This window comes from Pseudomonas putida (assembly GCF_002741075.1).
GTDB lineage: Bacteria > Pseudomonadota > Gammaproteobacteria > Pseudomonadales > Pseudomonadaceae > Aquipseudomonas > Aquipseudomonas putida_T.
The window spans coordinates 1,338,684-1,454,026 of sequence record NZ_CP016634.1; the positions used below are offsets into that span (position 1 = coordinate 1,338,684).

Sequence of the window (115,343 nt, forward strand, 5' to 3'; positions counted from 1 at the left end):
CACAGTCGGCCAGATGGGCACAGACCACCTCTTCATCTTCAAGGGCCACCGCTGCGAACGCCGCGCGGGGCAACTCCCAACCGGCGATCGGTTCACGTTGGCGGTCGCGCTCGTAGGCGGCGGCCAGCGCGTCGAACACCTGTTCGCAGATCCCTTGCAAAGGCCCACTGGCGGTGACGAAGGCGGCCTGGGCCGCGGCTGCCAGCCAGGCTGCCCCGCCCTGGGCACCCAGCAGGCCCGGCGCGCCCAGGTCGGTCGCGCCATCGATGACCCAGGCGTGGCGGCTTGCACAGCCTATGCGGTCGTCGTTGGGGACATCGGCCTTGCCGGCCAGGTTCAAACTCTGAATCAGATCGAAATGCATGGTCTGTGGTACGTCTCGTTCGGAAGATGCTTCGACAAGCGCGGCTCCCGTGGGTTGCGTTGCGCCTGCCTCTGTACGCCCGCGATGATCATGCAGCGGTGTCGGGCCAGTCCAGGGTATGACAAGTGCTGTTTCAATTCTCCCCGCCATGCTCCGTGAGTCCAGCCTGCACTTGGATGACCGAGCGCAACCGACGAAGCGCTGGCCCACGCCATCACCGGTCAGGGTCTAGACTCAAGGCTTTGCGACGTGATCGTGGAGGCCACAATGCCCAGCAAAAACACTATCTGTCTCTGGTTCGACGACGATGCCCTGGAGGCGGCGACCTTTTACGCCAAGACCTTTCCCGACAGTGCAGTCGGGGCGGTGCACCACGCACCGGGCGATTACCCCTCAGGCAAGGCCGGTGATGTCATCACCGTGGAGTTCACCGTGGCCGGTATTCCCTGCGTAGGCCTGAACGGCGGCAAGGCGTTCACCCACAGCGAGGCATTTTCGTTCCAGATCTGCACGGAGGATCAGGCCGAGACCGATCGGCTCTGGCAGGCCATCGTCGACAACGGCGGGCAGGAAAGCGTCTGCGGTTGGTGCAAGGACAAGTGGGGCATTTCGTGGCAGATCTCACCGCGAGTGCTGCTCGAGGCCATGGACAACCCCGACCGGGCGGCCGCCAAGCGGGCGTTTGAGGCGATGATGCAAATGGGCAAGATCGACGTCGCCCAGATCGAGGCCGCGCTCAAGGGCTGAACAGGGAGTACAGAACGAGGCATCACGTCTCGCAGGAGGGAACATGAACACCACGAAGACGTTGGGATGGGCCTTGGTGGGCCTCACGTGTGGCATGCTCAATGCCCAGGCCGCCGAGACCAAGCGGGTCGATGTGCTGCTGGTCGGCGGCGGCATCATGAGTTCGACCCTGGGCGTCTGGTTGAACGAGCTGGAGCCGGGCTGGTCGATGGAAATGGTCGAGCGCCTGGACAAGGTCGCCGAAGAAAGCTCCAACGGCTGGAACAACGCAGGCACCGGGCACTCGGCTCTGGCCGAGCTGAACTACACGCCGGAGAAGAACGGCAAGATCGACATCACCAAGGCCATCGAGATCAACGAGTCGTTCCAGATCACCCGACAGTTCCTCGCTTGGCAGGTCAAACAAGGGGTGCTCAAGAACCCTCACTCGTTCATCAACACCACCCCGCACATGAGCTTCGTGTGGGGCGACGACAACATTCGTTTTTTGAAGAAACGCTATGACGCGCTGCAGGCCAGCCCGTTGTTCAAACCCATGCAGTACTCGGAGGACCCCGAGCAGATCAAGCAGTGGGTGCCATTGATGATGGAGGGGCGTGACCCCGCGCAGAAGCTCGCGGTGACCTGGACGCCCATTGGCACCGATGTGAACTTCGGCGAGATCACCCGGCAGTACGTGGGTTATCTGCAAGGCCGGCCGAACTTCGACCTGAAGCTTTCGAGCGAAGTCCAGGACATCACCCGCAACGATGACGGCTCCTGGCACGTCGAATACAAGAACCTCAAGGACGGCACCACGGCCGCGACCGACGCCAAGTTCCTGTTCATCGGCGCGGGCGGCGCGGCATTGCCGCTGCTGCAGAAGTCGGGCATCCCCGAAGCCAGGGATTATGCGGGCTTCCCGGTGGGTGGCTCGTTCCTGGTGACCGACAACCCGGCCATCGCCCAGCGGCACATGGCCAAGGCCTACGGCATCGCGGCGACTGGCGCGCCGCCTATGTCGGTCCCGCACCTGGACACCCGTGTGCTCGATGGCAAGCGCATGATCCTCTTCGGCCCGTTCGCCACTTTCTCCACGCGTTTTCTCAAAGAGGGCTCGTTGCTGGACCTGTTCGCCAGCATGTCTTTGCACAACACCTGGCCAATGGTGCGCGTCGGGGTACGTGAATTCGACCTGGTGCAGTACCTGATCGGGCAACTGATGCAGTCCGACGATGACCGCTTCGAAGCGTTGCAGACCTACTTCCCCCATGCCAAGAAAGAGGACTGGCGCCTGTGGCAGGCCGGGCAACGGGTGCAGATCATCAAGAAGGATCCGGAGCTGGGTGGGGTGCTCAAGCTCGGCACCGAAGTGGTGATGGCCAAGGACGGTAGCATCGCCGGCCTGCTGGGCGCCTCGCCAGGGGCCTCGACCGCGCCGCCGATCATGCTCGACCTGCTGCACAAGGTGTTCAAGGACAAGGCGGCGTCTGCGCCATGGCAGGAGAAGTTCCGACAGATCATTCCGTCCTACGGGATCCATCTGAACGATCACCCGGACAAGCTTGCCCAGGAGTGGGCCTACACCAACGAGCTGTTGGAGCTGGTACCGCCGTCGAGCAACCGTGGCGAAACCGAGATCGCTGCGCCCTGAAACGTGTTTGCGCGAAGGCCAGGCAAGGCGAAACGGGGCGCTATGCGCCCCATCGCGCGGCGGGATGCCTCTATAGCACGTGATTCGCCACTTCCCAGACTTGCTGACGAAACCATCGGCGCAACGGGTCGGCATGGGTGCGCTCGTGCCAGATCTGCATCAATTCGACTTTGGGCAGCGCCACAGGCAACGGGTACACGCCAAGCGCTGGGTCCCGTGCCGCCGCGTCCTCGGCAAGCGAGCGCAGGCAGGTGAGCAGCAGGTCCGTGCCGCTGACCAGGCGGGCCGGGGCGAGAAAGCTGGACAATCCTGCGACCACGCGTCGACTGTGACCTTGGGCGCGCAGGGCTCGGTCCACCAGGCCGTCGAGATCACCCGTGAGCGTGGTGAGCACGTGCTCGCAGGCCAGAAACGCCTCCAGGTTCAGGCCGCCAGCCAGGTGCGGATTGCTGCGCGCCGCCAGCACCACGAAATCCTCGCTGAGCAGCCGCTGTTGGTGGAAGGTGTCCGGCAGGTCAGTGAAGAAACCGGCGATGGCCAGGTCGCAGGTGCCTTTCTCCAGCGCTTCGCGCGGCAACTGACCACGGGTGTTGTGGGTGACCAGCACCAGGTTCGGGGCCTGGCTGCGCAGGATCGGCAACAACCGCGGCAACAGGGTCTGCTCCAGGTAGTCGGTGCTGTACAGGTGCAGGCGGGCAGGGCGGGTGAGCACGTCGGCGCCGTCGCAGCGTTCGTAGAACAGCTCCAGTTGCTCCACCAGGTGCTGTACCTGAGGTGCAAGCTCATGGGCGCGAGGCGTTGGCGTGAGGCCGCGAGGCGCGCGGACGAACAGCGGATCGCCGAACTGGTGGCGCAGCTTGTTCAGCTTGTGGCTCAGCGCCGGCTGGCTGAGGGCCATGCGCTCGGCGGCCAGGGACGCGTTGCGTTCCTGATAGAGCATCTGGAAGACCAGCAGCAGGTTCAGGTCTTTGTTGGCGATATTCATATTTTCGATCGCTGAAATAAGCTCTTTAGAATTATCGAATCATAGCGCAGTGGGTAGCATGGCCTCACTGACCGTTATCGACCTTGGAGTCTTGTGATGCCTATCAGCATCTTCGCCACGATTTTCCCCCGTCCCGAACACCGTGATGCAGTGGAGCAGGCCCTGCGGGCCATGGTGGAGCGGTCTCGTGCCGAGCCCGGCAACCTGCGCTATGACCTGTTCCTGCGTGAGGGCGACGAGCTGGCGTTCGACCTGTTCGAACTGTATGTCGATGCGCCAGCCATCGAGGCGCACCGCAGCAGCACCCACTATCAGGCCTATCGCGCGACCATCGCCGACTGGCTGGCCGCGCCGACCCAGGTCCGCGTTGCCCATCCACTCGACATTGCCCCTATCGCCTGAACCGGAGCCTGGCCATGAGCAAGATTTCCACCCTGTCGCTGATGGTGGCCGGCGCATTGCTGGCTGGCCCGGTGAGCGCCGCTTCCAAAGGCGAAGTGCTGGTGCTGCTGTCGAGCGAGCATCAATTGCCGCTCAAGCGCGGCAAGCCATACCCAACGGGTTATTACCTCAACGAGTTCGGCGTGCCGGCCGATCAGCTGCTCAAGGCCGGCTACACGCTGGTGCTGGTGACGCCCAAGGGCAATGCGCCCCGCGTCGACGAGCGTTCGGTCGATCCCCAGTACTTCGGTGGCGACGTGGCAGAGATGCAACGCATTCAAACGGTCGTGCAGGGCCTGCCGGGCATCGATGACACCCTGTCGGTAAAAGAAGTGTTGGCCGGCGACCTGGACCGTTACGCGGGCCTGTTCATCCCCGGAGGCCACGCCCCCCTGATCGATCTGGCCAACAACCCTGACGTTGGGGCATTGCTGCGCCACTTCCATCAGGCGGGCAAACCGACCGCCGCGATCTGCCATGGCCCGATCACCTTGCTGTCGGCCCAGAAAGACCCTGTCGCCTACCGTGCCGCCCTGGCCCGTGGCGAGACGCCGGCGGCCAGTGACTGGGTGTACCAGGGCTATCGCATGACCATCTTCTCGGACCCCGAGGAACAGGTGTTCGAAGGCTCGCTCAAGGATCAACGCCTGCAGTTCTATCCGGCCAAGGCCATGGCCGCCGCAGGTGGCAGCATGAGCTATGCCAAGGCTTGGGCGCCCCATGTGGTCATCGACCGCGAGCTGATCACCGGGCAAAACCCGTTCTCCGACCAGGCGCTGGCCAAGGCATTGGTGGAGAAACTGGACAGCGCCACGCGGTAAGGTCTGCGCCGTCGGTATCGACGGTGGCGCCGTCATGCTCGTCTAGACTTAAAGCCCGGGCCTGTTTCGCGCAGGCCCGGCAATCATCCATCCGACCACCGCCTCCCGGCCCGGACGTCGCCGACGGTGGCCTTCTTGCAGAGGAGGGCAGGTCATGGACGAGGCAAGGCTTCATGAGTTCATGGGCAAGCTGGTGGGCGACATGGGCGCGGCGGCGACCCTGGCCAATGTGATCCTGGGCGATGAGCTGGGGTTGTACCGGGCCATGGCCGACAGCCAACCGGTGACCCCAGAGGTACTGGCGCAGCGAACCGGCTGCCACCCGCGGCTACTGCGCGAATGGCTCAGCGCCCAGGTAGCGGCGGGCTACATGACCCACCAGAACGGCACGTTCAGCCTCCCCGAGGAGCAGGCCATGGCCCTGGCCATCGAGGAGTCGCCTGCTTACATGGCGGGTGGCGCGGCGGTGGTGGCAGCGCTGTTCCACGACAAGGACAAGCTGGTCGCAGCCATGCGTGGCGATGGTGGCCTGCCGTGGGGGGATCACCATCCGTGCATGTTCAGCGGTACCGAGCGTTTCTTCAGGCCCGGCTACCGTACTTTCCTGGTGGCCGATTGGCTGCCGGCGTTGGAGGGGGTGACGGCCAAGCTGCAGGCCGGTGCCAAGGTGGCCGACGTGGGGTGTGGCCATGGCGCTTCGACCATCGTCATGGCCCAGGCCTTTCCTGCTTCGCGCTTCATCGGCTACGACTACCACGGGCCATCGATCACCACCGCCAATGCGCGTGCCGAGGAGGCTGGCGTGGCCGGGCAGGTCAGCTTTGCCCAGGCCACGGCCAAGGACTATCCGGGGCATGACCATGATCTGGTGTGCTTCTTCGATTGCCTGCACGACATGGGCGACCCAGTGGGTGCGGCCAAACACGCCTATCGCGCACTCAAGGACGACGGCACCGTGATGCTGGTCGAGCCTTATGCCGAAGACTCGCTTGAGGGCAACCTGAACCCGGTGGGGCGGCTGTTCTATGCGGCGTCGACGTTCATCTGCACACCCAATTCGCTGTCTCAGGAAGTCGGGCTGGGCCTTGGCGCGCAGGCCGGTGAGGCGCGGCTGCGGGCCGTATTCGAAGAGGCAGGGTTCACGCGGTTCCGGCGGGCGACACAGACACCGTTCAACCTGATCCTGGAGGCGCGCAAGTAAAGCCGTAGCTCGTGCAGGCTTCTTCGCCGGTACTGTGCTGACTTCAGGCCTGCGCTGATCGTCTACGTGTTCACCTGTGAAAGCAGAAGGGGCGCCATCTGGCGCCCCTTCTGTGTGTTGCTTAGGCTTCAGCGTCCCAAGGACGATCGCCTTTTTCGTCTTTCACGCGGGTCGGCAGGCCCATCACGTCCAGCGCCTTGAGGAACGGCTCAGCCGGTAGTTCCTCGACGTTGACCATGCGCTTGGCATCCCACTCGCCACGGGCGACCAGCAGGGCCGCGGCCACTGGCGGCACACCCGCGGTGTAGGAAATGCCCTGGCTGTCGGTCTCGGCAAAGGCCTCTTCGTGGTCGGCCACGTTGTAGATGAACACTTCGCGTGGCTGGCCGTCCTTGGTGCCCTTGACCAGGTCACCGATGCAGGTCTTGCCGGTGTAGCCTGGGGCCAGCGAGGATGGATCAGGCAGCACGGCCTTGACCACTTTGAGGGGGACCACTTCCAGTCCTTCGGCGGTCTTGACCGGCTGCTCGGAGAGCAGACCCAGGTTCTTCAGGACGGTGAACACATTGATGTAGTGCTCGCCGAAGCTCATCCAGAAGCGGATGTTCGGCACGTCGAGGTTCTTCGACAGCGAGTGGACTTCATCATGGCCGGTCAGGTAGAGGTTCTGCGAGCCCACGACCGGCAGGTCGTCGGTGCGCTTGACCTCGAACATGGTGTTGCTGGTCCATTGGCTGTTCTGCCAGCTCCAGACTTGACCTGTGAATTCGCGGAAGTTGATTTCCGGGTCGAAGTTGGTGGCGAAGTACTTGCCATGGGAGCCGGCATTGACATCGAGGATATCGATCGAGTCAATGCGGTCGAAATACTGTTGCTGCGCAAGTTTGGCGTAGCTGTTCACCACACCCGGGTCGAAGCCGACGCCGAGAATGGCGGTGATGTTCTTTGCCTGGCACTCTTCGAGGTGTTTCCACTCGTAGTTGCCGTACCAAGGCGGCGTTTCGCAGATCTTGCCCGGCTCTTCGTGGATCGCGGTGTCCAGGTAGGCAGCGCCGGTATCGATGCAGGCACGCAGCACCGACATGTTGAGGAAGGCGGAACCCACGTTGATCACGATTTGGGATTCGGTTTCGCGGATCAGCGCCTTGGTCGCCTCGACATCGAGGGCATTGAGCGAGAAGGCCTGGATGTCGGCGGGTACCTTGAGGCTACCCTTGGCCTTGACGCTGTCGATGATGGCCTGGCATTTGGAGATGTTCCGTGACGCAATCGCAATACGACCGAGCTCGTCGTTATGCTGTGCGCACTTGTGGGCCACCACCTTGGCGACACCTCCTGCACCAATGATAAGAACGTTCTTCTTCAATTTACCTTTTGCTCCTTACTGAAAGGGCCTGCCTCAGGACAGGCTGGAAACGTAGTCTTCGAAACCGAACTCGCGAACCACCTCGACGCTGCCGTCGAGCTGCTTGACCACGATGGCTGGCATTTTCAGACCGTTGAACCAGTTTTTCTTGACCATGGTGTAACCCGCGGCGTCGACGAACGACAGGCGGTCACCGATCGCCAGCGGCTTGTCGAACTGATACTCGCCGAAGATATCGCCGGCCAGGCACGACTTGCCGCAGACCATGTAGGTGTGCTGGCCGTCGTTGGGGGCCATCTTGGCGTTCAGGCGGTAGATCAAGAGATCGAGCATGTGCGCTTCGATGGAACTGTCGACCACGGCGAGGTGTTTGCCGTTGTACAGGGTGTCGAGGACCGTGACTTCCAGCGAGGCGCTCTGGGTGATGGCCGCTTCGCCCGGTTCCAGGTAGACCTGCACGCCGTATTTCTCGGAGAAGGCCTTCAGGCGCGCGCAGAACGCGTCCAGGGCATAGTCTTCGCCGGTGAAATGGATACCGCCGCCGAGGCTGACCCATTCGACCTTGTGTAGCAGGTGGCCGAAGCGCTCCTCGATGTGCGAGAGCATCTTGTCGAACAGACCGAAGTCGCCGTTCTCGCAGTTGTTGTGGAACATGAAGCCGGAGATCTGTTCGATCACCTGCTCGATCTTCTCAGGGTCCCACTCGCCCAGGCGGCTGAACGGGCGTGCCGGGTCGGCCAGCAGGTAGTCGGAGCTGCTCACCTGCGGGTTGACGCGCAGGCCGCGCACCTTGCCCTGGGACTGCTCGGCGAAGCGTTGCAGCTGGCCGATGGAGTTGAAGATGATCTTGTCGCAGTTCTCGAGCATCTCCTCGATCTCGTCGTCGGCCCAGGCCACGCTGTAGGCGTGGGTTTCGCCGGCGAACTTCTGGCGACCGAGCTTGAGCTCGAAGAGCGACGAAGAAGTGGTGCCATCCATGTACTGCTGCATCAGGTCGAATACCGACCAGGTGGCGAAGCACTTGAGTGCCAACAGGGCCTTGGCCCCGGAGTGCTTGCGCACGTAGGCAATCTTTTCCATGTTGCCCAGCAGTTTCTGTTTGTCGATGAGGTAGTACGGCGTCTTGATCATTTAAGGCCCCCGGCCAGGCCGGCCAAAAAAAGGACACGCATTGTGCCTTCACTTGCCACTAATCGAAAGGGTGGAAGGCGCATTTCGTCCGAGTTATGCGCGCATTCGCTGTCAACCTGCCATCAGGGCCGTTCCGGCAGCGTTTCCCCGGGCGGACTCGCGTAGTTGAACACAGGATTGTGACGGTCTGTTCGCACCCTCGGACAGGTGTTGCATACAACGTTCAGATCGCCCGCCGCAGCCACCGTTTCAGGCATGGGTAAACCCGTAAGACTGTCAGTTCAGCGCCTCAGACCCAGTCGTTAGGATCGAAATCAGGAAAGGATTACAACGCCACCCGCGTCGGGCGCGAGTACTCCTGAAATACGACAAACCAGCGATTTGAAGACTGAACCGCAGGGGCACTGCGTTGCCCTTTTATTACCTCGTCAGGCGTAAAGGCCTGCCCTGTGAAACGGGTTGTGAAATCTGATGCAAAACCAATTTGAAACTCATATGGCTGTACTCAACAAAGCAGGGGTCTCATCGCTCGCCTGCATGGGGCATCTTTCGTGCGATGAGTTGCGCGCGTGTCTGGACGATGACGTATCGGCCGAACAGATAGAGGCCATCCATGCGGCGGCGTGCGATGCACACGATGAGTCGCTGATTCTCGAGAAGAAAATCCTCACACGCGCTTCGCCGCTTGTGCCGAACGCCTTGAAAGCGGGCTCGCCCCGTCGGACGTTTCGCAACAGGACTACGAGGCCTGGTTCGGTACCCGGGCCACACAATATGCGGCACCCGGAGACGTCGCCTCGATGTTTTCACCGGCCGCCTACCTGGTGGCGCTGTACCGCGAGGCGACGGTGCTTTACCCCGAGGGTAACCCCTGGCATATCGACAGCCGCCGCCCTGACCTGAAACGGCTGGTGCTGAGCCAGGCGAACCTGGATACACCGGTGGGCGCGCTGCGCCTGTCCAACGCCATTCTCACGCAGAGGGCCCGTGCGGTCCTTGCCCAGGCCAACGTTGATGATGCAGTCAGTGACGATGACGTACTGAAAGCGCTGGCGAGCCATGTGAACAGCATCGGCACGCCCTACCACCATCACCACCAGACCCTGCGTCAGGTCCAGATCCAGAAAGACCCGGACTTCGAGCAGATGCTGGCCGCCCCCTGTGTCATCGAGCGCTGGCCGAGCGCTGCGATGGCAGCGATCTACTACGACATCCCGCCCGCGTTGCAGGCATTGCTGACTGACCCGGTGACCCTGGAAAACGCCAACGAAAGATTCACCTACTACTTCCCGGGACATACACCCCAGACCCTGCTGCAACCCATTCGGCTGCGCAACTGGTTCGCCCTCACGGACGCCGAGCTGCAAGCGTTCATCGGTAACGCGGACGATCCCGCGTTTGGCGGCGCAGTGGCTGTGACAGACCTCAGCGCCGAGGACGAGCCGGTGGATGATGCCACCCGGGCCAGTTACTTCGCGCTCAACCTGAACAAGCGGGTGCGCCTCTACAAGGCCACTGGCATGGAGCCGCAGGTACTCGAAGACATCATCCAGCGTGTCGACCCGCAGCAGATCACCCACCGGACGCTGACGGTACTGCTGCGCACCAGCCTGTTGATGAAGCGGTACGGCATTTCCCATGAGCAAGCCCTGGCCCTGGACAAGGGGCCTGTATCTCAAATCGCGGCGCCTGGCCGGATGAGCCACTTCGACCGGTTGTTCAATGACCCGCCGCTGGTCGAAGGTGGGCTGACGGTCGGAAACACTGCATTCCAATTGCACCCCCAGCATGCGGCCGAACAGGCCCAGATCAAGGACACCCTCAAGCGTGCCTGTGGCACCGATGACGAAGGCTTGTACGAACTGGGCCTGATACTGGCGGCGTCGCAAGGCCAGGCGCTGACGCTCACGACAGAGGCTCGATACCTCTTCGGGCTCTACACCTTGAGCCTGTGGGCGCGACTGCATGGCCTCGCCCCGGCCGAGCTGCGACAGCTGCTGGACATGATGGGGTTGCCGAGTGCCCTGCACACTGAAGACGCTACCGTCTGGCAGGCCTTGCTCGAGCGGCTGCATGCGACGGTCCGCTGGTTGCGGGCCCGAGGCTGGTCGGTGGCAGACCTTAAGCTGATGACCCGCGATGTGACGCACATTCCGGCCAGCACTGAAATCACCAACCTGTTGAATGACATGAAGGCCGTGATCGTCAATGCGCCGCTTCCCGAGGCACCGACAGCGCAGGACTATGGCCGTGCAATCACACCCCTGCTGGCGTCGGCCTTCAGCCTCAGTGGCGAAACCGCCGCGCAGGCCTTGCTGAGGTGGTCGACGCGTGCGCAACCCGGTGGGCTGACCTGGGAGCAGGCGTGGCGCATCCTCGAACAGGATGCCCCTGACGAAGCCGGGATGCGAGCAGTCGTGGCGTTTGCCTACGGTCTGGTGCAAATGGCGTTGATCGTGCACGGCACCGGGCTGAGCGCCGATGCCCTGGCGCTGATGGTCGAGCGTCCGCAAACGCTGACGAACGCGGCTGCGGAGGACGAGGAGGGCACCACCACCCTGGCCTGCAACCTGGACACGGTAATGGCGCTGGCCGACTTCAGCGACTGGCTCAAGGCACTGCCGGACCCGGCAGGTGAGGGTGGAGCAGTGCTGGGGGCGCTGGGCGACCCCCAAGGCATCAGCCCCATGCTTTTGGCCCGGGTAGCCGGGTTGCCGGAAGCGGCAGTGTTCCAGGCGGCGACCCTGGCCGTAGGCGATACTGCGCAAGTGCCTCACCTGACCAGTTGGCCGGCGATCGTAGTGGTGCGCCAGTGGGTCACCCTGGCTGCGGCGTTCGGGGTAATGCCCAATACCCTCGAATCGATGTTCAGGCTGGATGCGACTCAAGACATCCCGGCCACCTGGGCACAGTGGGGCGCTGTGGCGGACGCCTTCAAAGCGGGCCTGACGTCGTCGCAGGCCAAAGAGGCGCAGGCGGCGGTCGAAGCGCCCTTGAGCCGAGCGCTGGCGGGCGTGTTCACCGTTGGCCAGAACCCAAATCTGGAAGTGCTCAACCAGCACCTGCTGCTTGACAGTCTCAACAGCGCGCAGGTGACGACCACGCGAATCGCCGAAGCCACGGCGGCCTTGCAGATGTTCATTCACCGCACCCTGTCCCGCCCCGAAGACAAGAACGCTTTGCGCCAGGGGGTGCTGGACCGGGAATTCTTCCGTCAGTGGACCCGTTGGAATGCGCGCTACGCGACCTGGTCCGCGGGCCAGATGCTGATGTACTACCCGGAGAACTACATAGACCCGACCACGCGTCTGGGCCAGACCAAGGCGATGGACGAGATGCTCCAGGTGCTGGGGCAGGCGCAGATCAACACCGACACGGTAGGTGATGCGTTCCAGGGCTACCTCAGCGCCTTCGAGGAAGTGGCCAACCTGGAGGTGGTCAGTGGCTATCACGACAGCCGCGATGCTGACCGAGGCAAGTCCTGGTTCATCGGCGTGAGCCGGGGCGAACCTCGCGAGTACTGGTGGCGCTCGGTGGATGAGGCCAAGCGTGGGCCTGACGGCCAACTGCCGGCCAATGCCTGGACGGGGTGGACCAAAATCGACCTGGCTGCGCAGGTGCAGGGACGGATGATCAGGCCTGTGGTCTACCGTGAGCGCTTGTACCTGATGTGGGTGGAGCGTCAGGAGCACGTCATCGCCCGCGATGCGCAGGGCAAGCCTACACAGTACGAGTGGCGTTGGTCGTACAAGCTGTCCTGGCTGCGCTATGACGGGAGCTGGAGCGCGCCGCTGGACTACCCGCTGCCCGCCGACGACATCCAGCGACTGGAGGGCGAGGGGCAAGCCAAGGCCCCCCTCTCGCTGTTCCTGTCGGCCCAGCCAGGGCGCAATACGTTGCTGGTGGGTATCTATGATCACGACACGGTCAGGGGGCGGCAGATCACCGACTTTGCGGGCCTGGAAATCTTCGAAGACTTACGTAGCAGGCCGGCCTCGATCGCTTCAATGCTGAGCCACGTCAGCCACTGGTTGGATACACCTGGCAGAACCGGCATGTGCGCGGTGTTCGACGGCGAGGCAATGCCGGTGGCGCGCGAGCAGATGCCGCCTGACCACGATTCTCCGGTGCCGGCCCTTTTCGCGAAATTCGACGCGGTGCTCAAGCATGTAACAGTCGTCGATGTGTCCGAGCAAGACGGTACGTACAGCTTGTCACTCGACACGCTGCTGACGGTGGAGGCCAACCGACCGGAGGTGGAAAACATCTGGGTGAGGGAACTCATCGCCCAGTACCGCCACCTAGGGTTTGAGGGCGAGCAGATACCTGCCTTGGCCCGCAGTGACAAGGGTGTGTTCCTGGTGCGCGAAGAGGATGGCCAGCGTTTTGGTTACCTGTGCGTCAGCGCTGCGCGGTTCGAAGATTTCTTCCCGCGGGAACACCGCTATATCCGCGAAGTGTACGATAGCTATTCTTCCTGGGCGCGGGGCACTTTCGATCATGTGACCACGCCGCAGGGGCGTGCCTACATGGGGCGCTTCCCGGTCGGGAACGGGGACTTGATCGGCCGTTACATCAACTTCCGCCAAAACAATGAAATCGTAGTGCCCAAATTTCCACTCAAGGTCGCAGACCTACTGGAGCACCCGACGGGCTTCGGTGAGGATCGGATAACGCCTAAGCGCTATGTCGAAAGCATCGGTCGGGTGCCTGCCAGGGAAATCAAACGCACCACGTTCAGTGTCGATGGCCAGGTCCAGTGGGACGATACGGCCAGCACCGATATCGATTTGAGCAGAGGCCCGCAACAGGTGGGGTTCACCAGCGTGATGCCGATCGGCCGCTTGAACGATTGGCGTGGCAAGCAAGAAGGGCTCCACCGTGTCACGTTCCAGTTCGGTACCGGCCATGTACGCCACTACAGCATCCAGGTCTACCGGGAGGCCGACACCCTGAAGACCGCCGTGATCCAGACACATGACAGCGGTGCGCAGTTCCTGGCACGCAAGGGGTGGGTGACACGTCTGAACACGCTGTTCGCGCGCCAGCTCACCGAGCGTGCCATCTCGGGTATCGACACGATTCTGAGCTACGACACCCAGCAGATCCCCGAGCCTGGTATCGGTGTAGGCGTTCGCCTGACCCTGCCTGTCTACGACAAGGACTACCACGGTACGGACAAGTCGGTGCAGATCTGGCTGTGCACCGACCAGGCACAACGCACATTGCTGTGGTCGGGTGAACTCAGCGAAACGCAAACGGTGGTCGCGCAAGTCTCCTTCGCGCCTGATGCGGTACGTGGCAATGAGCGGGCCTACCATCTGGAGACCCGCTACCAAGGCCGTCACCATACCGCCGAGAAAGGCCTCAGCGTGGTGATCCAGCATGCCACGCACGAGGTCGTCCGCAGTTCCGATGTCGGGGCGACCAAGCTCGACAAGCGCAATATCGACAGCGTGCTCGTGCTGGGCCGCAACGCGACGTCGCTGATGGACTTCCAGGGCGCCAATGCCCTGTATTTCTGGGAGCTGTTCTATTACTCGCCGATGATGGTGATGCAGCGCTTCCTCCAGGAAGAGCGCTTCGACCTCGCCGAGCAATGGCTCAAGTATGTCTTCAACCCGGCAGGCTACACCGTGCGGGGGCAGTACACATCACGGATGTGGAATGTGCGCCCCCTGGAGGAAGACACCTCGTGGAACGATCAGCCGCTCAAGTCTCTGGACCCGGACGCGATCGCCCAGAACGACCCGATGCACTATCGGCTCAACGTGTTCATGCGCCTGCTGGATATCACGCTCGGGCAGGGGGACAGCGCGTATCGCAAGCTCGAGCGCGACAGCCTCGCCGAGGCGAAGGTCTGGTACCAGCGCGCCCAGGACCTGTTGGGCGACTCGCCCTGGACCGTGCCGGACAGCGCCTGGGGTGACCCTCTGCTGGGGCAGGTGGCATCGGCAGAGACGTTGGATGCGCGAATGGATGCGCTGTCGCTGCTGGCCCAGGGTGTAAGGGGCGAACACAAGGTGCGCGCGGCGACCGACACAAGGTTCCTCCCGGAGGCCAACCGCGTGATGCTCGGTTACTGGGAAACACTGCGCATTCGCCTGCATAACCTGCGCCATGACCTGAGCCTCGATGGCCAGCCCTTGAGCCTGCCGTTCTATGCATCGCCTGCCGACCCGAAAGCATTGTTGGCGGCGGCCGTTGCCGCGCAGGGCGGTGGCGAGCGGTCGTTGCCGGAAATAAAGAACCTGCCGGCGCTGCGCTTTACTCCGTTGCTCGAAGGCGCGCGTGCGATGGCCGCCCAGCTCATCCAGTTCGGCGGGACCTTGCAGAATATTCTGGAGCGTCAGGACGCCGAGGCCTTGGCCGAACTGCTCAACACCCAAGGCGTCGAGCTTGCAGCCAGCAGCGTGGCGCTGCAGAAACAGTCGCTCAAGGAACTGGCGAGCGAACGGGTGACGCTGGAAAAGACACTCGAGGGCGTGATTATCCGGCGCGACTACTATCGCGGCCTTGCAGATGAAAACATCAATGCCCGTGAACTGCATGCCCTGAACCTGTCCACGACATCCCAGTCCATCGCGGCGGGGGCGAAGGTGGCTTTCATGGCCGGCGCGGTTCTGGATGCACTGCCCAACATCTTCGGCCTGGCCAACGGCGGGCATAAACCTGGGCGACTGTGCGAGGCGGTCGGCATCGGCTACACCCTCTACGCGGATGCCCTGCAGATCGCTTCCGACCGGGTGAGCAAGGAAGAAGAGTATCGCCGCCGCTACGTAGAATGGCGGGGCGAGGAGAAAGCCGCAGAGCGGGAGATGGGGATCATCCAGTCGCAACTGGACACCCTGTCGGCGCGTGAAGCCTCGATGAACATGCAGATCGTCCACCTGCAAACCCAGGCTGCCCATGCCCAGGCGCAAATGGCCCTGTTGCGTGGCAAGTTCACGGGCAAGGCAATGTACAGCTGGTTGCGCGCTCGCCTGGCGACCATCTTCTACACCTACTACGACCTGACTGTCTCGCGCTGCCTGATGGCGCAAAAGGCATTGCAATGGGAAAAGGGGGACAGCACCACCTACCTGCGCACGGGAACCTGGAATGGTGCCTGGGCCGGCCTGTTATGCGGCGAAGGGCTGATGCTGGCCCTGGGGCAGATGGAAGACGCCTGGGTGAAATGGCAGAAGCGCGAGATGGAGGTTACCCGTAGCGTCTCGCTGGCACAGCTGTTCGCGGGCAAGCTGGAAGGCGACGCCGCGCTGGGGGATGTCATCGAGGCGCTGGTCGAGGGCTCGATCAAAGAGGCCAAGGTCGCGCAGCTACCGCTGAGCGGGCTCACGGTAGCAGGCAGCGAGCTGGCGATTCAGGTTGGGCTGAAGGAACTCGGCCTGGCGATCGATTTCAAGGACAAAACCCGGCGGGTACGCAGCATCGCGGTCAGCCTGCCGGCCTTGTTGGGGCCTTACCAGAACGTGCGTGCACGCCTGCGCACGGACGCCAGGCACTTACCTGCCGGTTGCGAGGAGTGTGCCATTTCCCATGGGATGCAGGACAACGGCCTGTTCGGGGGCAGCGGCAGCGACCCACACCCACGTTGGGGGGCAGAGTGGTTGCCGTTCGAAGGGCTGAACATCGCGCTGCCCAGCGACCCGCAGGACACCACCACCCTGACGTTGACTTTCGCCGACGCCAAGGGCGAACAAAAGGCCCTGTTGCAAAGCTTGAGTGATGTCATCCTGCACGTGCAATACACTGTGCGCTGACAGGTCAGGAGGGCGCGCCCGCGCCCTCTGATTCAGGCCTCATCGGGCAAGGCGGCCCGCCACGTCTGGATCTGCTCCAGCGTGGCGGTCGCACCGCCACACACGATCACCAACACGTTGCGATAGGCCGCCAGTGCACCGGGCTGGTAGGTCAATGCCAGCGCCGCGCCGCAGGCCGGCTCGACCAGTACACGGTGGTCCAACAGAAAACGTTCGCATGCCTCGAGCGCCGCCCGGTCACTGACCAGGTGGCTTTCGAGCGGATGCTTTTGTGCACAGGCCAAGGCCTGTTCGGCGACCCGCTTGGCGCCCAGGGACGTGGCGATCGAGGTGATGCGCGGTAACTCCACCGTATGCCCGGCCGCCAGGGCCGCATGCAGCGAGGCCGCGCCTTCGGTTTCCACCGCCAGCACCGGCACTTCATGCCAGCCGTTGCGCTCGAGCCCTTGCACCACACCGCTGAGCAAGCCACCGCCACCCACCGACAGCACCACCGCATCGGGCTTGAAGCCGGCAGCGGCCACCTCGTCGATCATGCTCGCATGGCCGGCCCATAGCAGTGGGTCGTCGAACGGATGGATGAAGGCGTCGTCCGGCCCGACCAGCGTCTGCGCCAGTTCGTTGGCCTCCTGCCAGGAGCTGCCATGCACCACGACCTTGGCGTCCTCCAGGCGCAGCAGGGCCTTGGCGCGTTCGGTGGTGGTCTCCGGCACCACCACGGTCACCGGCACCCCGAGCATGCGTCCGGCATAGGCCACCGCCAGGCCAGCGTTGCCGCCGGAGGACGAGACGAAATGACGGGCGCCACGGGCATGATGGGTTTGGCAGGCATGGCCGACCCCTCGCAGCTTGAACGAGCCGCACGGCTGCAGGGCTTCGAGCTTGAGCCAGACCGAACGGCCGGCGAGCAGGGACAGGGAGCGGGATTCGATGAGGGGCGTCTGGATGTGCAGGGACATGATGGCTCTCCGTAGGAATGCCTCATTGTTCCGGTTGACGCAATCGTGGGGCAAGCGCGTTTTGTGAGCGCAGCGTAAAACCTGTGGGAGCGGGTTTACCCGCGAAGCAACCGACGCGGTGCCTGCGGATAAACCCTCCCCGTGGGGCTATGGATCAGCCCAGCGCTGGCGTGCGTGGCGGGATCATGCGGCGCGAGCCGGTGGCCTCGAACGCGGCGCCGAAGCTCAGCAGTGCATTGTCGCTGTAGGCGCGACCTGCGAAGGTCAGGCCGACCGGCATGCCGATGTCGGCCATTACACCCATGGGTACGGTCACGGTGGGCACACCCAGGTGACGGATGGCCAGGTTGCCGTTGGCGACCCAGATACCGTTGCTCCAGGCGATGTCCGCCGATTGCGGATTGACGTCGGCATCGGCCGGGCCTACATCGGCCACGGTCGGGAACAGCACCGCGTCCAGGCCCAGGGTGTCCATCCAGTCTTCCAGGTCTATCTTGCGGGTCTTTTCCAGGCCGCGCAGGCCGTCTGGCAGGGTCTCGATCTGATCCCAGGTCTTCAGGCCGCGCTTGGCCATGTTGACGTACTCATCCATGCCAGCTGCCAGGTCGTCCTCACGGTTGGGCAGGGTGCCGGGGTCGTGGGGGAAGATCTGTGGGCCGTCGACGTCCGCCAGGCGGTTGAGCTTCGGGTCGTCGTTGGCGCGCAGGAAGTCATCGAACGCCCAACCGGACAGCTCCCACAGTTCGTCGTGCAGGAACGCCTTGGAGACGATGCCGCGGTTGTACACGGTCGGGGCGCCCGGGCGGTCGCCTTCGCAATTGGAGACCAGCGGGAAGTCCACTTCGACCACCTCGGCACCGGCCGCTTCCAGGGCCTGGCGCGCCTGCTTCCAGAGGTCGATGACGCTGGCGCGGGTGTTGATGCGTTGGCCGGTCGGGCCGCCGATGCCAGGTTTTTCCGAGGTGCCGGCGTCGGGATCGGCATTGATGTACATCTTGGGAACGCCGAAACGCTTGCCTTTGAGGGCGCTGGCGCCGACGGCCAGGTCCAGGTAGGAGGCAGGGCGTACCGAGGATGCGGCCGGGATCGGCACCCAGGGCTGCAGGCGCCACAGGTCGCCGCGCTTGTCGGCATCATCGGCGACGACGACGTCGAGGATTTCCAGCAGGTCGGCCATGGTGCGGGCGTACGGCACCACGACATCCATGGTTGGCGTCAGCGGCCAGTTGCCGCGCACCGAGATGACGCCGCGCGAGGGGGTATAGGCGCACAGGCCGTTGTTCGAGGCAGGGCCGCGGCCGCTGGACCAGGTCTCTTCGGCCAGGCCGAAGGCCGAGTAGCTGGCGGCGGTGGCGGTACCGGCACCGTTGGAGGAGCCGGAAGCGAACGGCGCGGTCAGGTAGGCGGCGTTGTACGGGCTTTCGGCGCGGCCATAGACACCACGTTGCATGCCCCCGTTGGCCATGGGCGGCATGTTGGTCTTGCCCAGGCAGATGGCGCCGGCGGCACGTAGACGCTCGATGGTGAAGGCGTCGCGCTGGGCCACCAGGTCCTTGAAGGCCGGGCTGCCGGAAGCGGCGGTCAGGCCTTTGACCAGGTAGCTGTCCTTGGCGGTGTAAGGGATGCCATCGAGCGGGCTCAAGGTTTGGCCCTTGGCTCGGCGAGCGTCGGAGGCCTCGGCCTCTTTGAGTGCTTCAGGATTGCGTACCACCACGGCGTTCAGGGCCGTGGCGGTGTCGGCTCCGTCATAGGCGTCGATGCGGGCCAGGTAGGCCTTGACCAGCTCAACCGCCGTCGTACGGCCGGACTCGAGCGCGTCGCGCAGCTCGGCAATGGAAACCTCGGTTACCTCGATCATGCTGTCACCAGTTATGCAGGTGGAAACTCGTGGCGCGAGTGTAGCAAGAAGCCCTTGCCCGGCGCAGGCATGCAGCGTGGCAATGGTCATTTGCACGGCGGCAGTCTTGTCCGCTGAAAGTGTGCGCCAGTGCATGTGCCGACGGTGAGGGTGAGGCCTGTGGCAGCCCTGCCTCGAAGGGCGCTTTTTGTGGATTGTGGGGCTGCAGGGCAGCCCCTGACATTCACGCGAGGTCTGCCGCCGAATGCCGCTCCGGCACTTGGCTTTGCTCATCTCCCCAGGTCCGGTTAACCCGGGTGCCACGTTGCACGGCCGGCCGCTGGGCGATGGCCTCGGCCCAACGCTGCACATGGGGGTATTGCTGCACGGCAAGGAACTCCGCCGCACCATACAGGTTGCCGCGCACCAACTGGCCATACCAGGGCCACACGGCGATGTCGGCGATGCTGTACTCATCGCCGCCCAGATAGGCACTTTCGGCCAGCCGCCGGTCAAGCACATCCAGTTGACGCTTGGCTTCCATGGTGAAGCGGTTGATGGCGTACTCGAACTTTTCAGGCGCATAGACATAGAAGTGGCCAAAACCACCGCCCAGGTAAGGCGCCGAGCCCATCTGCCAGAACAGCCAGTTCAGGCATTCTGTGCGGGTGGCCGGGGTCTTGGGCAGGAGGGCACCGAACTTCTCGGCCAGGTACAGCAGGATCGAGCCTGACTCGAACACCCGCACCGGCGGTTCGACGCTGCGATCGAGCAGGGCGGGAATCTTCGAGTTGGGGTTGACCTGGACGAACCCGCTGGAAAACTGGTCGCCTTCGCCGATGCGGATCAGCCAGGCATCGTATTCCGCGCCAGTATGGCCGAGGGCCAACAGCTCTTCGAGCAGGATGGTCACCTTGACCCCGTTGGGGGTGGCCAGGGAGTACAACTGCAACGGGTGCTTGCCTACCGGCAGCGCCTGGTCATGGGTGGGGCCGGCCACAGGCCGGTTGATGTTGGCGAACTGGCCGCCGGAGGGCGCCTCGTGGGTCCAGACCTTGGGCGGGACGTAGGGTGTGCGCATGGGCGAAATCTCCTGAAGGCTCGAGGTAGGCACATCATAAGGTGGACCTGCATCTATGCCATGGGTTCGGCGTCGGGGCAAATGCATCGGGTGCGGGCGTTGGGTGCATCACACTGATGCCGTCGAGCGGTGGAGTGGGGCGCAAAGCGCCCCGAATGAGGGGTCTACTTGAGCGTTCTGCTGCACATAGACCTGTACCTGTCGCTACCTGGCGTTTCGATCACGGCGCCGTAAGTACCTCCGTCTCCGTTGCTCAAACGAAGGTATTTACCGGCTCCGGCAGCGTCGCTCAACCACAGGTCCTGAGCCGCGCCGCCCTGAACTGCGCCCCATTCGGACGCTACAGTACCGATGCCGCGCGCGTTCTCACCCTTGGTGGCTTCAGCTTTGGACACGGGCGAAAGGGACAAGGAAGCGCAGTGTTTCATGGCCGCACTCCAGTCAGTACTAGCGCTCAACTTACCAAGTTCATACCACTTCGTTATCTTGAAATCATAGGTATGTACGATATTGCCGCCTTTACTGGTTGCAGTGATCGTCACGTGGCCCGAATCGGTCGGCGGCGCGCCAGTGAATACAAAATAGTTCGGGGGTTGGAAAGTCAGCCAACTGACGCTTGAGCGCCAAATGAACAGATCGTTTGGCACGTTGTTGGCGAGGACTGGAATAAAGGTCGCCTCTTGGTATGCCGTGGTTGGGAAACCACTGCTGCGAGGGAAAAGGTAGTCACCATAGGTTCTTAACTGTCCGATTTGGCTTGTCAGCAATTCAAAAGGCTGGGTCCGTTTGCCCATTGGAACATCGTTGATTTTAGGGGTGAGGCGATAATCACCTGCCAAGAGGCCAACAAACTCCGCTGTGTATACGCCCGAGTTGTTGACTTCGCCCAGGCTCCCTATCTTGATGCTGGAGGGCGCGGGGTGTCCTGCACTGTCGGTGATCTCGAAGGTAATCTGTTTAGCGATACCGGTGATGGGGCGACCGATCGCATCTCGAACCTCAAACGCTATGCCGTTGGTCGTGAAGTCATCGGCCACCATGGTTGATCGGGTCAGAGTCAGCCTGGAGGTCGCCTCCGCGGGTGGCAATGGCGTCAACGTAAGGTTGACCTCCAGGCTATCCATCGTGTCGCTGCCGATTTGGGGGGTGAGGGTGTAGGTACCCTTCAGAAACCCTTTCGCCGTTGTGGTGTAGACCCCGGTCTTGTCGATTTCATCGAAGGGGGCGACGACGATGTCGGTGGGGGCCGGTGGATCGCCTGCGTCATTGGTGATGGCGAGTTTGAGGGTGCCCTCTAGGCCGCTGACAGGATTGTCGTTGATGTCTTTGGCGGTGAACTCCAGGGTTGAGAACTCGTTGCCATCGGCTGCGATCGTGTCTGGCGTGATCTCGAACTTCGAGCGACCTGCGACCGGCGCAAGAGCCAGCAACTCGACCTCGGCTTTCAAAGTGCCGAAGGGGGCGCCGTCGTAGTGCGGGATGAAGGTGTAGTGGCCCGGGACGGTGCCCTGGAGTGTCGCACGGTACTCACCGGTTTTAGCTTCTGAAATGTCGCCGAGCGTGAGACCGGGCGCCGGGCCGCCCGCCAGTTCGAACTTCAGCTGGTCGGCGAGACCTCCTACGGGTTTGTCCTTCGCGTCCCTGGCGGTGAAGGTCAGGGTCGAGGTGTCGGTGCCACTGGCCGGGATCTGCTGCGGCAGGGCCTGGAAGGTCGATCGGCCCAGCGCGGGCGGCAAGGCCTGCAGCTCTACTTCGGCGCTCAGGCGGCCGATGGGTTTCCCGCTGAGCTGGGGGGCGACGGTGTAACGGCCGGCCAATGTGCCCTTGAGCGTCGCGGTATAGCGGCCCTTGGCGCTGTCCACGATGGCGCTCACGGTCACGTCCGGGGGCGAAACGCTGCCCTTGTCGCCGTGAACCGCGAACCGCAGGTTCTTGGCGAGGCCTTCGACCGGCGCGCCGTCGGCGTCCAGGGCGATGAAGGTCAGCACGGTGGTGGTCGTGTCGTTGGCGGGCAGCCTGGCAGGGTTTGCGGCGAACGTGGATTTGCCATCGTCCGGCAGGCTGCTGACGGTGCTGACCCGCGCTGGCGACAGCGCAATCCCTTGCACGGACGGGGTCAAGGTGATCGATTGCGGCGTGGTGCCTGCGGTCACGCGCACTTCATAGTGGCCCGCCGAGACGCGCTCGGGCTTGGCGACCACGATGCCGCCTGCGCGGGCCTGCGCCTCGGTGACGGTGATCTGGATGTCCGCCAGGGCGATGTCCACCGGTTGCTGCTGCTCGTCGCGGATGGCCAGGGTCAGGGTTTCGTAGCTGGTGCCATCGGTCGGCAGCACGGTATTGGCGGGGGTGAAGGTGGAATGGCGTGCACTCACCGCCGGGGCGTTGACGGTGACCCGGGTTTCGCTGCGTGCGGAGCGGTTGCCTTTGCTGTCGACGGCCACGCCGTGGAGGGTGTAGACGTTGGTGGGCTGGGCGCCGGTCTGGTAATCGGGCAACACCACGCTGTAGTGGGGGCCGCCGTCATGGACGAGCTTGCCGCCGGCCTGCAGCAGCGCCGGGGCGGTCCAGTCGATGTGCGACAGCGGGTACTTGCTGTTGACCCACACGCTCAGGGACTTGGTCTCGCCGCCCTGGCCGCTGACGTGGGCGGCGGCGGCCATCTGGATGACCTGCTTCTTGCGGTATTCGAGGACGATGTGGTTGTTGCGCTCGACTAGGTCGTAACGGCTGCCGGCCAGGGTGCGCAGGGCGCCGACGCCAGCGGGGTCGACCTGCTTGGCCCACGGCTCGCCGATCTGGTAGTTGAACTCGGCGCCCACGGTCGTCTCGTTGCCGCCGTTGCCCTTGCGCTGGTCGGCGCTGAGGGTCAGCAGCGGAATGGGCGTGTAGGTGAGGCCGACGGTGACGGCGCTGGGGTCTTTCTTGCGGTTGTCCTTGCCGAACAGGCCGACTTCGTCGCCGTAGTACTGCTCGTAGGTGAGCTTACCGCCGAGCTGCGGCATCGCCGGCAACCAGGCCTCGGTGCGCAGGTCCCAGCCGTTGGCCGGGCGTTCCTGGTAGTCCTCGACGTCGGGGGAATCCTTCCAGCCGGTCAGGCGGGTGTAGCTGTTGGCGTTGACCTTGAGAAAGTCGCGCCAGTATTCGACACCCAGGCCCAGGCGGGCGTGCTGGCGAGACAGGTCGTAGTCCAGAAAGCTGTTGGCGCCGAGCATGTAGCCATCGTTGAAGCGACGCACGCCCAGGCCCAGGGTGGTCTGCTGGCGCTCGTCCTTGCGGTGGATGCTGCCCTGGGCGAACAGCAACTGCTCGGGGGTGTCGTGCAGCGGGGCGAGCAGTTCGACCTGGGAGTTCTTCAGCGAGAGCTTGTCGTCCACATCGATTTGCACGCGGGCGGTGCCGAAGCGGCTGAGCCACTGCTGGGCCTGGCTGCTGGCCTCGCCGGTGGCCAGGCCGCGGGCCATGGAGGCGGCGGCGTCGCCGTTGGGGTCGTTGCTGAGGAAGCTACCGGTGCTGCTGGCCATGGCGGCGAGCTTGCGGGCCTGCTCGTCTTCGGCCTGGGCGGTGGCGTCCTGGCCTGGCGAGTTGAGGTCCGGCAGCGCATGCGCAGGGGCCGATTGAGTGGGCGCGGCACTGGCCGAAGGGGTGGCCAATGCCAGGGTCAGGGGAAGAACGGCCTGGACGCCGATGTTGAGCCAGGCAACAGCCCGCGTCCCGAGGGGTGGTCCGCCGAACAAAGTGTGCTTTATCAATGAAGTTACCAGTCCCTGATGGCCTGAAAAGTAACTTCGCGATGGCGTTGTTTTTTCGCCCAGCCATTGCCCGCTCGCAAGCGATTAACAATTTTTTGGCACACTCAATTGATCGTGAAAGAGAGGAAACAACTAACACCAAGGCGAAGCGGTTGGAAGCAACTTCCATCTTTTCGATGGATGTCACGAGGCCGCCAAACGCAATGGATTGGAAGTGCAATAGGTGCAAGTTCTAACAGCGTCAGGAGGCTTTCAGGGGCCAGAATCTACAAAAGGGAAAAGTCTGAATCTGTAGGGGTATTCCTGTTCTTGACATGAATAAGGACGTTGGCGCGTGGCGTGGTTTAAAGAAAAAAAGGGCCGCAATGATGCGGCCCTTGGGTTTCATATTCGCGGTGAGTGAATGCAGATCAACGTCAGTTATCGGTCAAGGGGTCGTCCTGGGAGAGCAGCGCGTTGGCCAGCTCCTCATCACTGGCCTGCAGGCCAGGATTGTCCTTGCGGGCCTGCTCCAGCGCCGACTCCACATAGGCGCCGCGGATGACCCCGCCACTGGCCACGAAGGCCGACAGCTCATCGCGGGCCGGAATGATCCGCTTGTCGTCCTTGAAGGTCGAGTACAGCGAGGCGGAGATCCCCGCCGATGTGGCGACATCGCCCGCATCCACACGGGCCAGGGCAGCCCCTGCTGGGAGCAGGAGCAAGAACGAAGGAACGAGCAGTAGATGGCGCATGGCAAGACCTCCAGGTGAAGCCCAAGGGATTTACTGCATGTTGTTAAGAGCGGTGACGGTACCCAGGAGTTCCATCGACCGCCTGTCGATCACACCCCCAGAGCCATGCGCCCCTGGCCACGCAGGTAGAGGCCGTAGCCCAGACCCAGTGCCAGCCACAGGCTCCCGAAGGCCAGGGTCGCGGCGCTCATCCCGCCCATTACCGTGAGCACCACGGCAATCCCCACCACGGGCACCAGCCAATGGGCGAACCAGCGCCGGCTGCGGCCTTGGATGCCCAGCTTCACCAGCACTGAAAGGTGCAGCAGCACGAAGGCAGACAGCGCGCCGAAGTTGACGAACGACGCCAGGCTGTCGATCCGCTCGCGCATCACGATGGCGATCACCAGCGACAGCGCGGTCGACAACAGCAGCGCCACGTGAGGCGTGCCATGGCGCCTGTGCAGACGGGCGAACAGCCCCGGCAGTTGGCGATCGCGCCCCATGGCGAACAACACCCGGGACACGCCGACCTGCATTGGCAGCACATTGGTGAACCCACACATCAAGGCGATCAGCCAAGCCACCGCCACGGCGCTGAACGGGCTGATCTGCACGGCCAACAGTTGATAGATCGCGCCGGAGGCATCCGCGATGCTCAACCCCTGCATCAGGTTGCCCAGCACCCAGGTGCTGATGACGAACAGCACGGCGCAGATCAGCAGCACCGCCAGAATGGCCCGCCCGACCAGGCGTCGGTCGCCGCCCTTGACCTCCTCCGAAAGGGTCGAGATGGCGTCGAAGCCCAGGAACGACAGCACGCAGATCGAGGTGGCGGCGAATACCTTGCCCAGGTCGAGTTGGCGGGCGTCATACAGTGGCGCCAAGGTCAGCGCACCGGCGCCTTTGCCGTCGGCCAACGCATTTGCCGCGAGCACGATCAGCCCCAGCATGACCGCGAACTGCACGACCACCGAGACCAGGCTGATACGGGTGGTCACCGACACGCCGAACCAGTTCACCGCCAGCGAGACCACCACCAGGCCCACCAGGCAACTGGCGCGGTCCAGACCGGGCACCAGCGTTTGCAGGCCGACCGCCATGACCAGGAACACCAGCGCCGGAATCAGCAGGTAATCGAGCAGGATCAGCCAGCCGGCGATGAACCCCGGCAACTCACCCAGGCTGTGCCGGGCAAAGCCGTAGACCGAGCCTGAGCAGGGCACTTCGGCCGACATCGTGGCGTAGCTCTGGGCGGTGAAGTACATGCACAGGGCGCCGAGCAGGTAGGCCAAGGCGATCAGCCCGCCCGAGGCCTCCCAGACAAAACCGAAGGTGGTCAGCGGCGCCATCGGCGCAATGTAGGCCAGCCCGTAGGCGAGCAGGTCTTTCATGCCCAGGGTACGCCGCAGTGTCGCGCTGCCCTCAAGGCTTACAGGTTTTTCGGTGGCAAGGCCCATGGTGAGCTCCGGTTCTTGTCGTTGTTGGAGGAGGCGGTGGCGCCGTAGGTACGGGTCAGCCGACGAAGCGTGCGTGGCGGTGGACTTCCTGGCCTTCCAGGAGGGTGAGCAGGACCTCGGTGGCGCCGATCTCGTGGGGCGCGATGCTATATAGGTCGCGATCGAGCAGGATCAGGTCCGCGTACTTGCCCACGCTCAGGCTGCCGGTGCTGTCATCGCGCCAGGCGGCATGGGCGGCGTTGAGGGTGTAGCCACGGATCGCCTCGTCGATGCTGATCCGGTGCTGGGGTGTGTGCGCCGGGCTGTCGGGGCCGTGGATAGGGTTCTGGCGGGTGACCGCGCACTGGATGATCTGGAACGGGTCGAACGTGGTCACGCCCCAATCACTGCTGACCATGCAGGTCACGCCCTGGCGGATGAATTCGCCGATCGGGTAGGTCCATTGCGCGCGGGCCTCGCCAAGCATGGCATCGACCAGCGGGTCGGCGTCGGGGTTCGGTTGTGCCCAGAGGGTCTGATAGTTGGCCAGGATGCCCAGTTCGCGAAACCGAGGGATGTCCGCCGGATGCACCACTTGCAGGTGGGCGATCTGGTGGCGGGCGTCCCACGGGCCATTCTGGTGCCGGGCATGTTCGATACCGTCGATGGCCGCACGGGTGGCGCCATCGCCGATGCTGTGCACATGCAACTGGAAGCGCTCGCGGTCGAAGGCGGCGAAGCAGTCGTTGATCTGCGCCTGGGTGAACATCAGTTCGGCATTGCCGCCCGTGTCGCAACGCGGTTCGAGCAACACGGCGGTGCCGTTCTCCAGCACGCCATCGAGGAAGAACTTGGCCGAATGCAGCGAGACGCGCTCGCCCTGATAGGTGTTGCGCAAGTCGATCAACTCGCGCAGTTGCTCATCCAGCGGTTTGTGGGCGAACACCTTGGCGGTGGCGCGCACGCGCAGGGTGAGGTCACCGCGTTCGAGGCAGGCCTGGTAGTTCTTCATGTAGTTGCGGCTGACCATGGCATCGAGCACGCCGGTGATACCGCGGCTGTTGAACACCTTGCTGTAGTGGGCCATGGCCTGGAGGTAGTCCGTCTCGCTGTAGCCTGGGGCAATACGGCCCATGGCCCAGATGGCGTCCTCGACCAGCCAGCCTTTGGGGGTGCCGTCGGCCAGGCGCAGGTAGCTGCCGTTGTCCGGCTCCGGGCTACCGGGGCGCACGCCGGCCGCTTCGAACGCGGCGCTGTTGGCCCAGCCGTTGTGGTAGTCACTGGCGAACATCAGCGCCGGACGGCCGTCGGTAACGCTGTCGAGCCGTTCTTTGGTCAGTTGCTCGGGGGTGAAGCGTGCCGAAGAAAAGCCCACACCACGGATCCAGGGTTTGTCCGGGTTGGCTTGGGCGAAGTCGCGGATGATCGCCAGCAGGTCCTCGACGCTGGTGGCCTCGTACAGCGCGGCGTTGTGGTAGAGGTCGGCGCTGCTGAGCTGAAAGTGCACATGGGTGTCCTGCAGCCCCGGCAGCATCAGCTTGCCTTGGGCATGGATGCGGCGGGTGGCGGCACCGGCCAGGCGTTCGATGGTGGCGTTGTCACCCACGGCCAGGATGCGCCCACCGCGTATAGCAATGGCCTCGGCCCTGGGCAGGTGCGGGTCCTGGGTGCGGATGTCGGCGTGGGTGATGATCAGTTCGGCGGTCTGCATGGCAGGTCCTCAGTAGAGGTAGGTGAAATACATTTCCAGGGCGCGGAAGGTGTCGTCGCCCAACGCCTGCTTGGCTGCGCCCTGTGGCTTGACCCAGTTGTAGGCCAGCGAGGTGTGCAGGCGGGGCGTGGGGTTCCAGTCGAGAAAGACCACGTTCTCGTCGGCGAAGCGGCGATCGTCTACGGGCATGCCGTTGAAGTTCTTTTCGTCCAGGGAGAACTGGTAGTGGATGCCGCCCAGCGTCACGGTGTCGCTCAGGTGGGTCTTGAGGGTCCACTGGCTGACCCGCTCGTTGCTGTTGAACAGCAGGTAGTTGCCGACCACATCGCCGATCAGCCAGGTGCTCCAGTCGACGAAGCCTTTGCTCAACGGATCCCAGCTTTGCTGGGTACGGTCGCTCAGGTCGTCGTCGCCGGAGAAGCGTGCATGGCGGTAGCTGAGGATCGGTGTGAGCGGCAGGTGCGCGAACGCGTAGTCGGCCTGGGTGTACCAGGCGTCGGCGTGGTAGTGGACGCCTTCGCCGCTGCCGCGCTGCACGGCGTATTCACCGTGCAGGGTCAGGGCATCCAGACCCGGCAGTTGGCCGTTCAGGGCGCGCAGGTTGAACACGTGCATGCCATCGCGGGCGGTCAGGTTCTGGCCATGACCGGCCAGGGAATCGACGCCCATGGCCATGGCGCCGAGGGTGACACGGTCGGCCAGGCGGTAGTCGAGGTTGACGCCATTGAGGCGAAAATCCCCTTGGTGATCGTCGCTGCGCAGGCTGAAGACCTGGGCCTGGAGCGCGTCGTGGGTATAGCCCAGTAGTGCCGAGTCGCGAAACGCGGTGCGCGGGGCGAGCCAGTAGGCGCCGTCATCGAACATGTCGAGGTTGCCGTCGGCGACGATGAAGCCCGTGCCGACCATGAAGTTCTGCCGGCCCGCGGTCAGGCGCCAATCGCCTACGCGCAGCCCGCCGTAGGCTTCTTCCAGGGCGAAGCGGCCATCGGCGCTGCGGGTGTAGCCACCGGCATCGCCGTCGCCTTGGGTGGTGGCGCCGATCACCGACGCACCGCCAAGTACTTCCACATCTGGTGCCAAGGCATAGCCGAGGGTGATGCCCGGCTTGAGGTAGAGCTCTTGCCAGTCCACGCGGGTGCCGCCGTTGCTGGCGTCGCGCAGGTCCATGCGTCCGGCGCCGAAATTCACGCCGCGGGTCACGAGATTGGCGGCGCCAGCGCCGACGGTGAACTCGCCCTGCAAGCCATCGAGGTCGAAACGTTGGCCGGCCCAACCATGCTGGCTGGAGGCGAGTCCACAGAGAAACAGCGCCCAGGCGGGCGAGAGGGTGCGATGCATTGAGGGTGTCCTTTGTTCTTGTTGTTGTCCGGGGCAGTGCTTGGGCTTTGCGGCCCTGAAGTTCAAAGTGCCGGGGCCACGATGGCTTTGCGGGTGCTGCCTGGTGTGGCAGTCTTTCCCGTCGCCTGTGGCTTGCGGCACAGGTTAAAGGCCTTCGCGGTGGCGAGTTAGTTGTCGCCTGGCATAACACTTGGGAATTTCTGGACTAGATCATGGATAAGTTCCTCAGCCTGCAACTGTTCGTCGCCAGTGCCGAGCACGGCAGTTTCAGTCGGGCCGCCGAGCAGCGGGACATGACCCCTTCGGCGGTGGCCAAGTCGATCCGCCGCCTGGAGGCAGAGGTCGGGGCGCGGTTGTTCGAGCGCACCACGCGAAGCATGGCGTTGACCGAGGCGGGCCTTTTGTACCTGGAAAACGCCCGCGACATCCTCGAACGCATGCGCGAAACCGAAGAGGAAATCGCCCAGTTGCAGCACACCCTCAAGGGCACCCTGCGGGTCACCGGGCCGCTGTCGTTTGGCCGGCCATTTCTCAACGCCGCCTGCGCTCGCTTTTTGCAAGCGCATCCGCAGATGTCCTTGCAGGTGGACCTGAGCGACCAGTACATCGACCTGCTCGATGGCCACTACGACATGGCCTTGCGCCTGGGCCAGAGCGACCTGCCGGGCTTGATCGCCCAGCCCATCGGCGAGAGCCGCGTGGTGCTGTGTGCAAGCCCTGGGTACCTGCACCGTCACGGCACGCCAACGCTCCCGGCGCAGTTGGCGACGCATGAGTGTCTGGTCTATCGGCATCCGGCACTGGGCGATTCCTGGGTGCTGGAGAAAGATGGCGAGCGCCATGCCATCAAGCGCAAGGGGCGGCTGGGCAGCGACAACCTGGAACTGCTGATCGAGGCCTGCCTGGCCGGGCAAGGGGTGATTGCCTGCCCGTACTGGAGCGTGCTGCCGTACTTGCAGGCGGGGCGGCTGCAGGCGTTTCTCGGCGACTATGCGTTCGATCGCAAAGCCCTGGGGGCGCAGTTGCAGGCGGTGTACCCAAGTACCCGACGGGCGACGCGCAAGATCGCAGCGTTCATCGAACACCTGCGCACGTACTTGAGCGAGGAGGGGATGAGCGCGGTCGCTGGACAAGGGGGAGGGGGGTAACTTTCCGATAGGTCAACTGGTAGGCGCCCTACAGATCTGCGAGTTCAGGCCGCTGGACAGCAGGAATAGCATCCATGGAAACGCCCGGCAGTGCCGTCAAATGGCCTCGCTCGGGATGGATCGCTCGTATGCCAAGGGAGCCCTAGATGTCTGACCACAGTGATCACGAACCCAACCTGCTCGACAAAATCCTCGAAACCGAACCCGGCATCAAAAGCACGGTGGGCGCCAGGGCATTTGCCCAGGACACGCTGCTGGATCTGCAGGGCAAGCCTCCTGTCGCGTTGATGCAGCGCTTCCCAGGCCTGCATGTCAAACAGGCCCAGCGACTCAAGGACCGCCTGGACGTGGCGTCGGCGGCCATGATGCGTGTGTTTCGGGAAAACCGCCTGAGCGCCGCGACCCGCAGGGCCGCGGACGAGCTCAAGGGCCCATTGGCGCAGAGCAATGGCCCGACCTTCGAAAACCAGTTCGCGCCGTCCTGGGGTAACCACACCCATCCACAAGCCGTGGATGCCACCACTTCGCCGGCCGCCTACCTGATCGACATGCTGACCTTCGTGGAGCAGCACCTGGAGCCGAAGGGGAACGCGCTCAAAGCCGTGACGCTGAAAACGCGGCGTCCGGATCTGTACGACCTTTCGCTCGATGAAGACACCATGAACCGCACGGTGACCCAAGTCGAGGTGGTCAACCATGTGATGGAACGCGCCATCGAGCGCCAACGAAACGCGGCCGATGACACCACCGCCACCCAGGACAAACTGCTCCAGGTGCGTTATCCACTCAAGCAGTTCCCCTATGAGCGTTACTGGGAACAGATCGGCACGGTGCTGGCCCATCACGCGCTGTCGGTGAGCGATGTGTCGCGGTTGGCCGACATCGATGCGCCGTACTTCATTCAGCCCGGAGCCCATTCGCAGTGGTCGGACGTGGCCCTGCAACAGGACGCAGGCCTTGGCCCGGCCCTGCGCGCCATCCTGCTAGAGGCGCCGTACTTCGGCACCGGCGGCGAGGTTCGCTTCAACCCCCAGACCCGTCGATTAGCGGGCCTGCCGCACACGTCCGCTACCCGGCGTGCCGAACAGGTAGCGAGCAACAGCCTCAGCTTTTTCAAGGACAACTTCGGTGTTCCTGCCTACCCGACCCTGCAGAACGTGGTGAACTTCTGCCAGGCCCTGCACATGAGCCAGGATGAAATGGAGTCCTTGTTCGCCCTGGCGGCCTACGCGCCGGTTCGCTCGGACAACGTGCTCGTCGATGCATCCCGTGCCCCGGCGTCGCCCGTGCAGTTTGGCGCGCGCTTCATCAACAGCGGCAGTGACACTCCGGTGTCGGTGGTCAGCGACAGTAAAGAGCCAACGCTGCACCAGTTCCAGAACCTGACCGAGGCCCGCTGCGACCGGGTCAATCGCTTGGTGCGCCTGGCTACGGCGCTGAAGCTTTCGTATGCCGAAACGGACCAGGTCGTCTGTGCGGCCATCGAGGCCGAGCGGCGTGCCGCTGTTAGTAAGAGGACCACCAGCGAGACGCCGTTGTGGATGACCGCCAATACGATCCGGGCGCTGGGTGTGTTCCAGTTTCTGCGCGAGCGTTTCTCGTGCAGCGCCGAGGACTTTTCCGTGCTGCTGTCGGACATGTCCATTTTTGCCAGCGGCGACACCCTCAGCCATTTCGATCGGGTATTCAACGCGGATACGACCACACCCCTGGTGCTCGATGACGAGCCGTTCGGCCTGGGCAGCGAGGATGTCGAGAGCAAGCGCACGGTCGATCAGCTGTGCCAGGGGCTTGGGATCAACATGGAGACCTTCCGCTACCTGTCGCGCCTGATCATGCAGGGGCAAAACCAGCCGATGCTCAAACGCACCTTGCCGACCGTCAGTGCGTTCTACCGCGTTACCTTGCTGGCTCGCCTGCTGTCGATCACCACCATCGAATTGCTGTCGCTGCTCGAAGTACTGAGCCCCGAAGGCCAATACGCCCTGCAACTGGCCGGTACGCCGCAGAACGCGATGTACAAGAGCTACACCCAGACCGACACCCTCAGCGTCATCCATGCCCTGAGCCGCTGCGTGGCCTGGTGCCAGACCCAGCAACTGCCGATCGCCTGGCTGGTGCAACAGCTGTTGCCGATCGAGACCGCCGATGTAGTGCCTGAGGAATACCGCACGCTGCTCAGCGAGCTCAAGAGCCATCTGGTGCCGTTCCAGGACTTCGACCGTCTGCTTGCCGATGCCGGCGTGATGCCCTTGAAGACCCAGGGCTGGAAGCAAAACCTCACGCAGATCGTCGACGCCCAGGGGCTGATCAGCGATACCGGCCATTCCGAGGAAGATTTCGACCCTGTTCAGTACGAGCATTTCGCCGCACGGGAAATCGAAGTGGTGATCGAGCGTCTGATGCGCGAGCCAGAGCCTGGAACAGCCGAAGGCGAGACGCACAGCGAGCAGAGCGAGCTGCCGCAGCTCACGGTCGATGAAGCTGAACGCCTGAAGACCCTGATTCTTGGTGTCGTGCTGCGGATTCGCTCGCAGCAGTGGGGTGTGGTCCAGGAGCGCCTGTCGCACTTTCTGTCGCTCAAGGCCGACAGCGTGATCCCGGTGGTGTATTGGGCCGAGGGCAAAGCCCATACGTTGCTGCAGAGCGCGACGAACTTCGACCCGGACCAACTTCAGTCCGAAACCCTCAAAGCCCTGATGCCGTTGATGCAGCGCATGCAGCGCTGTGCCCGGATCGTCAACCAGTTCGCCCTGAGCCCGGCCATGTTCTCCAGCCTGCTGGTGCGCGCCCAGCGCTCGCGCTGGAGCCTCAAGAGCACCGAGCTGACATTGCACACTTTGTACTTCCTGGAACGCTACACGCGTTGCCTGCGCCAGGCCAAGCAGTCCGAAGAACAACTGCTGGGCTATTTCGACCTGATCGAGTCGCTGGGTGAAATGAGCGACAACGAACGCCGTCTGATCAAGGACGCCGCGGCCGAAAAGATCGCCGCTTGGCTGGGCTGGGGCATTCGCGAGGTGCTCGATGTGGCGGCCCAGGTAACCCCTGACGGCATCATTCGCAACTTGGCGCAACTGTGCGCCTTGGTCGACACCCGTCAGCTGTGCGAGAAGACCGGTTTGAGCGCCGGCTCGCTGATCAAGCTCAGCCGCCTCAGTGCCCATGACGACACCCAGGCCTATCGCAGCGCCGCGCATGAAATGCTGAGCAGCCTGCGCCAGGCATCCGAACAGCGGCGTGATGAGACAGAGCTGCGCCAGAGTCTGTCTACCCGCTGTCTGGTCAGCGAGTCGCTCTTGGTCGCCAACGACCCTAAAGAAGAAACCACCGTGAGCCTGACGCTGCTGGACATGAACAACCAGCCGGTTTCCGATATCCGGGTCAGGTGGACCACTGACTTGGGCGTCTTGCAGGACCACTTCAGCTTTACCGACGAGAACGGTGTCGCGACCGTGGTCCTGGGGGCGGGGCGACAGACCGGGATCGCCCATGTCCAAGGTACCTACCTGCTCGACAGCAAGGCTTTCGCGCCGCCAGTGGTCATCGACTGCCACGAGGAGTCGCTGAATCTCACACCTGCCATGCCACAACAAGCATCGGCGCTGGCCGGCAACAAAGGCCGCTGTACCTTCCTGACGACGCTGATTGATAAGTACAAGAACAAAGGCGTCGATCGCCTGTTGCACTGGACCACGAGCATTGGCGAGTTCATCGACTCTTCGGGCGAGACGCTGTCCGACAGCGAAGGCACCAGCATGATCGCCTTGCGCAGCATGGAGCCGGGCGTAGGCGACGTCTACGTCTGGTATGAGGGCAAGCCCGAACAGAAACAGCACCTGCGTGTCACCTTCGAATATCGGCCTTATGTGGGCGCACTGAAACTCACCTCCTGGACGGTCGTCGGTGATGACATCAAGGTCATCGCGACGATTCTGGGCCTGGATGGCAACGCGTTCCCCGGTCAGCCATTGAAATGGTCCTGCACCGGTGCCGAGGTGATCGATTCCCAACATCAGAGCGATGAGCAGGGCCAGGCATACGCGGTGTTGCGAGCCGATGCCGCAGGCAAAGTCAGCGTTACTGTCACCCTTCAGGATGAATCTTCAGGGGACTATGACGCCAGGACGCTGGATTTCGAGGTGCTGACCAATGCTCTGAAGAGCACCACCTGGGCCAGCGGGAAATGGCCCCTGGCCGATGGCATCAGCGCCGCCGAGTACGAGGTCCAGATCGTCAGCGAGGATGACAAGCCGGTCGAGCGCTATCCGGTTACCTGGAGCGTGAAGGAGGGTGGTGTGGAGACGGTCACCAAGCTTACAGGCCCTGATGGCATCGCCCGCTATCACCTCAAGAGCAACGTGGTGGGCGAGCGGAGCGTGGTCGCGAACTGGGGTGACGCTGAGTCTGAAGCGTTCGACGTGGTGAATTTCCTGCCCAGCGAGGGCATGCAGATCCTGTTCGACGACAAGCCTCTCGAGGGGCCGATCGTCATAGCCCAGTCCGCAACGGCCACGCCTGAGCCGCACACGCTGTCCGTGCAGGTGACAGAAGGCCATCCGCTGCTCAAGACCAAGATGCGCTTGCTGTATGCAGGGCGTTATTCGGCACCTTCCCTGGGGCTGGATATAGATCCGACGCCTGGCAATGACATCGAATTCAACGAATCCCGGGTGGTGAGCTGGACCATCACGAAGGTGGCAGCGGGCCTGGGCCAACAGGCCTCCCTGCAGCTTGGTGTGTCCTACGAGCAAACCATGGCGCCAATCTGGATCGATGCCATCGTCAAGCCGTCCACCGACTGACGGGCTCTGCACAGCCACATCCCTGCCCACTAGAAGCAGGGCTTCCCATTCCACTAGGCGCTATAGCAGGCAGGGCAACTGGCCCTGCCTGGCGGGCGGTGATCGGCCGCCCGACGCCTTCGAACCTACGAACCGAGGTCTCCATGAGTAACGCATTGACTCATAAGCTGGCAGAACAGTGGCGCGACGCGCTCAGTGCTTATGTCATCCACCACGTGTTGTCTGACCAATCCCAGGCCGCTTCGCTCAACATGATGACGGCTGAACACCTGGACCGGTATTTCCTGCTGGACACCCAGGTCACCTCTGCGGTGACCACCTCCTACCTGGCGCAAGCGCTGGCCACGACGCAGACGTACATCAACGCCATCATCAGCAACCTTGAGCCTGGCTATGACCAGGACTTAGACCCCGCGGTGATCAGCTTCTGGCAGCAAGCCATGTCGAATTATTCGCTATGGGCCGGCTACCAGATGCTGGAGGACTACCCGGAGAACTACATTCGCGCCGAGATGCGCCTGGACAAGACCGAGTTGTTCAAGACCCTGGAAAACGACCTGAGTCAAGGCAAGATCAACGATGCGAACGTGCAGAACGCATTACTGACTTACCTCAAGCACTACGAGCACCAGAACAGCATTCGCTCGCAGTCCGGCTACATCGACTACAGGGGCGACCACGCAGATGATGCCCCGTTCGATGGCTACACCTTCGCCAACTCGGACTACTACCTGCTGGGCAAGGACGCGGCCACGCCAACATCCTACTACTGGCGAAAAGTGGCCGTGCGTCTGGACCAGACCTCGACGGCCATTCAATCGGACGCCTGGACGCAATGGCAGACGATCGCTATGCCGGCAGGCAGCACGGTGATCCTGGCCCGTCTGGTGCTGTTCTGCGGGCGGCTGCACTTGGTCTGGCTGCACCATGGCGAGCCGGTGCCGGAGCCGCCTGTGCAAGAGAGGGAGGAAGAGCCAGAGAATGAATTCGAGCGCTATACCCTCAAGCTGGAAATCATGCACTTAGGGTTGGACAACCAATGGTCGACACCCGAAACGCTGTGGACCATGACGACCGACCCGATCGAAAAGGGCCAGCCGCTGAACACGGCCGAATATCGGCTGCTCGCGTTGGCCGTCGCTCGTGCCCACGGCAGTGACGATGAGTTGTGTGTCGCGTTACGGGGGGAAAGGAATACAGAACTGTTCTCGGTCCAACGTGACGTGCTCAAACGCAAGGCTCCCGAGCACCTGGCCTTTGGCGCTGCTTCCAGGGCTCGCCTGTTCGACCATTTCGAAGACCAGGGCGACAACCTGGCCTTCCAGCGCCGCATAACCAACAGCAAGTGGGCGATTAGAAGCGTGACGCGAGCAGCAGGCTTTGATCCCTTCTTAAGCCTTGAGGCGTTGTTGGAGGAGCAAGACGACGCCAAGTACCACTTGCGTCTGCGTGGCCGCTCCTGGGAAGTGAAAACCACCCCCAAACCGGTGGCGGTATACGTTTCGCGCATTTTGAAAGTTGCAGATGGCGTCTGGATGCGCGCCCAAGTGCGGACCACCCCCAAAGGCAATGTCGAGTTCCGTTGCATGACGAACAAGGCGCCTCAGTTCCAGGTCGTGAGGCTGACCCACCCCGTGGAAGGGGCGGGTGTGGACCTGCTCGGCACCGCATTCGAGACGAACGTCTTCGGCTGGTACGAACACTCTGGTGAAGTGGAAGCCGATAAGCTGCCTGACGCACTGGCCGCGTATGACGTGCAAGGGGTGCGTGAAGGTGCAGGTTTCAGCGTGCAGGTCGGCGTTGCTGAGGCGCAAGTCCTGGAAAACGCCAGTAACTTCATCACCGTTCACGCCCTGACCTCGATGAGCGAAGAAATGAAGTTCATGGTTGGCAAGGCTGATGCCTGGACCGGCACCTTCCTGCTCAACGGCTATGCGGCCACGCCTTGGGTGACCCAGGGCTGGGAGCCGGAGGAAGGCAACACGGAGCCTGAGATCACAGTCACCCTGGGGCTGGCCACCAAGGAAGAGGTTGGCACCTTCGCGACCACGTTCACGCTGAAGATGGGCCTGGTGGCCAACATCAGCAATGCCACCATGCCCTACATCGCGCGCCAGGCCAGCGGCACCGATTTTCTGGTGTTCGAAAACATTGGGGCAGGCGAGACGCGCGAGCCTCTGGTTGCACGCCTAAATTCCCAGCACGTACCGGACCTGATCAATCGTGCCCAGGCCTCGCCTCACGCCGTGTTCGATTGGGACGCCCAGCACCTGCGCGAACCGGCCTTCGTCAAAGGGGCGAGCAGCAAGACCTATGGCGGTTGGCTGCGCACGCAGGACGACGCGCCAATGAATGCTTATGACGCCAACGGCCTGTACCTGCGCGAGCTGTTCTTCCATGTCCCACACCTGGTGGCCTCACGCCTGCAGGAGGAGGAACGCTACGAGGAGGCCCGGCGTTGGCTGGGGCTGATCTTCGATCCGCAGCGCAAGCAGCCGTCCACGGAAAACCCAGGCCGTGAGTACTGGAACTGTGCCTGGATCATGGACGACCGCACTTCGGCTTCCGGCCTCGAACACCAACTCCTTGACCCGCACACCATCGCACTGCACGCGCCTTCGCACTACCGCAAGGCGATATTCGATCAATACGTACACCTGCTGATCGGCGAGGCCGACCTGAATTATCGTCAGCCGACCCGCGACAGCCTGGCCAACGCGTGGCTGCTGTACCGGCGTGCGGCCGACTTGATGGGCGAGGCGCCGAACGCCCGCACGATCAACACCTGGCAACCCAAGACCGTGGCGCAACTGCTCGGCGCGTCGCGCGGCGAGCAGCTGCTGGCCTGCCAGGCGCAAGTGCGAGCCCCGGCGGATCTGCCCAAGCGCCTGGCCACGTTCGTCTGGACCGGTGTGGCGGCGCATGAGGCCTTCCGCCTGCCCGTCAACCAGCACCTGATCGATACCTGGCAGTTGCTGGAGCAGCGGTTCTACAACCTGCGCCACTACCTGACCATCGATGGTCAACCGCTGCTGCTGCCACTCTATGCGCCTGCGGCCAACCCGTTCGATTTGCTGATGGCACGCATGGGCGGCAATGCCAGCCTGTCGCACCTGATGGGGTATCGCACCGTGGTACCGCCGTATCGCTTCCGTACCATCGTCGGCAAGGCCCATGAAGTGGTCACGGCGCTGATCCAGTTCGGTGAGCAACTGCGTGGCTTGATGGAGCAGGAAGAGCGCACTGAGCTGGAGGCCTTGCAGTTCCAACAGGCCGCGGAAATCGCCAGTTACACCATTGGCATTCAGGAGCAGCTCTACCAGCAACAGCGAAAGAGCGAGGACGTGCTGCAGGCGCAACGGACCGCCACCGAGCTGCGCCAGGCTCATTACACGAAGCTGTACGAAGATCACATTTCGGGAGGCGAATACGCGGCGATGAGCCTGCATGGCATCGGCCGCACGCTGATATGCGCGGGTACCGGCGTCAGCGGCTTAGCCCATCTGGCGGAAATGGCGCCCAACACCTTCGGCTTGGCAAACGGTGGGATGCGCTACAAGGCCCCGATGACGGCGATAGGGCAGGGGATGCAGGCAGTGGGCGGTCAAATGACGACGGCGGCCGAACTGCTGCGAGAAACCGAAGGCTACCGGCGCCGTCGGCAGGAGTGGCAACTGCAGGCCAAGCTGGCGGGCAAGGAGCTTCAGGTTCTGGACAAGCAACTGGGCGCACAACAGCACGCCACCTTGGCCGCAGAACAGGCGCTCGCCCATAGCCGCAAGGCATTGGCCCATACCCAGCAGCTGTATGCCTACTACCAGAATAAGTCCACCAGCGTGGCGCTCTACCGCTGGCTGCGCTCCCAGGTCGCGACCCTGCAGGCGACCCTGTTCGACGTCGCGGTCAGCCTGTGCAACAGCGCCGAGGCGTGCTGGCAGTTCGAGACCGGCCAGTTCGACAAGCGGATCATCCGGGCGCCGATCTGGCAGGCGGACCGCTATGGCCTGAACGCCGGCAACGAGCTGCGACTGGACCTGCACCGCCTGGAATCCGAGGCGCTGCTGCGCAACGAGCGGCACCTGGAGGTGCACAAGACACTCTCCCTGCAGGCGCTGGTCGACAAGGGCCTGGTGTTCACCAGGGACGGCGCGCCAGTGGAGGCCGGGACCCGGCTTAGCGACCTGCTCAGCGAGCATGGCGAGCTGGACTTCACGCTGTCCGAAACGCTGTTCAACGAGGATTATCCGGGGCATTACCTGCGCCGCCTGCACAGCGTGGCGCTGTCGATGCCTGCCTTGCTCGGGCCTTACCAGAACATCCGCGCGACGCTGACCCAGAAGCAGAGCCGCTTGCTGGTCAAGCCTGACATTGAAGGCGTGAAGTTCCTGACGCCCAAGGCGACCCGCGCCGATGAGCAAGGCGATGGCCGCAACGTGATGATGAGCCTGCGCGCACGGCAGCAAGTGTGCCTGTCGACCGCCAACCAGGACACCGGGCTGGTCAGCAATCCGGAGGCGGATGACCGTTATCGGCCGTTCGAAGGCACGGGGGCAGTGTCGGACTGGCACTTGCAGTTCCCGCGGCATACCCACCAGGCCGCCACCTTGGCAAGCCTGAGCGACATCATCGTGGAGGTTCGCTACTTCGCCCTGCACGGCGGGCCGCTGTTCGAAGAAGCGGTCGAGGAACTGCTGGAAGACGCCGCAGCCTGACCACCAGGGTAGAGCACGTGGAGACGGAGTTTCCTGAAAGTGCTATTACCAAGATAAATACACCCTAAGTCAGAAGCCGCCGCGCAGATTGAACTGTGCGGCGGCTTTTTTATGTCGTCGAGAACGGCATGGAAGTTGTAGTCATTGATTAAAGGCCCAGTAGAACGCTTTCGCCAATACTTCAACTATCGTGGATGCCAGAAATTAATACAGTTGAAATCAGAAAATACTTAAGCACTGGGCGGTGTGGCGCCTCACCGATCTTAGAGTTATTTGACTTGCTTATTTAATGAATTATTCGATGACGTGAATCCTATGTTGGGCGCGGCGCACTTGTCGCTCGAACGGTGCGTGTCACCCAAATGATCCACGCCTTTAAAATTGAAGAGGCTGTATGCTGTGAATGTTATCAATGCGCAATACACCGGCTCGGACTTAGAGACCCGTGGCCATAACCTTGTCCAAGATCCATCGTTTCCAGTGGGCTCGATCAGTGCAAACCCCGATGCCGAAACATCCTGGAAGATTAGCAAGCCCGGTGGGTTCGCCCATTACCAGGGGCCCTACGTGGGGATTTGGGGCGACCGGAAACTTTGGCAGATCATCGAGCTGCCGGTCGTGCCTGCTGCCGAAGGGCGCCCCGACTACTGGCTGAGTTGTGAGTATGACGCCACCTATTACGAGGCGTGCTGGCTGCGGGTGTATGACGCAGACAACGAGGGTGAGCCATTCTTCACTCACACCCTGTACGGTCAACCTCCCAGGCCTCAGGACCTGCAGGAGGAGCACTTCGTGAATTGGCATACCATGAGCGAGATGCGGATCGCTGTACCGGCGCAGGTGCGGCGCCTGCGTGTGCAATTCGAAACCCCGGCAGAGGGGTCGTCCTATCTCTTCCTGAGAAACGTGACCACGCACCTGCGCCTTCCGGCGTTCGACGAATCGAGCGATGTCCAGTTGCTGGTCGAGCGTCCGGGCGAGTCGCCGATTGTTCAGTCCACGCGGCCGTTTCGGCTGTGCCGCGGTGCGACCCATCAGCTGAAGGTGAAGGCTCCGACCGGCAATGCCTGGGACGGGCAAAAGACCAGCCTGCTGTGGCTGGGCGAGGGTGTCGCGCCACCCATCCAGTACGGCCTGACGGCCACGCCTGACATCAACTACAGGGACGCGGACGACGAAGAATACTACCTACCGCTGTCGAGCGAAGACGGGGCGAGCTGGACACTGACCGCTGGCGCCAAAATACCCGAGGGCCTGCCTGTCGACATCACCCTGGGGCTGGGCAGCTACTGGCAGGCGGAAAAACACCCGATCGCGGCGCAGATGGGGGACTTCCACCACCTCATCGAGAAAGTCGAGTGGGACGGCGTGGTGCCCGTGGCGTCTGAAAAGAACGCCACCGTTCTGACCGCCACGGTAAAGAACCCCTTCGCTCCAGATCGACCCATGGAGGGCAAAGAGGTCGTCTGGTCCTACAACGGGAAAAACTACCCAAGCAAGACGGACGGAAAAGGGCAGGCCAAGCTGACATACACCCCTGCGCTGGGTGATGCAGGTGAGGCGAATCAGGTGGTGTTCACCGCATCCTGCCAGGACGCCCTGCAGCATCCCAGCAGCGTTGCCTATACCTGCCCGGTCTTCGACGAGTCCCCTTGGCTTGAGCAGATAGAGGCGACCCTGGACGGCAAGCCGATCGCGGATTTGAAGACGATGGCGCTACGCCTGACCCGGGGCGTCAGCCACACACTGGTGCTCAAGGCCAATACCGCCGACAGCTACTTCGTTGGCAAGGACATTGCCCTGAGCTGGCCGGAGGGTAAGCCGCTTTTGGGCATCACCCTTGAGCCGAACGTCGGTGTCCCGCAGACCATGGACATGATCGGGATCAGCTGGACGATCACAGGTGGTGCCGACACCAGCGGCTCGTTCACATTGCACGCTGAAGAAACCGCCGATGCCGGCTTGAAAGTGCCGCTCTCGCTGCCGGGCGTCCAGCTGTCGGCGAACCTTGCCGATGAGGCTGAACTGAAGGTGGCCGCCGCCGGTACAGACGGCCTGAACATTTTCCGACGTGGCACCGACCGTGCCCTCAGTCTGGTGCCTCGCGCCGGCAGCCCCTTGGCCGATGCAAAGCTGCAGGGTTGGATGACGTTCATCGAACGCGATCTGACGCAGGACAAGGTCGCGGCCAGTCCGGCCTACGACGCCAAGGTCGATATCGGCGCGAACACCACCTGGACCCTCAAGGGGGCGGCGGTCAGTGGTCTGTTCGGGGTACAGGTGCATGTGGAAGGCCTCCAGCCGCTGGCACTGGACAACGCCATGCTGTTGTCGCTGGATCTGAACGATGAGGCCGAACTGAAAATAGGCGGTGCGGCCGTACCCAGCCCAACGATTTTCCGTCGGGCAACAGCTCAAACCGTCAGTTTCGTGGCCCGCTCAGGCAGCCCGCTGAAGGCGGCAGGGCTCGAGTACTGGCTGGCGTTCGATACCAGCGGTACTTTGGCCGAAACGGATGTGACGGCCGTACCTGCCTATAAAGAGCGCTACACCAACATGAGCAGTCCTGCCTGGAAACTCACTGGCGGGGCGGTCAGCGGGACCTTCGGTGTGCAACTCCATATGGCCGGTTTCACCACGCCGCTGAAACTGAGCAATGCCTTGCTGCTGTCGCTGAACCTGCACGATGAACTCGACCTGACCGTGGACGGCGTTGTAGCGACGGGGTCGATGATTTTCCGCCGCAAGGTTGAGCGCAAGATCAGTTTCCAGCTCAAGAAAAGCAGCCCGTTGGGTCAATCGAAACTCAAGTACAAGCTCGTGTTTGACGACTCTGGCTCGTTGACTGCCCAGCAGGTGGCCGCCAACCCCGCGTATGGCAAGGAATACAATGGCTACACCGGTCCGCTGTGGACGGTCACCGGGCAAGACGTCAGCGGCACCTTCGGCCTGCAACTGCAGATGGAAGGTTTCACAACGCCTTACAAGACAGGCCATTGGTTGTTGCTGTCGGAAAAGGTGGACGATGAATACGACCTGACGACCAAGGATGCGGTCGTGGAGGGAGTGGCGCATTTCTGGCGCGGTAAGGCTCAGGCGGTCACGCTGAAACCGAAAGCCACCAGCCCCTTGAGCAAAGGCCAGACGTTCAATGGCCAACTCAAGTTCGTCGTAGGCAAGGGCGTTCCTCAGGATAAGGTGCAGGCGCAACCGGGCTATGACCAACCCGCGGCGATCCCCGTGGCCGGCCATACCTGGACGCTCACCGGCAAGGATGTCAGCGGCACCTTTGGCCTGCAGGTGAGTGTCGAAGGGTTCAAGACCCCTGCGCAGCTGGCTACCAATGTGCTGATGTCCACGAAGCTGGCGGACGAAGCGCAGGTGACGCTCGATGGCAGCGACAAGATTTCGCCCGCGATCTTTCGTCGAAGCACCGCTGGCAAGGTTTTGCTCAAGCCAAGGTCGGGGAGCCCGTTGGGTTCGACGGTGACCCCTAAAGCCTGGCTGGCCTTCATCACGACGGGGGCCACCCTGACCGCCGCGCAGGTGCCAGCCGCGCCGAAATACACCGAGCAGCGATCGATGGTGGCGGCTGGCCTGGAGTGGCTGCTGACCGGGGCGAACGTCAGCGGGCTGTTTGGTGTCGGCCTGCATGTGACAGGTTTCGATCCGATAACGCTTGGCAACTGTGGGTTGTTGTCGCCCTCGATGACGGACGAAATGAGCCTTCGTGCCAGCTGGCGTAACGACCTGCCCCCTGGGTTGATGTCGCCTGAGCATACGACGGTTGTCTATGCGCCGAGCAGTCCGCTGGTCAAGCTTGGGGCGCAACTGCGGCTGGATTTCTTACCTGAGGGCGCGAGCTGCATCCTGAAGGAAAGGCCGGCAAGGGGTGAGTGGGTGAAGATGACGGATGCTGGGCGAGTGAAGTGGCTGCTGACCGGTTCGGTCATGGAGAGGGGCTGGGTTCAGGGCCGGATTACGAGCACGTTGTTCCCGGACGTCTGGAAGTTGCCAGCTTTCTATGTGGGCTGGAACCTAGAAGAGGTTGGGGCTCCTCCGGAGGACCAGGCGCTGGTGCAGCAGGGCGTCATCGACGTGTGTCCGCGCTAAGCGTGCGTAGGCCGAAGTAATCAAATTCAGCGTCTGAAACCGCCGCGCAGTTCAAGCTGCGCGGCGGTTTTTTCGTCTTCGGATACCGCGTGTGGTGATTGAAGCAAGGGAGGTGTGGCCCCACAGGCACGCCGGTATGTTGGAGAGCTACCCAGAGCCTGGAGCGGGGTTATCGAAGCGTTGAACCGCCGCGAAGCAGACTCCGCGCTGGATGGCTCCGGCTTGAGGTGGAATTAGTTGCCAAAGGCTATGTAAACCATCCAGGGCCAACCATAGCGCTCAGGAAGAAAGCACAGCGCCCAACGTCTCGGCGTGCCGGAAGGCAGCTGAAGCGGTGGGCGCTGATTTATTTAGGTGGCAATTGGTTTGAAGGTCAATAGCGTTTCAAGTGTGATGCCATGTTGATTTGATGTCGGGTCGGGTCAAGGCATTTCTGGGACTGGAAAGGGGAGAGGGCCGATGAGAATATGCTCGGCGATTCGGTTGGGCGAGCCTTCCTTCGTCTTGAGATATACCGTTTCATCAGGTGCAACAGGGCCGCTGCCGTTATATATCTGCGCGGCGGTGAACGCAGCAGGTACTAATGCTTCGGGTATTTTGAGAAGTAGGCTGCAGTCATCTATACGCGCACTTACGTACCCATCAGTTCCGCCATAATATAAGGTGGTAATAATTTTCCCAGTGACCGCTATATGGGTTTCATCGCTGTTGGGTGCGTATGAGATTGAAATTTCTTTGACGAAAATATCTCCGTATTCCATGAGTGGGTGGTAGGGGATCTGTTGTGAGGTCTTTGTGCTGGGGGCGTTAAGTGTCGTGTTGTTCACGATAGACTTCCAAATAGTTAAGGGGGCCAGTTTGCTGCGTAAGCTAACGTGGAGTTGTCATTATTTTAACTTTTTAGAACTTGGGTAACTGGCAAGATGTACAGGTGCTGCGCGCTACAACGAAAGCCGCATCGCTGGCGCGGTTAAAGTTTGAACAGAGACAGCATGGGTCCGAATTCAAATAGTTGTCGATTCGATTGAGTAGGTTATGCGTCGTCTTTACAACTAAACAAGGGGGCTAACTTTTGTGTGCTGTATCCCCCTTACCGCGCCACCGCCTGATTAGGCTTGTAAAACAAGAAATGCGTGGTCTCGGCCGTCTTGCGATACGCCTTGGCCCATTCCGGCCGCACCGTGCGGTCATGGAAATACAGCGCGCCGCCCGTGGGGTCCTTCAACTGTTGGTTGAGGGCCTTGCGGGCGATTTCCTTGGCCACGGCATAGCGCTGCTCTTCCTCGACCTGATCAGGTCGTCCATCGCACCACCAGGAAAACTGGCACGCCTTGGTTTCCACCCCCTGCTTGACCACTGCGCACACCGTGTTGGGGAAGCCTTCGTGCCCGAGGCGGTTGAGCACCACGCTGGCCACGGCGGTCATGTCCTGGGCGTTGGCCCCTTTCGATTCCCAATAGATGGTTCGCGCAAGGCAGGTGATGCTGTCGTCCAGCGGTGACTGGCCGGCGGGGTCGACCGCTTTGACTTCGCTGGGCGTGAGGGTTTCTTTCTGTTTGGGCGGTGGCGCGTCCTCGACCACTTTCTCTTCCAGCACCTGCGCCTTGTCCTCGGCCACGGCGGCCTTGGGGCTGTCCGCCGCGTGGAGCGGGCCTGCGAGCAGGGCCAGCGTCAGGCCGAACACCAGCGAAAGAATGCGCATGGTCGAGTTCTCCGCGAGGTGAGGTGAATCACAGTCTAGCCAAGCGTATTCAACTCAGCGCCAGGCTCAGCACCAGCGGTAGAGTGAGGGCGGCGGCGACGGTCTGCAGGGCGATGATCGTGGCCATCAGCGGCGCATTGCCGCCCATCTGCCGGGCCATCACGTAGGACGACGAGGCAGTCGGCATTACCAGGAACTTGAACGCCGAGGCCCGCCCTGGAACAGGAAAAATGCATGGTCAGGGGTGGCGCCTCGCCCAACGTCCGAGCGGCACACTGCAGTGGCCTCTTCGCGGGTGAACCCGCTCCCACAGGTTTTCCGCAGCTCTGACTGCCGCCACTAAACCTGTAGGAGCGGCTTTAGCCGCGAAATAGACGGCGCGGTGCCATGCCACGCTATCCGGCTGTCTTTTCCAACCCGTCGAGCAGGGCCTCCACCAATGCTTTGCTGGCCTCTAATGCATGGTCATTGCCCAGCAACAGGTCATGGCAGGTGCCATCGGCCAAGGGCAAGGCTTTAAGATTGCTGGCGCAGGCGCCTTTGAGCAGGGTGCTGAGGTGGACCAAGGCGTCTTCGAGTTCGACGCCAGCGCAGACGCTGAACAGGGGAGGATGGCTGTGTTCGCAGCTGCCGAACGCGGCGGGAACTGTGGTGCTGCGGTGGGGTGGATCCGGGATGGCTTTCGTCATTGTGTCGCTCCTTGATTCAATGGAGCCGCCACAATTCGCTACCAAACGAATGGTGACGGCTGTACGCAGGTTGGTAGACCGGGAATCAAGGAAACCGGCGCGCACGAGTGCGCCCTACGCACAGCCGCCATGACACGAGACAGCTAGGCACTAAAAAGCGCCAGCTGAAACGCAGAGCGGGCGCTTGTGCGCCTTGATTGATCGCGGGCTACCAAACCCGGCTGCTGGATTGACAGCAGCGCGCACAGGTTACCGGCCCAGGGTAGGCGATTCAAGGCCCGATGCCGGCGTGCGGCCCTTCGCGGGTAAACCCACAGGTTTTCCGCTGCTCTGGCTGCCGCCGCTGGACCTGTAGGAGCGGCTTTAGCCGCGAAATAGACGGCGCGGTGCCTGGCACCGGCTGCGGACGAACAGCGGGACTTGCAGCTCGTCTTCGAGGGTCTTGATGTGCAGGCTCACCGCCGAGGGCGTCAGGCTGAGCAGGTCGGCGGCGCGGGCGAAGGTGCCGTGGCGGGCGATGGTCACCAGGGTGCGCAGGGCTTTGAGGGACACGCGGGCGGCGCCGAGCGGAAATGAGCGCACGTTACAAGCTCGTAGCCGCGCACGGCAAGGGCCGGCTCAGCCTTGGCGCAGGGCGGCCACCACTTGCTCGACACTGGCCTTGAGGCCGGCGAAGGTGTCATCCGTGTCGCTGTCGAGCACCAGCAACCGGGCGCCCGCAGCCTCGATCGCCTCGGCCACGGCCGGGGCGGGCTGGCGGTGGTGCAACACCAAGGCCACGTCCTGGGCCTTGAGGATGTCGCCCAGGGCCTTGAGCTCGGCCTCGCCCCAGGTGTCGCCCACTGGCAGCGGTTGCTCGACCACGTCGAGGTTCAGGCCGCTGGCCAGATAACCCAGGCGGTCGGACAAGCTCACCACGCTGAGGTTGTCGACCTCGGCCAACTGGGTCTGGGCCTCGGCGGCCAAGGTCAGCAATTGCCGCTTGAGGCCGGCCAGGTTGGCCTGGATCTTGGGTTTGTCCTCCGGTGACAGGCGCTCCAGGTCATTGGCCACCACGTCGGCCATCCGCCCGAGGTTGGTCGGGTTGAGCCACGGGTAGGCGGTGAAAGCGTCCTCACCCTTGACGGCGATACCCGGCAGCGCACCATCGACCGGCCGCGCCGCATCGATCTCGACGATGCGGATGTTGCTGCGCCGGGCCATGGGGTAGAGCGGGTCGTCGCGCCAGATCGAGCGCACGCCGATCACCGCGTCGGCCTGTTGCGCCGCCTTGTGCAGGCTGGCGCCGCCCCGGCCGCTGAAGTACGACGGCTGGCGCGTGGTAGGCAAGTTAGCCGGTGCTGCGCGCTTGAGCTGCACCGACGTGCCGTCGAGCAGAGCCTGCGCCAGGCTGTGGGTGACCGGTAATGTGGTGAGTACTTCGGTGCTGTAGGAGAGCGTGGGCACGCCGGCCAGGGCGAGGGCCAGCGTCAGGTGCTTGAGGGAGAGGGTCATGCCGGGTTTCCTTGCAGGCGAGGGACGAGGGCACGGGCCAGGGCGGCGAGGGCGAAGCACGCGCCGGCCACCAGGATGATCGCCGCGCCCGAGGGCACGGGCAGGTCGAAGACGATCGGCAACAGGATGCCGAGCAGGGTGCTCAAGGTGGCGATGCTCACCGACAGGAAGAAGAACCCCTTGAGCGACTGGCTGACCAGCCGGGCGGCAGCGGCCGGAATCACCAACAGGGCACCGACCAGGATCGCCCCGATCACCTTCACCGACGCCACGGTGACCAGGGTCACCAGCACCACGAACAGGTAGTCCAGGGTCTTGACCGCCACCCCGCGCACCGCCGCCAGTTGCGGATTGAAGCTGGCCAGCATGATGCGGTTGTACAGCGGCAGGGCCAGGGCCAGCACCAAGGCCGCGACGATACCCAGCACCACCAGATCCTGGGCACTGACGGTGAGCACCGAGCCGAACAGCACGTTCTCCAGGATGTGCACGTTGATCTTGCCGGCGAGCATCAGCAGCAGGCTCGCCCCCAGCGCCAGGGACACCGAGAGGAACACGCCGATCAAGGTGTCCGGCGAGAGCCCGGTGCGGTTGCGCAGGAAATTGAGCAGGATGCCGAACAGCAGGCAATAGCCGAACAGGCTGCCGTACGGCCCGGTGTAGGGCTCGCCGAGCAGGATGCCGATGGCCACGCCCGTGAGCGCCGCGTGGCCCACAGCCTCGGAGAAGAAGGCAAAGCGCTTGACCACCACCAAGGTGCCCAGCCCGCCCAGCACCGGGCCGATCATCAGGCCCGCGAGCAAGGCGTTGATCACGAACCCATAGGCCAAGGCCTCGGGCAGGTAGCCAGCGGTGGCCCAGGCTTGGACCAGCTGGCGGAAGGCTTCATAGCTCATCAGGCGAGGCTCCCGCTGCGAGGGTGAACGCTGAACAGCCCGAGCAGACGCTCAGGCGTCAGGGCCTGGGCGGGCGGGGCGTCGAACAGCACCTGGCGGCTCAGGCCGGTGACCCGGTCGGCCAGGCGCAGCACCGCTTCAAGGTCGTGCTCGATCCACAGCACCGTGGTGCCGGCCTGGCGCCAGGCCTGTAGCAGTTGCTCGAACACCTGGATACCGGCCTCGTCCAGGGCCGACATGGGTTCGTCGAGTACCAGCAGCTGCGGTTCGGGAATCAGCCCCTGGGCCAGTAGCACGCGCTGACGCTCGCCACCGGAGAGTGCGCCCATGCGCCGTTTGCGTTTATCGAGCATGCCGACCCGCGCCAGCGCCGCGTCGATGGCAGGCCGCACGCCTCGGGCCAGGCCCAGGAAGGCAGGGCGTTGCTGGCACAGGGCGGCCATGAAGTCGTCCACGGTCATCGGCAGGCCACGGTCGAACTCCAGGGCCTGGGGCACGTAGCCGATCACTTCGCGCGCGGTCGGCCAGTGCAGGGTCAGTTGGCCCTGGTGCGGCATCTGCCCGAGCAGGGTCTTGATCAGCGAACTCTTGCCGCCGCCATTGGGGCCGACGATGGCATGCACGCTGCCGGCGGCGACGCTGAAGGCCACGTTCTCCAGGATGCGCGTGCGCCCCAGGGTCAGGTCGATGCCGGCGAACTCGATGCGCGGCCCGCAGGTGGCGCCGAGGTGGGCTGCGGCGGTCATGTGCGGGTCTCCTGGATGGCCCGGACCACGGTGTCGAGGTTGCGCTTCATCTCCACCTCGTATTTGTCCTGGGTGTACTCGCCGTAGGAAATGTGGGTCAGCGGGTAGATGCGCACGCCCGCTTCGCGCTGGATGGTGTCGACATAGGCAGACGGAAAGTCCATCTCCGAGAAGATCACCTGCACGTCCAGGGCCTTGAGCTGGTCGATGGTCTTCTTGAGCTGCGCCGGGCTCGGCTCGATGCCATGGGCCGGCTCGACCACGGCGGTGACTTCCAGGCCGAAGTCGCGCACCAGGTAGTCGTACGCGGCATGGATGGTGGCCACGCGCAAGGTGGCGTCCGGCGCCTGGGTGACCTTGGCCAGCGCCTCGGCGCGCAGGGCACGCAGGCGTTTGGCGTAGGCGCGGGCGTTCTGGGTATAGACCTTGGCGTTGTCCGGGTCGAGCTTGCCCAGCTCGCGGGCGATGTTGTTGACCTGGGCGATGGTGGCGCTGATCGACAGGAAGGTGTGCGGGTTGACCACCTTGCCCGCGCCCCGGGCGGCGATGCCGGTGGCGGCCAGCAGCGGCACGTTGGCGTTGGACTCGATGGTCTTGATGTCGGGCTTTTCGCTGGCGGCGATCATGCGATCGGCGAAGTCATCGTGGCCCACGCCGTTGAGCACGATCACATCCAGGGTGCCGATACGCTTGATGTCTTCGGCGCGTGGTTCGTAGGCGTGGGGGTTGAAGCCGGCTGGAATCAGCGGCACTACCTCGGCTTTGTCGCCGACGATGTTGGTCACGTAGCTGTAGTAAGGGTGCAGGGTGATGCCGATGCGCAGGGGCTTGCCGTTGTCGGCCTGGGCCAGGGCCGGCAGGGTGCAGGCCAACAGCAGGGAGAGGACGAAGCGGAGCATGGGGGAATCCTTCGGTTCAATGGCGATGTTGGCGGGTGACCCCGGCGTCGTAATGGCTGACCACCTGCTGCCAGCCGGCCGCGATCAGTGCGGCCTGGCCCAGGTCGTCCGGTGCCAGGGCGCTGCGGTCGCGGCGCAGCCAGACATCCGGCTGCTGGTCGCCATCGCCTGCAGGCAGGACCAACAGGAAGCTGCCGGCCACCTGCGCATCCTGGCTACGGCCCAGGTAGGCACCGCTAGGCAGCCATTGCCATTGGTGGCCGCCACGGCGCTGGCTGCTGGCGTCGGTCACGAAGGGCGGCACGCCTTCCTCGGCCAGGGCCGCGACGTCCGGAGGCTGGCCGTTTTCCTCGCGCAACAGGGCGATGTCCTCGGCCGCCACCCACAAATCGGTGTACAGGCCCTGTTCGGCGGCGGTGAGGTCGCGGCGGGCATCGATCTGGTGGGCGGCGATGGCCACCTCGTCCTCGCGCTCACCGCGCAGCACCACCACCGTGGTGGCCAGGGCGAGGATCAGCAAGGCTGTCAGCAGCACGTACAAGGTCTCGTGCCCGGCACCGGCCGGGCGAACCACCTGGGCCCGGCTCATGGCGCGCCTATGTCGGCATGGTCGACTTCCACCACATGGCCTGGGCCTGCGTCGAACAGTACGTAGAACTCGCCATCGGGGCGTTTGAAGGTGAGGGTGGAATCCTCGCCGAGCTTGCTGGCGAGCAGCACCTGCTCGTCATAGCCGATCACGTCCAAGGTCACGCCGGGTGCGCCGCTGCCGTCGGAGAAACCGCCCTTGCAGGTGATCTGATCGCTACCCGATTCGCTGCATTCGCACATTGGGTTGTGGGCCAGCGCAGGCAGTGCGACGCCCAGCAGCAGGGGCAGGGCGAGGGCGCCCATCCAGTGTTTCATTGCTTGCCTCCTTGTTTCTCGAGCCAGGCCACGGTGGCCGGTGATGCCTTGGCCAGGGGGATCGAGGCCTGGTGCATCTGCCCGTCCCAGCCTTCGAAGGTGAGCCACAGCTCGGCGTCTGGCCGGGTCTTTTGCGGGATGTTGACCTCGCCGGTCATGCGATAGGGCGTGCCGAAGAACAGCGCACCGGCCGCGCGCAGGCTGCGCGGCTTGCCCACGCGCAGGTACACCGCCTTGACGTCGGTGCATTGCTCGCACAGGGCGATCTTGAACTGCTTGAAATAGCCCGCCGGGCCGTCCGAGCGCGGCGCCTCGTCGAAGCGCTCGGCCAGGCGCACGCTCCACGGGCCGGCTTTCAGTTCGCCCAGTTCACGTTCGCCCAGACCGATTTCGCCACGGTCCATCGAGGCTTCGTGCAGGTACTTGGGCATCAGCCCAAGAGGGATCAGCACCAGCAGGATGTTCAGGTGGAAGCGCCACTTCAGCCACAGGCGTTTGGGGGCAGACGGGGATGGGGGGATCTGCTTGCTCACAGGCTGGCCTCCGACGCGGTTGCCGCGCGTACTCGGGGCTGGCGCTTGAGCGCGGCGGCGGTGGCCTGGGCGGTGCGTTTGGTCCAGATCAATAGGCCGCTGAGCACCATCAACGTCAGGATCAGGCCGAAGAAGGCCCAGATCAGCTTGACCCAGAGACCACCGAAGTCACCGGTGTGCAGCGGGCGCATGGACTCGGTGACGAACTCCAGGGCCGAGCGGTCCGCGACCATGAACGAGGCCTCGACCTTGCTGTTGTAGGGGTTGACGTTGACCGTCTCGAACATCAGCGGGTACCAGCCACGCCCGCCCATGTAGTAGTGGCTGTAGGCATTGCCCGGTAGGGTGATGAAGGTCACCTCGAAGCCTGGGAAGCGAGCGCTGGCGGCGCGTTCGGCGTCGTCCAGGCTGATCGGCGTCGGCGCCTGGCCATCGGCGGTGCGCGGCACGTCCTCGCGGGCGATGGCCGGCACGATCGGCTCGCTGGAAATCGTCACGTGGTTGTCGGCCAGCGTCGCCTGGATCAAGAACCACGTCCCGGTGATGGAGATGGTGGCGATGAACCAGATCGACCAGACCCCACTCAGGCGGTGCAGGTCGCCCCAGAAGATCCGCGAACCGTGGCCCAGGCGCGGCAGCTTGAAAAAGCCTTTCCAGAAGCGCTTGTACACCACCAGCCCCGTGACCAGCGAGGCGAGCATCGGCAGCCCCAGCAGCGACACCAGGTACCAGCCCCAGCTGTAGCCATGGGTGAACGGCACCAGCCACCAGCCGTGCAGGGCCCGGGTGAAGGCCTCGAAATCGAAGGTCGGGCTCTTGCCCTGGATCGCCCCGGTGTAGGGGTTCACGTACAGGATCGGTGAGGTGCCGTCGGGATAGGTGACGCTGGCGGTGAGGGCGAAATGCGCTTCGCCTGGCTTGCTGATGTAGTTCACTGCGATGCCGGGGTCGGCCTGGTGGATGGCGTCGAGCACTTGCTGATAGCTGAGCGCTTGGGCGTCATCGTGAGGTTTGCTGGCGCGTACGTCCGGGTTGGCCAGCCAGACGATCTCCTGGCTGAGCACGGCCAGGGTGCCGGTCACGCAGACGATCAGCACGAAGAACCAGATGGGCAGCGCCAGCCAGCTGTGCACCAGGAACCAGGTTTTGGAGCGGGACTTTTTCGACATGAATACCGGTCTTGTTGTGCAAATGAAGCGCGGTGCGATGCCGGCGGCCGCAAGGCGGCCCCATTAGCAACTGAATCGCATTCGTTTCCTATAAGACGAATGAGCGGCAAAAACCTGAGGGGGCAAATGCAAATAAATATTTCAAAGGCCCTGGGGCGCGGCATTGCGCCGTGCCTAAATCCTCCGAATTGAGTTTCGTTCCTAACTGCATGCGAGTGCCCAGGCACTACGAATGACCCTTTAGGAAGACGCCCAGCATGAAACCCGAAGACGCCGAGAAGCTTGCCCGCCGCTTTATTGCCCTGCCGCTGGACAAGCGCCGGCTGTTTCTCCAGGCCCTGGCCCGCGAAGGCGTCGAGTTCTCGCTGCTGCCCATTCCTGCCGGGGTCGAGGGCATCGGTTGTGCGCAGCCGTCCTATGCCCAGCAGCGCATGGGCCTTCTGTGGTTGCTCGATCCCCAGGGCGCGGCCTACAACCTGCCGGGGGCGGTGCGCCTGCAAGGGGCGCTGGAGCTGAGCGCGCTGAGTGCAGCGTTCGAAGCACTGGTGGCGCGCCATGAGCCGCTGCGCACGTTGTTCCGCCTGGAAGAGGGCGTCTGGTACCCCAGCGTCCAGGCGCCAGGGCCGCTGGCGTTGGTGCGGCACGACTTCGCCGGCAAAGCCGAGCGCGAGTGCTTGCTGCACGACTGCGCCCGGGAGCAGGCGGGCCTGCCGTTCGACCTGCAGGCCGGGCCCCTGCTGCGGGTGTGCCTGGTGCGCATGGCCGAGGATGAACATGTGTTGCTGCTCACCCTGCACCACATCGTCGCCGACGGCTGGTCGATGAACGTGCTAATCGAGGAGTTCAGCCGCCTGTATGCCCAGTGCGTGGCTGGCCAGGTGCCACAACTGCCGCCGTTGCCGATCCAGTACACCGATTACGCCCTCTGGCAGCGCAGCTGGCTGGAGGCGGGCGAGTTGCAGCGTCAGTTGGACTACTGGACCGCCCAGTTGGGTGATGAGCAGCCGGTGCTGGAGCTGCCGACCGACTTCGCCCGACCAGTCACGCCGAGCTATCGCGGCGTGCGCCTGGAGTTCGCCATCGATCCGGCGCTGTCCGCGGGCCTGCGCGCACTGGCCCAGCAGCAGGGCGTGACCCTGTTCATGGTGCTGTTGGCCTCGTTCCAGGCCCTGTTGCACCGCTATACCGGCCAGCAGGACATCCGCGTCGGCGTGCCGGTCGCCGGGCGTGGCAAGGCCGAGACCGAAGGCCTGATCGGTTTGTTCGTCAACACCCAGGTGCTGCGTGCCCAGCCGCGCGGTGATCAGTCGTTCAGCGCGCTGCTGGCCGAAGTCCGCGCGGCTGTGCTGGGTGCCCAGGCGCACCAGGAGCTGCCGTTCGAGCGCTTGGTCCATGCCTTGCAGCCTTCGCGCGATACCACCCATTCCCCGCTGTTCCAGGTGCTCTACAACCATCAGCCGCACGTCGCCGATCTTGAGCAACTGCACATCGCTGACGGGCTCAGGGCCTCGCGCCTGGAACTGGGCGGGCGCACCACCCAGTTCGACCTGGCCCTGGACACCCTGGAGCGGTCCGGCACCCTGCATGCGGCGTTGACCTACGCCTGCGATCTGTTCGAGCAGGCCAGCATCGAACGCCTACGCGAACACTGGCTGAACCTGCTGCACGGCATTGTCCAGGCGCCCGAGGCACGCCTGGGCGAGCTGCCGATGCTTGGCGCTGGCGAACGTGAACGCATGCTGCACGGCTGGAACGCCACCGCCCAGCAGTACCCAGGCGGCCCCTGCGTGCAGCGCCTGATCGAGGCCCAGGCCCAGCGCACGCCAGACGCCCCGGCCCTGGCCTTTGGCAACGCGCAATTGAGCTATGCCGAATTGAACGCCCGAGCCAACCGCCTGGCCCATCGCCTGATCGAAGCCGGTGTCGGCCCTGAGGTACTGGTGGGCATCGCCGTGGAGCGTTCGTTGGAAATGGTGGTCGCCCTGCTGGCGACCCTCAAGGCCGGTGGCGCCTACGTACCACTGGACCCGGATTACCCGGCCGAGCGTCTGGCCTACATGCTCGAAGACAGCGGTGTGGGCTTGTTGTTGACCCAGACCGCCCTACGGGCGCGCCTGCCGCTGAGCGCCGAACTGAGTACCCTGTGCCTGGACGATGCCGCCGCCGACTGCGCCGGCTACCCGCACAGTGACCCGGTGTGCCGGGTGAGCGGCCACAGCCTGGCCTACGTGATCTACACCTCCGGCTCCACCGGCCGCCCCAAAGGGGCTGGCAACAGTCATCAGGCCCTGTTCAACCGCCTGGCCTGGATGCAGCAGGCCTACCGGCTGGAGGCCTGCGACAGCGTGTTGCAGAAGACGCCGTTCAGCTTCGATGTGTCGGTATGGGAGTTCTTCTGGCCGCTGATGGTCGGTGCGCGCCTGGTGGTGGCCCCGCCCGGTGCCCACCGCGACCCGGCGCAGCTGATCCAGGTCATCACCGAGCAGGGCATCAGCACCTTGCACTTCGTGCCTTCGATGCTCCAGGCCTTCATCCATGAGCCGGGTGTGCAGGCGTGCACGAGCCTGCGACGCATCGTCTGCAGCGGCGAGGCGCTGCCGGCCGAGGCCCAGGCCCAGGTCTTCGCCCGCTTGCCTGGCGCGGGTCTGTACAACCTCTATGGCCCCACCGAGGCGGCCATCGACGTGACCCACTGGACCTGCGTCGAAGATGGCCGTCACAGCGTGCCGATCGGCCAGCCCATCGCCAACCTGCGCACTCACATTCTCGATGCCGAGCTCAACCCGGTGCCGCCTGGCGCTGCCGGGGAGCTGTACCTGGGTGGTGTGGGCCTGGCACGCGGCTATCACCGCCGCCCGGCGCTGACCGCCGAGCGCTTCGTGGCCGACCCGTTCGGCTCCGGCGAGCGCCTGTACCGCACCGGCGACCTGGCGCGCTACCGTGAGGATGGTGTGATCGACTACCTGGGGCGCCTGGATCACCAGGTGAAGCTGCGTGGCCTGCGCATCGAGCTGGGCGAGATCGAGGCGGGCCTTTTGGCCCACCCGGTCGTCAAGGAGGCGGTGGTGCTGGCCCAGGACAACAAGCTGTTGGTCGCCTACCTGGTGCCGTCGGCGCCGGTGGCCGACAGCGCCGCGTTTCAGGCGCAGCTGCGGGCTCACCTGCAACTGAGCCTGCCGGTGTTCATGGTGCCGGAGTGTTTCATGCTCCTGGAGCGCCTGCCTGTCACCGCCAACGGCAAGCTCGACCGCAAGGCCTTGCCCCGCGCCGGCGCGGTGCGCCAGCAGCACGAGGCGCCGCACAGCGAACGCCAGCGCGCCCTGGCGCAGATCTGGCAGCAACTGCTTGGCGTCGAGCAGGTCGGGCTGGACGATAACTTCTTCGCCCTGGGCGGCGATTCGATCATCGCCATCCAGGTGGTCAGCCGCGCCCGCCAGGCCGGCCTGCGCCTGAGCCCCGCCGATGTGTTCAAGCACCAGACCCTGCGCGACCTGGCGCAGGCCGTGGAGCAGGCGCCGCTGTTGCAGATCGAACAGGGGCCGCTGCAGGGTGAGGTGGTGCTGACGCCCATCCAGCACTGGTTTTTCGAGCAGGCGATCCCGGCGCGTCAGCACTGGAACCAGGGCCTGCTGCTGACCCCGCGCGAGCCCTTGCATGCCGAGCGCCTGGAAGCGGCCCTCACGCGCCTGGTGCAGCAACACGACGCCTTGCGCCTGCGTTATCGTCAAGCGCCCAGCGGCTGGCAGCAGACCCACGCCGAGTCCGCGCCTGTGCAGCTGTGGCAACGTCAGGCAGATTCGGCCCAGGCTTTGCGCGCCCTGTGCGACCAAGCCCAGGCCAGCCTGGACCTCGCTGAAGGCCCGCTGCTGCGCGCGATGCTGGTGCAGATGGCCGATGGCAGCCAGCGCCTGTTGCTGGTGGCCCATCACCTGGTGGTGGATGGGGTCTCCTGGCGCGTGCTGTTGGAAGACCTGCAACAGGCCTACCGTCAGCAGCCCTTGCCGGCCAAGACCAGCGGCTACCAGCACTGGGCCGCGCGTCTGGGCGATTACTTGCCCCGGGCCCGCCAGCAACTGCCGTTCTGGCTGGCGCAGCGCGCCAGTGCGCCATTGCCGCAGGACAACCCAAGCGGGCGCCAGGTCAACGCCAGCGCCGCCACGCTGACCTGGCGCCTGAGCGCCGAGCGCACCCGCCAACTGCTGCAGCGCGCAGGCCAGGCCTACCGCACCCAGGTCAACGACCTGCTGCTGACCGCCCTGGCCCAGGCCGCGGGTGACTGGAGCGGGCAGTCGGACTGTCTGGTGCTGCTCGAAGGCCATGGCCGCGAAGCACTGTTCGATGACATAGACCTCAGCCGCACCGTGGGCTGGCTCACCAGCCTGTTCCCGGTGCGTTTGAGTGCCGCGCCAACGCCTGGCGAGGCGATCAAGGCCGTCAAAGAACAGTTGCGCGCAGTGCCAGACAAAGGCGTCGGCTATGGCGTGCTGCGTTACCTGGACCCCGACGCTGGCGCACCACTGGCGGCCCTGGCGCCGTCGGGCATCCTGTTCAACTACCTGGGCCAGTTCGACCAGCAGTTCGGCGACGACGCGCTGTTCGCCCCGGCCCGCGAAGGCAGCGGTCAGGCCCAGGACCCGCTGGCACCACTGGCCAGCGCCCTGAGCCTGGAAGGGCAGGTGTACGAAGGGCAGCTGGTGCTGGAGTGGCGCTACTGCCGCGAAAGCTTCGATGCCGCCACCGTAGAGGGCCTGACCGAGGGCTATGGCCAGGCCCTGGAAGCCTTGATCGACCATTGCCTGGCCCCCGGCGCCCTTGGCGTGACCCCTTCGGACTTCCCCCTGGCACGGCTGAGCCAGGCGCAACTCGATGGTCTGGCCCTGGACTGGGCCCAAATCGACAACGTGCTGCCGCTCTCGCCGCTGCAGCAGGGCATGCTCTTCCATAGCCTCTACGAGCCCCAGGCCGGCGCGTACATCAACCAGTTGCAAGTGCATATCGAGGGCCTGGATGTGGCGCGCTTCGCCGCCAGCTGGCAGGCCGCATTCGCCCGTCACGACGTGCTGCGCAGCCAGTACCACTGGGAAACCCTGGCGCAGCCGGTGCAGTCGATTGCTCGCGAGGTGGCGTTGCCTCTGCAAGTGCTGCCGGGCGATGGCGCGGATCTCAAGGGCATTGCCGATCAGGAGCGCGCCCGCGGCTTCGCCCTGGACCGCGCACCGTTGCTGCGCCTGGTGCTGGTGCACCTGGGCGGTGAGCGCTACCAGTTGATCTACACCAGCCACCACATCCTCATGGACGGCTGGAGCAATGCCCAGTTGCTGGGCGAGGTGTTGCAGCGCTATGCCGGCGGCCAACCGCCGGCCAGTGCGGCGTCGTACGCCGATTACCTGGCCTGGCTGCAACGGCGCGACCACGCGCTGGACGAGGCCTTCTGGCGCGACCAGCTTCAGGCCCTCGAAGCGCCGACCCTGCTGGGCGACGCGCTGCCCCGGGAGGCGGACGAAGTCGGCTACGGCGAGCTGGTCCATGGCCTGGACGAGGCCTTCAGCCAGCGCCTGGCTGCGTTTGCCCGCGCCCATCAGGTGACCGTCAGCGTGGTGTTCCAGGCGGCCTGGGCGTTGCTGCTGCAGCGTTACTGCAATCAGACGTCGGTGGCCTTCGGCGCCACCGTGGCCGGGCGCCCGGCGCAGTTGCCGGGTATCGAGCAGCAGGTCGGGCTGTTCATCAACACCTTGCCGGTGATCTGCGCGCCGCGTGCGACCCAGCGTGTGGACGCCTGGCTGGCCGAGGTGCAGGCGCTGAACCTGCAATTGCGCGAGCACGAGCACACGTCGTTGGTGGACATCCAGCGCTGGGCCGGCCAGCAGGGGGCAGTGTTCGACAGCTTGCTGGTGTTCGAGAACTTCCCCGTGGCCGAGGTGCTGCGCCAGGGCGCGCCGGGCGGCTTGCGGTTCTCGCAGGTCAGCAACGTCGAGCAGACCAGCTACCCACTGACCCTGGGCATCGAACAGCACCGGAGCCTGGTGCTGACCTTCAGCCATGACCGCGCCCGCCTCGGCAGCGGCCAGGTGGCGCAGTTGCGCGATGCCTTGGTGCAACTGCTTGCGCAGTTCGTCGAGGCACCCGAGCAGCCCCTGGCCAGCCTGAGCCTGCTCGATATCCAGCGCCAGGCCGAGCGCCTGGCGCTGGGCGGGCAGCCGCAGCTGGCGCTGGACAGCCCGTTGCTGGTGCACCAGCGCTTCGAGCGCCAGGTAGCGCGCACCCCGCAGGCGCTGGCGCTGATCGCTGGCGAGCAGCGCTGGACCTACGCCCAGCTCAATGCCCAGGCCAACCGCCTGGCCCACCGCCTGCGTGAATGCGGCGTCGGCCCTGGGCAGCGCGTGGGGCTGTCGGTGCGGCGCGGGCCGCTGATGATCGCCAGCCTCTTGGCGGTGCTCAAGGCGGGCGCCGCCTATGTGCCGCTGGACCCGGACTACCCGGCCGAGCGCCTAGCCTATATGTGTGATGACAGCGCCTTGAGCCTGTTGCTGATGCAGCCCGGCCTGCTCCAGGCGCCCGCCGGGCTGCCGTGCCTGCTGCTGGAGGCAGGCGAGGGCTGGCTGGACGGCTACAGCGCGGAAAACCCGGTCAACCTGGCCAGTGCCCAAGACCTCGCCTACCTGATCTATACCTCTGGCTCCACCGGCCAGCCCAAGGGCGTGTCGATTGCCCACGCGGCGCTGCGCGAGTTCTGCGTGATCGCCGCCGACTATTCGCAACTGGTCGCCGAGGACCGGGTGCTGCAGTTCGCGACGTTCAGCTTCGACGGCTTCGTCGAGCAGTGCTATCCGCCCCTGTGCGTGGGCGCCTGCCTGGTGCTGCGCGGCGATGAGCTGTGGGACACCACGACCCTGTACGAGCAGATCATCGCCCAGGGCATCACCCTGGCCGATTTGCCGGCGGCGTACTGGTTCCTGCTGGCCCAGGAGTGGGCCGCCAGCGCCCCGCGCGATGCTGGGCGTCTGCGCCAGGTGCACGTGGGCGGCGAGGCGATGTCCGCCGAGGGCCTGAAGCTGTGGCACGCCGCCGGGCTGGGCCATGTGCGGCTGCTCAACACCTACGGCCCCACCGAGGCCACGGTGGTGTCGAGTACGCACTTTTGCACCTTGGCCGACGGCGCGGGTGCCATCCCCATCGGCCGCGCCTTGCCGGGCCGGGCGCTGCACATCCTCGACGGCCACGGCCACCTGGCCCCGGCGGGCCTGGCCGGCGAGCTGTGCATCGCCGGGGGCGCGGGCCTTGCCCGTGACTACCATGGCCGTGCGGCGCTGACCGCCGAGCGCTTCGTGCCCGACCCGTTCGCCCGCACACCGGGCCAGCGCCTGTATCGCAGCGGTGATCTGGCGCGGGTGCGCGCCGATGGTGTGGTCGAGTACATCGGCCGGGCCGACCATCAAGTGAAGATCCGCGGCTTCCGGGTCGAGCTGGGCGAGTTGGAGGCGCACCTGCAAGCCTTGCCGATGATCCGCGAAGCGGCGGTGTTGGTGCACGAGGGCGCTACCGGCAAGCAACTGATCGGCTATGCCGTGCCGACCGAGCCTGCGCACAGCAGCGCCGAGCTGACCCGCGCCGTGCGCCAGGCGCTCAAGGCCCACCTGCCAGACTACCTGCTGCCGGCCCAGGTGGTGGCTTTGGCAGCGTTGCCGCTCAACCGCAACGGCAAGCTCGACCGCAAGGCCTTGCCCGCGCCCGAGGCCTTGGTGGCCACTGACCGCGAGCCGCTGCGCGAAGGCCTGGAGCAGCAGCTCGGGCAGATCTGGCAACAGGTGCTGGGCGTCGAGGGCCTGGGCCGCGAGGACAACTTCTTCGACCTGGGCGGCCACTCGCTGCTGGCCACCCAGATCGTCTCCCAGGTGCGTCGGCAGTTGGGGCGGGCGGTGAGCCTGCGGGCGCTGTTCGAGCATCCACAGCTGTGCGACTTCGCCGCGCAGGTGCAGGCCAGCGTCGATCAGGCGGTGGCCGCCCGCCCGCCGATGGCGCGTCGTGCGGGGCAGGGCGAGCAGCCGTTGTCGTTCGCCCAGCAGCGGCTGTGGTTCCTCTGGAGCCTGGAGCCGCACAGTTCGATGTACAACATGCCCGGCGCCCTGCGCCTGCGCGGCCCGCTCGACCACGACGCCCTGCGCCGCACCTTCGAGGCCTTGCTGACGCGTCATGAGGTGCTGCGCAGCACCTACCACGAGGCGGCCGGCGGCACCTGGCAACGGCTGCGTGACGACCTGCCGCTGGCGCTGCTTCACCGCGACTTGCGCGGCCTGGCCGACGCCGAGGCCAGTGCCCAGGCGCTGGCCCGGGAGGAAGTCGCCCAGCCGTTCGACCTGGCCAACGGCCCGCTGCTGCGTGTGCAGGTGCTGCAACTGGCCGATCAGGACCATGTGCTGCTCATGACCTTGCACCACATCGTCGCCGACGATGCATCGTTCCGTGTGTTGATCGACGAGTTCGTCAGCCTCTACAGCGCCTTCGTCGCAGGCGAGCGCCCCGCGTTGCCGGTACCGACCCTGCAGTACGCCGACTTCGCCCGCTGGCAGCGTCAGTGGCTGGAGCAGGGCGGCGAGCTGCAGCGCCAGCTCGCCTGGTGGCAGGCCCACCTGGGCGAGCATCACGAGGTCCTGGAACTGCCGCAGGACCTGACTGCCGAACCGGGCGAAGCGGGGCAGGGCGCGACCTGCCACTTCACCTTCGACCGTGCCCAGAGCGACGCGCTGCGCCAGTTCGCACGGCAACGCCAGCAGTCGCTGTTCAGTGTGCTGCTGGCGGCGTTCAACGTGGTGCTGCAGCAACGCACCGGGCAGGCCCGCCTGCGCATCGGCACCGACATCGCCAACCGCAACCACGCCGAGCTTGAGCGCATGGTCGGTTTCTTCGTCAACCAACTGGTGCTGCAGGTGACGCTCGCGCCGACGATGCCTGCCGAACAGCTGCTCGCGCTGTGTAGCCGGACGCTGATCGAAGCCTCCGAGCACCAGGACCTGCCGTTCGAACGCCTGGTCGAGGCTCTGCGCCTGCCTCGGCGTAACGGCCGCTCGCCGTTGTTCTCGATCAAGCTGATCCACCAGGAGGGTGTGGGGCGCTTGCCGTCGATGGGGGCGCTGGAGGTGAGCGACTTCCCCTCCGGGCGCCAGGCGGCCGAGCTGGACCTGGTGGCGGCGTTCTACAACGACGACGAACACCTGCACCTGAGCTTCGAGTACCCCGCCGGGCGCTTCGCCCAGGCAACGCTGGAGGCGATGTTCGAGCAGGTCCGGGCAGTGCTCGCGGCCCTGGTCGAGGGCGCTGCCACCCTGGATGAGCTGTCGGCCGAGGCCGAGCGGGTCTGGCGAGAATGCGAGCAGCGCCAGAGCAGCCAGCGGGCCGCGCGCCTCAAAGGCCTGCACCCGATCCGCAGGCGCCGCTCCAGCGCCGTCGAGTGACCCGATTGTTCAACGACTTTTGCGGCGGCTCGCGACGAGCCGCCTTGGCCCAGTTCCAGGAGGCGTCATGTCCGTAACCTCATTGTCTTCACGCCCTATGCGCGGCGCGCGCAAGGCCATTTCCAGTGACACGTCCAGCCTGGTCAGCTTCGCGCCGCTGTTCGAGGCGGGCTTCCCGCTGCTGTGCACCCCCAACGTGCCGGGGGTCGACCTGGTCGCCTGGGCGGCGCAGAACCGCGCACTGATCCAGCAGCAGTTGCACCAGGGGGCGGCGATCCTGTTTCGCGGGTTCGACGTGGCCGGCATCGATCAATTCAACCAGTGCATCGATGCGATCTCCGGCGGCGCCCTGCAGTACCTGTTCCGCGCCTCGCCACGCACCCAGATTACCGGCCAGTTCAACATCTACAGCTCCACCGACTACCCAGCCGGGGAGCGAATCTTCCCGCATAACGAGCACTCCTATTCGCCGGTCTTCCCACTGCACCTGTACTTCTACTGCGACACCCCGTCCGAGACCGGGGGCGAGACGCCGCTGGGCGATACCCGGCTGATCCTTGACCGCATCGATCCGCAGGTGCGCGAGGCGTTCGCCCGCAAGGGCATCCTCTACGTGCGCAACTATGGCGATGGCATGGGGCTGCCGTGGCAGACCGTGTTCCAGAGCGAAGTGCGAAGTGAGGTGGAGGCCTACTGCGTGCAGATCGGCGTGCAGGCCGAGTGGAAGCCGGGCAACCGCCTGCGCACCCGCCAGCGCGGCCCGGCCATCGTCCGCCACCCGCAGACCGGCGAGCGCATCTGGTTCAACCACGGCACCTTCTTCAATGCCCTGACCCTGCCCGACAGCATTCGCGACAACCTGCTGCGCGAGTTCGGCCCGCTGGACTTGCCGCAGAACACCTTCTTTGGCGATGGCACGCCGATCGGCGATGACGTGGTGCGCCACCTGCAGCAGATCTACCGCGACGTGATGGTCGAGTTCGCCTGGCAGAAAGGCGATGTGGTGCTGCTGGACAACATCCTCACCGTGCACGCGCGCAATGCCTTCACGGGCCGTCGAAAAATTCTCACCGCCATGGCGATCGCGCAGAAGAGCGCCGATCTGGCCCACGATTAAAGGAGCTCCACACATGACCACCTCCCATCAGCCAGGCCATGACGACGCAGGCGGTGAGCTGTTCCAGGCCTCGGCCCAGCAGGCGCTGGCCCTGACCGTCCAAGGCGAGCGAGCTGGGCATGCCTGGGTCGTGCTCAGTGTCGCGCGCCTGCCCGATGCCGCTGAGCTGTCCGCGCACCTGGCCACCCTAGGTGCGCGCCACGAAGTGCTGCGTACCCTTTACCGCCGCCTACCGGGCATGACCTGGCCGCTGCAAGCAGTGCTGGAGCAGGTGCCCGGCGCCGTGCACGCCGAGGCTGACCACGACCTGGAACAGGCCCTGGCCTGGGCGCGGGCCCAGGTGGGGGCGGCCAGCACGTGCAGCCTGGCGGTGAGCGCCCTGGCCGGTGGCCAGCCGCGCCTGTTGCTGCTGGGCAGTGCGGCCAGCCTCGACCGCGCCAGCCTGCTGAGGGTGGCGGGCGAGTTGGCCGCGTTGTGCGAGGGGCCCGTGCTGGCCAGCAACGAGGAGGCGTTGCAGTACGTCGACTTCGCTGCCTGGCAGCAGGAACTGCGCGAGGATGAACTGGGTCGTCAGGGCGCGGCGTTCTGGGAGGCGCTGGTGCGCAGTCACCAGGTCAATCACCGCCTGGCCTTCGAAACCCCAGGCCACGCCAATGCGCGCCACCAGGCCAGCCGTGCCGACCATGCGCTGGAAGCGGTGCTGGCGAGCGACGGCGGCGAGGCCCGGGTGCTGGCGCTGTGGGGCGCCTTCCTGGCCCGTGTCAGCCAGCAGGATCGCCTGTTGATCGGCTTGCAGGTGGAGGGGCGCAATGAAGACCTGGAGGACGCCTGCGGCCTGTACGCCCGGGCCCTGCCGGTGGCCTTCGACAACCGCCAGGGCGCGAGTCTCGAAGGACTGTGCGCTGAGATGACGACCCGCCTCGAACAGTCGCGCTCCTGGCTGGACTGCCTGAACGAGTTCGACCTGGGGCTGTGCCGCTACGGCTTCGTCCATCGCCCGAGCGCCGCTGCGCAAGGCGTGCTGGCGCTGGAGGCCGAAGGGCCGGCCGAGCGCCTGCGCCTGGTGCTGGGCGAGGGCCAGGTGCGCCTGGATGCCGATGCCGCTGCCTTCAGCGTCGAGGCCTTGCAGATGCTGCTGGGGCAGTTCCTGCACTTCGCCGGCCAGGCCCTGGCCGCGCCCGCGCAGGACCTGGCCGAGGCCGGCCTGCTCGATGAGGCCGGACGCCGGCAGGTGCTGCAGGGCTTCAACCCCCAGGCCGCATCGCTGCGCCAGGCGCGGCAGTTGCAAGGGTTGTTCGCCGAGCAGGCCGAGCGCCAGCCCCAGGCCATCGCCTTGAGCGTGGGCGGCGAGCGGTTGACCTATGGCGAGCTGGAGCGCCTGTCGAACCAGGTGGCCAACACCTTGCGCGCCCAGGGCGCAGGCCCGGACAAGGTGGTGGCGGTGTATGGCCAGCGCAGCCGCGAGCTGGTGGTGGCGCTGCTGGGCATCCTCAAGGCAGGTGGCGCCTACCTGCCGCTGGACCCGAATTACCCGGCCGAGCGCCTGGCCTTCATGCTCGCCGACGCCGGTGCCGATCAGGTGCTGGCTTGCCTGCCACTGCCCGAGGCCTGGCAGCAGGAACAGCGCCTGACCGTCACCTCCCTGGCTGCCGATGCGCCGGTGTGGTCGGCCAGCGAGCAGGCCCCGGCGCCGCTGGGCGATGCCGACAACCTGGCCTACGTGATCTACACCTCGGGCTCCACCGGCAAGCCCAAAGGGGTCATGGTCAGCCACGCCAACGCCGTGGCCTCGACCTTGGCCCGCGGGCGCTTCTACCGCGAAGCGCTGGGCAATTTCTTGATGTTGTCGTCGTTTTCCTTCGACAGCTCCGTGGCCGGTGTCTTCTGGGCGCTGAGCCAGGGCGCGACGCTGACCCTGCCGGACGAGCACAGCTACAAGGACCCGCAACAGCTGGCCGCGCTGATCGCCCGCGAGGGCGTGACCCACTACCTGACGCTGCCCTCGTTCCATGGGCAAATCCTCGACTACCTCGACGCGCCGACGCTGCGCTGCGTGATCGTCGCCGGCGAGGCCTGCACCCAGGATCTGGCGCGGCGCCACGGCGAGCGCCTGGCGGGGGTTTCGCTGGTCAACGAGTACGGGCCGAGCGAGGCCACTGTGTGGTCCACCGCCACCTACCTGGACCCGGCTGACGGCCACGGCATCGCCATCGGCAAGCCGGTCCAGGGGCTGCGGGTGCATGTATTGGACGCGCACTTCGAGCCAGTGGCTCCGGGTGCCGAAGGTGAGCTGCATGTGGCCGGCGATGGCCTGTGCCGTGGCTACCTGGCGCGGCCTTCGCTGACCGCCGAGCGCTTCCTGCCGGACCCGTTCGCCGAGGCGCCGGGGCAGCGCCTGTACCGCAGCGGCGATGTGGCGCGCTACCGGGTCGACGGCACCTTGGACTGCCTCGGGCGCTTGGATCACCAGGTGAAGCTGCGCGGTTTTCGCATCGAGCTGGGCGAAATCGAAAGCGCCCTGCGTGCCGGGCGTGGTGTGGACGATGCCCTGGTGATCGCCCATGACACAGCGGTGGGTAAACAATTGCTGGCCTTCGTCGTTTCTACTCAGGAAGGTCACGAGCAACTGGGCCTGGACCTGCACAGCCACCTCTCCCAGGTGCTGCCCGAGCACATGCTGCCGGCGCGCATCCGGGTGCTGGAACGCTTCCCGCAGACCCCCAATGGCAAGCTCGACCGCAATGCCCTGTTGGCCCTGGACAGCCGACGCCGTCAGTACATCGCCCCGCGCACCGAGCTTGAACGGACCTTGGCCGGTATCTGGACCGAGGCCCTGCAGGTGGACAAGGTCGGTGTGCAGGACAGCTTCTTCGAGCTGGGCGGCCACTCGCTGCTGGCCACCGCCATCCGTACCCGGATCCAGGAGGCACTGGGCCTGACGATCCCGCTGCGGGTGTTCTTCGAGGGCGAGACCCTTGAGCGCCTGGCGCAGGAGATCGACGCATTGCGCGAGCAAGCCGGTAATCAGCAAAACACAGTGGACTCCCTGGAGGCGCTGTTCGACGAGGTTGAAGCTCTATGAATGCGGTACCGGACAGAATGCTGGCGCTGGCGCAACGGTTTGCAGGGATGTCGGCCGAGGCCCGGCAGGCTCTGCAAGGCAAGATGCGCGAGCAGGGCCTGACCCTGGAAGCCCTGCCGATCCCGCCACGTGCGGCGGGCCTGCAGGTGCTGCCGGCGTCCTACGCCCAGCAACGGCTGTGGTTCATCTGGCAACTGGAGCCACAGGCCAGCGCCTACAACCTGACCGGTGCCTTCCGCCTGCGCGGCCCGCTGGACCACGCGGCCCTGGAGCAGACCCTGGCCGCGCTGCTGGCGCGCCATGAAGTGCTGCGCACCACCTTCCGCTTGGAGGAAGGGGCGGTGCAGCAGGTGATCCACGCCGCCATGGCCTGCCCGCTGGAGCAGGTCGAGGCCGACGAAGCAGGCCTTCAGGCCGCTATCACCAGTGCCGCCCAAGCGCCGTTCGACCTGACCCATGGCCCGCTGATGCGGGCGCGGTTGGTCAGGCTGGGTGCCCAGGACCATGTGCTGCTGCTCACGCTGCACCATATCGTCACCGATGGCGCGTCGCTGCCCATCCTGATCGAGGCGTTCACCCGCCACTACGCGGCGTTCGCCAGTGGCCAGGCGCCGCAGGTCGAGGCCTTGCCAATCCAGTACGCCGACTTTGCCCAGTGGCAGCGGCTGTGGCTGGAGGCGGGCGAGGGCGAGCGGCAATTGCAGTACTGGCGCCAGCAACTGGGCGATGAGCACCCGCTGCTGAGCCTGCCGCTGGATCGCAAGCGCCCGACCTTGCCCAGCCAGCAGGGCGACTGCGTCAGCGTCGAGGTGCCCGCCGCGACCCTGGAGGGCTTGCGCCAGTTGGCCCGCGACCAGGGCTGCACCCTGTTCGTGGTGCTGATGGCGTCGTTGCATGCGCTGCTGCACCGCTACAGCGGCGAGCAGGACATCCTCGTCGGCGTGCCGGTGGCCAACCGCACGCGTCAGGACGTGCAGGCGCTGCTGGGCTTTTTCATCAACACCCAGGTGCTGCGCAGCCAGCCGCAGCCCGAGCAGCCCTTCCTGAGCCTGCTCGAGGCGCTCAAGGTCGCGGCAGTGGGGGCCCAGAGTCATCAGGATGTGCCGTTCGAGCAGTTGGTGGATGCGCTGCAGCCGGAGCGCAGCCTGAACCAAAGCCCGCTGTTCCAAGTGATGCTCAACCATCAGCAGGCCGCCGCCGAAGGCAACGCCCGCTGGTCGTTGCAGGGGCTGGAGGTCGAAGTGCTGGCGGTCGATGAGCGCAGCACCAAGTTCGACCTCATGCTCGACACCGTTGAAGGGCCCGAGGGCCTGAGCGCGGCGTTCACCTATGCCACCGACCTGTTCGACGCCACCACCGTCCAGCGCATGGCCCGCCACTGGCTGAACCTGCTGCGGGGGATCGTGCGCGATCCGGCCACGGCCCTGGGCGAGTTGCCGATGCTCGATGCCGCCGAGCAGGCTGCCACCCTGGTCGAGTGGAACCCCAAGCCGGCCCGGCTAGAGGTGCGTGAGTGCCTGCACCAGCGCATCGAGCGCCAGGCCGCATCGCGCCCAGCGGCCACCGCGGTGGTCTGCGAGGGCGAGCGCCTGAGCTATGGCGAACTGAACCGCCGGGCCAACCGCCTGGCCTGGCACCTGCGGGCGCAAGGCGTGGGCCCGGATGTGCGCGTGGGCATCGCCTTGCCGCGCTCGCTGGACATGCTGGTGGGGCTGCTGGCGATCCTCAAGGCCGGGGGCGCCTATGTACCGCTGGACCCTGAGTACCCCGAAGAGCGCCTGGCCTACCTGCTCGAAGACAGCGGCACACGCTTGCTGATCAGCCAGGCGCCGCTGGCCGCGCGCCTGCCGCAGGTCGAGGGCCTTCAGACGCTGTTGCTCGACCAGGCCGGTGCCTGGCTGAGCGAGGCCCCCGAGCACGACCTGCCCAACCTGACCGACCCTGACAACCTCGCCTACGTCATCTACACCTCAGGCTCCACGGGCAAGCCCAAGGGCACCTTGTTGCCCCATGCCAATGTGCTGCGCCTGTTCGAGGCCACGCAGGGCTGGTTCGGCTTCGATGAGCACGATGTGTGGACGCTGTTCCATTCCTACGCGTTCGACTTTTCGGTGTGGGAGATCTTCGGCGCGCTGCTGCATGGCGGCACGCTGGTGGTGGTGCCCTATGCCACCAGCCGTTCGCCCCAGGACTTCCACCGCCTGCTGCGCGAGGAGGGCGTGACTGTCCTCAACCAGACGCCTTCGGCCTTCCGCCCGCTGATCGAGGTAGCCTGCGCGGCCCGTGACCAAGGGCCGCTGGCCCTGCGCACGGTGATCTTCGGCGGTGAGGCGCTGGAGGTGGCCGACCTGCGGCCGTGGTTCGAAGCCTTCGGCGATCGCCAGCCGCAACTGGTGAACATGTATGGCATCACCGAGACCACGGTGCACGTGAGCTACCGGCCACTGGGTTGGGCGGACCTGGACTCTGGCAACAGCAGCCCGCTGGGCGAGCCGATTGGCGACTTGTCGTGGTACGTGCTCGACAGCCGTCTGAACCCGGTGGCCAAGGGCTGCGTGGGCGAGCTGTACGTCGGCGGCGCGGGCTTGGCGCGGGGCTACCACCTGCGGGCCGACCTGAGCGCCACGCGGTTTATCGCCGACCCTTTCACCGAGCGCCCCGGTGCGCGCCTGTACCGCACGGGCGACCTGGCCCGCTACAGCGCCGACGGCAGCCTCGAGTACATCGGTCGTATCGACCACCAGGTGAAGATTCGCGGTTTTCGCATCGAGCTGGGCGAGATCCAGCGCTGCCTGCAACAACATCCGCAAGTCGCCCAGGCCCTGGTGCTGGTGCACGAGGCCGGCGCCGGCAAGCAATTGGTCGGCTACCTGGTGGCCAAGGCCGGCGTCGAGGCCGGCAGCAGCACCTTCGGCCAGGGGCTGCGTGACTACCTGCGCGGCGAGTTACCCGACTACATGGTGCCTGCGCACCTGATGGTGCTCGATGCCTGGCCGCTGACCAGCAACGGCAAGCTCGACCGCAAGGCGCTGCCCGCGCCGGGCCTGGAGCTGTCGCGAGGGGCCTGGCAAGCACCGCAGGATGCGCTGCAGGCCGACTTGGTCACGCTCTGGGAGCAGGTGCTCAAGCGCGCGCCGATCAGCATCGACGACAACTTCTTCGAACTCGGTGGCGACTCGATCATTGCCATCCAGTTGGTCAGCCGTGCCCGCCAGGCAGGCATCCGCTTCAGCCCCAAAGACCTGTTCCAGCACCAGACCGTGCAGAGCCTGGCGCGGGTTGCGGTGCGCAGCGATGCCTTGGCCCGATGCCAGGCACCGGTAGCCGGGGAGGCGCCGCTGACGCCGATCCAGCAGTGGTTCTTCGAGCAGCCCGTGGCCCGTCGCGCCCACTGGAACCAGTCGGTGCTGTTGGACGTGCGCCAGCCGGTCGATGCGCAGCACCTGCGCACAGCGCTGGCCTGCGTGATGCGCCAGCACGACGCCCTGCGCCTGCGTTTCGCGCAGCATGAGGGCCAGTGGCGCCAATGGCATGCCGAGGACGGCGCGCAGCTTGACGTGCTGCAGGAGGCGACCGCCCGTGATGAACAGGAGCTGCTTGAGCGGTGCAACCAGGCCCAGGCCAGCCTGGACCTGGCCCAGGGCCCGCTGCTGCGCGCGTTGCTGGTGGAGATGGCTGAGGGCGGTCAGCGCCTGCTGTTGGTGGTCCATCACCTGGTGGTGGACGGGGTGTCCTGGCGTGTGCTGCTGGAGGACCTGCAACAGGCCCTGCAGCATGTGATCGCTGGCGAGCCGCCGCGCCTGCCGGTCAAGACCAGCGCCTACCAGCAATGGGCCCGGCGCCTGGTGCAGCAGGCGCAAAGCCCGACATTGCTGGCCGAGGCCGCGTACTGGCACGCCCAATACCAGGACGTGACGCCCAGCTTGCCGAGCCAGGCCGTGGCCACCCCGGTGGCGGATGAGATCCGCGCCGTGCAGACCCGCCTGGACCAGGATGTCACCCGCCAACTGCTGCAACAGGCCCCGGCGGCCTACCGCACCCAGGTCAACGACCTGTTGCTGACCGCCCTGGCCCAGGTGATCTGCGCCTGGACCGGCCAGGCCTCGGCCCTGGTGCAGCTCGAAGGCCATGGCCGCGAGGACCTGTTCGAGGACATCGACCTGAGCCGTACGGTGGGTTGGTTCACCTCGATCTTCCCAGTCAAGCTGACCCCGGCCCAGGACGCCGACGCCAGCATCAAGGGCATCAAGGAGCAACTGCGCGCGGTGCCGAACAAGGGCATCGGCTTTTCCATCCTGCGCTACCTGGCCGATGTCGGCCTGGGGGCGCTGCCGGCACCGGCCATCACCTTCAACTACATGGGCCAGTTCGACGCCAGCTTCGATGCGCAGGCGGCCTGGCAACCGGCGCGCGAGCGCGGCGGCGATGAGCAGGCGCCAGGCAGCACAGTGCTTGAAGGCTTGAGCATCAACGGGCAGGTCTATGCGGGCGAGCTGTGCCTGAGCTGGTCGTTCGACCCGCGCCGGTTCGCCCAGGACCAGGTGCAGGCTTTGGCCGACGCCTATGGCCAGGCCTTGCGCGCGCTGGTCGAGCACTGCCTGGCGAGCGACGGCGGGCTGACGCCGGCCGATGTCCCGCTGGCCCAACTGCGCCAGGACCAGCTCGATGCCCTGAACCTCGCGGCCTGCGACATCGAAGACCTCTACCCACTGTCGCCGATGCAGCAGGGCATGCTGTTCCACAGCCTCTATGACGATGAGCCGGGCGCCTATGTGCATCAGTTGCGCCTGGACGTCGAAGGCCTGGACGTGGAGGCCCTGCGGGCGGCCTGGCAGGGGGCGCTGGACGCCCATGACACGCTGCGAGCGAGCTTTCTCTGGGGCGATGAGCTGCGCCAGCCGCTGCAGGCGATCGGGCGCCAGGTGCGTCTGCCACTGGAACGGCTGGACTATCGCGGCCAGCCACGCAGCGCCCTGGAGGCCTTCGCCGAGGCCGACCGCCAGCGCGGTTTCGATCTGGCCCAGGCGCCGCTGCTGCGGGTCAGCGTGCTGGACACCGCTGAGGGTCGGCAGCACCTGATCGTCACCCATCACCACATCCTGCTCGATGGCTGGAGCACGTCGCAGTTGCTCGGCGAGGTCATGCAGCGGTATGCCAGCCAGACGCCGGCCCGCAGCGCCAGGCGCTACCGCGACTACATGGAGTGGCTCGCCGCCCAGGATGCCCAGGCCGCCCAAGGCTTCTGGAGCGCCCAGCTGGCGCCGCTCGAAGAGCCGACCTTGCTGGCCAACTGTGCCGAGGCCGAGCGTGACGCCGTGGGCTTTGGCGAGTACTTCCAGGTCCTCGACCCGGTAGCCAGCGAGCGTCTGGGGACGTTCGCCCGGCAGTACAAGGTCACCCTCAACAGCCTGCTACAGGCGGCCTGGTTGTTGCTGTTGCAGCGCTATAGCGGGCAAGCCTGCGTGGCCTTCGGCGCCACCGTGGCTGGCCGTCCGGTGGATCTGCCGGGGATCGAGCAGCAGTTGGGGCTGTTCATCAATACCTTGCCGGTGATCGCACGCCCTGAGCCTGGGCAATCGGTGGCGCACTGGGTGCAGGCGATCCAGGCGCTGAACCTGGACCTGCGCGACTACGAGCACAGCCCGCTGGCCGAGGTACAGCGCCTGGCGGGCCAGGGCACGCTGTTCGACACCTTGCTGGTGTTCGAGAACTACCCGCTGGCCGAAGCGCTGCAACAAGGGCCGGACACGGGGCTGCGTATCCTCGATGTGCAGGGCCGCGAGCAGACCCACTTCCCGCTCACCGTCTCGGCCGACTTCGGCGCGCGCCTCTCACTGCGCTACAACTATGCCCGCAGCGCCTTTGGCGACGCCTTCATCGCCAGCCTGCACGAGCACCTGTGCAACCTGTTGCAGGCCATGGCCGAAGCGCCTGAGCAGGCATTGGGCCGGTTGACGCTGCTGGGGGATTCGGAGCGCGACTTGCAACTGCTGGCCTGGAATGACACCCAGGTGGCCTTCGCGCCCATGCAGCCGGTGCAACGCCTGTTCGAGATGCAGGCCGAACGGGCGCCAGATGCGCCAGCGCTGGTCTTCGCCGACCAGCAGTTGGACTATGCCGAGCTCAACCGCCGCGCCAACCGCCTGGCGCACCGCTTGCGCGCGCTGGGTGTGGGCCCGGAGGTGCTGGTCGGCATCGCCGCCGAGCGTTCCCTTGAACTGGTGATCGGCCTGCTCGCGATCCTCAAGGCGGGTGGCGCCTACGTGCCGATGGACCCGGACTACCCGAACGATCGGTTGCACTACATGCTCGAAGACAGCGGTGTGGACCTGCTGCTGACCCAAAGCGCCCTGCAAGCACGCCTGCCGCTGACTGACGGGGTACAGGTGCTGTGCCTGGACCAGCTGGACCTGACCCAAGGCCCGGACCACAACCTGGACCTGGCCATCGACGGCGCTTCGCTGGCGTACATGATCTACACCTCCGGCTCCACCGGCCGGCCCAAGGGCGCGGGCAACCGCCACGACGCCTTGTACAACCGCCTGGCCTGGATGCAGGCGGCCTACCCGCTGGGCGCGGGGGACACGGTGCTGCAGAAGACGCCGTTCAGCTTCGACGTCTCGGTGTGGGAGTTCTTCTGGCCGCTGATGGTCGGTGCCCGCCTGGCCATCGCCGAGCCCGGGGCGCATCGCGACCCGGCGCAACTGGTGGCGCTGATCCATCGTCACCAGGTCGATACGCTGCACTTCGTGCCGTCGATGCTGCAGGCCTTCGTGCGTGACGAGGGCGCAGCCTCCTGCCACAGCCTGCGCCAGGTGATCTGCAGTGGCGAGGCGCTGCCCGCCGAGCTGCAACGCCAGGTGCTGCGTGTGCTGCCCAAGGCCGGGTTGTACAACCTGTATGGCCCCACCGAGGCGGCCATCGACGTGACCCACTGGACTTGCCGCGATGACGGCGGACACAGCGTGCCGATCGGCCGGCCGATCGCCAACCTGCGCACCTACATCCTCGATGACAGCCTGCAGCCCCAGGCCATCGGCCGGGTCGGTGAGCTGTACCTGGGCGGGGTGGGACTGGCGCGCGGGTATCACCAGCGCCCAGGGCTGACGGCCGAGCGCTTCGTGGCCTCGCCATTCCACGCCGGCCAGCGGCTGTACCGCACCGGTGACCTGGCCCGCTACCGCGTCGACGGGGTGATCGAATACGTCGGCCGGATCGACCATCAGGTGAAGATTCGCGGCCTGCGCATCGAACTGGGCGAGATCGAGGCTGCGCTGCTCGAACAGCCCGCTGTCGCCGAAGCCGTGGTGCTTGCGCTGGAGGTTGGCAAGAGCACGCAACTGGTGGCCTATCTGGTGCCCACCGCAGGCGCCATCGACACCTCGGCGCTCAAGGCTGCCCTGGCCGAACGCCTGCCCGAGCACATGCAGCCGGCCCAGTTGATGGTGCTCGACTGCATGCCGGTGACCGCCAACGGCAAGCTCGACCGCCGTCGCCTGCCGGCGCCAGAGGCCCGCACGGGCCAGGGCCGTGCGCCGGCCACGCACCAGGAAGCCAGCTTGCTGGCGGTCTGGCAGGCGCTGTTCGAGCGCGATGACATCGGCGTGGAGGATGACTTCTTCGCGCTCGGTGGCGACTCGATCGTGTCGATCCAGGCCGTGGCCCTGGCGCGCAAGGCGGGGCTTTCGATCACGCCCAAGGATGTGTTCAGTCATCCGACTCTGGCTGCGCTGGCCGAGGTCGCCACCGCAACGGTGCCGGTGCTTGAGGCGCCGATGCAGCCGGTTTCGGTGGCGCTGTCCGACGCGCAGTTGGCCACGCTCGGGCTCACGGCCGCGCAGGTGGAGGACGCCTACCCGCTGTCGCCCATGCAGCAAGGCATGCTGTTCCATGCGGTGCAGGACGCCGACGACGGCCTGTACGTCAACCAGATCGAAGTGGGCGTGGTCGGCGTCGATCCGCAGCGCATGCTCGCGGCCTGGGAGGCGGTTGCCCGCCGGCACGCGATCCTGCGCACTGCGTTTCTCTGGGAGGGCGAGAAGGAGCCGTTGCAGGTGGTGCTGCGTGAGGCGGCGCCGCTGCTGACAGTGCTCGACTGGCGCAAGCGCGCCGACGCCCGGGAGACCGTGCGCGTGCTGGCCGATGCCGAGCGCGAGCAGGGCTTCGCCCTGGGCCGCGCGCCATTGCTGCGGGTGCTGCTGGTGCGCATCGATGAGCAGCGCTACCGGCTGATCTGGACCTACCACCACATCCTCATGGACGGGTGGAGTGTCTCGCGCCTGATCGGTGACGTGCTGCGCCACTACAGTGGCCAGGCGCTGCCATCGGTGGCGGAGTACCGGCATTACATCGGCTGGCTGCAGCGCCAGGACCCGGCCACCTGCGAAGCGTTCTGGAAGACTGCGCTGGCGGCGCTGGAAGGGCCGACGCACCTTGCCCGTGCCATGCCGGTCAAGCAGCCCCAGGCCGGTTATCACGCGCTCTATACCCACCTCGATGCAGTGCAGACCACGCGCATGCAGCAGTTCGCCCAAGGCCAGCGGGTCACCCTCAATACCCTGGTCCAGGCGGCCTGGCTGCTGTTGTTGCAGCGCTACACCGGCCAGCGCACGGTCACCTTCGGCGCTACCGTCTCGGGACGCCCTGAGACCCTCGAAGGCGCCGAGCAGATGCTGGGGTTGTTCATCAACACCTTGCCGGTGGTCGGCCACGTGCCGACTGCCCAGGCGGTGGGTGACTGGTTGCGGGAGCTTCAGGCGTACAACCTGCGCATCCGCGATCACCAGCACACGCCGCTGGGCGATATCCAGCGCTGGGCCGGACAAGGCGGGCAGGCGCTGTTCGACAGCATCATCGTGTTCGAGAACCAACCGGTCGACCGCACCTTGCGGGAGTGGGATGGCGAGTCGCTGCGCTTTGAAGAGGTGTCGGACTTCGGCCTGACCAGCTTCGCCATGGACCTGATGGTCAGCGTGGATGATGGCGGCCTGCGCATCGAATACATGCACCAGCGCTCGCACTTCGATGTCGCGACCGTCGAGCGACTGCGCGAGCACATGGAAAGCCTGCTGCGCAGACTGTGCGACGATGCCCGGCAGCCGGTCGGATGCCTGGGCCTGGTCGAGGGCACGTCGCGTCCGTTGCAGGCGGCGCCTGCGGTGGTCAATACCCCCGTACATGAGCTGGTCGCCCGCCGGGCCCAGGAGCTGCCGCACCACCCGGCGTTGGTGCTCGGCGAGCAGGTGCTCGACTACGCCACCCTCGACCGCCGTGCCACCGCCCTGGCCGTGCGCCTGCGGGCGCTGGGGGTGGGGCCGGAGACCGTGGTGGGCGTGTTCATGGAGCGCTCGCCGGAGCTGGTGGTGTCGCTGCTGGCGGTGCTCAAGAGCGGCGGCGCCTATGTGCCGCTGGACCCGGAGTACCCGGCCGAGCGTCTGCGCTACATGATGGCCGACGCCGGCATGGCCGTGCTGCTGACCCAGCACCACCTGCAGGATCGCGTGGCACTGGACGCGTCGGTGACCTGCCTTGCGGTCGATACGCGGGTGCTCGACGAGGCGGTCGATGCCTCGGCGCTGCCAAGCGTCCAGGACCTGGGCCTGGCTTACCTGATCTATACCTCCGGTTCCACCGGCAAGCCCAAGAGCGTCGCCGTGGCCCATGGCGCGATCAGCATGCACGTGCAGGCCATCGCCCAGCTCTACGAGATGGACTCCAGCAGCCGCGAGTTGCACTTCATGTCGTTCGCCTTCGATGGCGCCCATGAGCGCTGGATCACCACGTTGATCAGCGGCGGCACCCTGGTGATCCGCGACAACCAACTGTGGACCGCCGAGCAGACCTTGCAGGTGCTCAAGGAGCAGCGCATCAGCATTGCCTGCTTCCCTCCGGCCTACCTGTTGGAGCTGGCCGAGCAGGCCGAACGCCAAGGCGAGGCGCCGGCCGTGCGCATCTACTGCTTTGGCGGTGACGCAGTGCCGGACGCCAGCTTCGAGCGGGTCAAGCGCAGCCTGGCGCCGCAGTACCTGGTCAACGGCTACGGCCCGACCGAGACCGTGGTCACGCCGCTGCTGTGGAAGACGCCGGTGAGCGGGCAGTGCGAGGCGATGTACGCACCGATCGGCCTGGCGGTGGGCGCGCGGACCCTGTACGTGCTCGATGGCGACCTCAACCCCTTGCCGCCGGGCCTGGTCGGTGAGCTGTTCATCGGTGGCGAGGGGGTTGCCCGCGGCTATCATCACCGCGCTGGCCAGACCGCCGAGCGCTTCGTCGCCGATCCGTTCGGCGCGCCGGGTGCACGGCTGTACCGCACGGGCGACCTGGTGCGTATGCGCGCTGACGGGGTGGTGGATTACGTGGGCCGGGTCGATCACCAGGTCAAGGTGCGAGGCTTCCGGATCGAGCTGGGCGAGATCGAGGCGCGGCTGCGCGAGCAGTCCGGGGTCAAGGACGCCCTGGTGGTGGTGCGCGATACCCCGCAAGGCCGCCAGTTGATCGGCTATGTGGTCGCCGCCGAGCAGGGCCCGGGGCAGGACCTGCGCCAACGCCTGCTGGCGGCCCTGCGCGAGCGCCTGCCGGACTACATGGTGCCGGCCCAGGTGGTGGTGCTGGCGCAGTTCCCGCTCACGCCAAACGGCAAACTCGACCGCAAGGCGTTGCCGGACCCTGACTTCGGCGCTCGCCAATACGTCGCGCCGCGCACGCCCTTGCAGGCGGCGCTGGCGCAGGTCTGGCAAGCGGTGCTGGGTGTCGAGCAGGTGGGCATCACCGACAACTTCTTCGAGCTGGGCGGCGATTCGCTGCGCACCTTGAAAGTGATCTCCCGGGTGCGGGCGATGCCGACACTGGGCTTCGAACTGAAGCTGCGCGACATGATGGCCAACCCGACCATTGCAGGCCTGACCGCCGACCAGGGCCAGGCGCCCGAGCCGTTGCTGCTGCTCAACCGGCCGGTGGCGGGTGCCGCGCCGCTGTTCTGCCTGCACGCAGGGTTCGGCACGGTGTTCGACTACGAGCCCTTGGCGCGCCGCCTGGACGGGCTGCGCACGGTGTATGGCGTACAGTGCCGGATGCTGCTCGACCGTCAGTGGCAGGACCTGTCGCTGGAGCAGATGGCCACTGACTACGCCGCCGCCATCCGCGCCCGGCAGCCCCAGGGGCCGTATCAGTTGCTCGGCTGGTCGCTCGGCGGCAGCTTGGCACTGCTGGTGGCCCAGGCCCTGGAGGCCCAAGGGCAGACCGTGCGTTGGCTGGGCCTGGTGGACAGCTACGTGCCGTTGGATACCAGTGGGCAGGACGAAGACGTGCGCGAGGACCTGCAGGCCTTCCTCTGCGCCACCCTGGGGATGGAACCGGAGGCGGTGCAGCCGGTGCTCGACGGGCACGGGGCGATCGAGGCTGAGCAAGTGGGCGGGTTGATCGCCGGGGTGATCGCGCGCCAGCCACAGCAAGGGGCCGGTTATGCCTTGCTGGGCGCCGATGAACTGGCGCACACCTTCATCGTCAGCCAGCGCCTGAAGCAGCTGTCGCGCGAGCTGCCGGCCTTGCCGGTGGTCAAGGCCGGGTTGCATTGCTGGTGGGCCAGTGCCAACCCGACCGGAGAGCGCGCGGCGCTCGAAGCGCAGCAACCACGTATCGCCCAGACCGAGGTGGTGCGTGCCAGCCACTACGACATCCTGCACAGCGCCGACTGCCTCGAAGGGCTGCTGGCGACCTTGGAGGAGGGGCGGCTGACGCAAGTCTGACCGGCTTGTCTGGCGGTTCGCAGTAAATAGCCACGCTCGGCTTACGTTAGTGAGTCGAGCGTGGTTTTTTATTGGAGACCGATCGATGCCGCTGCACCCCGATATTGAAGGATTTCTCGAGCTGGTGGAGGCCGGTCGCCTGACCGGCAAGCGCCAGCCCATGCATGAGCTCTCGCCGCAACAGGCACGCGAGCAGTTCGACCTGGCCTCACAGCTGCTGGACAGCGCCCCGACCGGCAACCTGGAAATCACCCAGTTGACGATTACCAGCCGCGATGGCCAACCACTGGCGGCGCGTACCTATCAGCGCGCCCAGGGCAGGGAACAATTGCGCCCGGTGGTGGTGTACTTTCATGGTGGCGGCTATGTGGTGGGGAGCCTGGATTCCCACGACATCCTGTGCCGTCGCTTGGCCCTGGCGGGGGATTTCGTGGTGCTGTCGGCGGACTACCGCCTGGCGCCGGAGCACAAGTTTCCCACCGCGTTCAACGATGCCGAGGACGTGGTGCTGTGGCTGTTGAACGAAGGCGCCCGGCATGGCCTGGATGCCGAACGGGTGGCGTTGGTCGGCGACAGCGTCGGCGGCAGTTTGGTGGCCGCACTGGCGATCCGCGCCGCTTCGGCCCCCGAGCAACTGACGTTACGGCCGAAGGCTCAGGTGCTGCTGTACCCGGTACTGGATGCGGCGGTGGAACGGCCCTCATTGGAACGCTTCGCCGAGGGTTACCTGCTGGAGAAGCAGTCGCTGCGCTGGTTCTACCGGCAGTACGAGCGCGACGTAGCGGACCGGCTGGACTGGCGCTTCTCACCGATCTATGCCGAGTTGCCGGCGCAGTTGGCGCCGACGATCCTCTGGCTGGCCGAGTTCGACCCGCTGCTCGATGAAGGCCTGGCCTATGCCGAACGGGTGCGCGGGGCTGGGCTTGAGATCGCATGCGAAGTCAAGGCAGGCATGACCCACGACTTTGCGCGCATGGGCGAAGTGGTAGGGGAAGTGCCTGGGATGCTGACGACGCTGGCGCAGGCAATCCAGCGGCGACTCTGAGCGCCTTGGGGCCGCTGCGCGGCCCATCGCAGGCTTCCACCAAATTGCATTCTTTCAGGGCGCCTGTTTTGCGGTGAATGGCACGGGCTTCGCCCGTGTTCGCGGGTGAACCCGCTCCCACAGGAGTCATCGTCAGCCTTGCGGGCGTGGGTTGCCCGCGGAGCAGGTTGCGTGGTGGATGGCACCGGCGTTGCCGGTGTTCGCGGGTGAACCGGCTCCCACAGGTTCGGCGGTGTCCTTGAGAGCAGCGTGGTCACCCAATTCATTGGATAAGCCCACGAACCTCAGAACCAACACAGCCCCAACGAAAAAGCCGGAGCCCACATCAAGCGGCTCCGGCCTTCTGGTCCTGCCTGGCGACAATCAATAACTGGCGCGCAAGGTCAAGGTCAGGTTCCGTGGCTCGCCATAGAAGTTCGACCCCCAGGCACTGTCGACCCGATCGTAGTACTTGCGATCGAACAGGTTGTTGGCCGTCAGGGTCGAGCTCAGGTTCTCGCTGAACTTGTAGCCCACCTGCGCGGTGGTGACCGCGTACCCGCCCTGGACGAAGTCAACGGCACCACGGGTGTAGGAGGTCTCACTGACCACACGGGTACCGCCGGCCACATGGAAGCCTTTGAGCGCGCCGTCGAGGAACTCGTACTTGGTCCACAGGTTGAAGTTGTGCTTGGGCGTGATGGTGCTGAACTGGCTGCCTTTGCTCACGCCGTTGGTGGTGTCGTCCTCCAGCAGCTTGGTCATGGTGAAGGCATAGCCCGTGGCAATGCTCCAGTTGTCGGTCAGGTTGCCGGTCAGCTCGGTTTCCCAGCCTTGGCTGCGGACCTTGCCGCTGGCTTCGTAGCCGTTGACGCCGTTCCACTGGGCACGGTTCTCGTCGAAGATCTGGAACATCGCAAGGGAGGCGTTCAGGCGTCCATCGAGCAGTTCCTGCTTCAGACCCACTTCATACTGCTTGCCCTTGCGCGGGCCGACCATCTGCTTGCCGGTCGCGTCGGTTTCGCTCTGTGGCTTGAACACGCTGGTGTAGCTGGCGTAGGCCGAAAGCTCGGGGGTCAGCTTGTAGACGATGGCGCCGTAGGGGATGGCCTTGGCATTGGTCTCGGTGGACGGGTTGCCGAAGTTGTTGAAGAAGGTGTTGGCGTTCTTCGCGTGCGCCTCGAACCAGGTCACACGGCTGCCCAGAATCACGTCCAGCTCGTCGGTCACGCTGAGCTTGGTACGCCCGTAGATCCCGTACTGCTCGCTCTTGGAGTAGTTGAAGTTGGTGTGGGGCATGTCCAGGTGCGGCAGGTCGTTGGCGCCGCCGATGCCGATCGGAAAGCCGTCCGCCCAGCCGTCGCCGTCAAGGTCCGCGGTGCCGTAGGTGAAGGCTTTGTCCAGGTGCTGGTATTCGCCGCCGAGGGTGAACTCGTGGGTGCGCCCGGCAAAGGTGAACGGCGAGGTGACGAAGCTGTCCAGGCCCAGGGTCTTGATGCGGGTGTAGTAGGAGTACATCGACGCCATGGCGGTGTTGGTCGCCGGGTCCACGCCGTCGGTGGTCCAGGTGAACTCGCGGGTCGGGGTGCGGGCGTCGCGGTAGGTCAGCGAAGTCTTCCACTGGCCGCCGTTGTCCAGCGCGTGGTCGAGCTCGGTGAAGGCTTCCCAGGTCTCTTCCTTGAGGGTGTTCCACTTGGCGTCGATGTAAGTGTGGCGGCCCACGTCCAGCAGCTTGCCATTGGCATAGGCCGGCAGGCCGAACGCCGGGGTGGAGTCGTTCTTCTGGTAGGCACCGCCGAACGACAGGGTGGTGCTCGGGTCCAGGTCCATTTCCAGGCGGCCGTAGAACATCGGGCGTTCGTTTTCGACGTAGTCGACGAACGACTTGTTGTTCTCGTAGGCGGTGACCGCACGACCACGGATCGTGCCTTCGGCGTTCAGCGGGCCGGTGACATCGACCATGGTGCGGTAGCGATCCCAGGAACCTGCGGCCACTTCGCCGTTCAGGGCGAAGGTGTCCAGGGCGCGCTTGCGCACCACGTTGATGGTCCCGGCAGGCTCGCCCGAGCCCGCGTACAGGCCGCTCGGGCCGCGCAGCACTTCGACGCGGTCGTACATCGCCAGGTCGAAGCTGGTGGCCATGTCGCCTTGGCCGGTGATCTGCGAGACGCCATCGACCTGCACCTGGTCCACCAAGAAGCCGCGCATGTACACGTCGTTGAGGCTGGAGCCGGTGTTGTAGGTCTTGATGGTGGCGCCGGTGACCTGGCGCATCGCGTCCTGCAGGTTGTTCATGTTCTGGTCATCCATGCGCTGGCGGGTGACCACGGTCACGGACTGCGGGATGTCCTTCAGGCGTTCGGTGCCTTTGCCGATGGTCACTGCCTGGGCCGCATAGGAATGCGTGCCTTCGGAGGTGGCACTCAGGGCCTTGCCGTCGATCTGGATGTTCCCCAACTCCAGAGCGTCGCCGGCCGAGGGGCCCTGCAGGGTGACTTGAGAGCCGTCGATGCTGTAGCGCACACCGGTGCCTTGCAGCATCTGACGCAGGGCCTGTTGCGGGTCCAGGCGGCCGTTGACCGCGGTGGAGCGCTTGCCGCCGACCGTCTCGGGGCTGAACAGGATCTGCAGGTTGGTCTGCTGGCCGAGGGCTTGCAGCGCCGAACCTAGCGGTTGCGACGGGATGTTCAACTGGACTTCCTGGGCCTGGACGATGGCCGCGCAAGGCAGCATGAGAGCCAGGGCCAGCGGTGACAGTGCGTGTTTGACAGACATCGTGTTTCCTTCGAGGGAACTTGTAATTTTGGGGTTAATGAGAGTTGTTCGTATTCAAGAAGAAGACGCATAGCCTTCTGAAAACCGGAAAAAATTCTTTCAGGCCGTTAGAAAAGTGGCGCGCCTGAGGTTCAGGCGCGTTCAGTCAAGGGATGCAGTTGGCCGCTGCGTATGTCGATGAGCTGGTCAGCCAGGTCGAAATAGCGGTCGTCGTGGGAGATCACGATCACCGTCTTGCCCTGGCGTTTGAGGTCCGGCAGCAGCTCGGTGTAGAAGACCTTGCGAAACGCTGGATCCTGGTCGGCGGCCCACTCGTCGAACACCAGCACGGGGCGCTCGTCGAGCCAGGCGTGGAGCAGGGCCAAGCGCTTGCGCTGGCCGGTGGACAGATCGGTGGTGGAGAACGCGCCGTCGCGGATGGTCACCTTGTGCGCCAGCTCCAGGCGTTCGAGGTAGGCCTGGGTATGCTCGGGCAGCACGCCCTTGCGTGCGAGCAGCTCCTGGAACAGGAAGAAGTCGGCGAACACGGTGGTGAACAACTGGCGATAGTCGTCACGCTGGGCAGGGCCGATGACTTGGCCGTTGAGCAGCACCTGGCCGCCGTGGGGCTCATACAGGCCCAGCAACAGCTTGATCAGGGTGGTCTTGCCGCTGCCGTTCTGGCCGACGATGAACAGCAGCTCGCCCGGCATGACCTTCAGGTCGAGCGGCCCCATGCCAAAGGCAGGCAGGCCGTCGACGCTGGGGAAGGCATAGGTCAGCCCGCGCAGTTCCAGGCTCTTGAACACAGGGCGTGGGCCGCTCTCGGTGCTGGGCAGCAGGAACGGCTCGGGTGTGGCAAAGGCAGCGTTCATCTCGGCGATGCGCTTGACGGCGACGGCGTTGCGGCTGATCAGCGGCAGCAGGCTGAGCACCGACTCCATGGGGCCTTTCATGAACAGCAAGGTCATGATGAAACCGCTGAGCACGTTGTTTTCGACCGGTACGCCCCAGGTCTGCAGGGCCAGGCACAGGCCGATGACCATGAAGAACAGCAGCGAGCCGAAGGTGCTGGCGCTCAGGAAGATGTTCACCGAGCGGATCTGCAAGGCGGCGATGCGCTGCACGGTGGGGATCACCTGTTCGCGGTACAGGGTGTGCCGGCGCTGGCGGTGCATGCGCAGCTCCTTGGCCCCCTCGGCCATGCTGCGGTAATACTTCTGCAACTGGTCTTCTTCCTCCCGCGCCGCTTCGAAGCCGCCCATGCCATGGCTGCGTGCCACGTACTGGGCGATGCAGCCCAGCACCACTGCGCTGGCGGTGATCAGGAACATCGTCCCATCGAGCATTGCCAGGTAGCCCAGGCAGCCCAGGGTCACGGTCAGGGAGACGATCAGCTGCGGCAGGCCGAAGGTGAAGTCGCTCACGGTGTCGATGTCGTGGGTCAGGACCGGGATCAGGCGATGGCTGCGGTAGCGCTCCAACTGCTCGATCGGGGCGCAGAGCACCTTGCCGCCCAGGGAGATGCGCAGGCGCGCGATCACATGCTGGCCAACGTAGTTGGTGCCGATGTTCGCGGCGATGGCGCAACCCAAAGCCAGCGCGCACAACCCGGCAAAGCCGAGCATGACCGCGCTGGCGATGGCCTGCTCGCTGTGCATCAGGGCGTTGATCCGCGCCAGCAGCGCCGTCACGCTCAGGCCGCCGACGATCCCCAGTACGATGGAGATGGCCAGGGTGGGCAGCAGCGGGCGCAGGATCGAAAGCAGTTCGCGGGATGTAGCCGTTGTCGAGCTCATGAAGCGTCCTCAGGAAAGGGCCGCGCGTTATGCGCGGCTCAGGGCGACGGCTTCACGCAGCCCGGCTCGCTGGCCGGCCAGGGTCTGGTACAGCGACTGGCCGATTTCGCTGGCGCGCATCGGCAGCACCGAGAGCAAGGTGTCGGACAAACCATGGGAGCTTTCGCAGAAGCCTTGCAGGTACACCGCCGCCTGCAGGTCGTCGCTGGCCAGGGCCCGGTAGTCACGATCGACCACGAAGTCCTTCAGGTGCTGTTGCAGTGGTGCCAGGAGTTCGCGGTGCGAACGGCGCTCGTAGCCGGTGGCGAGGATTACCGCGTCGTAGCGGTGGGTCTGTTGCTGGTGGGTGGCCAGGTCCTGCAGGGTCAGTTCGATGCCCTCGGCGGTGGCGGTGGCCGCCTCGACCTGGCGTCGGCAGAGCACGGCGTGGCGGAACTGGTGGGCGACCTTCTGGCGATAGAGGATGCCGTAGATGCGCTCGAGCAGGTCGATGTCCACGACCGAGTAGTTGGTGTTGTGGTACTCGTCGATCAGTTTCTTGCGCTCGGGCTGGCTCTGGTTGAACACCAGGTCCGTGTACTGCGGCGCGAAGATCTCATTGACGAACGGGCTGTCGTCGGCGGGCTTGAGGGCCGAGGCGCGTACGATCATGTCGACTTTCACCGACGGGTAGCTGTCGTTCAGGTCGATGAAGGCCTCCGCCGCGCTCTGGCCAGAGCCGATGATGGCGATGCGCATCGGCTTGCCTTCGCTGCAGGGCAGGGCGGCCAGGCTCTTGAGGTAGGTGGAGTGGTGGAAGACCCGCGGATCACCCTTGAACGCAGCGAAGGTCGCCGGCACTTTCGGCGTGCCGCCGGTGCCGACCACCACCGAGCGGGACAGACGGCGACGCTCCTGGCCGGCTGCGTCGCGGGAGATCACTTGCAAGTGCTGGATGCGCCCGGCTTCCAGGACCGGTTCGATGCGTACCACTTCCTCGCCATAGGCGGCCTGGGTGGCGAAGTGATCGGCCGCCCAGCGCAGGTAGTCGTTGTACTCCAGGCGGCAGGGGTAGAAGGTGCCCAGGTTGACGAAGTCGACCAGGCGCTGCTTCTGGTGCAGGTAGTTGACGAAGCTGTAGGGGCTGGTCGGGTTGCGTAGGGACACCAGGTCCTTGAGAAAGGAGATCTGCAGTTCGCTCTGGGTGGCCAGGGTGTCGCCGTGCCAGCGGTAGTTGCGTTGCTTGTCGATGAACAGGGCATCGAGGGCGTAGCCGTGGGTGTCGGCGAGTTCTTCCAGGGCGATGGCCAAGGCCAGGTTGGAAGGGCCGAAGCCGACGCCAATGAGGTCGTGAAGGGGCTCGGAGGTAGGGTGCTGGCTCATGGTTGACGATTCCTCGGGGTCTGTCGAAGGTGGGTGCCGTGACGGCACCCGGGTCCTGCGCATGTACACCGATAGAACGAGCCGTCAGCCGTGCAATTTAGAACTCTTCTCGTTCTCGAGTTCACGGACGACGCGAAAGCCGATCCAGTCGCCACGGTCATCTGGATAGGTCTGATTGCGGTTGCCTGAACGCGAGAAGATCGGGGCCTCGCCCCAGTCGTTGCCGCGCAGTTGCACCAGCTCGCAGTTGGGCTCCTTCCAGGCGCTGCCATCGCTGGGGGCGCCGACGTAGCTGTCGTGGTAGCAGTCGGCGGTCCACTCGTAGACATTGCCGTGCATGTCGTACAAGCCAAAGGCGTTGGGTGGGTAGCTGCCCACGGGGGCGGTGTAGCTGTAGCCGTCCTTGGGACCGTAGACGTTGGCATGGCGGGTGATTTCGTACGCGGCATCCGGGTCCAGGGGGAAGGGGAACGGCCCGGTGCTGCCGGCACGGGCGGCGTATTCGCGCTCCGCCTCGCTGATCATGCGGTAGGTATGGCCGGTCTTTTTCGACAGCCATGCGACATAGGTCTCGACATCCTTGTAGCTCATGCACACGGCAGGGTGGCGGTCGGCGGTTTTGGGGTCGAGCTTGTAGCTCGGCACGCTGTTGGTGCAGCGCCGGCCTGGGCGATCGTCACCGTCGGCGATGACAGTGCCGGTCTGCTTGAGGTAGGCCTGCCACTGGCCTGCGGTGACGTGAAAACGGCTGACGGCGAAGGGCTTGTCGAGGGTCACCAGGTGCATCGGGCCTTCATCGGCCTGGCGACCGGGCTCGTCATCCGGGGTGCCCATCTGGAAGCTGCCGGCTGGCAGCACCACCATCTGCGGGCAGTCCTTGCAGTCCTGGAACACCTCGCCGGGCTTATGGTCGTGGGCGCCTTGCGCCGGGCCTGCGAGCAGGCAGCCGAGCAGGCCGAGTAGGGATAACGGGCGTAGCAGGTTCGTGGGCATCGTGGGTTCCTTCCTGTGGCGGTCAAAGCGTGCGCTTGAGCAGTGCGAGGGTGCGGTCGATCTCCTGCTCGTTGTTGAGTAGCCCCGGTGCGGTGCGGATCACCGGGCCCGCGTCGCGGTACACGGCATCGACCATCACCCGGTTCTCGATCAGGTAGTTGGCGAAGCGGTCCTGGTCTTCCTGGGCCTTGACGCGGAAGAAGGTGAACCCGGCCGAATGGGTGTTGCCTTGCGGGGTGACCAGTTGGAGTTGGTCGATTTCTGCCAGGCGCTGTTTGAAGTAGTCGTTGAGCTGGTGGATGCGCGCCTGCACGTCGGCCTTGCCCAATTGCAGGTGCAGCTCGAAGGCCTTGCCCACCGACCAGCGGTGCTCGAAGCTGTGGTAGCCCCCGGGGGTCATGATGGTGGCGAAGTCCTCGTCCTCGGAGAAGGTGGCGAAGGTCGGCACCAGGTGGTCCTGCAGTTTTTCGCTGGCGGCACAGATCAGCCCTGTACCCCGTGGGCCGAACATCCACTTGTGGGTACCGGCGATGAAGTAGTCGCAGTTGAAGTCGGCGAATTGCGCATTCTCCACGCCAAACCCATGCACGCCGTCGACCACGTAAATGATGCGGTCCTGCTCGTCGCGGTCGCGATTGTGCCGGCGCACCAGCTCGCCGATCTGGCCGATGGGCAGTTTCACGCCGCTGCCCGAGTGCACCCAGGTCATGCCCAGTACGCGGGTGTTGGGGCCGATGGCGCGGTCGAGGGTCTGCAGGATGCGTTCGGTGCTGACATTCCAGGCCTCGTCGAACAGGCGCAGCTTGCGCACCTGGGTGCCTTGGCGGCGTTGGCGCAGATCGAAGCTGGTGTTGGCCGAGTAGTGCTCGTGCTCGGTGGTCAGGATCTCTTGGTGTGACGCCACTTTCAGGCCCGCGTAGATCATCCCCAGGCCTTCGGTGGTGCTGCCGGTCAGGGCGATCTGGCGCGGCTTCACGCCCAGGTAGCGCCCGGCCCATTCGCGCACGTCGGCCTCGCGTTTCCACACCGCCTGGCTGTGCCAGTCCATCCACTGCGCCGGGTTGCGGTCGAGCTCGGCGCGGTAGCGGTCGATGCTCTCCTGCACCGGGCGGGGGTGAGTGGTCACCAGGAAGTTGGACAGGTGAATCACGTCCGGCGCCTGGGGGAACAGCGTGCGCAGCTGGCGCCACTTGTCCTGGCCGGTCAGCGGCAGCGCAGGCGCGCTGCTGGCCAGGGCGTGGGGCATCATCGGCAGGCTGGCGGCCAGCAGGCCGGCTTGCTTGAGGAAGGTGCGGCGGTTGCTCATGAGCGGTCTGGCCTTGATCAGCGGGTGGCGACGGGGTGGGCGGATTTTTGCACCTGCTCCCACACGCGCAGGAAGTTGCCGGCCCACAGCTTGGCGATGTCGGTTTCGCTGTAGCCGCGGGTCAGCAGTTCGGCGGTGACGTTGCGGATTTCGCTGACGTCCTTCCAGCCCTCCAGGCCGCCGCCGTCGTTGAAGTCCGAGCTGATGCCGACGTGGTCGATGCCGACTTTCTTGACGGTGTAGTCGATGGCATCGACGTACTGTTTGAGGGTGGCCTTGGGTTCTTCGTCGAGGATGCCGTAGAGGGCGCTTGCGTATTCGCCGAAGCGGGCCTCGGGCCAGATGGCGATCACCGCATCGCCCGGCATCAGGGCGTTGGCCAGGCCCTGCAAGGGCGGCAGGTCGAAACGCGCGCGCAGGGCGTCGAGCTTGTCCAGCACCGGCTTGCCCAGCGGTTTGAGGTACTGGCCGAAGCCGACCACCTGGATCACGCCGCCGCTGTCCTTGATCAGTTGCATCTCTTTGTCCGAGAGGTTGCGCGGGATGTCCACCAGCGCCCGTGGCGCCGAGTGGGAAGCGACGATCGGGGCACGGGAGAGGCGCGCGACGTCCTTCAGGGCCAACGTGGACATCTGCGACACATCGATGATCACGCCCAGATCGTTCAGGCGCTTGACTGCCTGCTCGCCCAGCGGCGACAGACCGCCCAGGGCGTCGGCGGTGTCGTTGAAGAACGGCAGCGGGCGTGAAGAATCGGCCCAGTCGTTGTTGCCGGTGTAGCTGAAGCCGAACATGCGCATGCCACGCGCGGCCCACAGGTCGAGCTGCGAAAGATCATGGCCGAGGGGGTAAGCGTTGAGCATGCTGATGAAGATGGCGAACTTGCCTTCGCCGTTCAGGCGCCGGAAGTCCTCGGGGGTGTAGGCGATGCCGACCTGATTGGGAAAGTCGCGGACCATGCCGGTGATGATCTTGTAGCGCACTTCCTGCTGGTGGCGGGCCTCGTCGACGAAGCCTGGGGTGGGGCGGTGCGGGGCGTTGGGGCCGTTCCAGATCTCCGGCCAGCCGAACAGGGTCAGCGCCGCGCCAGAGAGCCGGCCACGGCCGGCCTTGACCAGGTCGAACTGGCCGGGGCCATCCTTGTCGAGCTCATTGCCTGCTGTGCCCAGGTCCAGTGGCACCGTCACGTGGCTGTCGAAGGACAGTATGTGCTCGTGCAGGGCGTTGGCCTGTTCGACGATGGGGCGTGGGTAGCCAGGGGCCTGGCCGAACCAGTGGAAGTAGCCAGCGGCGCCAAGGGCCGCGACCAGGGCCAGGGGCAGGCCGATGTACAGGGCTTTGCGGGAACGGGTCGTGGTCATTGCCATCTCGTTGTGGGGCTGATCGGGCGAGGTGCCGGGCAGGTATGGGCCAGGGCAGGGCTCGGGTATCAGGTGGACGAGTGGCAGGGCGGTAAATTTATTGCCGAGGGCTGCGATTCAAGAAATGCGCCGGGCGGTCGATAGTACTTGCGTCGAAATAGCCCCCAGGGGCAGGGAGAAACACATGGTAGGCATCACAGGGATCAACATCGCCACCCCTTCGCTGGCCACGGCCACTCAGGCGGCCGAGGCGGACAAGGCCGAACAGGGCAAGCCGGCGAGCGTGCAGGCCGATTTTTCCGGGCTGCGTGAAACCGGGCAGGCCAAACAGGCCAAGCAGGCGCAAAGCGCCGAAGACAGCGGTGAGCCGCCGCACATCAAGCAACTGCGGGAGATGATCAAGAAGCTGCAGGAGCAGCTGGCCGAGGAGCAGAAGCAACTGGCGCAGCTGGCGGCCCAGAACATGGACGAAACCAGCAAGCTGGCAGCGATCACCGCCAAGCAGGCGAGCATCGCCACGATCAGCGGTGAGATTCAGGCCGCCACCGCACAACTGCTGGAAGCCCTGAGCAAAACCGGCGGCAGCAGCGCCGGCGGCATGGTCAGTACCCAGGCCTGAAACCGGGGCTGCGCATTCGCGGGTAAACCCGCTCCCACAGGTTTTGCGGTGCTCTCAAGAACCCCGCCATTCCTGTGGGAGTAGCCAGGCCGGAAACCGAGGCTGTGCATTCGCGGGTAAACCCCCACAGGTTCTGCGGTGCTTTCAAGAACTCCGCTATACCTGTGGGAGCGGGTTTACCCGCGAAACAAGGTTGGCACGCCCTTGCAGCCTTGCATGGCCGCTCAGCCCCCAACCAAGGGGCGCCTTGAGCATCGCGGATCAGTCGTTGGCCAGGCGCGGGCGGCTCTGGCGGTCTGCCTTGTACTGCATGGCCACCGCTGGCGCCGGCTTGGCGCTGCCAGTCTCCAGCCATTGGCGCATACGGCTGGCATCGGCGAAGTGGGTGTACTTGCCGAAGGCATCCAGGATCACCATGGCCACCGGGCGGTTGTCCATCTTGGTCAGCAGCACCAGGCAATGCCCAGCCTCATTGGTAAAGCCGGTCTTGGTCAACTTGATGTCCCAGTTGCTCTTGTTGACCAAGTGGTCGGTATTACGGAAGCCCAGCGTGTAGTTGGGCTTGCGGAACGCCACGGTCTTCTCGCGGGTGGTGGACAGCTCGCTGAGCATCGGGTACTTGCGCGAGGCCATCAGCAATTTGGCCAGGTCACGTGCCGTGGAAACGTTCTGGGTCGAAAGGCCGGTGGGCTCGACATAGCGCGTGTGCGCCATGCCCAAGCTGCGAGCCTTGGCGTTCATCGCCTTGATGAAGGCTCCGTAGCCACCCGGATAGGCGTTGGCCAGGCTGTTGGCCGCACGGTTCTCCGAGGACATCAGAGTGATCAGCAGGGTCTCGCGACGGTCGAGCTGGCTGCCGAGCCGTACGCGAGAGTAGACGCCTTTCATCTCCGGGTTGTTGGCGATGGTCATGGTGAGCATCTCATCCATGGGCAGCTTGGCGTCCAGCACCACCATGGCGGTCATCAATTTGGTGACCGAGGCGATGGGCACCACGCGGTCGGCATGGCTGGAATACAACTCCTGATTGGTATTCAGGTCGATCAGCAGGGCGCTGCCGGAGGCCAGGTGCAGCTTGGCGGGATCGCGTTGTACCTGGGCCGGGGGTTGTGCAGCAGCGGTCGACGGAAGGGTCGCGGTTCCTGTGAGCAACAGCAGCAGGCTGAGGATGGACAGGGAAGTTTTCACGTTGAGGCTCACTAAAAGTTGGTATGTCGTTGGCTGTGCAAGGGTTTCCCCCAAAAAACCGATGCATTTTGGAGTATGGCCGAACGGCTGTCGATTGCTCGTTGAGCGCGGGGGGCGAAATGAAAAAACCTTCATGCTGGAACGGTTCCGCGCACTCCGTCCGTCGGCTGGATGCCTATTGCTGTATGGGGATTACCCGCAAAGGGCTGGAGGATCCACAGATGATTTCGCGGGTAAACCCGCACACAGGGGCTGCGCAGTGATGGCATTTACGACGGGCAAAAAAAGCCCGCCAAGGAGGCGGGCAACAGAGGCTTGGGGGAGCAACGCACAACAAATTCGGTCAGGCCAGCAGGCTGGCGGCCTGCAGGCGCTCGGCAAGGGCCTGGGCGGTGGCACGGGAGATCAGCGGGCCGCTGACGGTCTCGCCATTGCGGGTCAGGTACCAGCAGGCCAGCAATCCCTGTTCTCGCAGGGTAGCCGGGACGGCGCTGCCGATGACGGACATGATCTGGATAGTGGCCATGGGGAACCTCCTGTGGGACATGGGGCTACCTTATCGGGCATCCGACTCGGCTTGAAATCAACTTCCTCAATAGTGCTAATCAGTTATATCAACGTTAACTCAGGTACGAGGCAGTCCCTCTGTTACGCTACGTAAACGATTCAGCCTAGGAGGGCGGGGCAATGACGATTCCACCGAGCAGAGACACCGTGCTGTGCATTTCCCTGGCCGGTCGTCCCGGTACGTTCGGGGTGCGTTTCCACAATCACCTCTACCGGCAGCTGGGCCTGGACTACTACTACAAGGCCATGACCACCCAGGATCTGCCCGCCGCCGTGGCAGGGATCCGCGCCTTAGGGATTCGCGGCTGCGGTGTGTCGATGCCCTATAAAGAAGCCTGCATGGCCCTGGTCGATGAAATCGATCCCTCGGCGGCGGCGATCGAGTCGGTCAATACACTGGTCAACGAAGGCGGGTACCTGAAGGCCTACAACACCGATTACCTGGCGGTGCGCCAGTTGCTCGAACGCCACCAGGTAGACCCTGGCACCGCGTTCGCCCTGCGCGGCAGTGGTGGCATGGCCAAAGCGGTGGCCAGTGCCTTGCGCGATGCCGGGTTCGCCGAAGGCATCATCGTGGCGCGCAACGAGCAGGCCGGGCGGCAACTGGCGGATGTGTGTGGCTATCGCTGGCTGCCGGAGCTGGGCGACCTTTGCCCGCCGATGCTGGTGAACGTGACGCCGATCGGCATGGCCGGCGGCCCTGAGGCAGATGAGCTGGCGTTCACCTCGGACGCCATCGCAGCAGCGCAGCAAGTGTTCGATGTGGTCGCGATGCCGGCGCGCACGCCGTTAATCCGCCATGCCGAGGCGCTGGGCAAGCCGGTGATTACCGGCCTGGAGGTGATCGCGTTGCAAGCGCTCGAGCAGTTCGTGCTGTACACGGGGGTGCGGCCGAGCGATGAGCAGGTGGCGGCGGCGGTGGCGTTTGCGCGGGAGGTTTAGCCTCGGCACGCGCCCTATGGGAGCGGGTCTCCCTGCGAAAGCGGTGGTGCACTCGTCGATGCATTCGCGGGTGAACTCGCTCCCTCGGGAGCATCAGCTTCGAGTCCTCAGAACACCTGGTGATCGCCGTCGAGCTGTTGATCGACCAGCCAGCGGCCATGGGCCAGCGCGGCGTGCTGGGCGTTCCCCAGGTCGGACAGGAAGGCCATCTTCATCGGCAGCGACAGACGGCGGCTGGTGTGCCCTTGTGGATCGGTGATCAGGCAGCCGGCAGCGAACGGCAGCGGCGACCCGGGGTGGGTCATGACGCTCGCGGTGATGGTGTGGTCGCGGTATTCACAGTGAAGGGTTTGCATCGTCCTTTACCTCGCTGTGGCGTGGAAGCGGTCTATTCCATATACCACAGCGAGGGGCCGGGAGTTCCCGACCCGACGAGCGTGCCCTGGCGGTCGAGGCTCAGAACGCGGTCGGCTGGATCACTTCGACCCAGTAGCCGTCCGGATCCTTGATGAAGGCCAGGTGCTTCATGCGGCCGTCCGACAGACGCTTCTGGAACGGCACTTCCAAGGCTTCGAAACGCTCGCAGGCGGCGCGTACATCCGGCACCGAGATGCAGATGTGGCCAAAACCGCGGGGATCGGTGTTGCCATCGTGGTAGGCGAACTCGGCGTCGTTCTCGGTGCCGTGGTTGTGGGTCAGCTCCAGGATGCCTGGGATCGACTTCATCCACTGGTGACGCTCGGCGTCATCGGCTGGAATCTGGGCGGGATCCACCAGGGCCAGGAAGTACAGACTGAAGGCGGCTTCTGGGAAGTCGCGCTTGTCCACCAGGCTGAAGCCCAGCACGCGGGTGTAGAAGTCCAGCGACTTTTCGATGTCCTTGACACGCAGCATGGTGTGGTTGAACACGAAGTTGGTGGTGGCGGCATCCGGTGTGGCGGTGACGCCGGGCAGGGCGTGCAGATCGTGCAGGCTCATGGGTACTCCAGAAGAGAGGCCAGGGCACCAGGCCCCAGCAGAAAAGACAGGTGGGCCATGATACGGCAGTGAGGCGTGAGCGCAAACGAAAGCGCCCTGCACGAGTGCAGGGCGCTGGAATTAGAGGCCCGCATGTGCGGGCGCGTGATGGGGTCGCTAGTCCTTTAGCTGGTTCGATACTGCGCGTGTCGATGTGAAAAAAGTGTGAAGTGGGTGTTGACGTTTCATGGGCGTACCCAACTTTCCACTGTCTTGGCGCCGTACTGCTCTTTCCAGGCCTTCAGCCCGCGGTGGTTGCCGCCTTTGGTCTCGATCAGCTCGCCGGTGTGCGGGTTCTCGTACACCTTCACCACGCGGGGGCGACGCTGCTGCTTGGGTGCCATGGCCGGTGCCTTGGTCACGGCCTTCGGGTCGAGGATGGCGACGATATCGCGCAGGCTCTTGTCATAGCTTTTCATCAGGCCGACTAGTTTCTGCTCGAATTCGATTTCGCGTTTTAGGCCGGCGTCCTTTTTCATCGCCTCCAGTTGCGCCATTTGTTCCTGGAGAGCTTTTTCGGCAGCACGAAACTCTGCAAGTCTGGACACTGTCATCACTCCTGTAAGTGTCGTGGCAGGGCGTGACGAACATACAAAAAGCAATAAACGCCGGCCACGGGGATGGGTACAGCTGTTCGCTGATATCGATTGTAGTCGCCGACTCCTATTGGGTAAACCGTAAACTTTTTATAAGTAATCACGGAACTTTGTTAGTTTTTCGCGCCTTATTCACAACCCGTTGAAGTCTGCTCTTCAGAGGTGCTTAGACCATCGTCCAATGGTGCGAAATAGAGCGTCTTCGCGATCATTCAAGATGAGGGTCGGCGTAGTTGTCGGCTGCTCCGTAGTGCCGGGGTGAAACGCTGCCCTGGATCGTTTTTCGCCTTCTTCCTGGATGTTCCTTTCGCATGTTTCCCCCGTTTTCCCCAGCCCGTGGGCGCCGTTTTACCGGCCTGTTGTTCCTGTGTGTCGGTGCCCATGCCCAGGCCGCCGGTTTTCTTGAAGACAGCAGCGCCAAGGTCGAAGCGCGCACTGTCTACTTCAACCGGGATTTTCGTGATGGGCATAGCAGTTCAAGTCAGGGCGCATCCAAACGCGAAGAGGCGGCGCAGGGTTTCATACTCAATATGCAGTCCGGATATACCCAGGGCCCGGTGGGCTTTGGTGTGGATGCCTTGGGCATGGTCGGCTTCAAGCTAGACTCCAGCCCGGCGGACAGCAACAGCGGCCTGCTGCCCTCGTCGGGGCATGACCCGCGCGGTTCGGCCGATCAATACGCCAAGCTCGGCGTGGCCGGCAAGGTTAAGGTGTCCGAGACCGTGCTGCGTTACGGTTCGATGATGCCGGATATGCCGCTGCTCAAGTACAACGATGGCCGTCTGCTGCCGACCATGTTCCACGGCGCGATGCTGACCTCCGAAGAGGTGCGCGACCTGAAGTTCACCTTGGCCCGCCTGAACCAGTACACCGCACGGGACTCCACCGACCGCCAGGACATCCGCGTCCACTGCAAGAACAAGCGGTATGCCTGCGACATCGAGGCCGACCACTTCGACCTGGCCGGCGTCGATTACCGCTTCAGTGATCGTCTGAGCGGTCAGTACCAGGTCTCACGCCTGGAAAACATCTATCGGCAGCAGTTCCTGGGCCTGGTGGCCAGCCAGCCGTTGGCGGTGGGTAGCCTGTCGGCCGACCTGCGCCTGATCAAGAGCGAGGATATCGGCAACGCCCGCGCGGGCGATATCGATCACCGCGCCTTCAGCGGCATGCTCGGTTACAGCCTGGGCGGGCACAAGGTGAGCGCTGGCTGGCAACGTATGTATGGCGAGAATGCCATGCCGTACCTCGACGGCAGCAACCCGTACCTGGTCAACTACGCCCAGGTCAATGACTTCGCCGCCGCCCAGGAGCGCTCCTGGCAGCTGCGCTACGACTATGACTTCAAGGCACTCGGCGTACCGGGCCTGACGTTCTTCACCCGCTACATCAATGGTGACCATATCAAGGTCCCTGGCAGCAGCGCCGAAGGCAAGGAATGGGAACGTGACACCGAGCTCAAGTACCAGGTACAGAGCGGCACTTTCAAGGACGTGAGCGTGCGCCTGCGTAACTCCACCTATCGCAGCAACTACGAGAAGTGGGCGCGGGACATGGACGAGACGCGGGTTATCGTGAGCTACAACTTCTCGATCCTCTAGTGTTTTGCCAAATACCGCCGGTCGCTCGACAATGGTGGCTGGTTGGCATGAGGGCAGGGTGATGAAACGCGTGCTGCTGATCGGCATCGGTCCGGGCGACCCGCGCCAGATCACCTACGAGGCTGTGGAGGCGCTACGGCGTGCCACGGTGTTCTTCGTTCTGGACAAAGGCCAGGCCAAGGATGAACTGGTACAACTGCGCAGAGACATCCTGGCGCGCTATGTGCCGCAGGGCGCTTATCGGCTGGTGCAGGTGACCGATCCGCAGCGCGATGGCCAGGCACCGGACTACCTCGGCGCTGTGCAGGGCTGGCATCGCCAGCGTGCGGCCTTGTACGGCCAGTTGCTGGAGGACCAGTTGGGCGCTGACGATGTCGGCGCGTTCCTGCTCTGGGGCGAGCCTGGGTTGTACGACAGCACCTTGCGCATACTCGACCTTGTTCGCCAACAAGGCCTGGCTTTGGCCCTGGAGGTCATCCCCGGCATCAGCAGCGTGCAGGCCCTGGCCGCGCGGCATCAAATCCCCCTCAATCGTATCGGTGAGCCCCTGACTGTGCTGCCAGGCCGGCGGCTTGCCGAGCAGACGCGGATCGACAACGTGGTGGTGATGCTCGATGGGCAGTGTGCCTTTACCGCGTTGGACGATCCGCAACTGATGATCTATTGGGGCGCCTACCTTGGGACCGAGGACGAGATCCTGGTCGCCGGGCCGCTGCAGGGGGTTAAGGCGCAGATCGTCGAGCTGCGGGATCAGTTGCGGCGACGCAAGGGATGGATCATGGACACCTACCTGCTGCGGCGCGAGTGCTGACGTAGGCCAGATGGGGTATCTAGGGCCGCTTTGCGGCCCTGGTTTCAACGTCGACGCAACATGGCCCCGGTGAAGTTGTACAGGCGCTGTTCGTCCAGGTGCGCCAGGCTGTGCTCGATCCGCGCGGTCAGGGCGGCGGCATGGCGGTGGCGGTCGAAGCGGGTCTTGAGCAGAGGCGCGCAGGCCGCCTGGGCCTGCTGCCAGGCCGCTTCATCGCTGTAGAGCCGCACGCAGGCCTGTGCCAATGCTTCGGCGGTTCCGGCGATGGCGCCCGGCCAGGGCAGGGCGCCATGCATGGCTTCGGCGCCGATGGGTGTGGTGACGCTGGGGGTGCCGCAAAGCATGGCGTCGGCCAGCTTGCCCTTGATGCCAGCACCAAAGCGCAGTGGCGCCAGGCACAGGCGTGCGTTGCTCATCACCTGCAGCGCATCCTCGGCCCAGCCGAGCAGGTGGAAGCCCTCTTCGGGGTTGTGCAAGGCCAGGGCCTTGGGTGTGGCGTAGGCGCCATGGATGTGCAACTGGGCCTCGGGCAGGCGACGGCGGATCATCGGCCAGAGGTTGTGCTTCATCCACAGCACCGCATCCCAGTTCGGCGCATGGCGGAAATTGCCGATGGTCACGATGTGCTCGCGCTCGGCGAAAGGACGCAACGTCTGGGCGGTCGGGTCGAGCATCAGCGGGCACCAGTGCAACAGGTAGTCCGGCACACCGAAGCCATTGACCAACAGGTCTGTTTCCACGTCCGAGATGATCAGCGACAGGTCGCAGCGATAGATGGCCGCCAGCTCGCGTTGGGCCAGGTCGGTGGGGGCCATCTGGCGGAACAGCTCAGGGCCGCTGGTGTTGAACAGGGCGCGGAAATCGTTGGGATCCAGGCCTTCGATCAGGCGTCGACGCAGCAGTTGATGTCGGGCCTCGCGCAGGCTTTGCAGGTCAGAGGTTTCCAGCACGCGCAGGGCGTTGGGGCAGTGCTTCTGGACGCTCGGGCCAAACTGCTCCTCCATGGCGAAACGGTCGAACAGCACGATGTTCGGCGCCAGTTCGGCGATGAAGTGCTCGAAGTGATCGTCGATGAGCTGTTCAGCGATGCCCAGGGGCGTGAGATCGGCCTTGTGCTCGGCGACGTTTGCGGCGCTGGCGAAGGTGATGCGCCAGCCGCGAGCACGAAAGCTTTCGAGGATCTGCATCATGTGGCCGCCGACGGCGGAGGAGCGAGGTTCGGGCCAGGCTTGGCCGATGACCAGGGCGTGGAGCATGGAGGAGGGGCCTTGGGCTGGAAAAGGCGTATTTAACCATGCTCTGGTGTTCGAGGGCCGCCCTACCGATCCATGTAGGAGCGGCCTCGTGTCGCGATGGGGCTGCGCAGCAGGCCCTGCCGTCAGAAGGTGTAATCCACCGTCGCAAAGTACGACCGCGGCGCCCCCAGCAGCCACTGGTCGCTGGTATAGACGTAGGACGCTGCATACTCGCGGTCGAACAGGTTGTTCACCTGCACGCCCAGGCGCACATCCGGCAGCACCTGCCAGCCGAGATTGGCATCGACCACCGTATAGCCAGGCACGCTGTTCTCATTGGCCGCACTGTCGTAGCGCTGGTCCACATAGCGCACGCCAAGGCCGGCATCGACCCGTTGGCCAAACCCTTTGCTCACCCACAGATTGGCCGTGCGACGGGGCACATTGCCCGGCCTGTTACCTGCTCGATCCACCACGCCCTCTGCTGTGTCTTCGAGGTAATCGTCGAACTTGGCGCGCACCACCGCAGCGTTGGCCGAGACCTGCCACTGGTTGGCCAAGGCCAGCTCCACGGTCGCCTCCAGGCCATCGGAGGTCTGTTGGCCCGCTTGCTGTACGCCATGGTTCACCGGGTCGGCGACCAACAGCTTCTTTTTGACGATGTGGTAGGCCGCCAGCGTCCACTCGCCACGGCCCTCCCAGAACCGTTGCTTGAGGCCCAGCTCGGTCTGCTTGGCTTCGGTCAGGTCGTAGCGCTGCGCCGGGCGCAGGGTCAACAGATCCCCCACGCCATCCTCGCTGGTCGAGTACTGCCCATACAGCGACAGCTCGTCGGTGACGGCCAATACCAGCCCGGCGCGCCAGTTGCCGCCTGGCAGGCTGCGCTCGCTGCGGGTGTCGTTGACCAGATCGTTGCGCTCGATGTGGTTCTGGTCGCGGCGGATGCCGGTCACCAGCGACAGGCGATCGGTCAACTCGGTGCGGTTCTCGGCGAACAGGGCGAAGGTATGCGTGGTGGACAACGTTTGAGGGCGGGTCGGCGACAGGCTATGGAACCCGCCCGGGGCAGGATGCCAAGGGTCGAGCGGGTCCGTGATGCCATCGTCGTAGGGGGCGTTGCTGTCGACGTTGAAGCGGATCTTGTTGTACTCGGCCCCGACCAGCGTCTTGCTGGTCAGGCCAAACAGCTGATGGTCGAAGGTGAAGCGCTGGCGATCGCCGATCTGTTCCTGGTTGTGCTTGATCTCCAGGAAGCTGCCGCGCTCCAGCCGATCATCATCGCCATTCCAGGCGTAGGTCTCGGCATTGCGCCAATGTCGCCGGCTCTTGATGTAGTACAGCTGGTTGCTGGCCGACACGCTGTCGCTGATACGCCAGTCGGTGTTCAGGCGGGTCCATTCGTCGTGGTAGCGCTGCACGTCGTTCTGAACGTTGTAGTTCTTCTTGCGCAGGCTGCTGCGGTAACGCCCGTCGATCAGCGGCGTGCCATAGTAGTTGGCCGGTTCTGCGTCGCCGCGCTCGTGGGCCAGGGTGAAACTCAGGTCGTCTGTTGCGTCGAAACGCAGTGCCGCGCTCAGGGCCAGGCTGCGTGAGTCGGTGCGGTCGACCCAGCCGTTACCGCCCTGTTGGTTGACCGTCATCCGGTAGCTCAGGCGCTCGCTCAGGCTCCCGCCGCTGTCCAGGCCGAGCTGCTGGCGGTCCCAGGAGCCGTAGCCCAGGCGCAGCTGGTTATGCACCTCGCCTGCAAAAGGCTTTTTCGGGATCACGTTCACCACTGCACCGGTGGCGCCTTCGCCATAAAGGACCGAGGCCGGGCCGCGAATCACGTCGATGCGCTCGACCATCCATGGGTCGACCGGAAAGGTCAGCGTGCCGGCACCGCTGTACAGGCGCGAGCCATCGAACAGGGTCATCACCGAGCTGTGGCCCTCGAAGCCCCGGGCCGACAGCCCAGTGCCGCCATCACCTGGGCTGCCGGTGAAGGTGATGCCCGGTGAGCGGGTCACGGCGTCCTGGACGGTGAGGTTGTTACGCTGCTGGATCTGTTCGGCGCTCAGGGTGCTGGTGCTGGCCGGAGTCTGCAGGGCGCTCAGGTTCAGGCGCGATCCCGCATCGGTCGGGGTGGCCAGGTCGACGGGCGATGCGTCATGGGAATCGGTGATGGTCGTCGAGGGCAGGGCCAGCACCGGGTTGTGCTGTTCATCGGCCACGACCGGAAGGGAAACGGCCAGGCAGGCCGCCAAGGTATGAAGCGTGTAGGTACGGGACATGTCGTTCCACTGCTGCAGGAATGAATGGATCCCGGTGGAAACAACGCAAAGACAAGCGAACGCGCACGCAAGGGGCGTGCGCGAAGACCGGCCTGCGCCCGCCCACCGCGGGTTTGCCAACGTGAAGCTCCAGGCCGGTCTCCGGGCTTGCGAGGGTCATGAAGCCTTCACCTTCCCATGCATGCGCACAGTGGTCTGTCGAAGGGTTCGCTCGCTTACCGTTGCGGGGGCAGCGCCGGACTTGTCGTGTGAACGACGCACCGGCTTCCCGTTTCACCCTGCGCGCGGCGGCGCAGGACACCTGAAACTGGCGGGCATCTGACCATTGATCGGGTGGGGAGTCAATGCGCGGGGCAACGGCGAGGGCTCAGCGCCCGCGTCGGCGCGAGACCCGCGCTTCGATGTTCTTGCGTCCGATCAGCAGCGCGGGCTTTTCCACCACGGGCTCGTCCGCCAACCATTTGTACATCACCAGGCAGTCCACCAGCCCCAGCTGGGCATGGCGGTACGCCTTGGGCAGGCGGCCGACGGTCTCGAAGCCCAGCTTGTGCCACAGCGCCACGGCCACTTCATTGGTGGCCACCACCGAATTGAACTGCAGCGCCAGGAAACCCTCCTGGCGTGCCAGTTTCTGCGAGTGTTCGCACATCAAGCGAGCCACGCCGCGGCCACGGGCGGCCTCGCTGACCATGTAGCCGCAGTTGCCCACATGGCTGCCGGGGCCGGCGGCGTTGGCCTTGAGGTAGTAGGCGCCGAGCAGCTCGCCATCCTGCTCGGCCACCAAGGTGCGCAGAGGCAGTTCCAGCCACAGTTGGCGGGCCTGTTCGAAGGTCAGCGCGGGGTCGAAGGCGTAGGTCTGGCGGGCCTGGACGATGGCCTGGAAGGTGGGCCAGAAGCGTTCGAAGTCTTCCGGGGTCATGGGGCGGATCTGAATCATGGCGGCTCCTGCTGGCTGAGCCGCCAAGTCTGGGTGGCCTGGCGCCGCCGCGCAAGGGCGACGGCGCCGCTCAGCGTCAATTGCCGGCCTTGCCCACCGCGTCCATGGCGCGGGCCGAGTAGACCAGCGCGGCGCCGGCGTTCATCGCCACCGCAACGCCCAGCGCTTCGGCGATCTCCTCGCGGGTGGCGCCGTGTTTGACCGCTTGCTGGGAGTGCACGGCGATGCAGCCGTCGCAGCGGGTGGTCACCGCCACGGCCAGGGAGATCAGTTCGCGGGTCTTGGCATCGAGGTGGTTGGTCTTGGCGCCGGCGCCGCTGGCGGTCACGTAGCCGGCCACGGTATCCGGAGACAACTGCTTGAGATCGCCGATGCCGGCCATCAACTGCTTACGGTAGGCGTCCCAGTCCATCATGCTCATCGTCTTCACCTTGTGAGGTTGGCAACAGGAGCTTTCAGGCTAGTCGAAGTTTTCTCGTGGGCACGGCCTGGTGTCGCGATGGGCCGCGCTGCGGCCCAAGGTTCAGGCTTTCAGATGTAGATGAAGAACAGCACCAAGGCCGCGACCACCGCCCACTTTTCCAGGTAGTAGCGGGTACGGTTGCGCTTTTTCAGCGCCTTGCCACGTTCACGGATCTTGTAGATGCGGGTGAACAGGCGGTTGATGCCGCCGGTCTTGTCATTGGCGTCGTTGGGTGCGGCGGCGGCGGCCATGACGTTGCGGCTGAACCAGCGGTTGAAGGCGGTCGCCCAGCGGTACTTGAGTGGGCGTTCGACGTCGCAGAACAGGATGATGCGATTGTGCTCGGTGGTGTTGGCGGCGTAGTGGATGTAGGTCTCGTCGAACACCACCGCTTCGCCGTCACGCCAGGAGTACTTCTCGCCATCGACGTCGATGTAGCAGCCATCATCGTTCGGCGTGTCCAGCCCCAGATGGTAGCGATAGGAGCCGGCATAGGGGTCGCGGTGACGCACGAGCTTGGCGCCTGGCGGCAGGGTGGCGAACATCGCGGCCTTGACCGTGCCGATGCTTTGCAGCAGCTCGGTGGTGCGCGGGCACAGCTTCATCGCCGATGGGTGGCTCTCGCCGTACCACTTCAGGTAGAAGCGCTTCCAACCGGTCTTGAAGAAGGAGTTGAAGCCGACATCGTCATAGTTGTCGGACTTCTTGATTTCACCGACATGCAGCAGTTGCTGGGCTTCTTCGCGGATTTCCTGCCAGTGGTCCTTGAGCGGCTGCAGCTCGGGGAAGGCCTCCACCGGCAGGTAGGGCTTGGCCGGGTGCTTGGAGAACAGGTACAGGAAGGCATTGACCGGGGCCAGGAAACTGGAGTGATCGCCCAGTTGGCGGGTCAATTTGTGGCGAACCCGACCGCGCAGGTGGACATAGGCGATCGAGAGGACGAAAAGAAGTACTAATGCAATTTTCATGGACGGCTGCTTGTCAAGATGGCCATGCTTCATGGCTTGAGCCCGCCAGCATAAACAATCATGCGTTGGCTTTATAGGATTAATCTCACATTGCCAGGCAGACATTCGTACGATAACCCCCGTCCGTGTTGTGTGCCCCGGCCTAGACGATTTCAAGGAGGGAATGACAGATGGCATTCGATGAACGCGACAAGGTCCAGCCCTTCAAGCGCCTGTTCTTCGCGCTGTCGGTCAGCGATGCCCAGCGCCGGGCCATTGCCCAGTGGCGACGTGCATTGGCGCTGCGCAGTGGCAAGCCGGTGCCGGCGCAGAACTTCCACCTGACGTTGCTGTTTCTGGGCGATGTCGATGTTGCCCAGGTGCCGGCCCTGTGCGCCGCCGTCGATCAGCTCAAGCGCCCGGGCGCACCGATACGTCTGGTGCTGGATCGCCTGCAGGTATGGCCGCGGGCCAGTGTCCTGGTGCTGGAGCCACAGCAGACGCCCCCGGCCTTGCGCCAGTTGGTCTATGCCCTGCAACAGGCGGCACTGCCGCTGGGGATCGCCGAGCAGGTCCGCGAGTACCGGCCGCACCTGACGTTGTCCCGCGACTTTCGCAGCCAGGTGCCGGAGGCTGGCACGGCGCCGGAGTTCTTCCTTGCCGCACGGTCGTTCACCCTCTACGAGTCGCGCAAGGGCGCCTATTGGCCGCTGGCCGAGTGGCCCTTGGAGGGCTGAAGCCAGCCTGTGCGTCGTGGTTGTGAGACACGGAGCTGGCGCGTACCATGCCGTGCATTCCTTTCAATAACAAACCGCACGGCACTGGCCAGCATCGGCACGTGGCGTGTGGCTTTTCGTCTTGTCTACGGAGATCAACAACCCATCCATGAACGGACCTACCCCAAACGTCTTACCCACCACCGCGCAAAGCGGCAGCTGGCTCAGTGTCATCGCCTTGGCGCTGGCCGCCTTCATCTTCAATACCACTGAATTCGTGCCAGTGGCGCTGCTCAGCGACATTGGCCACAGCTTCGACATGAGCACCGCCCAGGTCGGCCTGATGCTCACCATCTATGCCTGGGTGGTGGCGCTGGCGTCGCTGCCGATGATGTTGATCACCCGCAACATCGAGCGCCGGCGCCTGCTGTTGTTCGTCTTTTTGGTGTTCATCGTCAGCCATCTGCTCTCGTGGCTGTCCCAGAGCTTTGCCATGCTGCTGGTCAGCCGTATCGGCATTGCCCTGTCCCATGCCGTGTTCTGGGCCATCACCGCGTCGCTGGCGGTGCGCGTGGCGCCCCCTGGCCAGCAGGCCAAGGCTCTGGGCCTGCTGGCCACCGGCACCACCTTGGCCATGGTCATGGGCATTCCGCTGGGGCGTGTGGTGGGTGAGGCCCTGGGCTGGCGGGTGACCTTCCTCAGCATTGCCGGCGTGGCATTGGCCACCCTGCTGTGCCTGGTGAAGTCGCTGCCACTGCTGCCTAGCCAGAACTCCGGCTCCCTGCGCAGCCTGCCGATCTTGTTCAAGCGCCCGGCACTGGTTATCACCTACCTGTTGGTGACGCTGGTGATCACCGCGCAGTTCACCGCCTACAGCTATATCGAGCCGTTTGCCCTGCATGTGGCGCAGATTGGCGGCGAGCGTACGACCTTGCTGCTGCTGTTGTTCGGTGGTGCAGGGGTGTTCGGTTCGCTGCTGTTCAGCCGCTACAGCGACCGCTTCCCCCATGGGTTCCTGGTGGCGGCCATCGCATCTCTGGCCGCGTGCCTGCTGCTGTTGCTGCCGCTGTCGGGCAACTTCTATGCGTTCGCGGCGTTGAGCATGGTCTGGGGCGTGGCGATCCTGAGCTTCAGTCTGTCGTTGCAATCGAAGACCCTGAAGCTGGCCTCGGACGCCACCGACGTGGCCATGGCGCTGTTTTCGGGGATCTACAACATCGGCATCGGCGGCGGTGCCCTGCTGGGCAGTATCGTCAGCAGCCAGCTGGATGTGGCCTATATCGGCCTGGTCGGTGGTAGCGTCGCGGTGGTGGGCTTGGTGTTGGCGGCGGCGAGCACTGGGCGGTTTCGCACGGCATTGGGCAAGTAGCCCCTAAAATCAGCGGTGCCTGCTTCGCGGGTAAACCTGCTTCCCAACGGAATTGCTCCGCTCTCAGACTCGTGTAATTCCTGTGGGGGCGGGTTTACCTGCGAAGAGGACGCCCCGAGCAGGCGGGTTGAATCAATGATCGGCGGGCTGCAATGCCGCGAAGCGCTCGCGCAGCCACAGATGCAACTGCGACACCGCAGGCGAGAGCTGCTTGCGGTGGGGGCATACCAGGGTCACGGGCGTAAGCTCACCGGGGTGCTCGGGCAACAGGATCTCCAGCTCGCCCGCCGCCACGTTGGCGCTCACATCCAGCCATGACTTGTAGACGATCCCTTCACCCTCCAGGGCCCAGCGCCGCACCACGTCGGCATCATCGCTGAACAGCGGGCCGCGCACCTGCACGGTGCGGTTGCCCAGGCGCCATTTGTCATAGACCCGCCCCAGTTGCAGGTAGAGCAGGCAGGCATGCTGCTGGAGTTCCTCGGGTGTACGCGGGCGGCCGTGGCGTGCCAGGTAGCTGGGAGACGCCACCAGCACGCGACGGTTCCAGGGCGCCAGGGGCAGGGCGATGTAGTTGGCCTCAGCGTTCAGGCCGTAGCGGATGGCCACGTCCACCGGATCGCGGGAAAAGTCGGCGACCTGGTCGGAGAGAAAGAACCGCAGGCTCAGATCCTGGTGTTCGCGGCGAAACGCACTGAGCCAGGGCAGCAGGATGTTACGCCCAAGGTCCGAAGGCGCCGACACCTGCAGCACACCTCGCAGGCTGCTGTGGGCCCCGTGCAGGTTGTCGCGCCCTTGGCGCAGGGTGTCGAGCACGCTCTGGGCGGTGGGCAGGTACAGCTCGCCCTCGGCGGTCAGGCGCAGGCTACGGGTGGTGCGGGCGAACAGACGCACATCCAGCTCGCGCTCCAGGCGCTTTATCGCCGCCGCCACTTGCCCCGGAAGCAGACCCGCCTCATGGGCGGCGGCAGTGAAGCTGCCCAGCGCGCTGCTGCGCAGGAACAGTTCGAGATCGGCAAGACGCAGCATTTTCACTCCAGGGATGAAAGTGTTGCTGCATTGTGCGGGTTTTTCTTTTTAACGGGAAAGATAAGATGCGCGACAAATCCGTTCTCTTGAGGAGTTGTCTAGATGGATACCGTTGCCCTGGCCAAGCGCCGCTACACCACCAAAGCCTACGATGCCGCCCGGCGCATTCCCCAGGCCACTGTCGACGCGTTGCTCGAACAACTGCGCCACAGCCCTTCGTCGGTCAACTCGCAGCCCTGGCACTTCATCGTCGCCGACAGCGCCGAAGGCAAGGCGCGCATCGCCAAGGCGACCGAGGCGTTCGCCTACAACACGCCGAAGGTCCTGGATGCCTCCCATGTGATCGTCTTCGCTGCCCGCACCGACATGCCGGAGGCGCACCTGGAGGCGGTGCTGGCTCAAGAGGCCGCCGATGGCCGGTTCCACACCGAGCAGGCCAAGGCAGGTCAGGACGTGACCCGTCGCGGCTACGTCAACCTGCACCGCTTCGACCAGAAGGACCTGCAGCACTGGATGGAGAAACAGACCTACCTGGCCCTGGGCACCGCGTTGCTTGGCGCAGCCGCCCATGGCCTGGACGCCACTCCCATCGAAGGTTTCGACAGCAAGGCGCTGGACGCAGAGCTCGGCCTGCGTGAGCAGGGCTTCACCAGCGTGGTGCTGCTGAGCCTGGGCTACCGCAGCGAACAGGACTTCAATGCCGGGCTCAACAAATCGCGCCTGCCGGCTTCGACGGTGTTCACTTTCCTCTGAACCGCACGGGCTAGTCGTCAGGCGCCTGTGACAGGGGCCTGGCCACATGCTCCAGCGAGCGGCGTTCGGCTGCGGTGCCCCAGCGTGCTTGCACCAGCGCGGCGATGATCATCAGGCCGGCGCCGATCAGGTAGCCATACAGCACGTTGATACGCTCACCCGTCTCGATCAGTACGCCGAACAACGCCGGCCCGATCAAGCCGCCCAGGGCTGTGCCGAAGGCATAGAACACGGCGATCGCCAAGGCGCGGATCTCCAGGGGAAAGGTCTCGGCCACGGTGAGGTAGGCGGAGCTGGCGGCGGCGGAGGCGAAAAAGAAAATCACCATCCAGGCCGCCGTTTGCTCTGTGACATCGAGCAGGCCTTGCTCGAATCCATACCCGCTGATGGCCAGCAGTGCACCGGATATCAGGTAGGTGGCGCTGATCATGACGCGGCGACCCAGCACATCGAACAATCGCCCCAGCAGCAATGGACCACAGAAGTTGCCCAAGGCGAACGGCAGCACGTACCAGCCGACACGCTCGGACGGCACGCCGTAGAAATCGGTGAGCACTAGCGCATAGGTGAAGAAAATGGCGTTGTAGAAGAACGCCTGGGCGCTGAGCATGGTCAGGCCTACCAAGGCGCGACGCCGGTGCGCGACGAACAGGCAGCGCATGATCTCGCCCAAGGGCGTGTGGTCGCGGGCGCGCAGGCGCAACGGTGGAGTATCGATGGCAGGTAGCGCGATGCCGCGCGCAAGCAACTGGCGTTCGATATCGGTGACGATGCGTTCGGCGCGCTCGGGCTGGCCATGGACCATCAACCAGCGCGGGCTCTCCGGGATCCACAGGCGCATCAGCAGGATCGCCAAACCCAGCAGCGCACCGATGCCGAAGCACAGGCGCCAACCCAGATCGCCGCCGACCCGTGCCGGGTCGAGCAGGATCACCGCGCCGATCGCCCCAAGGGCTGCCCCCAGCCAGAAGGTTCCGTTGATCACCAGGTCCACCCAGCCGCGGTAGCGGGCGGGGGTGAACTCTTGGATGGTCGAGTTGATGGCGGTGTACTCGCCGCCGATGCCTGCCCCGGTGAGAAACCGAAACAGCAGAAAGCTTGCCAGGTTCCACGAAAACGCAGTGGCAGCCGTGGCGCCGATATACAGCGCCAGGGTGACGAAGAACAGCCTGCGCCGACCCAGGCGGTCGGTCAGCCAGCCGAAGAACAAGGCGCCAAGCACGGCCCCGGCGATGTAGGCGGCGCCTGCCAGGCCGATCTGGGTGTTGCTCATGGCCAGCGCCGGGCTGTCCTTGAGGGCACCGGACACCGAACCCGCCAGGGTGACTTCGAGCCCGTCCAGCAACCAAGTGATTCCCAGGGCCATCACCAGCAGGGTGTGGAAGCGGGTCCAGGGCAGTCGGTCGAGGCGGGCGGGAATGTCGGTGTGGTAGAGGCGCCCGGCCGAGGTGGGGAGCGAGGGTTGGTTCACCAGGGTGGGCTCCGGTCTGCTGGCGGTATGTGCCTGGCAGTGGAGCCCTTTTCAGCGGGCGGAGTTCACTTCAGCGACGTCGATAACACCACGGTCTTTGTGGGAGAGGGTTCACCCGCCAATAGGCCGGGACCGTCACCACAAGGCGACAGACGCGGCGCTCACCACTCGCCCGAACACGTCGATGGCCTTGTCCACCTCGGCCTCGCAAGTGAAGCGTCCCAGGCTGATCCGCACGCTGTTGCGCGCCTGGGCATCTTCCAGGCCCAGGGCCAGCAGCACATGGGACGCGGCGTTGCTCGCCGAGTTGCACGCCGAGGTGGAGGACAGGGCCAGCTCGCTGGCCAGAGCCGCGCTGTTGAAGCCCTTGGCGTCGATGCACAGGTTCAGGGTGTGAGGGATGCGTTGTTGGGCGCAGCCATTGAGGCTCACGCCGGGTAGGGCCAGTAGCCCTTGGCGCAGGCGCTGGCTGAGCAGGGCGATGCGTTGGTGTTCGCTGTCGCCGGGCCCGCCGGCCAGTGCGAAGGCACTGCCCATGCCGACGATCTGGTGGGTTGCCAGGGTGCCGGAGCGCAGGCCACGCTCATGGCCACCGCCGTGCATCTGGGCACGCAGCATCGTGCGCGCGCGCGGGCCGACATAGAGTGCGCCGATGCCCTTGGGGCCATACACCTTGTGGGCCGAGAACGACATCAGGTCAACCGCCTGACAGGTCAGGTCCAGGGCGACCTTGCCCACGGCCTGGGCGGCATCCACGTGCAGCAGGGCGCCATGGGCGCGCACGCATTCGCCGATGGTGGCGAAATCGGTGACCGTGCCCAGCTCGTTGTTGACCGCCATCAGCGACACCAGGCGGGTGTCTTCACGCAGCGCTGCCTGTACCGCCTGCGGTTGAATCAGCCCATGCGCATCCGGTGCCAGGCGCGTGACCGCCCAGCCCAGGCGTTCGAGCTCGGCCGCGGTGTCCAGCACCGCCTTGTGTTCCAGTTGGCTGGTGATCAGGTGACCCGGCTGGCCGGCACCCTGGGCGATGCCCTTGAGCGCCAGGTTGTTCGATTCGGTGGCGCCGGAGGTCCAGACCAAATCAGCCGGGTCGGCACCCACGCGCTCGGCTACCTGGCGACGGGCCTGCTCCACAAGTTCGCGGGCGGCCTGGCCATAGGCATGGCCGCTGGAGGCCGGGTTGCCGAAATGCGCCTCTTGGCCGAGGCAGGTGATCATGGTCTCGATGACGCGAGGGTCGACAGGGGTGGTGGCGGCGTAGTCGAAGTAGAGTGGGGCGCTGGGCATGATGGGATTCCGTGCGGGTCGTCATGGAGTGGCGATCGATGGATCCATCGTACCCAGCGCTCTGGAGATGCTTTTTACCTTGTTGGCCCAGTGCGCAGCGGCCTGAGGAAAAGTTTTTCCTATTGAGCTTTCCGTGTAGGAAATTTTTCTCTAAGCGGTAGGTTTGGCCTTGGGTGCATAGGGCGTCAGGCCGTCATGCGCTGCTTTTCTTCTTCCTCCACCACCCGTTCGCATAGATCGATGATCTGCTCGCGCATCCACCGGTTGGCTGGGTCCTGATCGGTGCTTTCGTGCCAGTACAAGTGGGTTTCCAGCGGCGGTACTTCGACCGGCAGCGGCAAGTGGCGCAACTGATGGCGGCGGGCGAAGCGCTCGGGGACGGTCATCACCATGTCGGTCTGCTGCAGCACCTGGGACGCCATCAGGTAATGCTGCGAGCGCAGGGCGATCTTGCGCTGCACACCCATCTTGCCCAGGGCCAGGTCGACATAGCCAAGGCCATTGCGGCGGCTGGAAATATGGATGTGGGTCAAGGCCAGGTAACTGTCGAGGGAGAGCTTGCTTTCGGCCAGCGGGTGCCCCGGGCGCAGGGCGCAGACGAAGCGGTCCTGCATAAGCTTGACGTGGCGCACCTGCGGGTCGGTGTTCAGCGGCGCGTCCACGGCAAAATCCAGGTGGCCGGCGGCCAGCTCCTTGGTGGTTTCGCGCCGCTTGCACAGGAAGCTTTCGATCATCAGCGCCGGGGCCAGGCGCCGCAGGCGCTGGAACAACGGTGGCAAGATCACCGCCTCGGTGAGGTCGGTCATGCTGATGCGGAAAGTCTTGTTGGCCTGTTGCGGGTTGAAGGTGCGGCTTTCCTGCACCGAGGTGCGCAGCAGGGCCAGTGCGTTGCGTACCGGGCCGATGATGTTCTGCGCCATAGGGGTGGGCACCATGCCTTGGGCGGTGCGCACGAACAGCGGGTCGTTGAAGGTTTCGCGCAGGCGCGACAGGGCATTGGACACCGCAGGCTGGGTGATGCCGACGATCTGCCCGGCACGGGTCAGATTGGCTTCGGTGTAGATCGCATCGAAGACGATGAACAGGTTGAGGTCGACCTTGCTGAGGTTCATGGCACGGCTCTTTATAGGAATTATCGGCCGATCATATATTGCTTATGAATGTTAATACACGCGGAAAATAGACTAGGTGGATACCGTCTGGGTGCTCTAGGCTCTGGCCCATGTTCTTCAGCCTGTGAAGGGAGCCTCAGATGGATTTCGCCTATTCGCCCAAGGTCCAGGCGTTGCGCGAGCGCGTCACTGCATTCATGGACGCCTATGTCTACCCAGCCGAGCCGGTATTCGAACGCCAGGTCGCCGAGGGCGATCGCTGGCAGCCCACTGCGATCATGGAGCAGCTCAAGGCCCAGGCCCGCGCGGAGGGGCTGTGGAACCTCTTCTTGCCTGAATCGGAGTACGGCGCGGGTCTGTCCAATCTCGAATACGCCCCCTTGGCCGAGATCATGGGCCGCTCGCTGCTGGGCCCGGAGCCTTTCAATTGCTCGGCGCCGGACACCGGCAACATGGAAGTGCTGGTACGTTATGGCAGCGAGGCGCAGAAGCGCCAGTGGCTGGAGCCCTTGCTGCGCGGGGAGATCCGCTCGGCGTTCGCCATGACCGAGCCGGATGTCGCATCTTCCGACGCCACCAACATGGCCGCCACGGCTGTGCGTGAGGGTGACCAATGGCTGATCAACGGGCGCAAGTGGTGGACTTCCGGTGCTTGCGACCCGCGCTGCAAGGTGATGATCTTCATGGGCTTGTCCGACCCCGAAGGGCCGCGTCACCAGCAGCACTCGATGATCCTGGTGCCCACCGACACGCCGGGCGTGAAGATCGTCCGCCCGCTGCCGGTATTCGGCTACGACGATGCCCCCCATGGCCATGCCGAGGTGCTGTTCGAGAACGTGCGGGTGCCCTATGAAAACGTGATTCTGGGTGAGGGACGCGGCTTCGAGATCGCCCAAGGCCGCCTGGGCCCTGGTCGTATTCACCACTGCATGCGCTCGATCGGCATGGCCGAACGGGCCCTTGAGCTGATGTGCAAGCGTGCGGTCGAGCGCACTGCATTCGGCCGACCGCTGGCCCGGTTGGGGGGGAACGTCGACAAGATCGCCGATTCGCGCATGGAGATCGACATGGCACGGCTGCTGACGCTCAAAGCTGCCTACATGATGGACACTGTCGGCAACAAGGTCGCGCGCAGCGAGATCGCCCAGATCAAGGTGGTGGCGCCTAACGTGGCGCTGAAGGTGATCGACCGGGCGATCCAGATCCACGGTGGGGCTGGGGTCAGCGGTGACTTCCCGCTGGCCTACATGTATGCGATGCAGCGTACCCTGCGCCTGGCCGACGGGCCGGATGAAGTGCACCGGGCGGCGGTGGGCAAGTACGAAATCGGCAAGCATGTGCCCAAGGAGCTGCTGCGTAGCGGGCACTGAATGGGGGCCGCCCAGGCGGCCCCGAGGCGGGCTGACCGTGGCTCATGGACGAGATCGGGGTGAGCTGACGCGTTCGTCTTTCTCAGCGCTACGGGGCTGGTCAGGCTGGTCGTGCGACGAGTCGTCGTGCCGGGCCCGGGTCTTGAACAGTGACAACAGGACTCCGCCGAGCAGCAAGCCGAAGGTCACGCCAAGCGATAGCAGGGCCGGCACCTTGCCCACCAGGCCGTGGTAGAAGATCTTGCAGCCGATGAACACCAGCACCAGCGCCAGGGCGTACTTGAGGTAGACGAAGCGGTGCATCAGCGCTGCCAGGGCGAAGTACAGCGAGCGCAGGCCGAGGATGGCGAAGATGTTGGAGGTATAGACGATGAACGGGTCCTGGGTGATGGCGAAGATCGCGGGTACGCTGTCGACGGCGAACACCAGGTCGGCCAGTTCGATCAGCACCAGGGCCAGGAACAGCGGCGTGGCATGGCGTAGGGCGGTGCGCTGCCCGGGAGGCGTGAGGCGCACGAAGAAGTGCGCGCCGTGGATCTGCTCGGTGACCCGCATGTGCCGCCGCACGAAGCGCAGCACCGAGTTGTTGGCAAGGTCCGGGTGGCTCTCCTGGCGCGACAGGGCCATCTTTACCCCGGTGAACAGTAGGAAGGCGCCGAACAGGTAGAGTACCCAGGCAAAGTGCTGCACCAGCGCCGCACCCACGCCGATCATGATCGCCCGCAGGAACACCACTCCCAGGATGCCCCAGAACAGCACCCGGTGCTGATAACGGCGGGGAATGGCAAAGAAACCGAAGATCATCGCCATGACGAACACGTTGTCCATCGACAGCGATTGCTCGACCAAAAAACCGGTGTAGAACTCAAGGGCCGACTGCGCGCCGAGCTCGTACCAGACCCACGCGCCGAACAGCACGCCGACGCTGAAATAGCCCGCGTACAGCAACAGGCTCTCGCGCATCTCGATCTCGCGGTTTTCGCGGTGCAGCACGCCCAGGTCCAGAACCAGCAGGCCGATGACGATTGCGATGAAGACCAGCCACAGCCAGGCGCTGGTGCCGAGGAACGGGGTGGTGAGGAATGTCTGCAGAGCCATCGTGAGCCCCTCCTTGAATGTCGACGTTGCATGGCAACAGTGATCCGACATGGCGGCTTGGCAGCCGTCAGAGGGGCCCGGTATCACATGGGTTTGAGCGTAGTCCCGATCCGGGACCCTGCCGAATGGCGCGCTGTTACATTTTTTTGCAGTGCTGCGCAGTCTTTCAGTACACCCACACTTCCACCCGTTGGTTACGCAGCCGCCCTCGTTGCTGGTCGTTGTCGGCCACCGGCAGTTCGTCGCCCATGCCGGTCACCTCTTTTACCTCCACACCGCTGCGGGCGAGCTCGCGGCGCACCGCCATGGCCCGCAGGCGGGAAAGCAGAGCGGCGCGGCCTGGGGTTTCCTTAGGATCCCCAAAGCCCACCAGCACCGCCTTGTGCTGCAACTTGCCTGCTTGGCGCAGGTAGTCGGCCACCCGGCGCACGTCGCGCAGCGCCTTGTTGTCGAGGTTGGCGCTGCCTGGCTGGAAACGAAAGTTCACGGTCAGGCGCCGGGCTTCATCGGCCAGGGTTCGGTAGCGCGGCGGCATGTCGGGCTGGGCGGGCACAGGCGGGGCCTTGACCTGCTGGGCCACGAAGCCTTGGCGGGCGACGATGGCCTGGCCGGCGGGGCTCTGGGTGAAATCAGCCAAGGCCACTGCCAGTGGTGTGGCGTGGGCGGGCAGGTAGAAGAACAGACGGCGCGACAGCGGGTAGTCCTCGCTGGCGACCAGGGCGGGGGTCGGCAGCATGGCCGACGCGTCGCCCTCGGCGATGGCCAGGACCTTGGCGCCATGCACGGCGGCCAGGCTGCTGAAGCCGATGGCCTGGCGATCGGCCTTGACCCGCTCGGCCAGGGCTTCGCTGGACTCGAAACGTTGCGCCTGGGCGGCCAGCGTCTGCTGGCGTGGCTCCAGCACCAGTGCCTTGAAGGTCTCGAAGGTGCCGGAGCGATCGTCACGCGCATACAGGCGGATGTCCCCGCCGGGCACGCCGAGCTGCTCCCAGCGCCGAACCTGGCCGCAGAACACCTGGGCCAGTTGTGCGGTGGTCAGTTGGGCCAGCGGGTTGTCTGGATGGACGATCACGGCCACGCCGTCCAGGCCGATGACCTGTTCGGCGCCTTGGCCGCGCAGATCGCCCAGCGCTCGCAAGCGTTGGGCTTCGTCCTGGGTGATGGGCCGGGATGCGGCGGCAAGGTCTGCCTGGCCATCGCCCAGGGCGGTGAAACCGGTGCTCGAGCCATGGGCGGCGATGGTGATGCGCAGGGGCTGGCCCTCGGCATTGCGGGCGCTGATTTCGGTTTCGTTGGGCTGGTGGCCCGGGGTCTGCGTGACCGCCGTGGCGCCTTGGGCCGCCAGCAGGCCCTGGACCAGCGCAGGTGTCAGGGCCGCTCCGATGGTGTTGGAGCCCTGGATGCGCAGTTGCGCAGGCCCGGCCAGGGCCGATAAGGGGAGCAGACAGCACAGCAAGGCGAGCAGGCGAGGCATGCCGGAGACCTGTGGCATAAAGGTGCGCTGCAGATTACGACAGTGGCGTGAACGGGAGATGACAGTGCGAGAGGCTTGAGGACCGAAGCGTCCTCCTTCGCGGGTGAACCCGCGCCCCTCAGTCTGCGCATCCTCTGTAAAAACGCTTGTGGGCTCGATCAGAACGTAGGCGGCGTGATCACCCAGATCACTACGGCATCCACCTCCCCGGGGTTGCCGTAGCGGTGCGGCTCCTGGCTGGAGAAGCTGAAGCTGTCACCTTCATTGAGCTGGAAATATCGGTCCCCGACCCACAGCTCGAAGCAGCCAGACAGCAAATAGCCGGCTTCCTCGCCCTCGTGGCTGTAGCTCTGCTGGCTGTAGGTCCCCGGCGGAAAGCGCGAGTGGAGGATCTCCAGCTGGCGATTGGGCTGTGGGGTGAGCAGTTGATCGACGATGCCGTCCTCATAATGCACGCTCAGGCGGCTGTTGCGTCGCACTACGTAGCCCTGATCCTCCGGGGCGGTGCTGGCCTCGCTGGCGAAGAACCACTGGATGGTCACGCCCAAGCTGCGGGCAATGTTGAACAGCGCCGGGATCGACGGGTAGGAGAGGTTGCGCTCCAATTGGCTGATGTAGCCGGCGGTCAGTTCGCTCTGCTTGGCCAGCTCGGCAAGGGTCATGCCGCGGCGCTTGCGCAGGCCGCGGATGCGGGTGCCGAGAAAGTGCGGGGCCGCGCCGCCGTCTTCGGCGGCGGGCGGCGTCTGGGGTTGCTGGCTCATGCGCGTCGGTCCATCGGGAAAGCCAGAAGTATGACGAGCCTCAGAGCGCCCAGGCAACCGTCAGGCCGTCGTGGATCGCCTCTTCGACGGTGCGCGGCGCCAGGCAATCGCCAATGCGCTGCACCTCGACCAGACCGGCCAGTTCCTCGGCCAAGGTGTCCACCGGTTGATGGCCCAGGCACAGCACCAAGGTGTCGATCCCTTCGAAGATCATCGGCTCGCCGCTGGCGGTATGCAGCAGGTAGACGGTGTTGTCGTCGCAGCCGTAGAGCCGTGCATAAGGCGTGATCGCGATGCCCAGGCGGTGCAGCTCGCCGGCCATCTGGTCGCGCACGTACAGCGGCAGACTTTCGCCGCAGTGGGTGCCGTTGACCGCCAGCTGTACTTGGTGGCCTTCACGCACCAGACGCTCGGCAATGCCGGGGCCGATCCAGTCGCTGCGCCAGTCCACCACCAGCACCGAGCTGCCCAGCGTGACCTGGTTGCGCAGCACTTGCCAGGCGTCGACCACTTGCAGGTCGCCGCTGCGTTCGAACGCCGGCCAATACGGGGTGGCGCCAGTGGCCGCGATCACCACGTCTGGGCGCTCGCGCTCGACCAGAGCGCGGTCGACACGGGTATT

The 115,343-nt window shown here is 64.8% G+C and carries 70 protein-coding genes, 3 pseudogenes and 1 riboswitch (2 of these 74 cut by a window edge); of the genes and pseudogenes, 24 read left to right on the top strand and 49 right to left on the bottom strand.

Annotation, left to right across the window (positions count from 1 at the left end; genetic code table 11):
• A protein-coding gene (locus tag IEC33019_RS06530; protein WP_070094016.1) for a protein phosphatase 2C domain-containing protein crosses the window boundary here: on the bottom strand, positions 1-364 show its beginning. The gene continues 452 nt to the left of window position 1, outside the view; the window shows 364 of its 816 coding nt (coding positions 1-364); it begins with the start codon at positions 362-364; its stop codon lies beyond the left edge, outside the window.
• 267 nt (positions 365-631) lie between these two features.
• Between IEC33019_RS06530 and IEC33019_RS06535 the strand changes: the two genes are divergently transcribed.
• Both IEC33019_RS06535 and mqo read left to right on the top strand, forming a co-directional pair.
• Positions 632-1,111, top strand: coding sequence for a VOC family protein (locus IEC33019_RS06535; protein WP_070094015.1), 480 nt, complete (start codon positions 632-634; stop codon positions 1,109-1,111).
• Between the two features lie 43 nt (positions 1,112-1,154).
• Positions 1,155-2,744 carry a malate dehydrogenase (quinone) gene (mqo, locus tag IEC33019_RS06540; RefSeq protein ID WP_070094014.1) on the top strand — a complete coding sequence of 530 codons (1,590 nt, stop codon included), beginning with the start codon at positions 1,155-1,157 and terminating at the stop codon, positions 2,742-2,744.
• Positions 2,745-2,814: 70 nt separating this feature from the next.
• On the opposite strand, the gene IEC33019_RS06545 is transcribed toward mqo, so the two are convergent.
• Complete coding sequence (locus IEC33019_RS06545) at positions 2,815-3,729, bottom strand: LysR family transcriptional regulator (protein WP_070094013.1); 915 nt, start codon at positions 3,727-3,729, stop codon at positions 2,815-2,817.
• A gap of 96 nt (positions 3,730-3,825) precedes the next feature.
• Here IEC33019_RS06545 and IEC33019_RS06550 point away from each other — a divergent pair, with 96 nt between their 5' ends.
• The 3 genes from IEC33019_RS06550 to IEC33019_RS06560 all read left to right on the top strand — a co-directional run bounded on the left by IEC33019_RS06550 (position 3,826) and on the right by IEC33019_RS06560 (position 6,192).
• The gene (locus IEC33019_RS06550) at positions 3,826-4,131 is read left to right on the top strand and encodes a putative quinol monooxygenase (protein ID WP_070094012.1); all 306 of its coding nucleotides are present in this window, start codon (positions 3,826-3,828) and stop codon (positions 4,129-4,131) included.
• A gap of 14 nt (positions 4,132-4,145) precedes the next feature.
• Positions 4,146-4,991 (top strand): type 1 glutamine amidotransferase domain-containing protein, encoded by an 846-nt coding sequence (locus IEC33019_RS06555; RefSeq protein ID WP_070094011.1) that lies wholly within the window; start codon positions 4,146-4,148, stop codon positions 4,989-4,991.
• Positions 4,992-5,145: 154 nt separating this feature from the next.
• A complete protein-coding gene (locus IEC33019_RS06560; RefSeq protein ID WP_099593199.1) occupies positions 5,146-6,192 on the top strand; it encodes a class I SAM-dependent methyltransferase in 1,047 nt (348 codons plus the stop codon).
• A gap of 121 nt (positions 6,193-6,313) precedes the next feature.
• Here IEC33019_RS06560 and IEC33019_RS06565 read toward each other — a convergent pair whose 3' ends face one another.
• On the bottom strand, positions 6,314-7,558 hold the full coding sequence (locus IEC33019_RS06565) for a saccharopine dehydrogenase family protein (protein ID WP_070094009.1): 1,245 nt from the start codon (positions 7,556-7,558) through the stop codon (positions 6,314-6,316).
• 33 nt (positions 7,559-7,591) lie between these two features.
• Entirely contained in the window at positions 7,592-8,689 is a 1,098-nt protein-coding gene (gene nspC, locus IEC33019_RS06570; RefSeq protein WP_070094008.1) for a carboxynorspermidine decarboxylase, read from the bottom strand.
• Positions 8,690-9,417: 728 nt separating this feature from the next.
• Here nspC and IEC33019_RS27720 point away from each other — a divergent pair.
• Both IEC33019_RS27720 and IEC33019_RS28055 read left to right on the top strand, forming a co-directional pair.
• Positions 9,418-12,591 (top strand): annotated as a pseudogene (locus tag IEC33019_RS27720) (neuraminidase-like domain-containing protein); the annotation flags it as partial.
• A 201-nt stretch (positions 12,592-12,792) separates the two neighbouring features.
• Entirely contained in the window at positions 12,793-16,452 is a 3,660-nt protein-coding gene (locus IEC33019_RS28055; protein WP_349814602.1) for a hypothetical protein, read from the top strand.
• A 32-nt stretch (positions 16,453-16,484) separates the two neighbouring features.
• Here the strand turns inward: IEC33019_RS28055 and IEC33019_RS06580 are convergent, their stop codons facing one another.
• From IEC33019_RS06580 to IEC33019_RS06615, 8 genes are all read right to left on the bottom strand, one after another.
• On the bottom strand, positions 16,485-17,411 hold the full coding sequence (locus tag IEC33019_RS06580) for a pyridoxal-phosphate dependent enzyme (RefSeq protein ID WP_099593203.1): 927 nt from the start codon (positions 17,409-17,411) through the stop codon (positions 16,485-16,487).
• Between the two features lie 154 nt (positions 17,412-17,565).
• Positions 17,566-19,269, bottom strand: a complete 1,704-nt coding sequence (locus IEC33019_RS06585) for an amidase (protein ID WP_070094005.1) — start codon at positions 19,267-19,269, stop codon at positions 17,566-17,568.
• A gap of 223 nt (positions 19,270-19,492) precedes the next feature.
• A complete protein-coding gene (gene yghU / locus IEC33019_RS06590; protein WP_070094004.1) occupies positions 19,493-20,329 on the bottom strand; it encodes a glutathione-dependent disulfide-bond oxidoreductase in 837 nt (278 codons plus the stop codon).
• A gap of 164 nt (positions 20,330-20,493) precedes the next feature.
• Complete coding sequence (locus IEC33019_RS06595) at positions 20,494-24,081, bottom strand: inverse autotransporter beta domain-containing protein (protein ID WP_157765872.1); 3,588 nt, start codon at positions 24,079-24,081, stop codon at positions 20,494-20,496.
• A 416-nt stretch (positions 24,082-24,497) separates the two neighbouring features.
• Positions 24,498-24,815, bottom strand: a complete 318-nt coding sequence (locus IEC33019_RS06600; RefSeq protein ID WP_070091056.1) for a DUF2388 domain-containing protein — start codon at positions 24,813-24,815, stop codon at positions 24,498-24,500.
• Positions 24,816-24,904: 89 nt separating this feature from the next.
• Complete coding sequence (locus IEC33019_RS06605; RefSeq protein WP_099593207.1) at positions 24,905-26,254, bottom strand: APC family permease; 1,350 nt, start codon at positions 26,252-26,254, stop codon at positions 24,905-24,907.
• 55 nt (positions 26,255-26,309) lie between these two features.
• Positions 26,310-27,944 (bottom strand): amidohydrolase, encoded by a 1,635-nt coding sequence (locus IEC33019_RS06610; protein ID WP_070091054.1) that lies wholly within the window; start codon positions 27,942-27,944, stop codon positions 26,310-26,312.
• A 9-nt stretch (positions 27,945-27,953) separates the two neighbouring features.
• Complete coding sequence (locus IEC33019_RS06615; protein WP_070091053.1) at positions 27,954-29,282, bottom strand: hypothetical protein; 1,329 nt, start codon at positions 29,280-29,282, stop codon at positions 27,954-27,956.
• Positions 29,283-29,494: 212 nt separating this feature from the next.
• Here IEC33019_RS06615 and IEC33019_RS06620 point away from each other — a divergent pair, with 212 nt between their 5' ends.
• From IEC33019_RS06620 to IEC33019_RS06635, 4 genes are all read left to right on the top strand, one after another.
• A complete protein-coding gene (locus tag IEC33019_RS06620) occupies positions 29,495-30,430 on the top strand; it encodes a LysR family transcriptional regulator (protein ID WP_070091052.1) in 936 nt (311 codons plus the stop codon).
• Positions 30,431-30,576: 146 nt separating this feature from the next.
• Positions 30,577-35,235, top strand: a complete 4,659-nt coding sequence (locus IEC33019_RS06625) for an Ig-like domain-containing protein (RefSeq protein WP_099593209.1) — start codon at positions 30,577-30,579, stop codon at positions 35,233-35,235.
• Between the two features lie 143 nt (positions 35,236-35,378).
• The gene (locus tag IEC33019_RS06630) at positions 35,379-39,947 is read left to right on the top strand and encodes a neuraminidase-like domain-containing protein (RefSeq protein ID WP_139139855.1); all 4,569 of its coding nucleotides are present in this window, start codon (positions 35,379-35,381) and stop codon (positions 39,945-39,947) included.
• Between the two features lie 399 nt (positions 39,948-40,346).
• Entirely contained in the window at positions 40,347-44,060 is a 3,714-nt protein-coding gene (locus tag IEC33019_RS06635) for a hypothetical protein (RefSeq protein ID WP_157765873.1), read from the top strand.
• Positions 44,061-44,482: 422 nt separating this feature from the next.
• Here the strand turns inward: IEC33019_RS06635 and IEC33019_RS27295 are convergent, their stop codons facing one another.
• From IEC33019_RS27295 to IEC33019_RS06700, 13 genes and pseudogenes are all read right to left on the bottom strand, one after another.
• On the bottom strand, positions 44,483-44,887 hold the full coding sequence (locus tag IEC33019_RS27295; protein WP_139139853.1) for a hypothetical protein: 405 nt from the start codon (positions 44,885-44,887) through the stop codon (positions 44,483-44,485).
• Between the two features lie 263 nt (positions 44,888-45,150).
• Positions 45,151-45,762, bottom strand: a complete 612-nt coding sequence (locus IEC33019_RS06640) for a cell wall hydrolase (RefSeq protein ID WP_070091048.1) — start codon at positions 45,760-45,762, stop codon at positions 45,151-45,153.
• Between the two features lie 49 nt (positions 45,763-45,811).
• Positions 45,812-45,952 (bottom strand): annotated as a pseudogene (locus IEC33019_RS06645) (AEC family transporter); the annotation flags it as partial.
• A 205-nt stretch (positions 45,953-46,157) separates the two neighbouring features.
• Positions 46,158-46,451, bottom strand: a complete 294-nt coding sequence (locus IEC33019_RS06655; RefSeq protein WP_244509669.1) for a DUF3077 domain-containing protein — start codon at positions 46,449-46,451, stop codon at positions 46,158-46,160.
• Positions 46,452-46,841: 390 nt separating this feature from the next.
• Positions 46,842-47,003, bottom strand: a pseudogene (locus IEC33019_RS06660) (LysR family transcriptional regulator); the annotation flags it as partial.
• 66 nt (positions 47,004-47,069) lie between these two features.
• A complete protein-coding gene (locus IEC33019_RS06665; RefSeq protein ID WP_070091046.1) occupies positions 47,070-47,945 on the bottom strand; it encodes a metal ABC transporter substrate-binding protein in 876 nt (291 codons plus the stop codon).
• Complete coding sequence (locus IEC33019_RS06670) at positions 47,942-48,841, bottom strand: metal ABC transporter permease (protein WP_070091045.1); 900 nt, start codon at positions 48,839-48,841, stop codon at positions 47,942-47,944. Before IEC33019_RS06670 ends, IEC33019_RS06665 begins: the two co-directional genes overlap by 4 nt.
• Entirely contained in the window at positions 48,841-49,587 is a 747-nt protein-coding gene (locus tag IEC33019_RS06675) for a metal ABC transporter ATP-binding protein (protein WP_070091044.1), read from the bottom strand. The genes IEC33019_RS06670 and IEC33019_RS06675 overlap by 1 nt, the downstream gene beginning before the upstream one ends.
• Entirely contained in the window at positions 49,584-50,486 is a 903-nt protein-coding gene (locus tag IEC33019_RS06680) for a metal ABC transporter substrate-binding protein (RefSeq protein WP_070091043.1), read from the bottom strand. Before IEC33019_RS06680 ends, IEC33019_RS06675 begins: the two co-directional genes overlap by 4 nt.
• Positions 50,487-50,502: 16 nt before the next feature.
• The gene (locus tag IEC33019_RS06685; RefSeq protein ID WP_070091042.1) at positions 50,503-51,075 is read right to left on the bottom strand and encodes a DUF6162 family protein; all 573 of its coding nucleotides are present in this window, start codon (positions 51,073-51,075) and stop codon (positions 50,503-50,505) included.
• Positions 51,072-51,392, bottom strand: coding sequence for a hypothetical protein (locus IEC33019_RS06690; RefSeq protein ID WP_070091041.1), 321 nt, complete (start codon positions 51,390-51,392; stop codon positions 51,072-51,074). The genes IEC33019_RS06685 and IEC33019_RS06690 overlap by 4 nt, the downstream gene beginning before the upstream one ends.
• Positions 51,389-51,925, bottom strand: coding sequence for a thiamine pyrophosphate-binding protein (locus IEC33019_RS06695; protein ID WP_099593214.1), 537 nt, complete (start codon positions 51,923-51,925; stop codon positions 51,389-51,391). Before IEC33019_RS06695 ends, IEC33019_RS06690 begins: the two co-directional genes overlap by 4 nt.
• Positions 51,922-53,094: a PepSY-associated TM helix domain-containing protein gene (locus IEC33019_RS06700; protein WP_070091039.1), complete on the bottom strand. Its 1,173-nt coding sequence runs from the start codon at positions 53,092-53,094 to the stop codon at positions 51,922-51,924. Before IEC33019_RS06700 ends, IEC33019_RS06695 begins: the two co-directional genes overlap by 4 nt.
• A 257-nt stretch (positions 53,095-53,351) precedes the next feature.
• Between IEC33019_RS06700 and IEC33019_RS06705 the strand changes: the two genes are divergently transcribed.
• The 5 genes from IEC33019_RS06705 to IEC33019_RS06725 all read left to right on the top strand — a co-directional run bounded on the left by IEC33019_RS06705 (position 53,352) and on the right by IEC33019_RS06725 (position 79,531).
• A complete protein-coding gene (locus tag IEC33019_RS06705) occupies positions 53,352-62,543 on the top strand; it encodes a non-ribosomal peptide synthetase (RefSeq protein WP_070091038.1) in 9,192 nt (3,063 codons plus the stop codon).
• A 67-nt stretch (positions 62,544-62,610) separates the two neighbouring features.
• Positions 62,611-63,660, top strand: a complete 1,050-nt coding sequence (locus IEC33019_RS06710; RefSeq protein WP_070091037.1) for a TauD/TfdA family dioxygenase — start codon at positions 62,611-62,613, stop codon at positions 63,658-63,660.
• Positions 63,661-63,673: 13 nt separating this feature from the next.
• The gene (locus IEC33019_RS06715; RefSeq protein WP_070091036.1) at positions 63,674-66,742 is read left to right on the top strand and encodes a non-ribosomal peptide synthetase; all 3,069 of its coding nucleotides are present in this window, start codon (positions 63,674-63,676) and stop codon (positions 66,740-66,742) included.
• Positions 66,739-78,486 carry an amino acid adenylation domain-containing protein gene (locus IEC33019_RS06720; RefSeq protein ID WP_070091035.1) on the top strand — a complete coding sequence of 3,916 codons (11,748 nt, stop codon included), beginning with the start codon at positions 66,739-66,741 and terminating at the stop codon, positions 78,484-78,486. Before IEC33019_RS06715 ends, IEC33019_RS06720 begins: the two co-directional genes overlap by 4 nt.
• An 85-nt stretch (positions 78,487-78,571) precedes the next feature.
• The gene (locus tag IEC33019_RS06725; protein ID WP_070091034.1) at positions 78,572-79,531 is read left to right on the top strand and encodes an alpha/beta hydrolase; all 960 of its coding nucleotides are present in this window, start codon (positions 78,572-78,574) and stop codon (positions 79,529-79,531) included.
• Positions 79,532-79,894: 363 nt separating this feature from the next.
• On the opposite strand, the gene IEC33019_RS06735 is transcribed toward IEC33019_RS06725, so the two are convergent.
• The 6 genes from IEC33019_RS06735 to pvdM form a co-directional block, all read right to left on the bottom strand.
• On the bottom strand, positions 79,895-82,285 hold the full coding sequence (locus tag IEC33019_RS06735) for a TonB-dependent siderophore receptor (protein ID WP_070091033.1): 2,391 nt from the start codon (positions 82,283-82,285) through the stop codon (positions 79,895-79,897).
• Positions 82,286-82,416: 131 nt separating this feature from the next.
• Complete coding sequence (locus IEC33019_RS06740) at positions 82,417-84,063, bottom strand: cyclic peptide export ABC transporter (protein ID WP_070091032.1); 1,647 nt, start codon at positions 84,061-84,063, stop codon at positions 82,417-82,419.
• A gap of 27 nt (positions 84,064-84,090) precedes the next feature.
• Complete coding sequence (locus IEC33019_RS06745) at positions 84,091-85,425, bottom strand: lysine N(6)-hydroxylase/L-ornithine N(5)-oxygenase family protein (protein WP_070091031.1); 1,335 nt, start codon at positions 85,423-85,425, stop codon at positions 84,091-84,093.
• An 84-nt stretch (positions 85,426-85,509) separates the two neighbouring features.
• Complete coding sequence (gene pvdO, locus IEC33019_RS06750; protein WP_070091030.1) at positions 85,510-86,418, bottom strand: dihydropyoverdine dehydrogenase; 909 nt, start codon at positions 86,416-86,418, stop codon at positions 85,510-85,512.
• 22 nt (positions 86,419-86,440) lie between these two features.
• Complete coding sequence (gene pvdN / locus IEC33019_RS06755; protein ID WP_070091029.1) at positions 86,441-87,724, bottom strand: pyoverdine-tailoring periplasmic protein PvdN; 1,284 nt, start codon at positions 87,722-87,724, stop codon at positions 86,441-86,443.
• Between the two features lie 17 nt (positions 87,725-87,741).
• Positions 87,742-89,085 (bottom strand): pyoverdine-tailoring dipeptidase-like protein PvdM, encoded by a 1,344-nt coding sequence (gene pvdM / locus IEC33019_RS06760; RefSeq protein WP_070091028.1) that lies wholly within the window; start codon positions 89,083-89,085, stop codon positions 87,742-87,744.
• 184 nt (positions 89,086-89,269) lie between these two features.
• Between pvdM and IEC33019_RS06765 the strand changes: the two genes are divergently transcribed.
• Positions 89,270-89,704, top strand: coding sequence for a hypothetical protein (locus IEC33019_RS06765; RefSeq protein ID WP_099593218.1), 435 nt, complete (start codon positions 89,270-89,272; stop codon positions 89,702-89,704).
• A 261-nt stretch (positions 89,705-89,965) separates the two neighbouring features.
• On the opposite strand, the gene pbpG is transcribed toward IEC33019_RS06765, so the two are convergent.
• Positions 89,966-90,892 carry a D-alanyl-D-alanine endopeptidase gene (gene pbpG / locus IEC33019_RS06770; protein WP_070091015.1) on the bottom strand — a complete coding sequence of 309 codons (927 nt, stop codon included), beginning with the start codon at positions 90,890-90,892 and terminating at the stop codon, positions 89,966-89,968.
• Between the two features lie 343 nt (positions 90,893-91,235).
• Positions 91,236-91,418 (bottom strand): hypothetical protein, encoded by a 183-nt coding sequence (locus IEC33019_RS06775; RefSeq protein WP_070091014.1) that lies wholly within the window; start codon positions 91,416-91,418, stop codon positions 91,236-91,238.
• Between the two features lie 161 nt (positions 91,419-91,579).
• Between IEC33019_RS06775 and IEC33019_RS06780 the strand changes: the two genes are divergently transcribed.
• Positions 91,580-92,401, top strand: coding sequence for a shikimate 5-dehydrogenase (locus IEC33019_RS06780; RefSeq protein WP_070091013.1), 822 nt, complete (start codon positions 91,580-91,582; stop codon positions 92,399-92,401).
• Between the two features lie 107 nt (positions 92,402-92,508).
• Here the strand turns inward: IEC33019_RS06780 and IEC33019_RS06785 are convergent, their stop codons facing one another.
• From IEC33019_RS06785 to IEC33019_RS06795, 3 genes are all read right to left on the bottom strand, one after another.
• Positions 92,509-92,757 (bottom strand): hypothetical protein, encoded by a 249-nt coding sequence (locus IEC33019_RS06785; protein ID WP_070091012.1) that lies wholly within the window; start codon positions 92,755-92,757, stop codon positions 92,509-92,511.
• Between the two features lie 100 nt (positions 92,758-92,857).
• Complete coding sequence (gene gloA / locus IEC33019_RS06790) at positions 92,858-93,379, bottom strand: lactoylglutathione lyase (protein ID WP_070091011.1); 522 nt, start codon at positions 93,377-93,379, stop codon at positions 92,858-92,860.
• A 224-nt stretch (positions 93,380-93,603) separates the two neighbouring features.
• On the bottom strand, positions 93,604-93,966 hold the full coding sequence (locus tag IEC33019_RS06795) for a histone-like nucleoid-structuring protein, MvaT/MvaU family (RefSeq protein WP_070091026.1): 363 nt from the start codon (positions 93,964-93,966) through the stop codon (positions 93,604-93,606).
• A gap of 359 nt (positions 93,967-94,325) precedes the next feature.
• Between IEC33019_RS06795 and IEC33019_RS06800 the strand changes: the two genes are divergently transcribed.
• Positions 94,326-95,615: an OprD family porin gene (locus IEC33019_RS06800; RefSeq protein ID WP_070091010.1), complete on the top strand. Its 1,290-nt coding sequence runs from the start codon at positions 94,326-94,328 to the stop codon at positions 95,613-95,615.
• 61 nt (positions 95,616-95,676) lie between these two features.
• A complete protein-coding gene (cobF, locus tag IEC33019_RS06805; protein ID WP_070091009.1) occupies positions 95,677-96,426 on the top strand; it encodes a precorrin-6A synthase (deacetylating) in 750 nt (249 codons plus the stop codon).
• Positions 96,427-96,470: 44 nt separating this feature from the next.
• Here cobF and IEC33019_RS06810 read toward each other — a convergent pair whose 3' ends face one another.
• The 5 genes from IEC33019_RS06810 to lpxO form a co-directional block, all read right to left on the bottom strand.
• Positions 96,471-97,682, bottom strand: a complete 1,212-nt coding sequence (locus tag IEC33019_RS06810) for a glycosyltransferase (RefSeq protein WP_070091008.1) — start codon at positions 97,680-97,682, stop codon at positions 96,471-96,473.
• Positions 97,683-97,804: 122 nt separating this feature from the next.
• Entirely contained in the window at positions 97,805-99,931 is a 2,127-nt protein-coding gene (locus IEC33019_RS06815) for a TonB-dependent receptor (protein ID WP_099593220.1), read from the bottom strand.
• 115 nt (positions 99,932-100,046) lie between these two features.
• Positions 100,047-100,251, bottom strand: a riboswitch (cobalamin riboswitch).
• A gap of 47 nt (positions 100,252-100,298) precedes the next feature.
• Positions 100,299-100,868, bottom strand: coding sequence for a GNAT family N-acetyltransferase (locus IEC33019_RS06820; protein ID WP_070091006.1), 570 nt, complete (start codon positions 100,866-100,868; stop codon positions 100,299-100,301).
• 76 nt (positions 100,869-100,944) lie between these two features.
• Entirely contained in the window at positions 100,945-101,289 is a 345-nt protein-coding gene (locus tag IEC33019_RS06825; protein WP_070091005.1) for a carboxymuconolactone decarboxylase family protein, read from the bottom strand.
• A gap of 110 nt (positions 101,290-101,399) precedes the next feature.
• A complete protein-coding gene (lpxO, locus tag IEC33019_RS06830) occupies positions 101,400-102,299 on the bottom strand; it encodes a lipid A hydroxylase LpxO (RefSeq protein WP_070091025.1) in 900 nt (299 codons plus the stop codon).
• 170 nt (positions 102,300-102,469) lie between these two features.
• On the opposite strand from lpxO, the gene thpR reads away from it, so the two are divergent.
• Entirely contained in the window at positions 102,470-103,015 is a 546-nt protein-coding gene (gene thpR / locus IEC33019_RS06835; protein WP_070091004.1) for an RNA 2',3'-cyclic phosphodiesterase, read from the top strand.
• A gap of 148 nt (positions 103,016-103,163) precedes the next feature.
• Complete coding sequence (locus IEC33019_RS06840; RefSeq protein ID WP_070091003.1) at positions 103,164-104,363, top strand: sugar transporter; 1,200 nt, start codon at positions 103,164-103,166, stop codon at positions 104,361-104,363.
• A 132-nt stretch (positions 104,364-104,495) separates the two neighbouring features.
• On the opposite strand, the gene IEC33019_RS06845 is transcribed toward IEC33019_RS06840, so the two are convergent.
• The gene (locus tag IEC33019_RS06845; protein WP_070091002.1) at positions 104,496-105,392 is read right to left on the bottom strand and encodes a LysR family transcriptional regulator; all 897 of its coding nucleotides are present in this window, start codon (positions 105,390-105,392) and stop codon (positions 104,496-104,498) included.
• Between the two features lie 102 nt (positions 105,393-105,494).
• Here IEC33019_RS06845 and nfsB point away from each other — a divergent pair, with 102 nt between their 5' ends.
• A complete protein-coding gene (nfsB, locus tag IEC33019_RS06850) occupies positions 105,495-106,145 on the top strand; it encodes an oxygen-insensitive NAD(P)H nitroreductase (RefSeq protein ID WP_070091001.1) in 651 nt (216 codons plus the stop codon).
• Positions 106,146-106,155: 10 nt separating this feature from the next.
• Here nfsB and IEC33019_RS06855 read toward each other — a convergent pair whose 3' ends face one another.
• The 3 genes from IEC33019_RS06855 to IEC33019_RS06865 all read right to left on the bottom strand — a co-directional run bounded on the left by IEC33019_RS06855 (position 106,156) and on the right by IEC33019_RS06865 (position 110,018).
• Positions 106,156-107,616, bottom strand: coding sequence for an MFS transporter (locus IEC33019_RS06855; RefSeq protein ID WP_070091000.1), 1,461 nt, complete (start codon positions 107,614-107,616; stop codon positions 106,156-106,158).
• 135 nt (positions 107,617-107,751) lie between these two features.
• A complete protein-coding gene (locus tag IEC33019_RS06860) occupies positions 107,752-108,906 on the bottom strand; it encodes a cysteine desulfurase family protein (protein ID WP_070090999.1) in 1,155 nt (384 codons plus the stop codon).
• Between the two features lie 185 nt (positions 108,907-109,091).
• Positions 109,092-110,018, bottom strand: a complete 927-nt coding sequence (locus tag IEC33019_RS06865; protein ID WP_070090998.1) for a LysR family transcriptional regulator — start codon at positions 110,016-110,018, stop codon at positions 109,092-109,094.
• A 140-nt stretch (positions 110,019-110,158) separates the two neighbouring features.
• Here IEC33019_RS06865 and IEC33019_RS06870 point away from each other — a divergent pair, with 140 nt between their 5' ends.
• Positions 110,159-111,388, top strand: coding sequence for an acyl-CoA dehydrogenase (locus IEC33019_RS06870; protein WP_070090997.1), 1,230 nt, complete (start codon positions 110,159-110,161; stop codon positions 111,386-111,388).
• A gap of 42 nt (positions 111,389-111,430) precedes the next feature.
• On the opposite strand, the gene IEC33019_RS06875 is transcribed toward IEC33019_RS06870, so the two are convergent.
• The 4 genes from IEC33019_RS06875 to IEC33019_RS06890 all read right to left on the bottom strand — a co-directional run.
• Positions 111,431-112,486 (bottom strand): TerC family protein, encoded by a 1,056-nt coding sequence (locus IEC33019_RS06875; RefSeq protein WP_070090996.1) that lies wholly within the window; start codon positions 112,484-112,486, stop codon positions 111,431-111,433.
• Between the two features lie 166 nt (positions 112,487-112,652).
• A complete protein-coding gene (locus tag IEC33019_RS06880; protein WP_099593222.1) occupies positions 112,653-113,960 on the bottom strand; it encodes a substrate-binding domain-containing protein in 1,308 nt (435 codons plus the stop codon).
• Positions 113,961-114,118: 158 nt separating this feature from the next.
• A complete protein-coding gene (locus IEC33019_RS06885) occupies positions 114,119-114,721 on the bottom strand; it encodes a helix-turn-helix domain-containing protein (protein WP_070090994.1) in 603 nt (200 codons plus the stop codon).
• Between the two features lie 40 nt (positions 114,722-114,761).
• A protein-coding gene (locus tag IEC33019_RS06890; RefSeq protein WP_099593224.1) for an FAD-dependent oxidoreductase crosses the window boundary here: on the bottom strand, positions 114,762-115,343 show its 3' portion. The gene runs 1,371 nt beyond the window's last position; the window shows 582 of its 1,953 coding nt (coding positions 1,372-1,953); its start codon lies off the right edge, out of view; its stop codon occupies positions 114,762-114,764.

Coding starts and splice junctions, on each gene's coding strand:
- IEC33019_RS06545 (WP_070094013.1), bottom strand. CDS start 3,729: ATGAATATCGCCAACAAAGACCTGAACCTGCTGCTGGTCTTCCAGATG.
- IEC33019_RS06600 (WP_070091056.1), bottom strand. CDS start 24,815: ATGCGCCATCTACTGCTCGTTCCTTCGTTCTTGCTCCTGCTCCCAGCA.
- IEC33019_RS06740 (WP_070091032.1), bottom strand. CDS start 84,063: ATGAGCTCGACAACGGCTACATCCCGCGAACTGCTTTCGATCCTGCGC.
- IEC33019_RS06785 (WP_070091012.1), bottom strand. CDS start 92,757: ATGCAAACCCTTCACTGTGAATACCGCGACCACACCATCACCGCGAGC.
- IEC33019_RS06610 (WP_070091054.1), bottom strand. CDS start 27,944: ATGCAGACCGCCGAACTGATCATCACCCACGCCGACATCCGCACCCAG.
- yghU (WP_070094004.1), bottom strand. CDS start 20,329: ATGCGCACACCCTACGTCCCGCCCAAGGTCTGGACCCACGAGGCGCCC.
- IEC33019_RS06550 (WP_070094012.1), top strand. CDS start 3,826: ATGCCTATCAGCATCTTCGCCACGATTTTCCCCCGTCCCGAACACCGT.
- IEC33019_RS06860 (WP_070090999.1), bottom strand. CDS start 108,906: ATGCCCAGCGCCCCACTCTACTTCGACTACGCCGCCACCACCCCTGTC.
- cobF (WP_070091009.1), top strand. CDS start 95,677: ATGAAACGCGTGCTGCTGATCGGCATCGGTCCGGGCGACCCGCGCCAG.
- IEC33019_RS06710 (WP_070091037.1), top strand. CDS start 62,611: ATGTCCGTAACCTCATTGTCTTCACGCCCTATGCGCGGCGCGCGCAAG.
- IEC33019_RS06745 (WP_070091031.1), bottom strand. CDS start 85,425: ATGAGCCAGCACCCTACCTCCGAGCCCCTTCACGACCTCATTGGCGTC.
- IEC33019_RS06630 (WP_139139855.1), top strand. CDS start 35,379: ATGAGTAACGCATTGACTCATAAGCTGGCAGAACAGTGGCGCGACGCG.
- IEC33019_RS06810 (WP_070091008.1), bottom strand. CDS start 97,682: ATGCTCCACGCCCTGGTCATCGGCCAAGCCTGGCCCGAACCTCGCTCC.
- IEC33019_RS06825 (WP_070091005.1), bottom strand. CDS start 101,289: ATGAGCATGATGGACTGGGACGCCTACCGTAAGCAGTTGATGGCCGGC.
- IEC33019_RS06580 (WP_099593203.1), bottom strand. CDS start 17,411: ATGTCCCTGCACATCCAGACGCCCCTCATCGAATCCCGCTCCCTGTCC.
- IEC33019_RS06865 (WP_070090998.1), bottom strand. CDS start 110,018: ATGAACCTCAGCAAGGTCGACCTCAACCTGTTCATCGTCTTCGATGCG.
- pvdO (WP_070091030.1), bottom strand. CDS start 86,418: ATGCCCACGAACCTGCTACGCCCGTTATCCCTACTCGGCCTGCTCGGC.
- IEC33019_RS06655 (WP_244509669.1), bottom strand. CDS start 46,451: ATGACGAAAGCCATCCCGGATCCACCCCACCGCAGCACCACAGTTCCC.
- gloA (WP_070091011.1), bottom strand. CDS start 93,379: ATGAGCCTGCACGATCTGCACGCCCTGCCCGGCGTCACCGCCACACCG.
- mqo (WP_070094014.1), top strand. CDS start 1,155: ATGAACACCACGAAGACGTTGGGATGGGCCTTGGTGGGCCTCACGTGT.
- IEC33019_RS06765 (WP_099593218.1), top strand. CDS start 89,270: ATGGTAGGCATCACAGGGATCAACATCGCCACCCCTTCGCTGGCCACG.
- IEC33019_RS06605 (WP_099593207.1), bottom strand. CDS start 26,254: ATGGGCCTTGCCACCGAAAAACCTGTAAGCCTTGAGGGCAGCGCGACA.
- IEC33019_RS06880 (WP_099593222.1), bottom strand. CDS start 113,960: ATGCCTCGCCTGCTCGCCTTGCTGTGCTGTCTGCTCCCCTTATCGGCC.
- IEC33019_RS06625 (WP_099593209.1), top strand. CDS start 30,577: ATGTCTGACCACAGTGATCACGAACCCAACCTGCTCGACAAAATCCTC.
- nspC (WP_070094008.1), bottom strand. CDS start 8,689: ATGATCAAGACGCCGTACTACCTCATCGACAAACAGAAACTGCTGGGC.
- IEC33019_RS06780 (WP_070091013.1), top strand. CDS start 91,580: ATGACGATTCCACCGAGCAGAGACACCGTGCTGTGCATTTCCCTGGCC.
- pvdM (WP_070091028.1), bottom strand. CDS start 89,085: ATGACCACGACCCGTTCCCGCAAAGCCCTGTACATCGGCCTGCCCCTG.
- IEC33019_RS06715 (WP_070091036.1), top strand. CDS start 63,674: ATGACCACCTCCCATCAGCCAGGCCATGACGACGCAGGCGGTGAGCTG.
- IEC33019_RS06725 (WP_070091034.1), top strand. CDS start 78,572: ATGCCGCTGCACCCCGATATTGAAGGATTTCTCGAGCTGGTGGAGGCC.
- IEC33019_RS06840 (WP_070091003.1), top strand. CDS start 103,164: ATGAACGGACCTACCCCAAACGTCTTACCCACCACCGCGCAAAGCGGC.
- IEC33019_RS06535 (WP_070094015.1), top strand. CDS start 632: ATGCCCAGCAAAAACACTATCTGTCTCTGGTTCGACGACGATGCCCTG.
- IEC33019_RS28055 (WP_349814602.1), top strand. CDS start 12,793: ATGCCGCCTGACCACGATTCTCCGGTGCCGGCCCTTTTCGCGAAATTC.
- IEC33019_RS06735 (WP_070091033.1), bottom strand. CDS start 82,285: ATGTCTGTCAAACACGCACTGTCACCGCTGGCCCTGGCTCTCATGCTG.
- IEC33019_RS06875 (WP_070090996.1), bottom strand. CDS start 112,486: ATGGCTCTGCAGACATTCCTCACCACCCCGTTCCTCGGCACCAGCGCC.
- IEC33019_RS06640 (WP_070091048.1), bottom strand. CDS start 45,762: ATGCGCATTCTTTCGCTGGTGTTCGGCCTGACGCTGGCCCTGCTCGCA.
- IEC33019_RS06720 (WP_070091035.1), top strand. CDS start 66,739: ATGAATGCGGTACCGGACAGAATGCTGGCGCTGGCGCAACGGTTTGCA.
- IEC33019_RS06665 (WP_070091046.1), bottom strand. CDS start 47,945: ATGACCCTCTCCCTCAAGCACCTGACGCTGGCCCTCGCCCTGGCCGGC.
- IEC33019_RS06615 (WP_070091053.1), bottom strand. CDS start 29,282: ATGCATCGCACCCTCTCGCCCGCCTGGGCGCTGTTTCTCTGTGGACTC.
- IEC33019_RS06845 (WP_070091002.1), bottom strand. CDS start 105,392: ATGCTGCGTCTTGCCGATCTCGAACTGTTCCTGCGCAGCAGCGCGCTG.
- IEC33019_RS06700 (WP_070091039.1), bottom strand. CDS start 53,094: ATGTCGAAAAAGTCCCGCTCCAAAACCTGGTTCCTGGTGCACAGCTGG.
- IEC33019_RS06815 (WP_099593220.1), bottom strand. CDS start 99,931: ATGTCCCGTACCTACACGCTTCATACCTTGGCGGCCTGCCTGGCCGTT.
- IEC33019_RS06870 (WP_070090997.1), top strand. CDS start 110,159: ATGGATTTCGCCTATTCGCCCAAGGTCCAGGCGTTGCGCGAGCGCGTC.
- thpR (WP_070091004.1), top strand. CDS start 102,470: ATGGCATTCGATGAACGCGACAAGGTCCAGCCCTTCAAGCGCCTGTTC.
- IEC33019_RS06685 (WP_070091042.1), bottom strand. CDS start 51,075: ATGAGCCGGGCCCAGGTGGTTCGCCCGGCCGGTGCCGGGCACGAGACC.
- IEC33019_RS06560 (WP_099593199.1), top strand. CDS start 5,146: ATGGACGAGGCAAGGCTTCATGAGTTCATGGGCAAGCTGGTGGGCGAC.
- IEC33019_RS06585 (WP_070094005.1), bottom strand. CDS start 19,269: ATGATCGAGGTAACCGAGGTTTCCATTGCCGAGCTGCGCGACGCGCTC.
- IEC33019_RS06680 (WP_070091043.1), bottom strand. CDS start 50,486: ATGCTCCGCTTCGTCCTCTCCCTGCTGTTGGCCTGCACCCTGCCGGCC.
- IEC33019_RS06675 (WP_070091044.1), bottom strand. CDS start 49,587: ATGACCGCCGCAGCCCACCTCGGCGCCACCTGCGGGCCGCGCATCGAG.
- IEC33019_RS06885 (WP_070090994.1), bottom strand. CDS start 114,721: ATGAGCCAGCAACCCCAGACGCCGCCCGCCGCCGAAGACGGCGGCGCG.
- IEC33019_RS06555 (WP_070094011.1), top strand. CDS start 4,146: ATGAGCAAGATTTCCACCCTGTCGCTGATGGTGGCCGGCGCATTGCTG.
- IEC33019_RS06820 (WP_070091006.1), bottom strand. CDS start 100,868: ATGATTCAGATCCGCCCCATGACCCCGGAAGACTTCGAACGCTTCTGG.
- IEC33019_RS06670 (WP_070091045.1), bottom strand. CDS start 48,841: ATGAGCTATGAAGCCTTCCGCCAGCTGGTCCAAGCCTGGGCCACCGCT.
- lpxO (WP_070091025.1), bottom strand. CDS start 102,299: ATGAAAATTGCATTAGTACTTCTTTTCGTCCTCTCGATCGCCTATGTC.
- IEC33019_RS06775 (WP_070091014.1), bottom strand. CDS start 91,418: ATGGCCACTATCCAGATCATGTCCGTCATCGGCAGCGCCGTCCCGGCT.
- IEC33019_RS06705 (WP_070091038.1), top strand. CDS start 53,352: ATGAAACCCGAAGACGCCGAGAAGCTTGCCCGCCGCTTTATTGCCCTG.
- pvdN (WP_070091029.1), bottom strand. CDS start 87,724: ATGAGCAACCGCCGCACCTTCCTCAAGCAAGCCGGCCTGCTGGCCGCC.
- IEC33019_RS06690 (WP_070091041.1), bottom strand. CDS start 51,392: ATGAAACACTGGATGGGCGCCCTCGCCCTGCCCCTGCTGCTGGGCGTC.
- IEC33019_RS06800 (WP_070091010.1), top strand. CDS start 94,326: ATGTTTCCCCCGTTTTCCCCAGCCCGTGGGCGCCGTTTTACCGGCCTG.
- IEC33019_RS06620 (WP_070091052.1), top strand. CDS start 29,495: ATGGATAAGTTCCTCAGCCTGCAACTGTTCGTCGCCAGTGCCGAGCAC.
- nfsB (WP_070091001.1), top strand. CDS start 105,495: ATGGATACCGTTGCCCTGGCCAAGCGCCGCTACACCACCAAAGCCTAC.